The following is a 98,271-nucleotide window of genomic DNA, read 5'->3' on the forward strand; positions in this document are numbered from 1 at the left end:
AGTTTTTTCGTCATTTTGAAATTTCTCCGATTCTAATTTTTCTCCTATTATACAAGAAATACCCTATAGAACAGACTTTTTTTAAGTGTCTATTCTATAGGGTACATTTTACTGAGGAGTGAACCTTTTTTATTTATCCCCCATTTCAAGATTCACAGTACCAAGTTTTATATCAAATAGTGTGATCAATAAAGTGAAACTTTAATCAGTGGGGGTTTTCTCCATTCCCCACTGATTATCAGCCCTCACCAATCGGGCTTTTACGGGCAGTTTATCTCCCGCCTAACTTCTTTGCTTTCGCCGAATTTTGAGGTGGGAGTATTACTGCCCACGAATAGCGGGATAAAAAAGAAGGTGGAACTATCCTTGAAGGAATTGTTATTTTATTCGACATAATATGACAATATAAGGACTTTCATTCTGATATTATAGTTGAAGAATTTCTTTACGTTTTGAAGTGTAAAGGAATTTTAAAGGGGATAGGAAAGAGGGGAAGTTTATGAACAAAAAATTATTTGTAGCACTTACTTGTGGTGTTATGATGACAGGATTAGCTGCATGTGGATCTAATGATAAAACAAGTGCATCAAATGAGTCGAAACCGAAACAAGAAGAAAAAAAGGAAGAGGCGTCTGCATCTTCAAAAAATTCGACTAGCGAAAAGGGAAAACAAGAATTAGGAAAAGAACAAAAGAGAGAGAAATTTGAAGATTTCGATCCAGAATATCAGTTAGCTATTGTAATGAGAATGTTTCAAGATGTAACGATCAAGTATGATTATGCGATTGGTAATCCGGAGTATTTGTTAAAGGGTACAATGGATCAAAAGACAATAGATGATATGAAGACGATGTTACAAGAACAGGCAAAGAATAATGATAAGCTTTTCAAAGATGAAGTGAATCAAGCGTATACTTTCTTAAAACAATCTAAAATAAGTAATAAAGGTGAAATTCAAAAGCTAATTGACGCAGAAAATAATTATTTAAAGATAGTAGACAAAATGATTGTATGTATTGATTCTGTAACGGTTGAAAACGCAAGTGAAAAAAGAAATGAAATGAATGCTTTACATTCGGAATATTTAAAAGCAGCAGCTCAAGTAACAGCTACTTCAATTGAGGTTGCGAAAAATTCAGGAATAGATGAAGAGAGCTATAAAACGATTCTTAAGAAATTTTTAAAGATGCCAAAAGATCAATAAAAACTATATAAGAAAAATATAAAGTGAAACTTTAATCAGTGGGGGTTTTCTTCATCCCCCACTGATTATCAGCCCTCACCAATCGGGCTTTTACGGGCAGTTTATCTCCCACCTAACTTCTTAAGAAAGGCGGAAGCGGCTCGCTCAGAATCGCAGGACGCCCACGCACAGGGCGGAGAGGCGCTTTTTGCCTCGTCCGAGGGGGCGAAACGACCGGAGATTCTAGCCGCTAGAGCTGGACAACAAAGAAATGTGGAAGTGGCTCGCCCAGAATGTGAGGAAGAAGCCAAGCCACCGAACATTCTAGCCACTGGAACTGGACAATGCTTTCGCCGAATTTTGAGGTGGGAGTATTACTGCCCACGAATAGCGGGATAAACTCTAATAATAGCTTGTTTTGTATAAAAGGAATGACACCTCGTCTAAACTGAAAAGACGAGGTGTTTTTTTATGAAAATCAGGCGGAGAATGATTATCATCTTAGTATGTTTTATGTCCATTATATTATTACTAATTGGTAGGTTGATGCAAATACAGCTTATAGCTACTGAGTCATTTACAGATAGACATATTAATTTAATAGAAAAGAGTGTTAACCAGCGTACACAAGCAGTCACAGTGGACGATGGCAGGGGACGTTTTATTGATCGAAATGGAGAAAATCTTGGAGAAGAAAGATATCCAGTTTTAGTTGTTTTTCCATTTTTACAAATAAACAATGATATGTTAGAGAAAATAGCCCATATAATTGGTGTATCTCGCAAAGATATTCAAGTGCAGATGAAAAGTAGAAGTAAACCATTTATATTTCAAAAAGATGATCGTCCTTTTCCGTTAACAAAAGAACAAATGGAAAAGGTGAACCGTACCGGTATGTTAGGTATGGTAGCAACCGAAGTAAGAATGCAACAAAGCCGAGAAGCAGAGCACCTGATCGGTGTAGTCGGAGAAAATGAGAAAGAGTTTAAAAAGCGTTATGAGAAATTAAAAAAGTTACCTAGGAAAACTCCCATCGGTATTTCTGGATTACAGCAGTCATTTGATGAATTTTTAATGACTGACGGTGAAACGAAAGTGCTGTATCAAATAGATAGGCAAGGGGAGCCGATTTTTGGAGACCATGCGAAATATATCGCGCCTGGAAACCCCTTTTATCCAGTTACAGTTCAAACAACAATAGACAAATGGTTGCAACTAAAAGCAGAAGAACTCGTGAAAAAGTATGGGTTGCAAAAGGGCGGATTAGTATTATTGGATGTACAGGCGAGTGAAATTGTAGCAATGGTGAGTACACCATCCTTGCAGATGAACAATCAACGTACATATAAACAGAGCATGGAAAATCAGATGCTAGCGCCGCATTTTCCTGGTTCTGTTTTTAAAACAGTTATTGCAACGGCGGCAATTGAGCAAGGAATTATTCAATCTCATCGTATGTTTAACTGTGATACAGATTTATATGGCGAACGTGCCCAGCAGATTATGATGGGAAAATTAAGTTTTACAGAGAGTTTTGCAAGGAGTTGTAACAGGACATTTGCAGTGCTTGGTGGCGAATTGATGCAAAAGGATAAACATATAATGGAAACGTATTTAGAGGCACTAGGAGCGAGCGAGACGGTAGGATGGACAGGTCAATTGTTTCATACGTCTCACTTTAAACAATTGCTAGAAGAAAAGAAAGCAATTGTTTGGAATGAAGAAGAAATTAAGAGGAGTCATAAGGCAATTGCTCAAACGGCAATTGGGCAAAAGAATGTAAAGATCTCACCTTTAGCGGTTGCTAGTATGATGGCAACAATTGCAAGGGGCGGCGAAAAGAAGGAAGTAAAAGCTGTTAGAGATATTACATATAAAAATGGAACGAACTTATTTCATTTTGAAGATCATATGTTGGGAGGGAAAACACTCCAAAGAAGCACGATAAAGAAAGTACAGCAGTTGCTAAGAAGTGTTGTAACGGAACCGAACGGTACAGGATCTGCGTATCAATCATTACCATTTACAATAGCGGGAAAATCAGGAACCGCACAAACAGGGAAAGACAATCGCGAAAATCGTTGGTTTGCTGGTTATTTTCCATATGAGAACCCTCGGTATGCGTTAGTTGTCGTTGATTTAGAAACAAATAGACAAGACAATGTGGTAACACGTATTTTCGCTGATTATGTGAAGGCGATTGCTAAGTGGGAACAATAGAGAAAGTGATAAGAAATATTTTCATTTTGTGAAAAAATAGTCCTACTCCTTCAACCTTTGTGCATTTGATGTTACAATAACAAGTATGAAAATTGTCATGGAGGTTTGAATAATGGCAGGAGGAACTAGATTTCAACAAAAACAACAAAGGCGTCGCCAAAATGGTATATTGAATATTGCAATTGGTATCGTGTTATTAGCGGTAATAATTGTAGCATATCAACTATTCTTTACTTCTGATAATACAGAGCAGGCTGCTTCTAGTGATAAAAAAGTAACGCAGCAAACTGAAAAAGAAAAAGAAGCCGCAAAAAAGAAAGAAAAAGAAGAAACGGCTAAGAAGAAAGAAGAAGAAGCAAAGAAGAAAGCGGAAGAAGAAGCGAAAGCAAAAGAGGATGAAAAAGTACCTGCAGAGAAAACAATGGCACAAGCGAAAGAAGCATATACAAAACAAGCTTGGAAACCAGTTGGTACTGAGCAAGGGGAATCGCCAGCAATGACGTTCCAAAAAGGAAGCACTGACTGGAATGAGATGATGAAGGCGATTGCTTCTGCAATTGATATCCCAGCAGATCAGTTGGTGATTCGCCGTATTGGACATAACGGGAAACAGAAAGCATACGGAAACGTACAAGATAAACAATCAGGAAACAAATATTATGTAAATATTGATTGGGTAGAGAATGAGGGCTGGAAACCAACGCTTGTTCAAACCCTGAACTAAAAAGGAGAGAGGTCATAGAGCCTCTCTCCTTTTTTAGCGTAATTTTTTCAATTTAAAGTGAACAACAGCGCTATAATATGGTCGTTTGCTTTCGGGATCCATCATCATTTGATGTGAAACGTGATGTACTTCTAGCATAAGTGCCTTATTATTATCAATTTGTTCATTGATTTTCTTTTCTAGCAATGCTAAGCTAGCTGCCTCAAAAAACTCAACTTTATCTTCCATCATTTCGAATGTAAATGACATGAAGAACACCTCTTTCTGCATGTTCATAGTATAGTTTATCAAAGAAAACTAAGAAATACCATGTGCATTTTTGTTGACTTTTTGATGGATAAGGAATATTATACTGATAAATCCGATAAGAAAAAGGGGAATTTTCTATGGGAACAGAATTTAATGAACTATTTGATCAATGGGCTCATACGTACGATTCTTTCGTACAGGGTGAAGATATACAATATAAAGAAGTTTTCGTTCATTATGAGGAGATTTTAGAGGATGTAGTAAATAAATCTTTTGGTAATGTTTTAGAATTTGGCGTTGGTACTGGTAATTTAACAAATAGATTATTAGCTGCTGGTCGCGCTGTTCACGGTATAGAGCCATCAAAAGAAATGCGTACAATTGCTAAGCAAAAGCTTCCGAAAGAAGTATCGATTACAGAAGGTGATTTCTTGAACTTTGTCACTCCCTCGCATGTGGATACAATCGTTAGCACATATGCTTTTCATCACCTAGTTGATGAAGAAAAAAATGTAGCGATTGCGAAGTATGGTCAACTGCTAAATAAAGGTGGTAAAATAGTGTTTGCTGACACGATATTTGTAGATCAGGAAGCATATGATAAAACTGTTGAATATGCGCAGCAGCGAGGATTTCATGAGTTAGCAAATGATTTACAAACGGAATATTATACGCGTATTCCAGTCATGCAATCTATTTTTGAAAACAATGGCTTTCACGTCACATTTACTCGTATGAATCATTATGTTTGGGTAATGGAGGCAACGAAGCAATAGAAAGAGGGATTAGATTGAGAATTGCTGTAATTGGAGCTATGGAAGAAGAAGTACGTATTTTACGTGACAAGTTAGAACAAGCAGAAACAGAAACAGTTGCAGGTTGTGAATTTACGAAAGGTACATTAGCAGGGCATGAAGTGATCTTGTTAAAATCTGGTATCGGAAAAGTGAATGCAGCGATGTCCACGACGATTTTATTAGAGCGTTATCAACCGGAAAAAATCATTAATACAGGTTCAGCTGGTGGATTCCATCATTCTTTAAACGTGGGTGATGTGGTCATTTCAACAGAAGTACGTCATCATGATGTAGATGTAACAGCATTTGACTATGAATACGGTCAAGTACCAGGAATGCCAGCAGGATTTCCAGCAGATGCAGAACTTGTTACATTAGCTGAAAAATGTATGCAAACAGCTAATGATATTCAAGTTGTAAAAGGTATGATTGCAACGGGAGATTCTTTCATGAGCGATCCAAACCGCGTTGCATGTATTCGTGAGAAATTTACTGATTTGTATGCAGTAGAAATGGAAGCAGCGGCAGTTGCACAAGTATGTTATCAATATAAAGTGCCATTTGTAATCATTCGCGCACTTTCTGATATTGCTGGTAAGGAATCAGACGTTTCATTTGACCAATTTTTAGATCAAGCAGCTCTTCATTCTACAAACTTTATTGTAAACGTATTAGAAGAGTTAAAGTAATGTAGCAAAAAGGCAACTGTTTCATATATAGAAAATACATACAGTTGCCTTTTTCTTTTGAAGGGTTAGGTAAGGAGGAAATACGATGAAAGTGTATCGCAGTGTTCATGACCTAATCGGACATACACCACTCGTTGAGATTACGCGCTTTTTACTTCCAGAAGGTGTTCGAATCTTCGCAAAGCTTGAATTTTTCAATCCAGGTGGAAGTGTGAAAGATCGGTTAGGTCGAGAATTAATTGAGGATGCTCTTACGAAAGGGCTTGTAAAGCCAGGTGGAACAATTATTGAGCCAACAGCTGGCAATACAGGAATCGGACTGGCACTGGCAGCACTTGAGCATGATTTACATGTTATCGTTTGCGTTCCGGAAAAATTTAGTATTGAAAAACAAGAACTTATGAAAGCTCTTGGTGCAACGATTGTTCACACGCCAACGTCAAAAGGGATGACAGGTGCTATTGGAAAAGCAGAAGAACTTTTGAAAGAAATTCCGAATTCGTATTCTCCGTGTCAATTTGCGAATGAAGCAAATCCACGTGCATACTATAAAACATTAGGTCCTGAACTGTGGGATGCACTAGACGGAAACATTCATACGTTTGTTGCTGGTGCTGGTACTGGTGGAACATTTATGGGAACAGCATCATATTTGAAAGAACAAAATCAACAAATTAAAACAGTAATTGTTGAACCAGAAGGCTCTATTTTAAATGGGGGCGAAGCCGGTTCTCATGAGACAGAAGGAATTGGGCTGGAGTTTATACCGTCATTTCTTAATCCAACTTATTTTGATGCTATTCATACGATTTCGGATCGTGATGCATTTTCACGTGTTAAACACCTGGCGCAAAAAGAAGGGCTCCTCGTTGGCAGTTCTTCGGGGGCGGCACTTCATGCAAGCTTATTAGAAGCGGAGAAAGCAAAGCCAGGAACAAATATTGTAACCATTTTTCCAGATAGCAGCGAACGCTATTTGAGTAAGCATATATACAAAGGATGGGAATAAAATGAGAACAAAAACGAAGTTAATTCATGGTATTCATATCGGAGAACCTTTAACTGGAGCTGTGACTGTACCGATTTATCAAACGAGTACGTACAAACAAGACGGTGTAGGAAATCATAAAGGGTACGAATATTCACGTACAGGAAATCCAACTCGTTCAGCTCTTGAAGAAACAATTGCGGTTCTTGAAAATGGTTATGCAGGATTTGCATTCGGATCCGGTATGGCAGCAATTACAGCGGTCATGATGCTTTTCTCTAAAGGAGATCATGTTATTTTAACAGATGATGTATACGGCGGAACGTACCGCGTAATGGCAAAAGTATTAAATCGCTTTGGTATTGAACATACATTTGTTGATACAACAAACTTAGAAGAAGTAAAAGAAGTGATTCTTCCAAATACAAAGGCTATCTATGTTGAAACACCGACAAATCCGCTTTTAAAAATTACGGATATGAAACAAATTGCAGCACTTGCTAAAGAACGAGGCTTATTAACAATTGTTGATAATACATTTATGACACCGTATTGGCAAACACCAATTTCTCTTGGTGCAGATATTGTCCTTCATAGTGCAACAAAATATTTAGGCGGTCATAGTGATGTTGTTGCTGGGGTAGTAGCTGTAAATAACGCAGAGTTAGCAGAAGATCTTCACTTTGTACAAAACTCAACAGGTGGTATTTTAGGACCACAAGATAGCTTTTTATTACTACGTGGTTTAAAAACATTAGGAGTGCGTATGGAAGAGCATGAAGCAAATGCTCGTGCAATTGCTGAGTTTTTACAAAATCATCCGAAAGTAAATAAAGTGTATTACCCAGGACTTAGCGCTCACCATAACCATGACTTAGCAGCAGAACAGGCAAATGGCTTCGGTGCAATTATTTCATTTGATGTAGATAGTCAAGAAACATTAAACACTATACTTGAAAAAGTACAATATTTTACACTTGCTGAAAGTTTAGGAGCAGTAGAAAGCTTAATTTCTATTCCTTCGCAAATGACACATGCTTCTATTCCAGCAGAGCGCCGTGCGGAACTAGGAATTACAGATACATTAATTCGTATTTCAGTTGGAATTGAAGACGGAGAAGATTTAATTGAAGATTTAGCACGAGCGCTAGCATAAGGGAACAAGCACTATATGTATATAAGTTAAAAAACGACATAAAAACCTCCTTCTTTTTATGGGAGGAGACCAGAGCATTTGGCCGGGCATAGGAGCGGTCAGGGCCTTTTCCTACCACATGCCATGGTTTAAAACAAAAGGAGCAAGCTAGTAGCGGTCATGATGTATTCTGGATAGCAGCAACTTATAAAGAAAAGCGGAGCCGACTGTTTAAGCTTGTTGGCTAAGGTTCTTTCACACAGAAGGTGTTTTTTACCTTCTCGTGTGGAAGGTTCTTAGACATGAGGGCTTAGGAGGCAGAGCTAGACAAAGATGTCGAAACATGAAAACAGATTTATATAGAAGTAGTGTTTGTTTATTCCGTCCAGTTTGTGAAACTTTTCACAAATTAGACACACACATATATAAATATCTAGTGTATAGTAAAAGCATAAAGAGAGATGCTTCACACATAATCATGTGAAACATTTCACAAATAATAAAATTCATGTAGAAAAGGTAGTTCTATTTTTTTAAGCTAATAGGGACATATTTAGACCCTTAGGGACTTTATGAGTCCAACAGCAGAATAGGAGGAAATTACATGGTAGTCAAAGAGAAAGTTGTAAATGAAATGCAAGAAGTTACAGGTATGATTGAGACGTTAGTAAAGAAAGGTCAAAAAGCTTTACATGCATTAGAAGGCTTTACACAGGAACAAATTGATAAAATTGTACATGAAATGGCACTTGCGGGTGTGGATCAACATATGCCGCTTGCGAAAATGGCTGTTGAAGAAACGGGCCGCGGTGTGTATGAGGATAAATGTATCAAAAATATTTTCGCAACTGAATATATTTGGAATAGTATAAAAAATGATAAAACAGTGGGGATTATTCGTGAGGATCCACATGAGGAAGTAATAGAAATTGCAGAGCCGGTCGGTGTAGTTGCTGGGGTAACGCCAGTAACAAATCCAACATCAACAACGATGTTTAAAGCAATTATTGCGATAAAAACGAGAAATCCAATTATTTTTGCATTCCACCCTTCAGCGCAGCAATGTTCTATCGCAGCTGCAAAAACAGTGCGCGATGCTGCAGTGAAAGCTGGTGCACCAGAGAACTGTATTCAATGGGTTGAAAAGCCTTCTGTTGAGGCAACAAAACAATTAATGAATCATGAAGGTGTAGCGCTTGTTTTAGCAACTGGAGGAGCAGGAATGGTGAAATCAGCATATTCTACTGGTAAACCAGCTCTAGGGGTAGGACCAGGTAACGTTCCATGCTATATGGAAAAATCAGCGAACGTGAAACGTGCTGTAAATGATGTGATTTTATCGAAAACGTTTGATAACGGTATGATTTGTGCTTCTGAACAAGCGATTATTGTGGACAAAGAAATCTATAATGATGTGAAACAAGAAATGATCGCAAATAATTGTTACTTTGTGACAGAAGAGGAACGAAAAAAACTAGAGAAGCTTGTTATTAATGAGAATACATGTGCAGTAAATAGTGATATTGTTGGGAAATCCGCACATTACATTGCAGCATTAGCAGGGATTACAGTGCCTGAAGACACAAAGATGCTTGTAGCTGAAATTAAAGGAGTCGGTGCAGCTTATCCGTTATCTCGTGAAAAATTAAGTCCAGTATTAGCTTGTATAAAAGCGAGTTCATTAGAAGATGGATTACAGCATTGTGAAAATATGTTAGAGCTTGGCGGATTAGGGCATTCTGCTGTAATTCATTCTACAAATAAAGAAGTACAAAAACAGTTTGGACTACGTATGAAAGCATGTCGTCTTATTATAAATGCTCCGTCAGCACAAGGCGGAATTGGTGATATATATAACGCTTTCATTCCATCGCTTACACTTGGATGCGGATCATACGGAAAGAACTCTGTTTCTCAAAACGTAACGGCAACACATTTAATGAACGTAAAGAGACTTGCAAATAGAAAAAAGAATATGCAGTGGTTCAAGTTGCCGCCAAAAATTTATTTTGAAAAACACGCTACGCAATATTTAGCAAGTATGCCGAACATTTCACGCGCATTCATTGTAACAGATCCTGGAATGGTGCAGCTTGGGTATATTGATGTAGTGACGCATTATTTAGCTCAACATAGAAATGATGTAAAAGTAGAAATATTCTCTGAAGTAGAACCAGATCCGTCAGATGAAACTGTATTTAAAGGTGCAGAAATGATGAGAAGCTTCAAACCGGACGTTATTATTGCTCTTGGTGGCGGATCAGCGATGGATGCAGCAAAAGGAATGTGGCTATTTTATGAGCACCCAGAAACAGAATTCTTTGGTATAAAACAAAAGTTTTTAGATATTAGAAAACGTACATGTAAATATCCAAAACTAGGAGATAAGGCGCAGTTTGTTGCAATTCCGACAACATCTGGAACAGGTTCAGAAGTGACACCATTTGCGGTTATTACAGATAAAAAGAATAATATCAAATATCCGCTCGCTGATTATGAATTAACACCAGATGTTGCCATTGTGGATCCGCAGTTTGTTATGACAGTACCGCCACATATCACTGCTGACACAGGAATGGATGTTTTAACACATGCAATTGAAGCGTACGTATCGATTATGGCAAATGATTATACAGATGGATTAGCTTTAAAAGCAATGGATCTTGTGTTTAAATATTTACCGCGTGCATATAAAGATGGCAATGATGAAGAGGCTCGTGAAAAAATGCATAATGCATCAGCAATGGCTGGTATGGCATTTGCAAATGCATTTCTTGGTATTAACCATAGCTTAGCACATAAATTGGGACCGGAATTCCATATTCCGCACGGACGTGCCAATGCCATTTTAATGCCGCATGTCATTCGCTATAATGCAATCAAACCAAGAAAACATGCACTATTCCCAAAATATGAGCACTTTATTGCAGATGAGCGCTATGCACATATTGCAAGAATGCTTGGACTTCCAGCACGTACAGTGGAAGAAGGAGTAGAATCATTAGTACAAGCTATTATCGCTCTTGGAAAAGAATTAAATATTAATATGAGCATTGCTGGCCAAGGTGTTGAAAAAGAAGCATTTGAAGCGGTTGTTGATGTACTTTCTGAACGCGCATTTGAAGATCAATGTACAACAGCAAATCCGAAATTACCGCTTATTTCAGAATTAAAAGAAGTATATAAGCAAGCATATAAAGGTGTATAAATGAGAAAGAGCCGTATTGATTACGGCTCTTTTTTTAATCTTTCAACATGTAAGTAACTGCTATGCAGAGCGAAAAGAGACCGCTACTTGCTTTCTCTCTTTGTTTTCTTATGGCACGTGGCAGGAAAAGGCCGTTTATCCTGTTTTTTCAATTTGTATGTATATATGGTGGAAAACTTCTCCCTCATTGGCTGTATTTACTTGCCTACGAAACGATGAAAATATGATACAGTGAAAAGGAGGAGTGATTGAAGAATGAAAGAATTGCAGCAAAAAATTGCTGATTATATTCGTTTCGGTCAAGTCATGTTAGCACTAAGTGCATTTTTAATGCTCGGTTTGTTACTCCCAAATGGACAAAAAGAAACGGCGCAAATATTTGCTATGATGGGTGTGATTGTTACTTTTTTAGGCGGCTCATTTTATTTTTTCTACCGTGCCAGAGTGCTGCGTGATAAATTAGAGGAGAACGAACATGAACAGCCACTATAAATAGAAACGTTACTTAAAGAATGTGTATCTTTGAGTAACGTTTTTTAAATTTATATAGTTATGATACGAATACAGTAGACAGTTTTTCCTACTGTGTTTTTTTAGTTAACATTTGAATGTCAGTGTAATCTGTAATGATAAAATCAGCATACGGTGTTAACTCTTCTATTGCGTGTTCGTGATTTGCGATCCCTACAGCAATACTCCCTGCCTCTTTAGCCATTTTTACATCCACAACAGTATCGCCAATCATAACGAGTTCCTTTGTTTCAATGCCAAGTTGTGTGCATGTTTTTATAATCATCTCTGGGTTTGGCTTTCCGCATGTTACATCTTCTGGAGTAAGAAGAAAATGCAGAGGTGGCACACCGAGAAGTTCAATACACTTTTTTGTTCGTAATGTATTGTCTGATGTTAAAATGCCTGTATAAATTCCGTCACTTTGCAAGGAACTTATACAATCAGCTGCTCCTTGAATCGGATGAAAAGCTTTTTCGATGCATAACTCTTCATCGCTTTCTTTAAAAATGGCAGCGGCAAGTTCTTTACAGCGATGCCATGGATATTTTGTAATTTGATATAACAAGCTCGCGGTAACAATGATTTCATCACTTTCAGGGGCAACTGCTAATAATCCTGTAAAATCAACTTGATCAGGATGTACAAAACCAACTGCTTTTTCCCAAAGTGATTCGTATCCCTCGCCGGCGATTTGTGAAAATTTATGTTTTCTCAGTCTATCAATTTCATACCAAAACGGGATAGCTTGAAATAACGTACCGTCCTTATCGAAAGCAACAGCTTTTGTATCAATAATTTCCCCTGAAATTTGAACTTTCCCCATATTTAAGGTCACCTCATTTATAATAGATATATCACTTACTATATACTGTACATTCTGAAATGCTTTACAGGTCAAGGGGGGAACTTACGATTTTCACAATTGAAGATATCGCCAAATTAGCTGGAGTTTCGAAAGCGACCGTTTCTCGTGTAATCAATCATCATCCGTATGTTCGATCAGAATTAAGAGAAAGAGTGCAAGCGATTATTGATGAAAAAAATTATGTCCCTGTAGCGGTAGCAAAAGATTTACGTCGCCTTCAAACGAATTTAATTGGTGTAGTAGTACCAAATTTATACCATCCATTCTTTAGTCAATTAATTCAAGAAATAAGTAATATTTTAAAAGAAGATCGTTATGATGTTGTGATATTACAATCCAATTATGCTCCAGAGAGAGAAAGAGAATTTATCCATTACGTAAGAACGAAGAAGCTAGATGGGCTTATTTTTACGACACTTTCTTTGCCAATAGAGGAGATGGAATGTGTAAGTACGTCAGGTATGATTGTTATATGTAATGAACATGTAGAAACAGAATTGATATCAACAGTTCAATTTGACGAAGAACGGGCAGGGTATTTAGGAACAAAGCATCTTTTAGAAAATGGATATACACACATTGGATTTTGTTATGATACATTAAAAAGTAAGGCACAGCGAAAAAGGTATAAAGGATATAAACAAGCTTTATGTGATCATCATTTATCATTGCAACAGGAATGGATATTTCCAAATTGTTATGGATTAAAGGATGGGAAACGGGTGATACAAATGATGCAATCTATGAAAAATGCTCCCGACGCGGTTTTTACAGGTAGTGACGAAATAGCTGCCGGAATGATTATGGAAGCGCAGCGAATGGGAATTTGTATTCCGAAAGATCTTGGTGTGATTGGATTTGATAATCAGGAGCTGTCGGTGATGATGAATCCTAATATAACGACTATTTCCACCTCAATTGCAAGTATGGCAAAGCATTCTATTATTCTATTGCATAAACAATCACAAGGTGAACATTTGCAGCAAATACAATTACCTATTTCCGTTATAGAAAGGGAATCGACAAGAAGGGGAGAATGACATGTTTCACACAGATCGTTTACAGTTTCGTAAATATACAATGGATGACTTAGATTTTTACGCTTCTTTATGGGGGAACGATCGAGTAATTCGTTATATCGGGAAAGGAACACCAAAAACGTATGAACAATGTAAAAAAAGTCTTGAAAGCTGGGTCTTACCGGGATACGAACGTGGACTTGGTTTATTTCTAATGTTACATAGAGAAACGGGAGAACCAATGGGACATGCGGGACTTGTTCGGCAACGCGTTGATGGAAAAGAAGAGATTGAAGTTGGCTATTGGCTACTCCCAGAGTATTGGGGAAACGGATTTGCGAAAGAAGCGGCAGCAGCTTTTCGAGATTATGGCTTTCAAGTACTTAAGCTTCAGAAACTTATTTCTCTTATTAATCCCAATCATCCAGCTTCTATTTTTGTAGCAAGAAAAACAGGTATGGTTTATGAGAAGACAGTTGTATTCCACGATATGGATGTTCTCGTATATGCAATGAAACGAGCAGGTGAGTGAAATAACAACCTGCTCGTTTTATTTTATTTATCCCGCTATTTGTGGGCAGTAAGACCCCCACCTCAAGATTCAGAGAAAAGCATTGTCCAGCTCCAGTGGCTAGAATGTTCGGTGGCTTCGCTTCTTCCTACGAGGTAAAAAACACCTCTACGTCAGAAGCTCCATCCCCCTCACATTCTGAACGAGCCACTTCCGCTTTTCTTTGTTGTCCAGCTCTAGCGGCTAGAATCTTCGGTCGTTTCGCCCCCTCGGACGAGGAAAAAAGCGCCTCTCCGCCCTGTGCGTGGGCGTCCTGTGATTCTGAGCGAGCCGCTTCCGCTTTTCTTAAGAAGTTAGGTGGGAGATAAACTGCCCGTAAAAGCCCGATTGGTGAGGGTAAGAGTGACTTGAATGTTTCAATCCAATGAATTTGGTTATCTACTCTGCTTTGAATCGATGGTGGCAACCAGCCTTCTTTCTTTTTTCGATTGAGAAAACGAGCTTTGCGATACCTTGTTTTTCGTTGTCTTCTGCCTCTGCGTATAGCTCTTAATATAAGGTTTTCTTTGACGTCTTGACGTAACTCAATCGTTCCTTTTACTAGCACCTTATCTTCTGTAGCGATTGCAATACCCATATGCTTTGCACCACTATCAACACCGATTGTGACGGGTTGCACCGCTTCACCTGTGGCATATTGTAATTGAATCGTAAACGGAGTGTATCCAATAATCTTTGCTTTTCATTGTTTGAGAAGAATTCGTGCCTTTCGATGACTACAAGGCATAAGCGGTTCCCCTCTTAAATTCTTGACAAATACATGCATGTTTTGTCCCTCCTAAGAGTTTGTTTCCCTTCAATAATGTTTGTAGGTGCCCTCAACTTCTTATACAAGAAGGCTTGTGGTTGACCGTTCCTTCCCAATCAGAACTGTTACAGAGCCACCATAGAGCCAAGAACTAGGGAATCATTCTTGGGTATGCAACCTACGAACGGAGTCCACAAAAGACTGAGGCTAGACAACCAGGGCTTTTTACAAGCCCCCACTTCAAAATGTGTTAGCGTTTAAGTGGTAGGTAGTTGACTATACATGTTTTCGATTTTCAGTATGGCTTGAAATAAGAAGAAGTGCAGCTTCATCACCAATATTACGAACGATATGTGGTACACATGCACTCCAAGAAAACGAATCTCCTTCTTCTACAATGGCAATATCTTCTCCGTGTTGTACTTCTAATTTTCCGCGCAAGACAAGATGGCATTCTTCACCTTCATGAGCATTTGGTGTGTTTTCTTTCGGAAAGCCGACAGGAATTTCTACTAATGATAAACGCAGTCCGCCTTGCTCGGCTACATGTTCAATTTTTTGTTGATCTTTTCCGTAAATACTATATTTCCGTTCTTCTTTTTTTACAATTTTCATCCGATCTTTTTGCTCTAACAATAAATAAGGAAGAGGAACATTAAAAAAATGAGCGATTGTTTCGAGAGTAAGAATAGATGGAGATGTTTTATTGTTTTCCACTTGACTCATAAATCCTTTAGAAAGCCCTGTTCCTTCACAAATTTGCGCAATTGTAATTCCTCTGCGCTGGCGAATTTCACGTATTGTCGAACCGATATTCATAATGACCCTGCTCCTTTTTATTAACAGATAGTTGTATCATAGCAAATCTTTTTTCCTTTTTCTCACTAAAAATAAATTGACGAATAAAAAATTTTATTGTATGTTTTGTAATATAAATAAAAGTTTTATATAACAAAACAAAAAGGAGAGAAAAGATGAATCAATATATTGGTAATTTAATTATTCGAGTTGTATTAGGAATTATATTTTTTGCTCATGGTTTAAAGAAATTTCAAGCAGGAATCGATAATATTGCAGGTTGGTTTACAAGCATTGGCTTACCAGGCGGCCTTGCATATGGCGTTGCAACAGTAGAGGTAGTTGGCGGTGTGTTATTAATTATCGGTTTAGGTGTAAGATACGTAGGATTATTATTTGCACTTATTTTAGTTGGAGCAATTGTAAAAGTAAACGGACCGTTTGGTTTATTAGGGGATGGAAAGCATCCAGGATATGAATTAGACTTAGCGTTATTAACAATGGGTCTTTATTTATTTGTTGTAAAAGCAGAAGGATTTGTAGATCGTTTTTTAAAAGCTACGATTTTGAAAAAAGACTAATTTAACATAAGACTGTATTGTTTAGTCTTCTATATAAATGCAAATCTAAAAAACCCCTTTTTTTTTAGATGGACGAGAGTATCTGGCGATGCGTAGAAACGGTCAGGGCCTTTTCTTGCCACGTGCCATAATTTAAAACAAAGGGAGAAAGCAAGTGCAGGTCATGTTTTTTCTGCATAGCAGCGACTTATGATTTATATAGATAATCATTAATTGGGGATTTTTTATACCTGCTGCGTATGGAAAAAATCAATAACTTGTTTATGTAAAGTAGAAAAAGGAAGCCTAAATAGTGGCTTCTTTTTTGTATTTTAACAATGTTAGAAGTACGAAATATTATTACTTATTCTTTCCAACCTGATAACCAGAAATTGCACCTAGCATGAAAAGAAATAAGTTACTTGAATTGTAGTTGTCTGTGAAGAAACCGATGATCAGCCAACCAACAAATGCACCGGAAAAAGTGGAACGAGTTTTTTCAATTATGTGCCTCCTATATGTTTTGTTACATGAAAGGAACCAGCAGAATAGTTTCTGTCTGGTTCACTGTAAATTATCGTATAATCGCTTTTTCATTCTGTAAAAACATCTCATCAAACTGTTTTGCCATTTCAAAATCGAGTGTTGTTAATCCTTTTGCATTCCATGATGACAATGTGATAATAACTGCTTTATACTGAATCAGGATAAATGGATGGTGATTGCGTTCTTCTGATAGTTTGGCCGCTTCAGAAACAAATTCGACACCTTTTAAGTAGTCGGAGAACATGTATTTTCGTTCAATCCATTTTTCGTCTTTTATTGTCCATTTATCTAACTTCATTAACTCTTCTTGTACTTCTTTATTAGTTAGTCGTTGCATTATTTGTCACATCCTTTATGGGAAGTAAGGCAAGTCCGTTATGGATTAAACGCTGCACGGCTTCATTATCTGTAAAGGAAGAAAGTTGTTGGAACAATGTTGCACGTTCTGGAATCTCCGCTTTATGTTCTTGTAATAACTCTAAAATTTCAAGGCGCAGTAACCATTCTTTTTTATAAAATCGTTCTAGTACGTGATAAATCGCTACAAGCTGTTCTGTATGCTGTTCATGTAGTGAACTTTCACCCCGAATGTTACGAACTGTTTCGTACATGTTTTCTAGCTCTGATTGAATACGCGGTGCAGGTGTTGCTTCTTCTTCGTCATCCACCCGGAAGAATGCTGCTGGATCTGCTGCCCCAGGGAATACAGAAGTAATAGCTGAACCAACTGCCATGTCAAATGTACCCCATGATGTATCAAATAATAAGCGGTCTTTCAGCGTTACTGTACAGTTTGTAAACGAAATGACAGCGATTTTTTCTTTATTTCTAATCATATCGCTTACTATTCCTGTTACATGTACACCACTTTTAAAAATAAGCTCAGCCTTATTACCAATAACGATTCCTAATGCGTGTAATTTTTCATCCGTACAAGACTCTAATGCGATATCATTTTGTAATAAACCAATTGGTGTACCGAACCCGTCTTGATGTACAGTTGTAGAATGATTTTGTAATTGTGTATGGTGAATTGCTAATGCCGTCTGGCTATTTGTTTTCATATAAATTGCCGCGCCGTTTTCATCTTTTACGATTTCAACGAGCGTGCCTGTAATTTGTAATCCGCTGTTTAGCTCGACAGTTGCTGTATTTTCAGAGCGCAGTGCTTTATCTAAACTTTCTGCATTGCCTAATTTGAATGCCATTGTTTCCGAGAATGCTTCAAGTGAATGAATAAGCTCTTCAAACGATTGACAAACAAACAGTTGCGGCTGCATTTTCGTTACATCGTAAGTTGTTTGAATGCATGCTTCAATAGAGAAAGGTACTTTTTTGACTGCATCAGTTAAACAATGCTTACTTTCACCAACAGAGGAAAGGAGACCAGCACCATAAATTTTTGGTTTTTGTAGATCACCAATTAGCCCGTATTCTACAGTCCACCAGAATAGGCGTGAAATTTGTTCTGCTTCTGATAGGCCGGAAATATGTTTTTGTTTTTCTTCCACTTCTTTTTCTGCTGCCATAATTTCTTCTGGTGTAGATGTTCTGCTTTCTTTTACAATCGTTAATTGGCGAACTGCTTCAAATAATTCGTGTTCTTCTTTTGTGGAGAAAGCTTTTGCTCCAATCTTTCCGAACAATTTCACGTACTTTGCATATGTAGGATCAAGTAAAATTGGAGCATGACCAGCTGCTTCATGAACGATATCTGGAGCTGGTGTATACTCAATATTTTCTACTTTGCGAATATCTGTCGCAATGGGCAGAAGTCCGTGTCCTTGGAAATCAAAGAATGCGACGCCAGGAATTAATCCGTCAATTGTAACAGCGCCCCAACCGCTCGGTGCTAAACAATCATTCATTTCTTCTACTTTTGGAATGGCATCTATGTTAATCCCGGAAGATTGCAATCCATTTACATAAGCTGGATGTGCAACGTCTTTTAAAAAGTTATGATTTTGTCTCATAATGTAGCGCCATACAGCATGATCAATTGGTGTGTATTGGTCGTAATGCTGCTTTGATACATACGGTTTTAAATGTGATGGAATTTCTGTTTTTTTGGTCATATATACATCCTCCTTTTAAGTGAAAAAATAAGATGTTACATGTGGTATACGCGCAGCTCCTTTCAGAATAATGTAAGCGCTTTTAATTTTATCACAAGATTCCGAATTGTTTAACATTTCTTTTGGTGCAAATAGAAAAAATTGTAGTACTAACTCACTTGTAATTTTTTAGGTGAACGTGATAAAGATTTGTTTTTAATAAATGTTGCATACTCTTTGGTTGAGTAGCGAAATGCTATAAGAAAAAGGTAGGGGATAATTGTGGCAATGGAGCAAGAGATATTATCATTATTAATACACGGGGCAACAATCTTTTTAATGTTGTCTTTTGTTATTGCTGCACTGCTATGGTGGAAAACAAAATGTAGTGTATATGGATGGTTTTTTAGTCATCTTATATTTCTAAGTTTTGGGATTGCAGCTTGGGTACATATTTTACAAGAACCGCCTGTTGGAGAGGTGTTTGAATCGGAATATAATTCACTTTATATTGGACTTGCCGGATCATCATGGGGAATTAGCATGCTATTTTTCATAAAAGGATTGCAGAGAATTGCAAAGCTTATAAAGTGAGGTATTCATATGCTTAAGAGTATGTTTCAGTTTTTCATATTTGCTTGTGTTTTCTTTAGCGCGGTTTCAAGTAGTTATGCGGAAAGTGTGCCAGTACAAGTTGCTTTTATTCGTAATCATAACTTATGAATAAAAATAGATGGAAAAGAAAAGCAGGTAACAAAAGGAGAACGTATTGTGAATCCAAAGTGGTCGTATGATGGGAAGTGGCTTGCTTATGCAAAAGGAAAAGACGCAAATCAGCTTGAATTATACCGAATTTCAGATGGGAGAAAGGTGACACCTTTCCGAGCGGATGCAACAAACTATCAATGGTCACCAAAGCAAAACATCATTGCCTTTCAATTTGGTAGTGTTTTGAATATATACGATGTAGAAAATCCACAAAAAGGTTTTGAGAATGTATCAGTTGGTGTGGGAGATTGTGGTTGGTATCCTGATGGGAAGAAATTTCTCGTTTCTTCTATGTCTCATTTACTGCCAACAGGATGGACAGGTGCTGAGTTATTTCAAGTACCACTTCATGCAAATTTAGATCGAAGTAAGATTAAACATTTTTACACCTTACCGAAAGAATCACCACAATTTTTTGCAATTGTAGCAAGTTTATTCCAATGGTCACCTGATAGAAAATGGATTTCCTTTTTAGCAACACCAACTGCCTCTTGGTCAATGGATAGTAATACTTTATGTATAATCGGAGCAGATGGAAGTCAGTTTGAAGCAGTTGATCACATGTTGATTCAACCAAAATGGTTTCAATGGGCCCCGTCAAAAAATATTCTTGCATACATAGAAGGAGAAGGTCGCTTTACCGTCGAAAATAAACATTTAAAATTAAAAGAACTTCCTGCTTTTAAGCAAACTACTTTTACTCCAAAAGGTTATGTTGATTGGGATTTTACTTGGAATAATAATAATTTGATTACAATTTCCAGAGCAAAGGAAGCGAAGTGGTCCAATGATCCAAAACAACGTCCCAAGCCTTCACTATATCAAATCAATGTTACGAATGCACAGCAACTTCAAATAACAACCCCATCAAAAGGATACGGAGATTATTATCCATACTATATTACACACACAAATCAAATCCTATGGATACGCTCTAACGGAGAGCAAGCTGATATGTGGCTTGCCAATGCAGATGGTTCACAAGCGAGAAAATGGATTCACAATATAGACGAAGCAGCAAATTATTATGAGAAACGAGATTGGGAAAATGTTGTATCGGTAAAAGAATAAAATATGCGTTCTCTGTTTGCAGAGAACGCATATCAAAAGAGTGTATAGTTTGGCATAGATCTTTCGGCATTTATGCAGCGTTGTATCCATTGAACTTCATATTGTGAATGAGGTAAAATCCGATGCTGTAAATGACCGACATGAAAAATCTTTTCTGATAGACACCAATCTACACATAATTTATATAAGTCATAATGTAATGGATCGTCATCCCAATAGACAGGAATCTCTTTTATATTTGCTTGCCAATATAAATATGCACGGGTATGACTATCTGTAAAAATAATTTTATCGTCTAATTTTTTTACGGGTAATGGTGTATGTAAAGCAAATGCAAGTGGTGAAAAAGTCTGTTGCAGTCTCATTATTTTGTCATTGCTTAGAAACAATTGACTTGGCTGTACTTTACATATATCGATAAAAAAAGGATTCATTTCGCATCACCTAAGTCTTTTATAAGATTTTCGCCATATAATATTCATTTCTTGGCTGTCCATCAACAATCACACCATGCACTGCTTCACCTTCAATAACAAACCCCATCTTTTTATATAACGCAATGGCTATTTCGTTATGAGACATGACTGTTAATTCTAGACGCAGTAATTGTTGTGTGCGGGCCCACCTTTCAATTTCATGAAGTAATTGTTTGCCGATTCCTTGACCTGCATATTGCTGGAGTACGCCAATGACTAAATATGCAGCGTGTTGCTTTCGCTTTACTCCGCCGCCGCGAGCGATTATATATCCAACAAGTTGCTCATCTTTCTCAGCTACTAGAAGTGTTGAATTATATGGAGAGAGAAGAGATTGAATCATAGATTTTTGCTTCTCAATCGTAAAGTTTCGCTCATTAGGCTCAAATAACAAAAAATTTGTTTCTTGATCAATCGTTTGACATAGTTTCAAAAAAGGAGCTGCATCTGCTTCTGTAATTTCGCGAATCATTGTTACCACTCATTTCTATTTTTATGTAACGTATTACATTCGTTGTATAGGTGCTTAACTCCTGTAAGGATGGAACGATCTTACTATATTCCCCCCCTTAAATTTATATATAAACACAAATTTTAAAAATGATATAAAACCCTCTTTCTTTTTAAGCGGGCGAGAGCATCTGGCTATGCATAGAAGCGGTCATGTTGTATTCTGTATAGCAGTGACTTACAAAGAAAAGCGGGTCTAGGAGGCAGAGCTAGACAAAGATGTGGAAAAATGAAAATGAATATATACGTTGATCCTCTCTTTTACATAAAGAGAGGATTTTTTTTGAAGAGGAGAAGGATAAAGTGAAGAAGAGACTTCATTTCAATACGAAATAGAAAGGGATTTTCATATGAACCTTATTTTTGTTAGGCACGGAGAAGGAGAGCATACAAACAATCTGCCAAATAGTTTACGAATGGATCATCCACTTCTTACGGATAAAGGGAGAGAACAGGCATTAGCGCTGCGAGAAAAACTTCCTTTACGTGAGAGTGATATATTGATTGCAAGTCCGGTAGTCCGAACATTACAGACAGCTGCGCTATGGAGTGAGCAAGTTGCTTGTAGAAAGTTTGTTCATCCGTATATTTCACCGCGCATTTTTCCATATCGAGAAGGAGCAAGAACGTTGCCTTGTGACAAGATGTTAAGTCAAAAGAACGTTCAGCGGTCATTTTCGCAATTTGTATTAGCAGCAGAACAGAATGAAGAGTTATGGAGAAATGGGATTAATACGATTGCAGAGCCTGAATTTTGTATAGCTGCTCATAGCTTCATGAAATGGTGTGAAACGTTAAAAGCTTCACGTGTGATAATCGTGTCTCATGATGGAACGATTACAGCATATAGGCAATATGTGATGAAACAAGCATTGACGAGGGAAGATTTTCTAGAGGAGACCGGAGTGTATGAAATGCAACTATAGTAGAAATAAATGTTGCATGAACAAGAGGAGATAACTGTGTTTTATATTTGAGTTATCCCTCTCTATGGGGGAGTAAGACCCCCACCTCAAAATAGAAAGAAACAGAAAAAGGTAGGTGAGGGGTAAGTGTTTATAAGATCTTTTTCATAGAATAAGAAAATTTTGCATTGAGAAAATAATTTTTTATAAATAGTAATGAAAATCATTATCGTTTATGTTATTATAGGTTCAAGTTTTTATTTGCAAATAAAAGTATTTATATAGCGTACGTTAAAGTATTTTGTCAAAATTGATAAAAAGCATTCATAATGAATGAACCAAAAACTGGTTACGAATGTTGTTGTATTCATGTAACTTATTTAATTACAAAAATTAGGAGGACTGTATGGTTATTCAGTTTTTAAGAGAGAATAAAGCCGTTTCCTTTTTACTAGCAGTAGTGCGTATTTATGTTGGATATACGTGGCTTATGGCAGGGATGAAAAAGTTAACAGGTGGTGGATTTGACGCAACAGGTTATTTAAAAGGAGCAATTGAAAAAGCATCAGGAGCTCAGCCAGCAGTGCAATCATGGTGGGCATCCTTTTTAAAAGAAGTAGCAATTCCAAATGTAGAGCTATTTAATTTTGTAGTTACATGGGGAGAGATTTTAGTTGGAATAGGGTTAATTGTTGGTTGTTTAACGAAAACAGCTGTATTTTTTGGTCTTGTAATGAACTTTTCCTATATGTTTAGTGGGTCAACAGGCGTAAACCCACAATTAGTAATTTTGTCTATGTTGATTCTAGTTGCAGGTTATAATGCTGGCAAATTTGGTGTAGATGGATTTATTTTATCTAAAATTTTCAATAAAAAATCACGCAATTATAAAAATCAAGCTGCTTAGTGTATAAAAGGGGTATCTCATCATGAGATACCCCTTTTTAACGAATTTGAGATGATTTTGCTATAAATAAACTCAGAATGATAATTGTTGATAGAAAGAAAATGAGGCTGGGCATTTTTTTAGATCACGACTTAGTAGGATACTTTTTGAAAAATTCATCAACATACTGCAAAAACTCTTTCGGCTGTTGACGAAACGGTGCATGTTCGCCTTCTTCGATAATATGAAATGTACTGTTTTTTAAGAATTGATGATACGTTTCGCCTTTTTGCCAGGAAACGCTTTGATCATGTCTTCCCCAAATAAGTAACGTTGGTAGTTGGATTTCATCAGCGTTAATACGTAAACGGCGCGGCCACATTTTACCCAGTTCATCATGATGTGCTGTATCTTCACGTTTATTCTTTACCTCTTCCTCGTGAAATTCTTTCGGAGTAGAGACTGTACTTAAATCATTTGATAATTTTGGTTTTGGAGATCCTTTCCCGTGCTGTAAAGTTTCTGCTCCTATTGCATCCGTTAAAATAAGGTGGGTTACTGCATCAGGATACAAGTATGTTAAATTTAAAGAAATTTCTCCGCCCATAGAGTGTCCTAATATAGCGAATGTATCATAGCCTAATTTTTTCATTAATTTATAATATAAGTTTGCTTGGTTTGGAAAGGAGTAGCGAAAATCTATCGGCTTTGAAGAATGGCCGAAACCTAAAATATCGACAGCGATAACGGTATGATTTTTTGCTAAATCGGGATAAATATCACTAAATCCATTTGATGAACCTCCAAAGCCATGAAGCATAAGTAAAGGAGGTTTATTTTTACCGATTTGTTTAAAGTAAATGGTTTGTCCATCAATTTCAATCATTTTTTCTTTTGTCTCTAGTTTTGTTTCAATTGTTTCTTTTACTTGCGTTGCTTTTTCTGTTTGTTTTTCGATTGTACTGCAGCTCGATAATGTTGTGAGAACAAAGCAGATGAGCATGTAAAGCTTCCATCGTTTCAAAATGGTTTCCCCTTTCTAGCATAGCGCTGCATCCATTATGGTAAATATAAAATTACGTTTACCAGGGAGGTTTTCTCCGTTTTTTATCATGAAAGGAGAAAGCAACGTTTCTTTAAACTCAAATGATAACAGTTTATCTCTAAAGCTTTTTTGTGTATGTGGAACATCAATGCGAACAGTTCCATTCCATTGGTTACATATGGATAGCAGTAAATGCAAGGCATCCTCTTCATTGCTAGCGATAAGGGGAGTAACACATAAGGTGTCTCCTTTTCGGATACATAACGCAAAAGCTTCAAGTCTATCATTTCTTTCGACCTTTAATGCAAGGTGTGCTCTATGTAACAGAATTGAATACAGATTAGGGCGATGAGCGCCGCTTGCTTCGTAATCGAATTGACTGAGTGTATTAAGGTCCTCACTTGTGATTGTACGAGTAGCAAAGGAACCCAGTTTTGTTGTTGTTTTAGTTCGTTCAAATCGATGAATAGAAGTAACTGTATGAAATCCATATGCATGATATAAAGGCGCACCAGCATCCGTTGCAATGAGTGTAACAGGTTGTAATGGCGGAGAATTTTTCATACAAATATCTAGCAAGGAACGTCCTAATCCTTTTCGCTGAAAATCTGGATGGACAATAAGCATACCAAGAGAAGTAAATCCTGTTTTATATGGAAAAACAGCAATACAAGAGACGAGCTGACCTTTGTTATCATGACCAAATAAAGTACCGACAGAAAGGTATGTCTCGAATTGTTCCTTCATAAACGAAACATCGTGTAACCATCCTACAGCATCACAAAGAGATAATAGCTGTGATATATCAGATTTACTTAATATTTTTACTTTCATATATTATCCCCCTTATATTTCCATATACCAATACATTTTAGCATAGGAATTTAAAACATTCAGTTTCAACTGAAAAAATATTGCTGGTTCAAGAAATAAAACGACAAAGAGATGCACATTGTAACGATAATCACCAACAATTAACAAAACATTTACATTTTTCTCATTTTACCTTAACAGTTTTCTATTACATTTGGTAATGGGAATTGAATTAACAATTTAGGGGGACTTATAAAGTGAAAAAATTTATGAAGAAAGCATGGCCATTTGCTGTTGTTTCATCGTTAGCACTTACTTCAATTGTTACATGGAATATGACACGTTCAGATGTTATTAAAGCAGACGAAAAAGAGAATGATACAAAGATTAAAAATGTAATTGTCTTAATAGGGGATGGTATGGGACCTTCTTATATGACAGCGCATCGTTATATGAAAGATAACCCAAAAACATTTGAGATGGAGCAAACGGAATTTGATAAACACCTTGTAGGAACACAAGTTACATATCCAGAAGACGAGCATCAAAATATTACAGACTCAGCTTCTGCTGCTACTGCAATGTCATCAGGGATTAAAACATATAATGCAGCTATAGCAGTGGATAATGACAAAACAAACGTAAAGACAGTACTAGAGCAAGCGAAAGAACGCGGGAAATCTACAGGTTTAGTTGCAACTTCTGAAATTACGCATGCAACACCAGCGGCTTTCGGTGCACATGATGTTAGCCGAAAAAATATGGATGCCATTGCAAATGATTACCTCGATGAAAAAATTAATGGTAAGCATAAAGTAGACGTTCTTCTTGGCGGCGGTGTAAATAACTTTGTAAGAAAAGATCGCAATCTTACAGAAGAATTTAAAAAAGATGGTTATAGCTATGTAACGGATCGTCAGCAATTATTAAATGATAAGAGTGACCAAATTCTTGGTTTATTTGCACCAGGCGGTTTTGATAAAATGATTGATCGCAATGATAAAGCGCCTTCTTTAGCAGAAATGACGAACGCAGCGATTGAGCGTTTAAATAAAAACAAAAATGGTTTCTTCTTAATGGTAGAAGGTAGCCAAATTGACTGGGCTGGTCATGATAATGATGTTGTTGCAGCGATGAGTGAAATGGAAGACTTTGAAAGAGCATTTAAGGCAGCGATTGAGTTTGCGAAAAAAGATAAACATACATTGGTTATAGCAACTGCTGATCATTCTACTGGTGGCTTCTCTCTTGGAACAAAAGGCGAGTACAATTTTGATGTAAAACCAATTAAAGCAGCAAAACGTACACCTGACTTTATGGCGGCTGAAATCGCTAAAGGGGCAAGTGTTGAAGAAACATTGAAAAAGTATATTGATTTAGAATTAACACCAGAAGAAATTAAGTCAGTAAATGATGCTGCAACGTCAAAAGATGCGACAAAAATTGATAATGCAATTGAAGCGATCTTTAACAAGCGCTCTTATACAGGATGGACAACGGATGGTCATACTGGTGAAGATGTTGGTGTCTACGCATTTGGACCAGGAAAATATTTATTTGCTGGCGTTCAAGAAAATACAAACTTAGCAAAGCGTGTGTTTGATATTGTTGGCGGCGGTGACCCAAATAAAGGTCGACGCTAATATGGAGAAAAAGCGGGGCTGCTTTGCCTTGCTTTTTCTTTTTCATTTTGGAGGAGAGATATATGAAAAGAATGCTAAAGAGGTTGGGGATTGTAGGGATCATTAGTCTTCAATTATGTGGATGCAGCTCACAAGAAAAAGTGCAAAACGATACAATGAAAAAGGAAGAAACGGTATATAAAGAAGAGAAAAATAAAAAGATGACAAAGCCTATATCGGAGAAAGAAGAACAAACAATTAAACAGTTAATAGACTCATATATTCAAACAATAAATGAGAAAAACTTTGAGGGGCATATGGCACTATTTTCAACGAAGTCATTAGGGTTAGAGGATACAAAAGCCCAAAAACAAGCAGAGTTTAGAAATAAGAATAAAAAAATCGACCTATTGGATTTTCATGTAGAAAATTTTGAAGGAGAGTATGCTGTTGTAGAAACGAAAGAGAAAGAAGAATCTGTTCAAAAGAAAGTACGTTACACCGTAGGGAAAGAAAATGATGTATGGAAGATAGAAGAGGTGCGTGTGATTGGGGAAGGATAAAGTGAAACTTCCATCAGTGGTGGGCTTTTCATCCCCCACTGATGGAAAGCCCACCCAATCGAGCTTTTACGGGCAGTTTTCTTCTCTGCTCTTTTCCAGCCTTTACTGCCCACGAATAGCGGGATAAAAAAGAAGTTCTCGAAAATAGAGAACTTCTTTTACACAGGTAATAAAATGCGCTCTGAACACGATTCAATTTCATCAATATCTTGACGGATAGATGCCATCTTATCATCAAGTTCTTCAGCTTTCATGGCAGCATCATGTAATTCATTTTTTAAATACTCTGGAATATTCCCTTCATATTTATAATACATTTTATGTTCTAAGCTTGCCCAGAAATCCATTGCTAACGTACGTAATTGAATCTCCGCAAAAACATCTTGTGTTCCTGAATTTAATGCTAATGGATATTTAATAATCATATGGAGGCTTTTATAGCCGTTTGGTTTTGGCACTTGGATATAATCTTTAACTTCTACAATTTCCATATCTGTTCGTTTTTCTATTAATTGTTTTAAATAATAAATATCTTCCACGAAACAACATGTAATTCGAATACCGATAATATCGAATAAATGTTGTTGGGCGTTTTCGACAGTTGGTGCTAAGTTTTTTCGTTCTAGCTTTTTGATAATACTTTTTGGTTGTTTTAATCGTGTTTTTATATGTTCAAACGGGTTGTAGTCTTCTAGAAACTGAGCTTCCCGGTTCATAATTTCGAATTTTGTTTTCAGTTCTTCAAGAGCAAATGTATAAGGTAATACAAATGCTTTCCAATAGTTAACTGTTGTTTGATTATACTCCATTTTATACACACCTTTTTCTTATTTGGAAAATAGGGTTTCTTACACTAAATACCAAATCATATACGCACATGCTGCGAATGATGAGATCATAAAGCGATAACGTGTTTTCATTGAGATGCCCCTCCTTTTTATATGGAATTTATTGTATGTAAAATCTATATACTCTTTATACTAATCGATTGATGTGAATTTCGTATGAACAAATTGTTTCAGTTTTTTGTATTTTTTTGTATTGTTTATAAAAAATAAGGAGAGACGTGAGCATCTTGCCCCGCATAGTAGCGACTTATATGTCGGGAAAAGTATATATAGCGTGGAGTTGTTTGTATATTTAAGTTGCTTTCCAATAATGCCATTAATTCCAAATTCGCCTATATTTTGTGATACGATATAGATATATTTTTTGTCATAGGGGGAACATGATGAATCAAGTAGATAGGAAGAGAGTGCAGCAGGTAGCTCATATTGTTGAAATTCCAAATGATTATACACTTGTTGTTGATGAAGAAAACGTAAATGAAGATGCTCATTTATTATGGTGGGAGAAACAGGAGAATCCCGAAGAATCTATTCAAGTTTGTTTACGAAAAGAAACAGGAGAGTTAATGGAATTATCCATATATAAAGAGTGTGTCCAAAAGCAGTTGAGTGTAAGTAAGGAGAAAGGAAAAAGCATTGCGGATGCATTCTTGCAGCAGCATGCACCGCATACATACAAAGAATGTACAGTTATTTATATAAATGAAAGAAAAGAGAGTGTAGTAATTGAATATAGGCAGGAAGTAAATGGCTATTCGTTGCCTCGAACGGGTTTTGTAGTAGAAGTTGATGTAGATGGGAATGTTATTAAATTTAGAAACAAGGGCATAAAGGAAAAACCAATGTGGCCGAGTTCTATTGTAGAGAAAGAAGTTGTGACAAAGCAGTTGAAGCAAAGACAGAGTATGGAGCCTGTTTTTACACAACTTTCGAATTCGTTGTTTGAATGGGAGGATGGCGAAATAGAAGAAGGTTATTATCTTGTTTATGAACCGAGTCCTTCACATGCTTTTATTGATGCGCATACTGGAGAAGACTTACATGAGCGTAGTCATTATGTGATTGAAACAAGAGAATTGCCAGCTTTAAGTGAGAAACCACAATTAGAAGCAAATATAGATCGTTTATTTCATATTGATAAGAACGTGATGAAGAAAGTGCACGAAGAAGAGAGAGAAACAGAGAAGACAATTATTTGGGCAAAGGTACCAGATAGGCAAGAGGGTGTAGAAGAAAATGACAAATCTTTCGATGCTTACTGGAAGAAACAGTTTCATATGTTCAAGTATGATACGTCAATTATCGTGAAAATGGACAAAGAAACAAATGAATTGCTTGAATATTATGAGCGAGGAAACCACCACGGAACACCGGTATTAACCCGTGAACAATGTTTTGAAAAAGCACTGCAATTTTTAGGAAAGGTATTTCCGAATTACGAACAACATCTTCGTGTATGGAGCAATCAAGATGATCCGGATGAAGAAGAGCCAGGACATTTTCATTTTTACGTATATGTAAATGGTGTTCGGGTAGAAAGTGAGTTGGTGCGCGTTGTTGTAGATGGAGAAACCGGCCAAATAAGAGTGTATAGCGGCATATCGCAAAGTCTTATTCCCAAATTACTTACTTATGACAAGGAAGTGAAAGTGAGCGAAGAGCAAGCGTTAGAGTGTTATTGTCAATCACTTCAGGCAGAATTAAGATGGTTTGAGGAAAGGGAACAAGAGCCTCCTCAATATCGACTTATTTATAGTCAAACAACAGCAGAAAATAATGAAGAGTACAATGGGGATTATAGCAATAGACGAGAAATCCGCTATATAGATGCGAGTACGGGAAAAGCAATTTGGTGGAAAATTTGAAATGACTGTATTTAGATAAGGAATGTTTTTCGCTTTGTCCATAAAGCTGTACAGACACAAATAACCACTCGCCCACATACAAATAGTAAAGACCACTATTTTTGCGGGGGTGAAGAGGTTGAGTCTGTTCGCCGCAATTGGATATATGATTCGTGAAATGTTTGTTTTCGTATCGTATGTCAAAAATAATGCATTTCCACAGCCGTTGTCGCCTGATGAGGAAAGGAAGTACTTAGAGCTTATGGAGCAAGGGGATGCGCATGCAAGAAATCTCCTCATCGAACATAATTTACGTCTTGTGGCACACATTGTGAAGAAATTTGAAAATACAGGAGAAGATGCAGAAGATTTAATTTCCATCGGTACGATTGGTTTAATTAAAGCGATCGAAAGCTATTCGCAAGGAAAAGGAACAAAACTAGCAACATATGCGGCTCGTTGCATTGAAAATGAAATCTTAATGCATTTACGTGTATTAAAGAAAACGAAAAAAGACGTTTCTCTTCATGACCCAATTGGACAGGACAAAGAAGGGAATGAGATTTCTTTAATCGATATTTTAAAGTCAGAATCAGAAGATGTAATTGATACGATTCAACTGAGTATGGAGCTTGAGAAAATTAAAGAGTATATTGACATATTAGATGAACGGGAAAAAGAAGTGATTGTGAACCGATTTGGTCTTGGTATGGAGAAAGAGAAAACGCAGCGTGAAATCGCGAAGGCACTTGGTATATCACGAAGCTACGTATCACGTATTGAGAAGAGAGCATTAATGAAGATGTTTCACGAATTTGTTCGTGCGGAGAAGGAGAAAAAGGAGAAATATTAAAGAGGAAAAGTGCTTGCTTTTATTCGAAAGCAAGCACTTTTCTTTTTTAAATAAAATGAAGCTTCCATGATAAATCGATGTTCACGGTTGAAAATGATGGGTTCTATCTGTAATATTAAAAGGTGCTAATAATTTATGATATAGAAACAAGAATAGGAAAAACTACATGTAAGGGTCTTATTACAACATTATATATCATAGTAGGGGGTTTCGCGGTTTGCGACGTACGTTATATCGATTATTGATTGAACTTACAAACGGTCGTTTTACGTCCTATATATTGCGTAAATTTGCACAGTCTCGTTTAAGCTCAATTATTATTCCATCTTATGCGAAAGTATTTCAAATTAAACAAGATGAGATGGAAAAGGATTTAAAAGAGTATCAAACGCTTCATGAATTATTTACGCGTAAATTAAAAGAGGACAAACGTTCAATTGATACAGAAGAGTCTGCTATTGTTAGTCCGGTTGATGGTGTTTTTGCAGATCATGGTCCCATTAATGAGGAAAAAATGTTTGAAATTAAAGGGAAACAGTATTCTATTGTGGACATGCTTGGTACGGACGAAAGGGCAGCGCGTTACGCAGGTGGTACATACATGGTTATTTATTTAAGTCCAAGCCACTATCACCGTATTCATAGTCCACTTTCTGGTACAGTGACAGAGCGCTTTGTACTTGGAAGGAAGTCATATCCTGTTAATGCAGCAGGTATGAAGTATGGAAAAGATACGTTGTCTAAAAACTATCGCTCTGTAACAGAGATAGAGAGCGAAGGTGAGCAGATGGCGCTTGTTAAAGTAGGTGCAATGTTTGTGAATAGTATTGAACTGTTGCATGAGAGAGAAACTATGCAAAAAGGTGAAGAGATGGCCTATTTTACATTTGGCTCCACAGTCGTGTTATTATTTGAAAAAGGTATGGTTGAAGTCGTTCAATCATTAGCTAGTGGACAAGAGGTTCGTGTTGGTGAGAAAGTTGCAACTCGATTATAAAAGAGCCGTCTTATAAGATGGCTCTTTTTACAGGTGAAGCAGTATCTATTTCTCACGTAATAGGCAGTAAGTCTTTAGGGGATCTCGTTCAATTAAGCATAAGCGGTTAAATGCCACCTATGGAAGTTTGACTGTATATATACTCAAGACGATTTTAAAAGCTTGTCCTCTAATGAGCGTCTAATGATTTCTTGTTTAATAAGTAAAATGAAGTCAGGATTTAATTTTAGTTCTTTTGCTTTATAATAAGACTCAGTGAGTAATTCAGTAGATAACTGTTCCATATGTTTCGCCGTCAAGGCGGTTCACCTCCTGCGAAAAAGGAAATTTGTCTCATTTAATGTACCAAAAATTGTCTTATGTCACAATCTGTTGGTTATCCACATTCTGTCGTGGATAAGATGTGTAAGAATTGTTGATAATTTTTGAATTAACTGAATTTACCAAGAGGGAAATTGTGTACAAGTTTATCCACAGATGCATAATCGAAAAATGCTGTCGAAAAATTTTATCTAATTTTAACAGACGGTAGCTGTTAGATGATTTACCCCGCTCTTACAGGAAGTTGCGAGAAGAATAACTTCCTGTAAGAGCGGGGTAAGTTCAACTTCTATTTTGAGAGAAACCCGTTCTCAAAATAGAAGTTGAACTATACAAAACTCCTCAAAGAGGTGAAAGAGATTGAGTTTATTTTTACCAAATGAATACGTGAAAAACGTGTATCATATTCAACCTGAAGAATTGAAAAACCGAGGTATAAAAGGAATTATTACTGATTTAGATAATACCTTGATTGAATGGGATCGTCCGAATGCGACGCCGCAATTGGAAGAATGGTTTGCAAAAATGAAGGAACACGGCATTCAAGTGACAGTTGTTTCGAATAATAACGAACAACGTGTAAAAGATTTTGCTAATCCACTTGGTATTCCGTTTATTCATAGTGCGCGTAAGCCGCTTGTTCGTGCTTTTAAACGAGCGTTAACGAAAATGAATCTGCGTGCGGAAGAAGTAGTTGTAATTGGAGATCAATTATTAACAGATGTGCTTGGAGGGAATCGTGTTGGACTGCACACGATTTTAGTTGTTCCAGTTGCACAAACAGATGGATTTATGACTCGTTTTAATCGAAAAATTGAGCGTAGAATCATGCGTAACATGAAGAAAAAAGGTTTAATTAATTGGGAGGAATAGAGTTTGACTGAGACGTTTAAATGTATTGGATGCGGTGTTGTCATCCAAACGGAAAATAAAAATGAAGTTGGTTACACACCCGCTTCTTCGTTAGAGAAAGAACATATCATTTGTCAGCGTTGTTTTCGCTTAAAGCATTACAATGAAATTCAAGATGTGTCATTAACAGATGATGATTTTTTACGGATTTTAAATGGAATTGGACAATCTGATGCATTAGTTGTTAAAATTGTTGATATTTTTGACTTTAGTGGAAGCTGGCTTCCTGGTCTGCATCGCTTCGTCGGAAATAATAAAGTACTTCTTGTCGGTAACAAGGCAGATTTAATTCCAAAATCAGTAAAGAAGGAAAAGCTTACACATTGGATGCGCTATAGTGCAAAGCAACTTGGCTTAAAGCCGGAAGATGTTTTCTTAATTAGTGCAGCAAAAGGTGAAGGTATTGATGAGCTTGCAAATGCAATTGAACAATATCGTGATGGAAAAGATGTTTATGTTGTTGGATGTACAAATGTTGGGAAATCAACGTTTATTAACCGTATTATTAAAACGTTTAGCGAGGAAACGGAAAATGTCATTACGACATCACATTTTCCGGGTACAACACTGGACTTAATCGATATTCCACTCGATGAAACTTCATCTTTATATGATACACCAGGTATTATTAATCATCATCAAATGGCGCATTATGTTGGAAAACAAAGCTTAAAAATAATTACGCCAACAAAAGAAATTAAGCCGATGGTTTTTCAACTTAATGAGGAACAGACGTTATTCTTCGGTGGACTAGCAAGATTTGATTATATAAGCGGTGGTCGTCGTTCGTTTGCTTGTCATCTATCCAATCGTCTTACGATTCATCGTACGAAGCTTGAAAAAGCAGATGCATTGTATGAAAAGCATGCTGGGGAATTATTAAATCCGCCAACACCAGAAGAACTTGAGAACATGCCAGAGCTTGTAAAGTATGAGTTTACCATTCATGAACCGAAAACAGATGTTGTATTTTCAGGTTTAGGGTGGGTAACAGTGAATGAAGCTGGTGCAAAAATTGCAGCGCATGTACCAAAAGGAGTTAGTGTTTCATTACGTAAATCTTTAATTTAAAGTGGTGAGGACTTGTGAAACAATTATATGGCGTAATTGGAAATCCAATTGGACATTCCTTATCACCGCTTATGCATAATGATGCATTTGTCCATTTAGAGATGGATGCACATTATCATGCTTTTCTCGTTCAAGAGAGTGAATTAGGCGAAGCAGTGAAAGGATTGAAGGCACTTGGAGTTGTTGGATTTAATGTGACAACGCCGCACAAGGTTTCGATTATGAAGCATTTAGACGAAATTGATCCTTTGGCAGAACAAATCGGTGCGGTAAATACAGTGCTTCATAAAGAAGGAAAATTAATTGGCTATAATACAGATGGAATAGGGTATGTTCGTTCATTGCAATTTATTAGTAAAGAGCCATTGACGAACAAACGTATTTTACTGCTCGGAGCCGGTGGGGCGTGCCGTGCGATCTATTATTCACTTGCAGATGCTGGTGTGAAAGAGATTGATATTGCGAATCGTACAGTAGAGAAAGCAGAGCAGCTTATTGCAGATTGTAGAAGTGAAGTCGCGTCTTTGGCGCTTTCCTTAGAAGAAGCAACGGATAAACAGGCACTGTATGATATTATCATCCATACAACGACAGTAGGGATGCATCCTCATGTAGGAGATACACCGCTACGCATTCGAGGTTTGAAAAAAGGAAGTATTGTGTCTGACATTATTTATAATCCGTTTGAAACGAAGTTATTGCAAGACGCGAAGGCGCATGGAGCGATTGTACAAAATGGCATTGATATGTTTGTCTTTCAAGGCGCACTTGCATTTGAAATTTGGACGGGGTGTTTGCCGAATATAGAACGAATGAAACAAATAGTAATGAAAAAGCTTGGAGGCTAAATACATGTTAACAGGAAAACAAAAACGATTTTTACGTGCAGAGGCGCATCATTTAACACCAATTTTTCAAGTTGGTAAAGGCGGCGTAAATGAAAATATGGTAAAACAAATTGCAGAAGCGCTAGAAGTACGCGAGTTGATAAAGGTTAGCGTACTGCAAAACTGCGAATTTGATCGCCATGAAGTAGCAGAAGAGGTTGCGGAAGGTGCAAAAGCTGAACTTGTACAGGTAATCGGAAGTACAATCGTCTTATATAAAGAATCAAAAGAAAATAAACGTATTGTGTTACCAAAAATAAAGTAACGATTTCTAAAAGTTAGTTGAACCAATCGAGTTCTTATAGGTGCCTCGTTTTTTCATGAATGAGAACTATCACCTATAAGGGTAAGGTAAAGGGGCGTTTTCTTTGAAGAGAATCGGGATTATTGGCGGGACATTTGACCCGCCTCATAATGGGCATTTGTTAATTGCAAATGAAGTGTATGATGAATTAGGGCTTGATGAAGTTTGGTTTCTGCCAAATCAAATCCCCCCTCATAAACGAGATAAGGAAGTTGCAAGTGTACGTAATCGTTTAGAAATGATTCATTTAGCAATTGAACAAGACATGCATTTCTCTATTTGTTTAACGGAACTGGAACGAGAAGGTCCGTCTTACACATATGACACTATGTTACAATTGACAAAGGAGCATCCAGATGTTCAATTTTATTTTATTATTGGCGGGGATATGGTGGAGTATTTACCAAAATGGTATAACATCGATGAATTGTTAAAGCTCGTTACATTTGTCGGCGTTGCTCGTCTTGGTTATACACTTTCTACGCCTTATGACATTGTAACGGTAGAAATTCCGGAATTTGCTATCTCTTCTTCGCTTCTTCGCGAACGTTTTACAAAGAAGAAGACATGCAAATATTTGCTTCCTAAAGGAGTACAGGAATACATTGAGAGGAATGGGCTATATGGATCGTAAACGAGCGCTTGAAATTGTGAAACAACAAATGCATGAAAAGCGTTATATTCATACAATTGGTGTTATGGAAACGGCTATCGAACTTGCAAAGCAATATGGTGTTGATGAAAAAAAGGCGGAAATGGCAGCAATTTTTCACGATTATGCAAAGTGTAGACCGATTTCAGAAATGGAAGAGATTATTAAGCGAGAAAATTTGCCAAAAGATTTATTGCTTTATAATAAAGAATTATGGCATGCACCAGTTGGGGCATATTTAGTAGAACGAGAAGTCGGTATTACAGACGCTGACATATTACAAGCTATTACGTACCATACGAGTGGACATGAACAGATGACGATGCTTGATAAGGTGATTTACGTGGCGGATTATATTGAACCTGGTCGTAAGTTTCCAGGCGTTGAAGAAGCACGGAAGTTAGCGCGAGAAGATCTCAATCAAGCGTTATTATATGCTTTAAAGCATACGATACAATTTTTAATGGAAAAGAATCAAACGATTTATCCATTAACATTTCAAACGTATAATGCAGTCATTAAGGAGGACCTTACGAAATGAAGGATAGAGAATTATTAGTATTAGCAGCGCGAGCAGCTGATGATAAAAGAGCAGAAGATATTGTTGTGTTGAACATGCAAGGGATTTCCCCGCTTGCTGATTATTTTGTAATTTGTCATGGTAACTCAGATAAACAAGTACAAGCAATTGCTCGTGAAGTTAAAGAACAAGCACATGAAGTACAAGTTGATGTAAAACGTATGGAAGGCTTTGAAGAAGCACGTTGGGTACTCGTTGATCTTGGTGATGTTGTTGTACACGTATTCCATAAAGATGAGCGTGATTATTATAATTTAGAACGTCTTTGGGGCGATGTACCACGCGAAGATGTTACAGAAGAGTTAGGTCAATGAGATACGAACAGTTTGCATTGTTATACGATGAGCTAATGAATGATGTCCCATATGAAAAATGGGTGGAATTTACGGAACAAAGCTTGGCGCAAGTTGATAAGACTGATGCGAAAATTCTTGATGTTGCTTGCGGAACAGGGAATGTTACGTTACCTCTTGTACAAAAAGGGTACGATGTAACAGGAGTAGATCTATCAGAGGAAATGTTAACAATTGCTCAGCAAAAGTTAGGTGAAGAAGGGCAATTTATTCCTTTTTATCAACAAGATATGCGTGAGTTAGATGTTCCAGGCGAGTTCGATTGTGTAACAATTTTTTGTGATTCTTTAAATTATGTACTAGAAGAAGAGGGCATCCAAGAGACATTCCGACGTGTGTATCATCATTTGCGCCCAGATGGTTTGTTTTTGTTTGATGTGCACTCTCTTTATAAAATTCATCACGTATTTCAAAATGAAACGTATACAATGAATGAAGATGAAATCTCTCTTATTTGGAACTGTTTCCCAGGTGAAGGGCCAAATAGTGTGGAGCATGACTTGACATTTTTTGTACGAGATGAAGAAGAGGATGTGTATCATCGGTTTGATGAATTGCATATGCAGCGTACATATCCTGTTGAAGAACTGACGGAGTGGCTTGAAAAAGCTGGTTTTACTGTTCTTCGTGTAACAGGAGACTTCGAAAGAATGGAAGTCACAGAACAAACAGAGCGAATCTTCTTTGTCGCTACAAAAAACGCATAATAAAAAAGCAACCATTCTCGGTTGCTTTTTTATTATATAGCAAAAAATAAAATATTTTATGAAGGAATATAGTTGTTTTCGTCGTAAAAGATATATTAATGTTTATTAAATTGCTGTTCTATGTGCTCTACATCTTCTTCGTACTTTTCATGTGTTCGTTTTAACACCTTGTTAAACAAATCTCCAATATGTTCGTCTAAAACGCGAATCCCTTCTCCTGTTATACCTCCTTTTACGCAAACTTTCTCCTGTAAAGTTGGTAAAGTGAAAATTTGCTTTTCTAGCAGTTTTCCCATCCCAATAATCATTTCGCTCGCTAAAATAGTAGCTTCTTCACGTGTAATATTTGTTTCCTCTACAGATGCGTCAATAAAACGTTGTAATAAGTAGCTGAAAAATGCTGGGCCGCAGCTTGCGATATCGGATGCTACCCTTGTGATATTCTCTTCAATGATGATAGGTTTAGAGATTTTTTGAAACAAGTTCAATATGCGTTTTTGCCATTCTTGTGAGCAGTTTTTCCCGAATGTGCATAAAGAACCCCCGGCTAATGCGCGATTTGTAATACTTGGAATAATACGAGCAACGTGACAAGATACAATCGTCTCTAATTGCCCGGTAGATATGGGACTTGTAATAGAGATTAGACATTTATCGTTGGTAAGAATTGAAGCATGCTTTGTCAAAATAGAGTGTATGTCTAATGGCTTTACACAAATAAAAATGAGCTCAGAGCGTTCGATTACTTCTTGGATTGTTTTTGCTATATGAATAGAAGGATACTTCTCTTTTATATGATATGCTTTTGCGAAAGTGCGATTAATGATAGTAAGACACGAAGGTTTGACAGCGCGGGCTTCGATACATGCATCAATAAGTATATTCCCCATATTTCCTGTTCCTATTATTCCTATGTTCAATGTTTCATCCCCTCCTTCGTAACATCTTTCTCCTAAACAATATGAAGTTTATATTGAATTTATGAATTAGAGGTGCAAAATGATGATGATGAATTTGCCCAGAAAGTGGTTCGTTTTGTTTGCAGCAATTGGTGTTGTCAGTATTTTATTTGTATGGCAAACAAAAGGTGGACAAGAACAATCGGCAGTGAAAGTGGAAGCGAATTCGAAGATACAAGAAAGAAAGGAGAAAGCAAAGGTAACAGAATCTAAATTGCAATCGAAAACGATTATTGTTGATACGAAAGGAGCTGTGCATCGTGAAGGGGTATATGAATTACAAAGCGGAGCACGGGTGAAAGATGCCGTTGAAAAGGCAGGAGGATTTTTACCAGAAGCAGATGTTACAAAAGTAAATTTAGCACAGTTTGTACAAGATCAAATGGTGATTTATGTACCGAAAAAAGGAGAGCAAATTGCCACTGTGAATGGAGCACCTTTGTCAGAAGGGAAAATACAAATAAACACAGCGACAAAGGACCAGCTTGAAAAAATATCGGGCATTGGTCCTAGAAAAGCAGAAAATATTATAAAGTATCGTGAGCAGCATGGCCCCTTTCAAAAAGTAGAAGATTTATTAGAGGTCGATGGAATTGGTGAAAAATCACTGGAAAAAATGAAAGGTGAGATAATTGTTCATTAAATAAACATTGACGACTTTTTTCTTATTTCGCTACACTATAAGCAGATTAAAAAGTAGGTGAAGATAATGGAACGAGTTTCTTGGGATCAATATTTTATGACACAAAGTCATTTATTATCACTTCGCAGCACGTGCACAAGGCTTGCGGTTGGCGCGACAATTGTGCGTGATAAACGTATTATTGCTGGTGGCTATAATGGGTCGATTGCCGGCGGTGTGCATTGTATAGATGAAGGCTGCTATGTGATTGATAATCATTGTGTGCGTACAATTCATGCCGAAATGAATGCGCTGCTACAATGCGCGAAATTTGGTGCGAAAATAGATGGTGCGGAAATTTATGTCACGCATTTTCCGTGTTTACATTGCTGTAAGGCGATTATTCAAAGTGGTATTACAGCAGTGTATTATGCACAAGATTATAAAAATCATCCGTATGCACTTGAGTTGTTTGAGCAAGCAAATGTAAAAGTAAAACATGTTCCTCTTGCATTTGACGTAACAACATTAGAAGAACAACGAAAAATACAAGAGTTAAAACAGTTTTTGTCTTCGTTACAAACTGACGAAATGACGTTAGAACAGTTGCAACAAGTATTACTGCAGGCAAAAAATATGGTATAAACCGTGGGGTGAGCACGTGTTGCACGGGCAATGGATTTGCGTTGCAATCTCAGTTATCTTTGGGATTGCAACAGCTTATTCCTCTTTTTCTGTCGTTCCTTTTCTTATATTTGGTTGTTATTGTGCAGTTTGTTTTTCACGTACCTCTCTTCCAATGCTCTCCTTGATTATCCTCGCGTTTGGTCTTACCTATGTATACGCAATTTATGTAGATGCGCAAAATGATTCTATGCTTTCTTTTCGGGAAACAGACGTAATAGGTACAATTCAAAGTACGCCGATTATAAATGGAAATCGCCTTTCTTTCCAGTTGCAAATGAACAATGATGAAACAGTCCAGTTGTTTTATAAAATCCCTTCTCGTGAATTAAAAGAAAAATTGAAACAGTTAACCCCTGGTATGGTGTGTACGTTTACTGGTATGTTGAAAGAACCACCATCTCCTCGTAATTTCTATGCGTTTGATTATAAGGATTATTTATATAAACAGCATATTCATGCCCTTTTTGAAGTGGAATCGCTTTCGAATTGTGTGCAAAAAGATGTTTCATTTATCCATTGGTTATTTTCAGTGCGACAACGGGCTGTTTCTTATATAGGAGAGACTTTTTCTGGGCAGTCAGCAGCTTTTATGAATGCTTTATTGTTTGGTGATCGTCAATATATGACGTTTGAAGTAGAAGAACAGTATCAACAGTTTGGACTTGTTCATTTATTAGCGATATCAGGATCACACATTGTTTTGTTAACTGCAATATGTTATTTTGTATCCCTTCGAATTGGTATGACGCGTGAAAGCACAACGATGCTTCTGCTTGTTTGTATTCCGTTATATATGTTTTGTGCAGGGGCTTCACCATCTGTTGTTCGAGCATCTATAGCAGCTGTTATTGTGTTCGGGGCCCTTACGCGAGCGGTGAGAGTGTCAGGGATGGATGCTTTAAGTATGACATTAATAATTATGCTTTTTTATGATCCGTATGTATTGTTTGACATTGGGTTTCAGTTTTCATTTGTTGGAAGTTTTTCTCTTTTATTATCTTCATCACGTCTGTTAACTAATGAAAATGGTATAGTGAAAAATTCTATATACCTTTCCGTTATTTCTCAATTGACAAGTACACCTATTTTGCTTTATCACTTCGGTTATGTTTCTCCTTACAGTATTCTTCTCAATATGATTTATGTCCCGTTTTTATCTTTATTTGTTTTGCCGGCTTGTATTGTGATTCTTGTATGCCTTCTATGCCTTCCGATTGTATCCCAATGGTTAGCTAGTCTGTTGTCTCTATGTATACATGTTTCAAATGTGATGCTTCAAATGTGCGAAGCTTTACCGTTTGCGCGTCTTACCTTTGGACAAACCCAGTCATTTCTTGTTGCTTTATATTGTATAAGTGTTGTAACTGTTCTTTTATCATGGGAAGGACTTATTTGGAGAAAATATCGCTTGCTATTTCTATTGAGTTTTTTCATTCTTAGTACATGTCACTATGCCTTTCCATATGTAAATGCAAACGGAAGTGTTACGTATATTGATGTCGGACAAGGGGATGCCATTTTGATTCGCCTTCCATACAACCAAGGGACATATTTAATTGATACGGGTGGAACACTTCCGGTAAAGAAGGAAGAATGGCAGCAGAAAAAACATGAATTTTCCGTTGGACATGATATTCTCGTTCCTTTTTTGCAAAAAGAGGGTGTGCGGATGATTGATAAGTTAATTGTGACACATGGAGATATGGATCACATGGGAGCAGTGCAAGAGGTAATGCAATCGATTGCTGTAAAAGAGGTTGTACTAGGGAAAAAGATAAAATTTTCCCTACTTGAACAACAAATACAGCAGCTTGCTGCGCAAAAGAATGTGCCCATTCGAATTGTAGAAAAGGGAGATAGCTGGAAGGCGGGAGAGACGGTGTTTTCAGTATTATCGCCAGAAGGAGAAGAAAAAGAAGATAATAATCAATCTATTGTACTTTGGGCAAAAATAGGGGGATTAACATGGTTGTTTACGGGTGATTTAGAAGAAGTAGGTGAGAAACGCTTCATACAATGGTATCCAGAGCTGCATGCAGACGTTTTAAAAGTTGGACATCACGGTAGTAAAACGTCATCTTCAGGACAGTTTTTAGATACTATTCAGCCAAAAAAAGCCATTATTTCTGTTGGAGAGAAAAATCGTTATGGTCATCCGTATATCGAAGTATTAGAACGTCTAACAGAGCGTGGCATTGAGGTGTGGCGAACGGATGAACAAGGGGCAATTTCTTACGTTTTCCGAGGGGAGATGGGAACGTTTCATAGTAAGTTAACATATAATGAAACACAGAAAAAAAGAAGACTGCCACATGCAGTCTTTAAGAACCGATAAATTTAACGACTGTTGCGATGATAAATAAAGTGGTAAAAAATCCGAATGAAACGATAAAGCCTACCCCTGAATCGGTAGCATCATTACGCTTACTTTGAACGTTTTTTTCAAATTCATTCATCTTTGAATCCCTCCCAACATTCCACTTTAGTATAAAATATTGTCAGAAAAAAATCTACAATTTATCCTGTTATTCGTGGGCAGTAAGATTCTTTTTCAAGAATGTGAGAGCGGGGAACAACTGCTTATAAAATCCTGATAGGTTCAATGCTTTTCCAAGTGTGTTAACAGTTGTCATTCATAGCCCGTAAGGTAGGTGTAAATAATAAAATCAAGATGGTTACCGTTATGAAATAAGATGCCCGGGGCTTATTTTGTAACGTTTTATATAGATCAAGGAACGGGTAGCTGCCCGTTCCTTTGGACTTGTAAAACGGTAGCTGTCACATTACTATAAGTATATAAAGTGTTAGGGAGTAGGAAGTTACATGAGTGATATACATAAAAAAATAAAGAAAAAGCAATTTGCTTCGTTATATTTGTTATATGGAACAGAGGCGTATTTTATCAATGAAACGCTGCGGCTTTTAACATCAGAAGCGTTAGCTGAAGAGGACCGTGAGTTCAATATTGTTACGTATGACTTGGAGGAAGCGTACATAGAGGAAGTTGTTGAGGACGCAAGGACGCTTCCTTTTTTTGGGGAACGTAAAATTATCGTTGTAAAATCACCGTTGTTTTTAACATCGCAAAAAGCAAAAATTGAGCAAAACGTCAAAGTGCTAGAAGAATATATTGCTGAACCTTCACCATTTTCTATCCTTGTGTTTATTGCTCCGTTTGAAAAATTGGACGAGCGTAAAAAAGTTACGAAGCTCTTGAAAAAAACAGCGGATGTAGTAGAAGCAAATGCTATGCAAGTACAAGATGTACGTAAATGGATTATAAGCCGTACGGAAGAAATGCATATTCAAATAGAAGAAGCGGCAGTTAGTTTACTATTAGAGCTTGTTGGAAGCAATGTAACGATGCTTGCTAAGGAAATGGATAAGCTGACATTATATGTTGGAGCAGGCGGTGAAATTACGGCAAAGCTTGTCGCAGAACTCGTTCCAAAGTCCGTTGAACAAAATGTATTTTCTTTAACAGAAAAGGTAGTAAAAAAAGATATTGCAGGTGCAATGCGTATTTTAGAAGGGTTATTTACACAGCAAGAAGAGCCAATTAAATTGCTTGCCCTTCTTGTAAGTCAATTTCGTTTATTATATCAAGTGAAAGAACTTCAGCAGCGCGGTTATGGGCAAAATCAAATAGCATCGCATATTGGGGTGCATCCGTATCGTGTGAAGTTGGCTATGAATCAAACGAATTTCTTCTCCTTTGAAGCGTTAAAACGAGTAATTCACGAACTTGCTGAGGCAGATTATAATATGAAGACAGGAAGAATGGATAAACGCCTTGTACTAGAATTTTTTCTCATGCGTTTAAATCATATTGAATAGTGGGAAAATGTTCATGTAGATAACTGCATGAACATTTTTTTGTAAATAAAAAACGACCCATATGGATCGTTTTTAAACGCCTTACGCGTTTACTTGTTTCGCTAAGCGAGATTTTTGACGAGATGCAACGTTTTGGTGGATAAGACCTTTACGAGCTGCTTTGTCAAGTTTTTTAGAAGCTACTTTGTATGCTTCTTTTGCTGTTTCAAGATCGTTATTGTTAACTAAAGCCTCTACAGTTTTAACAGCTGTACGCATGTCAGACTTGATAGAAGCGTTATGTGCACGACGCTCTTCGCTAAGTTTAGCACGTTTGATAGCAGATTTAATGTTTGCCATATCTTTCACCTCCCTGGTGCAATCGAGTGACTCGATTCTTACATAGAACAAGTGATATTCTATCAAACGAAGAAGAGAATTGCAATAGTGAGATCGATGAAATTTCGATATAGGAAAAGAATGTCTGAAAATAAATTGGGGAATTCTAATGAATATTTATTATAAATAGTGGAGGAGATTGTATGAGTGAACCGCTTGATTTAAGTAAATATGGGATTCGAACAGATCTTGCATTAGAAGCGCACCAAATGCTGCAAGAGAAGCAAGAAGAAAAAACTGCGATTCAAGGTGTAATTGTAAAAGAGCGCGAAGAAGAAGGGATTACAATCACAAAGGTGACGATTGATGAAAGTGCCGCTCCGGCGATGGGAAAGAAAGCAGGAAATTATTTAACTTTAGAAGTGCAAGGAATTCGCCAGCAAGATACAGCGTTGCAACAAAAAGTAGAGGGGATTTTTGCAAAGGAATTTTCGTGCTTTCTAAAAGAAATTGGAATAAGTGAAGAAGCGAGCTGCTTAATTGTTGGCCTTGGCAACTGGAATGTAACGCCGGATGCATTAGGCCCAATTGTTGTAGAGAATGTCCTTGTTACGCGCCATTTATTTAAGTTGCAGCCGGAAAGTGTTGAGGAAGGGTTCCGTCCTGTCAGCGCGATTAGGCCAGGCGTTATGGGGATTACTGGCATTGAAACGAGCGATATGATTTATGGTGTCATTGAAAAAACGAAACCAGACTTTGTGATTGCAATTGATGCGCTTGCTGCTCGTTCTATTGAACGAGTAAATAGTACCATCCAAATTTCGGATACTGGAATTCACCCTGGTTCTGGTGTTGGAAATAAACGAAAAGAACTGAGTAAAGATACGCTAGGTATACCGGTGATTGCAATTGGTGTTCCAACTGTTGTAGATGCGGTTTCGATTACAAGTGATACAATTGATTATATTTTAAAGCACTTTGGACGTGAGATGCGTGAAGGGGGAAAACCAGCCCGTTCTTTACTTCCAGCTGGTTTTACATTTGGTGAGAAGAAGAAGCTTACAGAAGAAGATATGCCAGATGAAAAAAGTCGCAATATGTTTTTAGGAGTTGTTGGTACGCTTGAAGAAGAAGAGAAGCGAAAATTAATTTATGAAGTGCTAGCACCGTTAGGGCATAATTTAATGGTAACACCTAAAGAAGTGGATGCGTTTATTGAAGATATGGCAAACCTGATTGCGAGTGGTTTGAACGCAGCTCTTCATCATCAAGTTGATCAAGATAACACAGGGGCATATACGCATTGATCGGAAAAGGAGAAATAAGAATTGGAGCGGTTTACACGCAAATGTATCATTCTCGTTGTTAGCGCATTTCTTATAACGTTAGCGGGTATGCAAGTTGCCAATAGCGGATTGAAACGAATGAAAGGCTATAACAATCCAACCTATGAGCAAATTGCTCACATAACAGGAACAAATTACGGCGATGTAGAAACAACAATTCTTGGAAATGTATTTTCCGTTGAAGAAAAACAAAAGCAACTAGAAGAATTAAACAGCTTTAATATGTTCGAGAGTATGGGAAGAGGATTGACTTCTTTGGTGCAAAATGTCATTCGCAGCATAACATATACCATTGTTGATAAAATGAAAGGTATATTTCATTAATTTAAAGTATAAAAAAGCGGCTATCTTACGTACGAGTAGGATAGCTTTTTGTATTTTTAGGAAAGGTTTGTCTATTGTTTACGAATTGCATATGATAAAAGTAAGAGTACTTGCTTATAACGCTGCACCAGTTTTCATTGAATCTTTTTCCTGGTATTGATATAATCAGTGCTAGTGTATATTGGCGAGATTAGTAGGAGTGATAAATAGATGAACAAAGAAGAAAGAGCAAAAAGGCAGTCTAACATTCGTAACTTTTCCATTATTGCTCACATTGATCACGGGAAGTCAACGTTGGCAGACCGTATTTTGGAGAAAACAAATGCGTTAACACAACGCGAGATGAAAGCACAGTTGCTTGACTCCATGGATTTAGAGCGTGAGCGCGGGATTACAATTAAATTAAATGCAGTACAATTAACGTATAAAGCGAAAGACGGAGAAGAATATATTCTTCACTTAATTGATACACCAGGTCACGTCGACTTCACGTATGAAGTGTCTCGTAGTTTAGCGGCTTGTGAAGGTGCGATACTTGTTGTGGATGCGGCGCAAGGAATTGAGGCGCAAACATTAGCAAACGTATATTTAGCACTTGATAATAATTTGGAAATTTTACCGGTTATTAACAAGATCGACTTACCAAGCGCTGATCCAGAACGTGTTCGTCAAGAGGTAGAGGATGTAATTGGCTTAGACGCATCAGAAGCTGTGCTTGCTTCTGCAAAAGCGGGGATTGGTATTGAAGAGATTTTAGAACAAATCGTTGAAAAAGTACCAGCTCCAGCAGGTGATTCGGAAGAACCATTACAATGTATGATTTTCGATTCTTTATATGATCCGTACCGCGGTGTAATTGCTTATATCCGTGTTGTAAACGGTACAGTAAAAGTTGGCGATAAAGTACGTATGATGGCAACAGGTAAAGAGTTTGAAGTAACAGAAGTAGGTGTGTTCACACCGAAAACAACGCAGCGTGAAGAATTAACAGTAGGTGATGTAGGCTTCTTAGCAGCATCCATTAAAAATGTTGGTGATACGCGTGTAGGTGATACGATTACACATGCAAAACGTCCAGCGGCAGAACCTTTACCAGGGTATCGTAAATTAAACCCAATGGTATTCTGTGGTTTATATCCAATTGATTCTGCACGTTATAATGATTTACGTGATGCGTTAGAAAAGCTAGAATTAAATGACTCTGCTCTTGAATTTGAACCAGAAACATCTCAAGCACTTGGATTTGGTTTCCGCTGTGGATTCTTAGGCTTACTTCATATGGAAATCATTCAAGAACGTATTGAACGTGAATTTAAAATTGATTTGATTACAACAGCACCAAGTGTTATTTATAAAGTATATTTAACAAACGGTGAAGACATGATAGTTGATAACCCATCTAACATGCCAGATCCGCAATCTATTGATCGTGTGGAAGAACCGTATGTAAAAGCATCTATTATGGTTCCGAATGATTATGTTGGAGCGGTTATGGAAATTTGCCAAGGAAAACGCGGGACGTTTATTGATATGCAATATTTAGATGAAACACGCGTTACTTTGACATATGAAATTCCACTTTCTGAAATTGTATATGATTTCTTCGATCAATTAAAGTCGAATACGAAAGGATATGCATCCTTTGATTACGAGCTAATTGGTTATAAACCGTCTAAGCTTGTGAAGATGGATATTTTATTGAATGCTGAACAGGTCGATGCGTTATCTTTCATTGTGCATCGTGACTCAGCATATGACCGTGGAAAAGTAATTGTAGAAAAGTTAAAAGAGTTAATTCCAAGACAGCAGTTTGAAGTGCCTATACAAGCGACAATCGGAAATAAAGTTGTGGCGCGTTCTACAATTAAAGCGATGCGTAAAAACGTATTAGCAAAATGTTACGGCGGTGACATTTCTCGTAAACGTAAACTTCTTGAAAAACAAAAAGAAGGTAAGAAGCGTATGAAGTCTGTTGGTTCTGTAGAAGTACCGCAAGAGGCATTCATGGCTGTATTGAAAATGGATGATAACTAATAAAAAGAAGCCGTTTGTACGGCTTCTTTTTATTTAAGGACTAGAAATTAAAGTGTCTAAAGCCTCGGTTAATATTTAGACATCTTTGTCTCTCTCCTTTACAATAGTAGTTATGCCTTTGATTGTAGGGGGGAAGAATGCGAATAGGGAAAACTCGCATAGGATTACAGAAGTAAAGAAACCTCCGAAGTGCGGAGGGTTTCTTTTTAGAAAGGTAGGGACAGAATTTGATACAAGCTGCATATATTCATATTCCGTTTTGTCAGCATATTTGTCACTATTGTGATTTTAATAAAGTGTTTATTGAACGTCAGCCAGTTGAACAATACTTGCAATATTTAGAGAAAGAAATTGTGAATACAATCAACAAAACGCCGTTTAAAGAAATGAAAACAATTTTTGTTGGTGGAGGAACGCCAACAGCGCTAAATATGGAACAGACAAAGCAATTGCTAGATATTATTAATCGTCGTTTACGTCCGTTTGCGCCGAATTGTGAACTAACTTTTGAAGCGAATCCAGGAGATTTACCAAAAGAGAAATTAAATCTTCTACTAGAAGGCGGTGTAAACCGGATTAGTTTTGGTGTTCAAACATTTCGAGACGAATTATTGCAAAAAATTGGGCGCGGACATACGAGAGAAGATGCATTCGTAGCGATTCGTGAAGCGCAGGAAGTTGGTTTTACAAATATTAATGTTGATTTAATTTATGCACTGCCGACGCAAACGATAGAGGATGTAAGAGAAACGTTAGAGATTGCGTTTACACTTGGAGTTCAACATTTCTCTGCGTATTCTTTAATTGTTGAACCGAAAACGGTCTTTTATAATTTAATGAATAAAGGAAAACTGAGACTTCCAGGAGAAGACCATGAAGCAAGAATGTATGAAATTGTAATGGACGAGATGGAAAGACATGGCTACCAGCAGTATGAAATTAGTAATTTTTCGAAAGAGGGCTATGAAAGTAGACATAACCTCACATATTGGAATAATGAAGAATACTATGGTTTCGGAGCTGGCGCTCATAGTTATGTAAATGGCGAGCGAATTCAAAATGTAGGGCCATTAAAACAATATTTCGCGAAAATCGATGAGACAGGTTTGCCATACTTAGATGTTCATACAGTAACGAGACAAGAAAAAATGGAAGAAGAGTTATTTTTGGGGCTACGAAAAACAGCAGGTGTTTCGAAAGTAGAATTTAGAAAAAAATTCGGCATAGAGATGAATGACATCTTTGCAAAACAATTACGTCATAATAAAGAACATGAATTGCTTCAAGAAACAAACACTCATGTCTGTTTAACAAGAAAAGGGAAGTTACTAGGAAATGAAGTCTTTCAATCATTCTTAGTGGATTAAACGCTGTATCCCGCTCAAACAGCCGGTACATAGAGGTGAATCGAGAAGTTCAACCGTCTGTAAGAGCCCGATTGGCAGGGTTAATTAGCAGCGAAAAATCGTGCTGCTAAAAGTTTCACTTTATCCCGCTCAAACAGCCGGTACAGAGAGGTGAATCGAGAAGTTCAACCGTCTGTAAGAGCCCGATTGGTTCAACTAATTAGCAGCGAAAAATCGTGCTGCTAAAAGTTTCACTTTATCTCATCACGTTTCCGTTGACAATTCAATATCAATTTTGGTAAGTTAGTAATAGATTTAGCACTCGAAACACAAGAGTGCTAACAGAGGTGATGATGAAATGCTTACGGAACGTCAGCTCTTAATTTTACAGACGATAATTGACGATTTTATCGGATCAGCACAACCTGTTGGATCAAGAACATTATCTCAGAAAGAAGAAATTACATTTAGCTCAGCAACAATTCGAAATGAAATGGCTGACTTAGAAGGATTAGGGTTTATTGAAAAAACACATAGTTCTTCAGGGCGCGTTCCTTCTGAAAAAGGGTATCGCTTTTATGTAGATCATCTTCTTGCACCGCAACATTTGCCTAGTGAAGATGTTGTACAAATTAAAGACTTGTTCGCTCAAAGAGTTTTTGAGGCAGAAAAGCTTGCGCAGCAATCCGCGCAAATTTTGTCAGAACTCACGAATTATACGGCAATTGTTCTTGGGCCAAAAGTAAGTGCGAATAAGCTAAGAAATGTACAAATTCTTCCGCTCGGTCATCAAACTGCGGTTGCAATTATTGTAACTGATACAGGACATGTGCAAAGTAAAACAATCACAGTTCCGGAATCTGTTGATTTGCAAGATTTGGAAAAAATGGTTAACATTTTGAATGACAAGTTGTCTGGTGTACCGATGTCAGAACTGCATAATAAAATCTTTAAAGAAATTGTAATGGTTTTGCGTCAGTACGTTCATAATTATGATAGTGTCATGAAGATGTTAGACGGTACATTCCAATTTCCATTATCTGAAAAAGTATATTTTGGTGGAAAAACAAATATGCTTGCGCAGCCAGAATTCCATGATATTCAAAAGGTCCGATCATTATTCAATATGATTGAAAATGAAGATGCCTTTTATGACATCTTAAAGAGTAAACAAATTGGCATTCAAGTGAAAATTGGCCGTGAGAATTCTTCTGCTGTAATGGAAAATTGTAGTTTAATTTCTGCGACATACTCAATTGGAGATGAGCAGCTTGGAACAATTGCGATTTTAGGACCAACAAGAATGCAATATTCTCGTGTTATTAGTTTGTTGCAATTGTTTACAAAACAATTTACAGGTGAATTGAACGGTTTATATAAACCGAAATAATAAGAAACTTTCATTTGTACCGGAGATATTTCCCGCTGCTGATGATTAGTTGAATATAAGAAATTAGATGGCTTGGTTCGTGCTGATTTGTGCCTGCCCTGCCTTTTTAAGGAGGTGAAAGTTGTGGAAGAGCGTAATGAACAAGTGGTAGAAGAAGTAAAAGAAGCGCAAACAGAAGAAGCTGTAGCACCAGAAAATAGCGAAGAAACTGTTGAAGAAAAAAGTGAAGCTGCTCTTTTACAAGAAAAAGTAGATGAATTACAAGCGAAATTGACGGAAACGGAAGGTCGCATGCTTCGTCTACAAGCTGATTTTGAAAACCATAAGCGCCGCGTTCAACTAGATAAGCAAGCGGCTGAAAAATATAGATCACAAAGCCTTGTGTCAGATATTTTGCCGGCTCTTGATAACTTTGAAAGAGCAATGCAGGTAGAAGCAAATGATGAGCAGATGAAATCTTTATTACAAGGGATGGAAATGGTATATCGTCAGTTGCAAGAGGCGCTAGTAAAAGAAGGTGTTGAAGCGATTGAAGCTGTTGGAAAGCAGTTTGATCCGCATGAACATCAAGCTGTTATGCAAGTAGAAGACAGTGAATTTGAATCAAATGCGGTTGTGGAAGAATTCCAAAAAGGCTATAAGCTAAAAGATCGTGTGATTCGACCATCAATGGTAAAAGTAAATCAATAATTACATAAATGTAGGAGGTTTCGCCATGAGTAAAATCATCGGTATTGACTTAGGTACAACAAATTCTTGTGTAGCTGTTATGGAAGGCGGAGAGCCAAAAGTTATTCCAAATCCAGAAGGTAACCGTACAACTCCTTCTGTTGTAGCTTTCAAAAATGAAGAGCGTCAAGTAGGGGAAGTAGCGAAGCGTCAAGCGATTACAAACCCAAATACAATCATGTCTGTTAAACGTCATATGGGTACAGACTACAAAGTAGAAGTTGAAGGTAAAAACTATACACCTCAAGAAATTTCTGCAATTATTTTACAAAACTTAAAAGCTTCTGCTGAAGCATACTTAGGTGAAACAGTAACAAAAGCTGTTATTACTGTACCAGCATACTTCAACGATGCAGAGCGTCAAGCAACAAAAGACGCTGGCCGTATTGCTGGTTTAGAAGTGGAACGTATTATTAACGAGCCAACAGCAGCTGCACTTGCTTACGGTTTAGAAAAACAAGACGAAGAACAAAAAATCTTAGTATATGACTTAGGTGGCGGTACATTCGACGTATCTATCCTTGAATTAGCAGATGGAACATTTGAAGTTATTTCAACTGCTGGTGACAACCGTCTTGGTGGTGACGACTTTGACCAAGTGATCATCGATCATTTAGTAGCTGAATTCAAAAAAGAAAACAATATTGACTTAAGCCAAGACAAAATGGCACTTCAACGTTTGAAAGATGCTGCTGAAAAAGCGAAAAAAGATCTTTCTGGTGTAACGCAAACACAAATTTCATTACCATTCATTAGTGCTGGAGCTGCTGGTCCATTACACTTAGAGTTAACGTTAACAAGAGCGAAATTTGAAGAGCTTTCAGCTAACCTTGTTGAAAGAACACTAGAACCAACTCGTCGTGCGTTAAAAGACGCTGGTCTTTCTGCAAGCGAGTTAGACAAAGTAATTCTTGTTGGTGGTTCTACTCGTATCCCAGCTGTACAAGAAGCAATTAAACGTGAGACTGGTAAAGAGCCATATAAAGGAGTAAACCCTGATGAAGTTGTAGCTTTAGGAGCTGCAGTTCAAGGCGGCGTACTTACTGGTGATGTAAAAGGCGTTCTATTATTAGACGTAACTCCGCTTTCTTTAGGTATTGAAACTATGGGTGGCGTATTTACAAAATTAATCGAGCGTAATACAACAATTCCGACAAGTAAGTCACAAGTATTCTCAACTGCTGCTGATAACCAACCTGCAGTAGACATTCACGTACTACAAGGTGAACGTCCAATGTCAGCGGACAACAAAACACTAGGTCGCTTCCAATTAACAGATATTCCACCAGCACCACGTGGTATCCCGCAAATCGAAGTAACATTCGATATTGATGCGAACGGTATCGTAAACGTACGTGCGAAAGATTTAGGAACAAGTAAAGAACAAACAATTACAATCCAATCTTCTTCAGGTCTTTCTGATGAGGAAGTAGATCGTATGGTAAAAGAAGCAGAAGCAAATTCTGATGCTGACCAAAAACGTAAAGAAGAAGTTGAACTTCGCAATGAAGCTGACCAACTTGTTTTCCAAACAGATAAAGTTGTAAAAGATTTAGAAGGCAAAGTAGATGCAGCTGAAGTGGCGAAAGCAACAGAAGCAAAAGATGCATTAAAAGCGGCGATCGAGAAAAATGATCTTGATGAAATCCGTGTGAAAAAAGATGCACTTCAAGAAATCGTACAACAATTAACTGTAAAATTATATGAGCAAGCTCAAGCTGCTGCAGGAGCACAGCAAGCAGAAGGCGCACAAGGCAATGCAGGCGCGAAAAATGACAATGTAGTCGATGCTGAGTTTGAAGAAGTAAAAGAAGATAAATAATTAAATAATTAAATAAGTAAGATGACAAAAAGTCAAAGTCAAGCGTGCCTTGGCTTTGGCTTTTTTCATGAATGAAGAAAAGACTGAGGGTGCGCAAAGTCTTTTGCGTGAGAGTCCAATGTTTTTCTTGTTGCATACTGTAAGTGAGGAAACAGTGTTGCAAAGCACTTTCTTTCGATGTTAAAATTACGTTTATGTGAAAGGATTCGGGGGGTACAAACTTATGAGTAAACGAGATTACTATGAGGTGCTCGGCGTTAGCAAGGGCGCTTCAAAAGATGAGATTAAAAAAGCATACCGTCGTTTGGCGAAAAAGTATCATCCAGATGTAAGTACTGAAGAAAATGCAATTGAAAAATTTAAAGAAGTGCAAGAAGCATACGAAGTATTAAGCGATGATTCAAAACGCGCCCAGTACGATCAATTTGGTCATGCTGATCCAAATCAAGGCTTTGGTGGAGGCGACTTCGGTGGTGGATTTGGCTTTGAAGACATCTTTAGTTCATTCTTTGGCGGAGGCGGCGGAGGCGGTAGACGCCGTGATCCGAATGCGCCGCGCCAAGGTGCAGATCTTCAATATCAAGTGAATTTAGATTTTGAAGAGGCGATTTCTGGTAAAGAAATGAATATTGAAGTTCCAACTGAGGATCCTTGTGATACATGTAATGGTAGTGGGGCGAAACCAGGAACTTCCAAGGAAACATGTTTACATTGTTCTGGAACAGGTCAAGTTAGCGTGGAGCAAAACACACCATTTGGTCGTATTGTAAATCGCCAAACTTGTAGAAATTGCTCTGGAACAGGTCAAATGATTAAAGAGAAATGTACAACATGTCATGGATCTGGAAAAGTACGTAAACGCAAAAAAATTAATGTTAAAATTCCAGCAGGTATTGATAACGGTCAACAAATTCGCGTTACTGGTAAAGGGGAAGCTGGTATAAACGGCGGCCCAGCTGGTGACTTATATGTAGTAGTTCGTGTGAAAGATCATGAATTCTTCCATCGTGAAGGTGATGATATTATTTGTGAAATGCCATTAACATTCGCGCAAGTAGCGCTTGGGGATGAAGTGGAAGTTCCAACTGTGCAAGGGAAAGTGAAATTAAAAATTCCAGCAGGAACACAAACAGGAACAGAATTCCGTTTAAAAGGAAAAGGTGCGCCAAACGTACGCGGATATGGGCAAGGTGATCAATACGTAGTGGTACGTGTTGTTACACCAACGAAATTAACAACGCATCAAAAAGATTTATTAAGAGAATTTGCAGGTCAAGAAGATCAAGATGATAGCCTATTTGGAAAGCTTAAGCGAGCTTTTAAAGGGGAATAATGGAAATAAAAAATGGAGTTGGTAAATTGTGAAATGGTCAGAAATTAGTATTCATACAACAGAGGAAGCAGTAGAAGCAATCTCGCATATTTTACACGAAGCAGGTGCAAGCGGCGTTGCGATTGAAGATCCTGCTGAGTTAACGAAAGAGCGTGAACAACAATTTGGTGAAATCTATGCGTTAAATCCAGCTGAATATCCGGCAGAAGGCGTACTTGTAAAAGCGTATTTTCCAAAGAATGATGCTTTGCAAGAAACAATTACAAATGTGAAATCGTCTATTGATCTGTTGCCTTCTTATGGAATTGAGATTGGAGCAGCAACTGTATCTGTTAATGAAGTAGATGAAGAGGATTGGGCTACTGCTTGGAAAAAGTATTACCATCCAGTGAAAATTTCTGATACATTTACAATTGTGCCAACATGGGAAGAGTATGTACCTTCTTCACCAGAAGAAAAAATTATCGAGTTAGATCCAGGGATGGCATTTGGTACGGGAACGCATCCGACAACAACGATGTGCATCCGTGCTTTAGAGAAAACTGTTCAGCCGGGAGATACTGTCATTGACGTTGGAACGGGTTCTGGCGTGTTAAGTATTGCTGCGGCTAAATTAGGTGCTGCTTCTATTCAAGCGTACGATTTAGATCCGGTTGCGGTAGAAAGTGCAGAAATGAATGTACAATTAAATCATACAGAAGATGTTGTAACAGTTGGGCAAAACAGCTTACTAGAGGGCATTGAAGGGCCTGTTGATTTAATTGTCGCAAATTTACTAGCGGAAATTATTTTACTATTCCCAGAAGATGCAGCGAAAGTTGTGAAGCAAGGTGGTTTGTTCATTACATCTGGTATTATTGCTGCAAAAGAAAAAATTGTAACAGAAGCGTTAGTAAATGCTGGTTTTACAGTGGAAGAAGTGTTAACGATGGAAGATTGGGTAGCAATTATTGCGCGTAGAGGATAAGATAAAGTGAAACTTCCGTCAGTGGGGGGGTCTTCATCCCCCACTGACGGAAAGCCCGTCCAATCGGGCTTTTACGGGCAGTTATCCCCCACCTATCTTGAATGTGAGGTGGGGGTCTTACTGCCCGCGAATAGCGGGATAAAGTTTCTCTAATCAAGTGTTTATTACCCGTTTGTACGGGGGGGTAAGCGGAAAGTCTCTCGCTGAAAGTAGTGAGGGACTTGCCGTTTGTTTTGTCAAAATCATACCGTTTGGCTCTTTTCGTAAGCACTCGTTTACGAAAAGAGCTAAACTTTACTAAGGTGATAGAATGCAGCGTTATTTTGTAGAAGAACAAAATGTAAATGAAATGGCGATTCGTATTGTAGGAGATGATGTGCATCACATCGTAAGAGTAATGCGTATGACGCCTGGTGATCAAATTTATTGTTGTACAAATGGAAAAACAGCAATTTGTACAATTGCTGAAATTACCAATGAATTTGTAAATACGACTATTGTAGAATGGGTAGAGATGTCAACTGAGCTCCCTGTCTTTGTGACAATTGCAAGCGGATTGCCTAAAGGAGATAAGCTTGAGTTAATTTTACAAAAAGGAACTGAGCTTGGAGCAGCCGCCTTTTTACCGTTTCAAGCATCTCGATCTATTGTGAAATGGGATGCGAAAAAAGCTGGGAAAAAAGTAGAGCGTTTCAATAAAATTGTCAAAGAGGCAGCTGAACAGTCTCATCGCAGTGAGATTCCGATTGTGTATGCACCTGTGTCTTTTAAAGAGCTTCTCGCGATGAGCAAAGATTATGATAGTTGCCTCGTTGCGTATGAAGAGGAAGCAAAACAAGGTGAAAAATCAAACTTCGCTAAGGCTTTAACAACATTAAAGCCAGGACAAAAGGTGCTCATTGTATTTGGCCCAGAAGGTGGTTTAACGGAAGAGGAAGTATCTTCTCTTTCTGAGCATGCTTTTGTATCTTGTAGTTTAGGACCAAGAATATTGCGGACAGAAACGGCGCCTTTATACGCGCTAAGTGCCGCTTCTTATCATTTTGAATTAATGGGGTGAGTATATATGGCAACTGTTGCGTTTCATACGTTAGGTTGTAAAGTAAACCACTACGAGACAGAAGCAATTTGGCAACTGTTTAAACAAGGTGGTTATGAGCGAACTGAATTTGAAAAAACAGCTGATGTATATGTGATTAATACATGTACTGTAACAAATACAGGGGATAAAAAAAGTCGTCAAATTATTCGTCGTGCCGTTCGTCAAAATCCTGATGCGGTAATTTGTGTAACGGGATGTTATGCACAAACATCTCCGGCGGAAATTATGGCAATTCCAGGTGTGGATATTGTAGTCGGAACGCAAGACCGTGAGAAGATGCTTGGTTATATTGAACAATATCGTAATGAACGTCAGCCAATTAATGCTGTACGTAATATTATGAAAACACGTGTATATGAAGAATTAGACGTACCATATTTTACAGATCGTACGCGTGCTTCTTTAAAAATTCAAGAAGGGTGTAACAACTTCTGTACGTTCTGTATCATTCCGTGGGCTCGTGGTTTAATGCGTTCTCGTGATGGGGAAGAAGTTATTCGTCAAGCGCAGCAATTAGTAGATGCTGGTTATAAAGAAATCGTCTTAACAGGTATTCATACAGGTGGATACGGTGAAGATATGAAAGATTATAACTTAGCGGGATTACTTCGCGATATGGAAGCACAAGTAACAGGTTTAAAACGTCTTCGTATTTCTTCTATTGAAGCGAGTCAAATTACTGATGAAGTGATTGAAGTGTTGCGTGACTCTAAAGTTGTTGTACGTCATTTACACATTCCGCTTCAATCTGGATCTAATACAGTATTGAAACGTATGCGTCGCAAATATACAATGGAGTTTTTCCAAGAGCGTTTAGACCGCTTAAAAGAAGCACTGCCAGGACTTGCAATTACATCTGATGTTATCGTTGGTTTTCCAGGTGAAACAGAAGAAGAATTCACGGAAACGTTCAATTTCATTAAAGATAATCGTTTCTCTGAACTTCATGTATTCCCATATTCAAAACGTACTGGGACACCAGCAGCACGCATGGACGATCAAGTGCCAGAGGAAATCAAGAACGAGCGTGTACATCGTTTGATTGCATTATCTGATCAATTAGCGAAAGAATATGCATCACAGTTTGAAGATGAAGTGCTTGAAATTATTCCAGAAGAACCATTTAAGGAAGCTGATCGTGAAGGATTATATGTAGGATATACAGATAATTACTTAAAAGTTGTCTTTGAAGGTTCTGAAGAATTAATCGGTAAATTAATTAAAGTAAAAATTACGAAAGCTGGCTATCCTTACAATGAAGCACAATTTGTTCGGGTGCTAGAAGATGCATCTCCAAAAGAATCAGCAAGCGCGTAACAGAAAAGCATGCAAACAGTTTTGTTTGTATGCTTTTTTATTTGCTGGAGAAGTTAAAATATGAAAACGCTATACGTTATGTTATAATGCTGAAGATTAAGGTTGTCAGACAACTAAATGAGCAATAAATTTACTAAGTATAAGTTAAGGAAGGGGCAAGTTTTAAATGAACTATGCAAAGTTAATTGATCATACGGCATTAAAACCAGATACAAAAAAAGAAACAATCGTGACTTTATGTGAAGAGGCAAAACAACATGATTTTGCTTCTGTATGTGTAAATCCAACATGGGTTGAAACGGCAGCAGAACTGTTAAAAGGAACAGATGTAAAAGTTTGTACAGTAATTGGTTTCCCTCTTGGAGCAAATACACCAGAAACAAAAGCGTTTGAAACAACAGATGCAATTGCAAAAGGTGCAACGGAAGTTGATATGGTTATTAACATCGGAGCGCTAAAAGATAAAAACGATGCGTTAGTAGAGCGTGATATTCGTGCTGTTGTAGAGGCTGCAAAAGGAAAAGCTCTTGTAAAAGTAATTATTGAAACATGCTTACTTACAGAAGAAGAAAAAGTTCGTGCTTGTGAATTGTCTGTAAAAGCAGGCACCGATTTCGTAAAAACATCAACAGGATTTTCAACAGGCGGTGCAACAGTAGAGGATGTTGCGTTGATGAGAAAAACAGTAGGACCAAATATCGGTGTAAAAGCATCAGGCGGTGTTCGTGACGAAAAAGGCATGGATGCAATGATCGAAGCAGGTGCAACGCGCATCGGTACAAGCTCTGGTGTAGCGCTAGTAAGCGGAAAAACAGCAACAACTGATTATTAATTTAAAAGCAGAAAAAGACAGAAACCCATTCTTTTAGGTGGACGAGAGCATCTGGTCGTGTATAGAAGCGGTCAGGGCCTTTTTCTGCCACATGCAAAGTTTAAACAAAGAGAGCAAGCGAGTGCAGTCTCCTTTCTTTCTGCATAGCAGCAATCTATATGTCAAAAAATCAAAATGGATTCATATAGAACATGAGGACATTGGAACTCTTGACGTAGAGGCGTTTTTGATCTCGTTTGTAGGTTACGGTGCAGTACTTAGAGGATGAGAAAGCAGAAGCGAACATTTTGGTAGAATAATGTCGCATTGACATAGAAATTTATATCGAAATTGTACGTATCATGAAAAAAGAAGAGTGAGTGCGCTTCTTTTCTTTTATCAGACAGTTGACCTAAAAGTATAAAATGTATTATAATCGTAAAAGACATGCTGAGAAAGTGTTTACTTTTTGCATGCTGAAATTAGGATGTAAGTGGATGTTTCGGAGGGAGGGAAAGAGAATGTCAAAAACAGTCGTTCGTAAAAACGAGTCTTTGGAGGATGCACTTCGCCGTTTTAAAAGATCAACTTCTAAAGCTGGTACGCTTGCTGAAGCAAGAAAACGCGAGTTCTATGAAAAGCCAAGTGTAAAACGTAAGAAGAAATCTGAAGCGGCAAGAAAGCGTAAATTCTAAGAGAGGGTGTAATTTATGAGTCTTCTCGGTCGTTTAAACGATGATATGAAACAAGCGATGAAGAATAAAGAAAAAAATAAATTAACCGTTATTCGTATGGTTAAGGCTGCTTTACAAAATGAAGAAATTAAACTGCAGAACCCTCTTACAGAAGAAGAGGAACTAACAGTTTTAACTCGTGAAGTAAAACAGTATAAAGACTCCCTCCTTGAGTTTGAAAAAGCGGGTCGTGAAGACCTTGTCGATAAACTGAAAAGCGAAATTCAGATTTTAGAAACATATTTGCCAGAGCAATTGACAGAAGAAGAATTGCTTGCTGTTATTCAGCAATCTATCTCTGAAGTTAGTGCAGCTTCTAAAGCTGATATGGGCAAAGTGATGAGTGCTGTTTTGCCGAAAGTAAAAGGTAAAGCAGATGGCTCACAAGTGAATAGGCTTGTTTCGCAACTATTAGCATAAAAAAGCGTCTCATTTATAATGAGACGCTTTTTTATGTTTTTTTTCAATCTGGACGTGATATTACAAGCTTTTTTTTCATACATATGGGATGAGAGGGGGGTCTTCGATGAGAAAGTTGCAGCAAATGAAAAACTGGATTACTAAGCAGATAGACCTACCTGCAGATGTGTTCATGGATCTGCCGAGAATTACACTTGTTGGGCAGGTACATATTTATATAGAAAATCATCGTGGATTATTGGTATTTAGTGATAAAGAGGTACGGCTTTTATTAAAACAAGGACAATTATTAATAAAAGGGGATTCTTTTGTAATTAAGACGATTCTTCCAGAAGAGCTTTTACTTGAGGGAACCATTGAACAAGTCTTATTTTTAGAAGATGAAAAAAAAGGGAAATAAAATGAAACTGTTATTCATGAGAGGTTTTATTGAACGAATCAGGCGCAAGTGGTCAGGTAGTATTTACTTCTTAGTCCTCCTACTACTGGCTGTATGAGCGGAGTGAAGTCATAGAGGTGGTGCAGATCTCTTAAGGGGCTGCGCCTTTTTTAGAAAGCTGATGGAGGCGAGCTATGAAAAATCAGTGGTTTACAAACTGGGTTGGGTATGTAAAAGTGCGAATTCAAGGAAGAGGAGCGGAACGATTTATTAACGAATGTGTACGACGGGACATCCTAGTTTGGGATGTCAAGAAAGTTGCGGATGATACACTTGTATTTTGTATATTGCTTCGTGATGTGAAACGATTACGCCCAATTTACCGTAAAAATGAATGCAATCTATATTTCATTGGACGTTACGGAGTTCCATTTTGGAATAAGCGCTTACTTCGAAATAGCGGTTTTTTTGTTGGTTTTCTCTTATTTTTTTTAAGTGTCATTGTTTTATCAAATATGGTATGGAAAATAGAGATAACAGGGGCGAAGCCAGAGACGGAATATATTATGATGAAAGAATTAGACAAAATGGGTATAAAAAAAGGGAAGCTTCAATTTCAAATGCCGAGTGTGGAAAATATACAGCGTTATTTGACTGATAATATTAACGCCATTACATGGGTTGGTTTGGACGTGAAAGGAACGACGTATCATTTTAAAATAGTTGAAAAAAATGAGCCGGAAAAAGAAAAAGAACAGGTACCGCAACATTTAGTCGCAAAAAAAGAAGCGATTGTCACAAAAATGTTTGTAGAGATCGGAAAACCAATGGTTATGAAAAATGAATATGTGCAAAAAGGACAACTTCTTGTGTCAGGAATGTATGGGAAAGAAGAGAGTCCTACGATTGTGTCAGCCAAAGGTGTTGTATTTGGTGAAACTTGGTACAAGTCTGAAGTGGAGGTGCCTCTAAAGACGAAATTTCAAGTTTATACAGGGGATTCGTATAAAGAACATTATCTTACTTTTGGAAACATGAAAATAAAAATATGGGGATTTCAGCATGATAAGTATAAGCAGTCTAAAACGGAGATAGTAAGACATGATGTGAAATTGCTCGGTTTTACACTCCCGATTGCTTATGAAAAAGCGATTGTACGTGAAGAGGAAGAAGCAAACCGTGAATATACAGAAAAACAGGCACTGGCGGTGGCGGAGGAAATGGGACAAAAAGAATTAAAGAAAAAATTGGATGAACGTGCTATGATTATAGGGAAGAAAGTTTTGCATAAACAGGTTGAGAATGGAAATTTAAAAATATTGCTGCATTATACAGTAATTGAGAATATTGCAGAGGCTCAACCGCTATCTGAATCCGATATTCAAGGAGATTGAGTAATTAATGGCTGAACAATTAGTAGAGATGAATCAACAATTGGAAAACCATAATGAAGCAATTGCTTTGTTTGGAGTAAATGATGCACATTTAAAAATAATTGAGAACGAACTTGGGGTATCGATTGTTACAAGAGGAGAATCTGTTCGTGTATCTGGAACGGACGAAGCGGTAGCTCTTGTTGAAGGCGTATTACAACAGCTTTTAGTTGTTATTCGCAAGGGTATATCGATTTCTGAGCGTGATGTAGCCTATGCGATTCAACTTGGCCGTCAAGGGAAGCTGGCTCATTTTGAAGAGTTATATGAAGAAGAAATTTTTAAAACAGCAAAAGGTAAGTCTATCCGTGTAAAAACAATGGGACAAAGGCAATATATTTATGCGATTAAGAAAAATGACATTGTGTTTGGAATGGGACCAGCAGGTACCGGTAAAACATATTTAGCTGTAGTAATGGCTGTTCGAGCATTGAAAAATGGTTATGTGAAAAAAATTATTTTAACAAGACCTGCCGTGGAAGCGGGAGAAAGTCTTGGTTTTTTACCTGGAGATTTGAAAGAAAAAGTGGATCCATATTTACGACCTCTTTATGATGCTCTTCATGATGTACTTGGACAAGAACATACGCAAAGAATGATGGAACGCGGTATCATTGAAGTTGCTCCGTTAGCGTACATGAGAGGACGAACACTCGATGATGCATTTGTGATTTTAGATGAGGCGCAAAATACAACGGGAGCGCAAATTAAAATGTTTTTAACACGCCTTGGATTTGGCTCAAAAATGGTTGTAACAGGAGATCCATCTCAGATTGATTTACCGAAAGGTGTAAAATCTGGTCTTTCTGTTGCAGCGAATGTATTAGACCGTGTGCCTGGTCTTTCGTTTATTAAACTTGAGCAGTCGGATGTTGTTCGTCATCCGCTCGTACAGCGTATTATTGAAGCATATGATAAAATGGAATGATCCTACTTATAAGGATCATTTCTTTTTATCCCGCTATTCGTGGGCAGTAATAATCCCACCTCAAAATTCGGCGAAAGCATTGTCCAGCTCTAGCGGCTAGAATCTCCGGTCGTTTCGCCCCCTCGGACGAGGCAGAAAGCGCCTCTCCGCCCTGTGCGTGGGCGTTCTGCGGTTCTGAACGAGCCGCTTCCGCCTTTCTTAAGAAGTTAGGTGGGAGATAAACTGCCTGTAAAAGCCCGATTGGTTCAACTAACCATCAGTGGGGGATGAAGAAAACCGGAAGTTTCACTTTATCTCAATTGGTTCTAACCTTCTAGAGAAGAACACTCTAAAAGGAAGTTTCACTGTATATTTTTTATATATAAATCCATTTAGATTTTTCGACATACAAGTCACTGCTACGCAGAATACAACATGACCGCTACTTGTTTGCCTTTGTTTGTAAACCTCGCATGTGGCAGGAAAAGGCCCTGACCGCTTCTATGCACGGCCAGATGCTCTCGTCCTCCTCTGAAAGAAAGTGGTTTTATGTCGTTTTTTTAACTTGCATGTATATAGATTTTGTGAACAGGTTGGCTAATGCTTTATTTTTTATTATCATAAATAAAGGAAATGGTATTTGTTCTTATACTTAAACGTGTGAAAAGGGAGTTTCACTTAATATTTGGAGAGGAGAAGGTATTGTAATTATGTCAAGGTTGCAAGAAGTTGCTAAGTGGATTCGTAATTTACAGCATTCGAAAAAACTGAGCTGGATTTCTTATATTTTAATAGGAGCAGTGTTATTTTTTGCACTGATGAATAATGTAAAACCAGAACAACTCGATGTCAAAATGTTGTCTATTTCTAAAAAGACAATTCATTCTCCCATCAAAATTGAAGATAAAGTAACGACAGAAAAGAAAAAGAGAGAAGCAGCTCAAAAGATTGAAGATCAGTATACATATCGAAGTGAATATAAGCAAAACCGGATTGATATTGTGAACTCAGTTTTTGATGCAATTAAAGAGGTGAATGCAGAGTCAAATGCAGCCGCTTCGGCGCCGGCAGGACAAAATAAATTGTCGGCGGCAGAAAGATTGGACAAGTTAAAGGAGAAACTCCCAAGGGAATTAACAAAAAGTTTGTCTGATCAAGTGTTATTACAATTTCTAGGTGCGACAGACGATCAGCTTCTTATAGCGAGGGAGTCAACTGTTACAGCTGTGAATAGTTTAATGAGTGCTCATATTAAAATGAATGATGCAGATCAGTTTAAAGACCGTATTGCTAACGAGTTAAAAAATGTATTTGTCAGCAATGAATTGAAACAAGCAATTACTACGCTTGGACAGTATGCGATTATACCGAACTATTTTTATGATTCGAATGCAACGAAAGAAAGAAAGCAAATGGCAATAGATCAAGTAGCTCCTGTTTATATTTTGCAAGGTCAAATTCTTGTGAAAGAAGGAGACACAATTACAAGAGAAGCGTATGAACAGTTAAAGTTAGTGGGGTTACTAGATGAGAGTAATTCGTTTCAGCCGTATTTGGGGCTAGCGATTTTTATTAGTGTTCTTTTATTTTTTATGCATAAGCAATTTGAGGCATTTTTAAAGCCAAGAAGAGAAGACAAGCCATATATTTTAGCTTATACAACAATTGTCGCTATTACAGTTGTTTTAATGAAAATTATTAGTTTGTTTCAAAAGTTAGAATATGCCGGTATTGCTTATATTGCTCCGGTTGCAATGGGGACGATATTAGTAAAATTAATGATTGGTGATCGATTTGTTTTTATAACAAGTGTGATTTTTTCAGTATGCGGCAGTATTTTATTTAATGAAGGTGTAACGAGTACACTTAATTATGCAGTTGGAATTTATGTATTGCTTAGCTCGCTTTCTGTTAGTATTTTTTTACGGGAAAAGCATCGTCGTACAATGCTATTGCAAGTTGGGATACTTGTATCGATTTTAAATGTTGTCGTATTAGCAGCTTTATTGCTATTGCGTAACGGAAACTTTTCGGTAATTGAGATTGGAACACAATTAGTAATGGCAGCGGCGTCTGGGATTATTTCATCTATTTTAGCGATGGGGATATTGCCGTATTTAGAGAGCGGTCTTGGTCTTGTCTCTAGCATGAAATTAATAGAATTAGCAAGCCCGAACCATCCATTGATTCGCAAAATTTTGTTAGAGGCACCCGGAACGTATCATCATAGTGTTATGGTTGCCAATTTATCGGAAGCGGCATGCGAAGCTATTGGAGCGAATGGAGTATTAGCACGTGTAGGAGCATATTATCATGACATTGGAAAAACGGTACAGCCGCATTTCTTTATTGAAAATCAAATGGGTATATCAAATCCCCATGATCGGTTAGATCCTGAAACAAGTAGAGATATTATCATCGCTCATGTTACAAATGGAGTGAAGATGTTAGAAGAACATCATATTCCGCAAGAGATTATTGATATTGCGGCCGAGCATCATGGAACGACTTTGTTAAAATATTTCTACTACAAAGCAATACAAGAAGATAAAGAGAAATATACAGAAGAAATGTTTCGTTACCCAGGGCCAAAAGCGACATCTAAAGAGTCGGCAATTGTTGGGATTGCTGATAGTGTAGAAGCGGCAGTTCGTTCAATGAATGCACCAACACCTGAGAAAATTGATCATCTTGTTCGCAGTATTATTAAAGATCGTTTGCAAGATAGCCAATTCAGTGAATGTAATTTAACATTTAAAGAACTGCAAATTGTCGGGAAAACATTATGTGAAACATTAAATGGAATTTTTCACTCTCGGATTAAGTATCCGAAATTAACAGAAGAAAAGGTGAACTGAATGGGATTAATAATTGACTTTATTGATGAAACAGAAGAAGTAAAAGAAGAGTATGTTGACATGATTCAACAATTAGTTGAAAAAGCTGCAGAGATAGAATCTGTAGAGGATGGAGCGGAGCTTTCGGTTACATTTGTTAGTAATGAACGTATTCAAGAAATTAACCGTGAATATCGTGATAAGGATCAGCCAACAGACGTAATTTCTTTTGCGATGGAAGATATAGGGGAAGGAGAAATGGAAATTGTCGGTGTAGAAATGCCTCGCATGTTAGGTGATATTATTATTTCTATTCCGAGAGCGAAAGAGCAGGCTGAAGAATATGGCCATTCTTTTGATCGTGAACTTGGTTTTTTAGCAGTGCATGGCTTTTTACATTTGCTTGGCTACGATCACATGACAGAAGAAGATGAGAAGGCTATGTTTGGTAAGCAAAAAGAAATTCTTGATGCATTTGGATTAGCTAGATGAAAAAAGGAAAACTTATAAACAGTTTTCGCTATGCGTTTGCTGGTATTTTCTTTTGTCTTCGCTATGAACGAAATATGCAAATTCATTGTTTAGCAGCATGTATTGTTAGTTTCCTCGGTTTTTATTTTCATGTTACAAAAACAGAATGGCTCATTTTGATTTTGACTATTGGTGTTGTATTTGCACTAGAAATCGTGAATACAGCGGTGGAGAAAACCGTTGATTTAGTAACAAGGGATGTGAAGCCCCTTGCTAAAATAGCAAAAGATGCAGCGGCAGGCGCGGTATTATTATTTTCGATTATTGCTGTTGTAATTGGTGCTATTATCTTTGGATCGTATATGATATAGTTGCATTCCAAAGATTTTTATCTTTTCATATCGTGAATGGAAAGGAAGAGAAACGATGAACAACAATGAATTAATTCAAGAAGCGATTGAAGCACGTAAGCAAGCATATGTACCGTATTCAAAATTTCAAGTAGGCGCTGCCTTATTAACGACAGACGGGAAAGTATACCGTGGTTGTAATGTTGAGAATGCATCGTATGGTTTATGTAACTGTGCGGAAAGAACGGCGTTATTTAAAGCGATTTCTGAAGGAAGTACAGAATTTACTGCAATTGCAGTTGTAGCAGATACAAAACGTCCGGTACCTCCATGTGGAGCGTGTCGTCAAGTTATGGTAGAATTGTGTAAGTCAAATACAAAAGTTTACTTGACAAATTTGCAAGGTGACATACAAGAAACAACAGTAGGAGAATTGTTGCCAGGAGCATTTGTAGCGGAGGATTTACATGAGTAGAGAAGGTTTTAAATCAGGTTTTGTCTCTATTATTGGGAGACCAAACGTTGGAAAATCAACGTTTTTAAATCGAATTATCGGTCAAAAAATTGCGATTATGAGTGATAAACCACAAACAACACGTAATAAAATTCAAGGTGTGTACACAGAAAATGATGCGCAAGTCGTATTTATTGATACACCAGGTATACATAAACCAAAGCATAAGCTTGGTGATTTTATGGTTAAAATGGCTCAAACGACAATAAAAGAAGTAGATATTGTTTTATTTATGGTCAACGCAGAGGAAGGCTTTGGACGCGGTGAAGAGTTTATCATCGAAAAATTACAAGAAACGAAGCAACCGGTATTTTTAGTGATTAATAAAATTGATCAAGTCCATCCAGAAGAGCTCCTCGGACTGATCGATCGATATCGTACGTTATATAACTTTGCTGAAATTGTGCCAATTTCAGCATTACAAGGAAATAATATTGATGCGTTAATCGGAGCAATTAAAAAGTATTTACCAGAAGGTCCTCAATATTATCCGGAAAATCAAGTAACGGATCATCCGGAACGCTTTATTATTGCGGAACTTATTCGTGAAAAAGTATTGCATTTAACACGTGAGGAAGTGCCTCATTCTGTTGCAGTTGTGATTGATGCAATTCAAAAGCGTGAAGGCGGAGCGATTTACGTTAATGCCACAATTATTGTAGAACGTCCGTCACAAAAAGGCATTGTAATCGGAAAACAAGGTAAGATGTTAAAAGAAATTGGAAAAAGAGCCCGCTTTGATGTGGAGTCGCTTCTTGGTTCAAGAGTATTTTTAGAACTGTGGGTAAAAGTGCAGAAAGATTGGCGCAATAAAATGTCCCAGTTACGTGATCTTGGCTTCCGTGAAGATGAATATCTATAAAATAAAACGCTTTTCTTTATGAGTGATTAGTTGAACCAGCTCTGGCTTTTACTGCCCGCAAATAGCGGGATAAAAGCTGCATAATTTAGAAAAATTTTTCTCACATGAAAATGAACAAAATGGGTCATTTTAATAGCAAAGAAAGAAATTGGATTACATGAACGCTCACTGCGAAAGGTGGATTCTTATGTTAGATTTTACCTGGAAAGTTTTCTCGAAAACAGGAAGCATTGAAACATATCTTCTTTTGAAGGAAATGGAAAAAAATGTAGAAGATGAAATGCAACAGCATGAAGAAATACAAGTAGAGCTAGATTCTCCAATTTCCTAACCCATTTTGTTTGAACCTTGGATGGTGACGAACATGTTTCAAAAAATTGAGGGAATAGTCATTCGAACAATTGATTATGGAGAAACAAATAAAATTGTAACTATATTTTCTCGTGAATTAGGGAAAGTTAGTGCGATGGCGAGAGGTGCTAAAAAGCCTAAAAGTAGAGTGTCATCCATTTCTCAATTATTAACTCATGGCCATTTTCTTATTCAAATGGGTTCTGGTTTAGGAACATTGCAGCAAGGTGAGATTATTTCTTCTATGAGAGAAATTCGTGAAGATTTATTTTTAACTGCTTATGCGTCATTTATTGTTGAGTTGACTGATAAAGCGACAGAAGAGAAAAAACATAATCCGTATTTATTCGAAATGCTATATCAAACATTGCATTATATGAGTGAAGGGGTTGACCCGGAAATTTTAGCACTAATCTATCAAACGAAGATGCTGCCAGTTCTAGGGCTTAACCCATACTTTGATACATGTGCGATTTGTCATCAGTCAACAGACTTTGTCGCCTTCTCTGTTAGGGAAGGCGGCTTTCTGTGTAAACATCACGCTGAGCAGGATCCGTATCGTATTTCAATTAGCGAAGCTATTCACAAGCTGCTTAGATTATTTTATCATTTCGATTTAGCCCGTCTTGGAAATGTCTCTGTTAAAGCAGAAACAAAAAAACAAATGCGTACAGTATTGAATATGTATTATGATGAATACTGTGGGATATATTTGAAATCAAGGCGTTTTTTAGATCAACTTGATAAATTTCAAATATAGAGGACCGTATTTAGGTCCTTTTTACATACTTTCTTTTTCGAATGATATATTTAGTATATAATATTTAAGAGATAGTATAACATTTTTCGTTTTGTAATGAAGGTGGTGATTATCATAGAACTGAATAAGCGCCAAGAACGTATCATCCAGATTGTAAAAGACAACGGTCCAATTACAGGGGAAGCGATTGCTGAGCAATTAAATTTAACGAGAGCAACGCTTAGACCAGATTTGGCTATCTTAACGATGGCCGGCTATTTAGAAGCGCGTCCTCGTGTTGGGTATTTTTACACTGGAAAAACAGGTGGACAACTGCTTTCAGAAGCAGTTAAAAAGATTGTCGTACAAGATTATCAATCTAGGCCAGTTGTGGTTGATAAAAATGTTTCGGTATATGATGCAATTTGTACAATGTTTTTAGAAGATGTTGGTACTTTATTTATCGTTGATCAAAATACATTGTTAGTCGGTGTTGTTTCTCGAAAAGATTTGTTAAGAGCAAGCTTGGGGAAGCAGGATTTAACGTCATTACCGGTAAATATTATTATGACAAGAATGCCGAATGTTACGATGTGTTGTAAGGAAGATAGCTTGTATGATATTGCAATGGATTTAATAGAAAAGCAGATTGACTCTATTCCAGTTGTAAAAGAGACGAAGCAGGGATTAGAAGTTGTTGGTCGAATTACAAAAACAAATATTACGCGTGCATTCGTTGATTTAGTGAATCATGAGTAAGGGCAATTCGTTTAAAGTGAGGTAATGCAATGAATAGTAAAATCGTATATGTCGTATCTGATTCAGTTGGAGAAACAGCTGATTTAGTTGTGCGAGCAGCTATGGGACAATTTCCATTTGCGCCGGATATTAGACGTGTGCCGTATGTAGAAGATACAGGGACGTTAAAAGAAGTTATTTCTATCGCCAAAAGTAATAATGCTCTTATTTGTTTTACTTTAGTAAAGCCTGATATGCGAAAGTATCTACGGGAAGAAGCAGCAAAAGAAGGCGTAGAAGTTTATGATATTATCGGTCCTCTTATCGATCAAATTGAAGGTATAACAAAACAAACTCCAAGATATGAGCCAGGGGTTGTACGAAAGCTGGATGAAGAGTACTTCAAAAAAATTGAGGCAATTGAATTTGCTGTAAAATATGACGATGGTAGAGATTCACGAGGTCTTTTAAAAGCAGATATTGTATTAATTGGAATTTCTCGTACATCAAAAACACCGCTTTCGCAATATTTAGCACATAATAAGCGATTAAAGGTTGCTAACGTTCCGCTCGTACCGGAAGTGGATCCGCCAGAAGAATTATATCATGTACCGAAAGAAAAATGTTTTGGGTTAAAAATAACGCCTGATAAATTAAATCATATCCGCAAAGAACGTTTAAAATCTCTTGGATTAAGTGATGGAGCAAATTATGCAAACATTGAACGTATTAAAGAAGAGATTAAACACTTTGAACGGGTTGTAAGTAAAATAGGTTGCCCGGTAATTGATGTATCGAATAAGGCAATTGAAGAAACGGCAAATATTATTGTGAATGCAGTGCAAAACCAAAAAATGTTTTAGCACATTTACCAAAGGTGAATGTGCTTTTTCACTACGCTATAAAGTGAAACTTTAATCAGTGGGGGGGCTTCATCCCCCACTGATTATTAGCCCTCATCAATCGGGCCTTTACGGGCAGTTTATCTCCCACCGAACATTCTAGCCACTAGAGCTGGACAATGCTTTCGCTGAATTTTGAGGTGGAGTATTACTGCCCGCGAATAGCGGGATAAAAATTAACAGGACATGTAGCTAAGTTTAGAAAAATGTATTATAATAAAAAATTGTGATAAAAACATTCATTTTACGTTTAGACTTCAATTTTTCAGAATAAACTAGTGATAGGTTTTGTAAAGGACATGCTTTTACGTAAAATCGACAAAAATCTGAACAAGAAAACGCACATTATGGAAGGATTCACAGAAGGGATGTAGAATAGAGAAATATGCAAAGCATCACTCAAATTTATGTTGATGCAGATGCATGCCCGGTGAAGGAAGAAATTATGCGCGTTGGTGCAAAATTTCATGTCGATATTTGGTTTATCGCCTCCTACGCCCATCAGTTAAGAAGTCAGAAAGGGAATTGGATATATGTAGATTCTGCGCAAGACGAGGTAGATTTTTATATTTATCAGCGTGCAAAAGCGGGAAATCTCGTTATCACACAGGATATGGGACTTGCTGGTCTTCTTGTCAAAAAAGGAGTATATGTATTATCTCCGCGTGGCACAATTGTGACCGATGAGCATATGGATACAATTTTATATAATCGATACGTATCTGCGAAGTTACGCAGAAAAGGAACCTTTACAAAAGGGCCAAAAGCGTTTTCTGAGCGTGATCGACAATATTTTTTGACTAGTTTAGAAAAAATATTGTCGAATTATAAAGGAATCCTTTAATTTGTATCGAATACAAAATACGACACGGAGATGGAGTTATGGGGAACAGAATTCCCGAGGAAGTTGTAGAACAAATTCGTACATCATCTGATATTGTTGAAGTGATTGGTGAATATGTACAGCTTAAAAAACAAGGTCGAAATTATTTTGGGCTTTGTCCTTTCCATGGCGAAAACTCACCGTCGTTTTCAGTTTCCGCTGATAAGCAAATTTTTCATTGCTTCGGATGTGGAGAAGGGGGAAATGTTTTTTCTTTCTTAATGAAAATAGATGGACTGTCTTTTGTGGAAGCTGTGCAAAAATTAGGTGATCGAAATGGTATTCCTGTTGCTAACTTTACATCAGAACTAGAGCAAACACAAAATATATCTGATGATAGCACGATTATGTTGCAAGCCCACGAGCTTTTGAAAAAGTATTATCATCATCTCTTAGTAAATACAGAAGAAGGAAAACAGCCGCTTGCGTATTTATTAGAGCGAGGTATTACAAAAGAAATGATTGTAAAGTTTGAAATTGGATACGCCACTCCTGCTTGGGATGCAGCGACAAAAATCTTACAAAAACGAGGTTTTTCACCTGCTGTTATGGAGCAAGCCGGATTACTTGTTCGCAGTGAGAAAGATGGTAGTTATCATGATCGTTTTCGCGGACGAGTGATGTTTCCAATTCATACACTGCAAGGAAAAGTAACTGCTTTTAGTGGACGGGCATTAGGGGATGATACTCCTAAGTATTTAAATAGCCCAGAAACACCTATTTTTCATAAAAGCAAGTTGCTATATAACTTTCATCAAGCAAGGTCATTTATTCGAAAACGAGGACAAGTTCTTCTCTTTGAAGGATATGCGGATGTTTTAGCTGCTGTGAAAAGTGGGATTGAAGAATCTGTTGCTACGATGGGAACTGCTTTAACTGAGGAACAGGCGAAGCTTTTACGGCGTAATGTTGAAACTGTTGTTCTTTGCTATGATGGTGATAAAGCAGGACAAGAAGCAACAATGAAAGCAGGACAATTGTTATTGCAAACCGGTTGTGAAGTGAAAGTTGTCTCTATGCCAGATAAATTAGACCCTGACGAATATGTACAGCGCTATGGAACAACAGCGTTTCAAAAACTTGTACAAGCAAGTATCAGTTTTGTTGGGTTTAAAATAAATTATCTTCGTTTAGGGAAAAATTTGCAAGATGAGTCTGGAAAAGAAGCTTATGTGAAAAGTGTTTTAAAAGAGTTAGCATCATTGCAAGATGCAATGCAAGCGGAATCGTATTTGAAGGCATTGTCACAAGAATTTGCTTACTCAATGGAAACACTGTTGGGGCAATTGCACCAATATCGCAAAGAACAAAAGGTACAGCAAAAACAGACAAAGCCAATTGCACAGCCTTCTCAAATTGTTCATGTGAAGCCGAAATTTTCTGGTTTTGAAAGAGCTGAAAGAGAGCTTATTTATCACATGTTGCAGAGTGAAGATATCGCTTTTCGTATCGAACCTCATATAGAAGATTTTCATACAGAAGAACATAAAGGGATTTTATATGAGTTATACGCATATTATGAAAAGGGAAATGAACCGTCAGTCGCAAACTTTCTAAGTTGGCTTTCTGATGAAAAGCTGAAAAATATTGTAACTAATATTTCAACAGATGAAATGATTAATCCTGAGTTCTCAGAAGAATTGTTTCATGGCGATGTAGACGCGCTGCGTCGGCATAAGCAAAAGTTAAAGAAAATGGAAAATATTTTTATGCTGAAGCAAATGGAAAAAGAAGATCATTTAGCAGCAGCACGATTTTTCCAAGAATATTTGCAAAAACGAAAAGCAAGAAAATAGCTTTTTGTATAAAAACTTACTATAATCATTGTTTGTATCTCGCGTAAGGAGGGGAACAAATGGCTGATAAACCAGCTCGTTCTAAACAAATTGAAACTGATATAACACTTGAGCAAGTGAAAGAGCAACTTACAGAGCTCGGAAAAAAACGTGGCGTTCTTACATATGAAGAGATTGCAGAACGCATGAGCGGATTTGATATTGAATCCGAACAAATGGATGAATATTATGAATATTTAGGTGAACAAGGAATCGACTTAGTTGGCGATAATGATGAAGATCCAAACACTCGTCAATTAGCTAAAACAGAAGAAGAGTTTGACTTAAATGATTTAAGTGTACCGCCAGGTGTGAAAATTAATGATCCTGTTCGTATGTACTTAAAAGAAATTGGTCGTGTTGACTTACTATCTGCTGAAGAAGAGATTGCCCTTGCAAAACGTATTGAAGAAGGCGATGAAGAAGCGAAACGCCGTCTTGCAGAAGCAAACTTACGTCTAGTTGTAAGTATTGCAAAACGTTATGTTGGCCGCGGTATGCTTTTCCTAGACTTAATTCAAGAAGGAAATATGGGTTTAATTAAAGCAGTTGAAAAATTTGATTACCGCAAAGGATATAAATTTAGTACGTATGCAACGTGGTGGATTCGCCAAGCCATTACACGTGCAATTGCAGACCAAGCAAGAACAATTCGTATACCAGTTCATATGGTTGAAACAATTAATAAATTGATTCGTGTTCAACGTCAATTATTACAAGATTTAGGTCGTGAGCCATCTCCAGAAGAAATTGGTGAAGAAATGGATCTTGCTCCTGAAAAAGTACGCGAAATCTTAAAGATTGCACAAGAGCCAGTCTCTCTTGAAACACCAATTGGTGAAGAGGATGACTCTCATTTAGGTGATTTTATTGAAGACCAAGAAGCAACATCTCCTGCAGATCATGCAGCATATGAATTATTAAAAGAACAATTAGAAGATGTACTAGATACATTAACAGATCGTGAAGAAAATGTTCTTCGTCTTCGTTTTGGTTTAGACGATGGACGAACTCGTACGCTTGAAGAAGTTGGGAAAGTATTCGGCGTTACGAGAGAGCGTATTCGTCAAATTGAAGCAAAAGCGCTTCGTAAATTAAGACACCCAAGCCGTAGCAAACGCTTGAAAGATTTCTTAGAATAGAGCTTTGTGTAAAGTTTACTTCATTAATGTGAAGTAAACTTTTTTCTTTTGTTAATTTTTGTTAAAATTTATATGTCAGTAGCAATTACAATTCTTGTAATTTATTTTACAGAATTGTCTTTTGATTTGCAAATAGTCATTTTTCGATTTTTCGATTAATTTCGTGTATTCTTAACAAAAATATATGGAGAATATAAATGTTTGTGAGGAGAAAAGTGGATATTTAGCAAAAAATTACGTAATTTTGTAGCGGGATAATTAATTGAATATATGGAATATTTTCAACTTATTGTAGTTTGGTCTTTTCCGGTAGATTGTTTTCAAGTACAATAGAAATGACTGAATCATCAAACTATTGGAGGACTTAGAGGGGGAAAAGAAAAAATGAAGCGTAATCCGTTAATTCCATTTGCACTTATTGCTGTATTGGGAATTATTATTATGTTTGTATTTTCATTTCAAGGCCTGCATAAATCAAAGGAACTAGCTGAAGCGAAGAAAAACGGGGGGAAAACGACACAAACAGCAGCAAAACCAGAAGAGATTGTAAAACAAAGTTGTACAAGTTGTCATGGTGATCAATTGCAAGGAGCGGTTGGTCCTAATTTGCAAAAAGTTGGCGGTAAGCTTTCGAAAGATCAGATCCAAGAAGTGATTGTAAAAGGAAGAGGAAATATGCCACCAGGTCTGATTCCAGCGGATCAAGCGTCTAAAGTTGCAGATTGGTTATCAAAGAAAAAATAATAGTTGATTACATAGTAGCTCTTTACGTTTAAGTAAAGGGCTTTTTTTATAAATAAATGGTTAGTAAGCAAAGTAAAATGATTTATCTACTTGCAATAATAACTATAAATTCTTTATCATGGAGACAGACTGAAAGAGAAGGAGCAATTGAAATAAATGAATGAAGTAAAGCTTTCAAAACGATTAGAAGAAGTGGCACTTGAAATTCCAGCAGGTTCCACTGTTGCAGATATTGGTTCGGATCATGCTTATTTACCTTGCTATACCATTTTACATCATATTGCCGTGCAGGCAGTAGCAGGAGAGGTTGTAGAAGGTCCATTTCGTTCTGCGCAAGCTACAGTAGCAGAATGTGGATTGCAAGATAAAGTGAGTGTACGTAAAGGGAATGGTTTAGAAGTCATCGCGCCAGGCGAAGTAGATGTAATTACAATTGCAGGTATGGGTGGTGCGTTAATTCGTGATATTTTAGAAAATGGAAAAGAGAAGCTGAAAGGTGTAACTCGTTTAATTTTACAACCTAACATTGCTGCACATCATATTCGTGAATGGTTTATTGAGAATGGTTGGGAATTGATAAAAGAAAAAATCGTAAAAGAAGACGGAAAGATTTACGAAATTTTAGTAGGAGAACAGGGTGATGTTCTAGCACCCTACAATGAGAAAAAAGAAGAAGCCTTATTCATGGGACCATTTTTAATGAAAGAGAAAAATGAAGTGTTTGTAGAGAAATGGGATAGTGAACGAAAGAACTTTGAAAATATTTTTAAACAATTAGAACGTGCAACAGAAACAGAAGAGACAAAAGCGAAGCGTGCAGAAGTGCTAGAGAAGATCCGTATGATTGAGGAGGTTTTATCGTGAGTAAAACGCCTAATGGATATGAAATCATTTCTTTATTTGAAAGTATGTACCCAAAACATTTAGCAGTCGAAGGTGACAAGGTTGGATTGCAAATTGGGGCATTAAATAAACCGGTAGAGAATGTACTAATTGCGCTTGATGTAACAGAAGAAGTTGTACAAGAAGCAATTGAAAAAAGGGTAAATTTAATTATTGCCCATCATCCGCTTATTTTTAATCCCCTCAAAGCGATTCATACAGAGCAAGCGTACGGACGTATTATTGAAATGTGTATAAAAAACGATATTGCAGTTTATGCTGCTCATACAAATGTGGATATCGCAAAAGGCGGCGTGAACGATTTATTAGCAGATGCTTTAGGATTACAGGAAACAGAGGTGCTTGTTCCCACTTATACAGAAGAACTGAAAAAGCTAGTTGTATTTGTTCCTTCTTCACATGCAGAAGCGGTACGTCGAGCGATTGGTGATGCAGGAGCAGGTTATATCGGGAATTATAGCCACTGTACGTTCAATAGTGAAGGTACGGGTACATTTCTGCCACAAGAAGGAACGAATCCGTATATCGGAGAGACAGGGCGTTTAGAACAGGTAGAAGAAATTCGTATTGAAACGATTATCCCGGCGTCGTTGCAACGTAAAGTTATGAAGGCAATGCTTGGGGCACACCCGTATGAAGAAGTGGCATACGATATTTATCCGTTAGAAAACAAAGGTGAAACGTTGGGTCTTGGGAAAATTGGATATTTGCCGCAAGAAATGACTTTACAACAATTTGCAGAGCATGTGAAGCAATCTCTTGAGGTGAAGGGAGCTCGCGTTGTCGGTAACTTACAGGATACGGTGAAAAAAGTAGCAGTACTTGGAGGAGACGGGAATAAGTATATAAAACAAGCGAAGTTTAAAGGGGCAGACGTATATGTAACGGGAGATATGTATTATCACGTTGCACATGATGCGATGATGCTCGGATTAAATATCGTAGACCCAGGGCATAACGTGGAAAAAGTAATGAAAAAAGGTGTACAAAAACAACTACAAGCAAAAGTGGATGAGAGAAAATTTACTGCGCGTATTCATGCTTCAGAATTACATACAGATCCATTTATATTTGTATAGAATGAAAAAATCCGTCCTTTTTTCGGTTATCGACCGTTCTTTGTAATATATCGGCGCTTTTTACGATATATCGACCACTCTTTAGAATATATCGGCGATTCGACATGAAATAAAGGTCCTTCGATGATATTCGACATACAAGTGGTCGATTCGCCGAGCTGACTAAAAGTGGGCTTTTTAGTCAGCTTATTCTATATAAGAATAAAGAGGCTGTTCCAAAAGTTTCACTTTTGGAACAGCCTCTTGTTTGTATCATCCTGCAATTTGCGAGCAAAAAACCTTTACTGATGTAGAGTTTATTTTGCTTTTACTTTTGGTAAGATTTTTTGTAGTGGTACGTTTCGCTTACGCTCCCATGTTGCAGGATTTGTTGGATCGTACTGTTCAAAAAATGCGATGACTTCTTTTGTAATAGGCGTTGGAGTAGAAGCGCCTGCTGTAATAGCGACTGTCTCTACACCTTGCAGCCATTCTAATTGGATTTCACTTACATCGGCAACGCGGTATGCTTTTGTACTAGCAATTTCTTTAGATACTTGTGCAAGGCGGTTAGAGTTATTACTTTTTGGATCACCAACGACAATTGTTAAATCAGCAGCAGTTGCTTGTTTTGCGACGGCTTCTTGGCGCACTTGCGTAGCAAGACAAATTTCTTTATGAAATTCTGCTGTTGGAAACTTTTCTTGAATTTTCTCCATAATATGTTGAACATCCCATTGACTCATTGTCGTTTGGTTTGTAACTAAAATTTTCTCTGTTGGAATGGTAAGTACTTCAAGATCAGCTTCTTTCTCGATAAGATGGACAATATCCGGGGCAATCCCGACTGCACCTTCAGGCTCAGGGTGTCCTTTCTTACCGATATAAATAATATGGTAGCCTTCTTCTTTTTTTGCCTCAATTAAGTCGTGTGTTTTTGTAACATCAGGACATGTTGCATCAATTGTTGTTAAGCCCTTTTCTTTCGCGCGTTGTTTCACTTCTGGAGATACACCGTGAGCTGTAAAAATAACAGTTCCAGACTCAATTTTTTCTAAAATATCTAAGCGGCTTGGGCCATCAAGCGTAATGATGCCTTCTTCTTCAAATGCATCTGTTACGTGTTTGTTGTGGACAATCATGCCTAAGATATAAATTGGTCTTGGTAATGTTTTATCAAGCGCTGCATTGCGCGCAATGACCATCGCGTCTACAACGCCGTAGCAATAGCCGCGAGGGGAAATTTTAACGATTTTCATGTAATTAATCCGCTCCTTTAAAAAAGGATTTGTTTTATAAAGCTAATCCTTTTCATTATAAAGGAGATGAAAGCAGATGACAAAGAAATGTTACACGTATAGCTTTGGTTTAGGGGTGGTGGACTGTACGTTTTCTACTGTTGTCTCATCTTCAATTATGATTTTAGGAGCGAGTGGTTTTCTTGTAATAGGTATTTCTTTAGATGGAGTGGAAGGAGAGACTTCGGCTACTTCTGTTTGTTTTTCAGCTACTTCTGTTTGATTTTCCTCAGTGCTTTTTCCGGATGAAAGTATTTTCATGATGCTAGGAATGTTGCGAACAATCGGACCATATTGCTGCACGACAGGTCCAAAGGATTGTGCCATTTGGACAACTTTTTCAACGTTGTTTAGCATTCCGGTTGGATTTGAAATGAAGTTCGTGAAAAAGCTGCCAATTCCAACGGGTGTACTTCCTGCTGTTCCGCGCGTTTCATTTTCTGCCCCGCGTGTTTCATTTGGTGCCATCATTTGAGGTTGCATCATTCTTTGCTGTGGCGGCGGCTGCATCATTCTTTGCTGTGGCGGTGGTTGCATCATTCTTTGCTGTGGTGGCGGTTGCATATATGGATGGTTTTGCTGGTACGGTGTATTTGAGTATGTTTCTAATTGTCCATGAGGGGGCATCATAGACATATAATCAGCAGCAGGATTGCGTTTCTGAAACAATTTTGCAAGAAATCCTTTTTTCTTAGGCATCATCGGTTGCATGCCTTGTGCTGGGTACATTGTGTGAGGATACGGAGACTGCGTGTACATTTGTTGATAGGGAGGGGATTTCATATACATGAGGAAATCCTCCTTTCTTCAATTAGGTACTATACACTACAATATGCAATGGAAGGAAAGAAGGTTAGTTTTTCCGTTGAAATGCTAAACTAAAGATAGATTTTACTGATAGATTTCGATATAATGTTAACTTGACTGATTAATGAACGCAGTAGAAATAAGAAAGAAGGTGGAATGTATGACAGTGCAAACATTTACACAGTATGATTTTCAACCATTTTTAATAGATGCAATTCGTGAATTACGTTTTTCAGAACCAACAGAAATTCAACAAAAGATTTTTCCGGTTGTGAAAAAGGGAGTTAGTATTATTGGACAATCACAAACAGGATCTGGAAAAACGCATGCGTATTTACTTCCAACATTAAATCGTATTGATGCAACTAGAGAAGAAGTACAACTTGTAATTACAGCTCCAACTCGTGAGTTGGCGCAGCAAATTTATGAAGAAATCGTAAAGTTAACAAAGTTTTGTGAAGAAGGCAAAATGATTACAGCCCGTTGTTTTATCGGTGGAACAGATAAACAGCGTTCAATTGAAAAATTGAAGAAACAACCACATGTTGTTGTGGGAACACCAGGGCGTATTAAAGATTTAGTGGAAGAGCAAGCGCTATTTGTACATACGGCTTTTGCAGTTGTTGTCGATGAAGCAGATTTAATGCTTGATATGGGCTTTATTCATGATGTGGATAAAATTGCAGCACGTATGCCTAAAAATTTGCAAATGCTCGTTTTCTCAGCGACAATTCCGCAAAAGTTAAAACCATTTATGAAGAAATATATGGAGAATCCAGAGCATATTCATATTAATCCAAAGCAAATAGCAGCGATTAATCTTGAACATCACCTTATTCCATCAAGACATCGTAATAAAGTTGAACTTGTGAAAAATCTGTTACTACAATATCAGCCGTATTTAGCAATCGTCTTTACGAATACAAAGAAAATGGCGGATGAAGTAGCGGATGGTTTAACAGAACGTGGTTTAAAAGTTGGTCGTATTCACGGTAATTTATCACCACGTGATCGTAAGAAAATGATGAAACAAGTTCGTGATTTAGAATTTCAATATATTGTAGCGACAGATTTAGCTGCACGTGGTATTGATATTGAGGGAATTAGTCATGTTATTAACTACGAAATTCCGTCTGATTTAGATTTCTTTATTCATCGTGTGGGCCGAACAGCGCGTGCTGGATATTCTGGTGTCGCGGCAACAATTTATGCCCAATCGGATGAAGAAGCAATAGATACGTTAGAAAAGCAACGTCATATTGAATTCAAACACGTGGACTTACGTGCAGGTGAGTGGATTGAATTAGGGCCTCGTCGCCGCCGTCAAAGCCGTAAGAAGCCAAATGACGAATTAGATGCTATGGCGCAAAAAGTTGTGAAAAAACCGAAAAAAGTAAAGCCGAACTACAAGAAAAAGCTTGAATGGGAACGCGAAAAAATTAAGAAAAAATATAACAAAAAGAAAAGATAAGGATTTTCCTTATCCTTTTTTTTCGGAGAAATTAATATATAAATCCGGTTTGATTTTTCGTCGCCGCTTTTCTTTTGCAGAACACACTCCAGGATCTGCACTCGCTTTCTCTCCTTGTTTTAAACCTTGCATGTGGCAGAAATAGGCCCTGACCGCTTCTATGCATGGCCAGATGCTCTCGTCCCCTCCTAAAAAGAAAGGTTTTTACAGTGTCAGATTTCTACAAATTATGCTATCATTATAGCTATTGCATTTATAAGAGGTGATTACATGTTGAAAATTGGATCTCACGTTTCGATGAGTGGAAAGAAAATGTTATTAGCAGCAAGTGAAGAAGCTGTGTCATATGGTGCAACAACGTTTATGGTTTATACAGGGGCACCGCAAAATACGCGAAGAAAACCGATTGAAGAGTTAAATATAGAAGCTGGACGTAAACATATGGAATTGCACGGAATTGAAGAAATCATTGTTCATGCACCGTATATCATTAACATCGGTAACACAACGAAACCTGAAACATTCCAACTAGGTGTTGATTTTCTCAGCATGGAAATTGAAAGAACATCAGCATTAGGCGTTGCAAAGCAAATTGTACTCCATCCAGGAGCTCATGTTGGAGCAGGTGCGGATGCAGGAATCCAAAAAATTATTGAAGGATTAAATGAAGTATTAACAACTGATCAAACAGTGAACATTGCGTTAGAAACAATGGCTGGAAAAGGAACAGAGTGTGGACGCAGCTTTGACGAGCTTGCGAGAATTATTGATGGTGTAACACATAATGAGAAATTATCAGTTTGCTTCGATACATGTCATACGCATGATGCTGGTTATGATATCGTTAATGATTTTGACGGCGTTTTAAACGAGTTTGATAAAATAGTAGGTATTGATCGTTTACAAGTATTACACATTAATGATAGCAAGAATGAGCGCGGCGCTAGAAAAGACCGTCATGAAAATATCGGTTTCGGTCATATCGGCTATAAAACATTGCACCACATTGTACATCATCCACAATTGCAGCATGTACCAAAAATTCTTGAAACACCATATGTAGGTGAAGATAAACAGGATAAAAAACCACCGTATAAATTTGAAATTGAAATGCTGAAAAACGGTGTGTTTGATGAAGAGATTCTTCAGAAAATTAAAGGACAATAAAAAAAGGGGGAAGCCCCTTTTTTATTTTATCCCGCTATTCGTAGGCAGTAAAACTGCATTGATAGAAGTTTCACTTTATCCCGCATGAACGGGCAGTAAGCCCCCCCACTGATGGAAGTTTCACTTTATTAATTTTTGGAATAGGGTATTGATTTGTTGTGCGGTAGCAGGAGAAGTAACCTTTGCAATTTGTTTTAAAAGTTGTAATCTTTCTTGGACATCATAAATATTAATATTTTTTCCTTGAATTAATGTGACAATTTTATCTGCTTGTTCGCTTGTTATAGGCACTTCATATTCGTTACTGTATTTTAATAATTCCTTAGAAGTCATATTGTTTATTTTTTTATTTACAAACTGCTGAATGAGGTTCATGTTGCTACCCCCTTTGTTTTGTCCTCATATCCGAATATATGTGGAATATGCTTGTATATATTCCAGAACAGGCCGTTTTCTTATCAAAAAAAGGAGACCATGTTATAATAAAAGGGCAAAACTATATAAAGATACTTAAGGGAGGTAGCATGGAAAAAAAACAGCATAGAAAAGAAAGTATAATTCATCTTGTGTATCGTCTTGTTATGATTGTCATAGGTGCTGGCTGTGCAGCAGTTGCACTTGAACTATTTTTAATTCCAAACAAAATTATTGATGGTGGTATTATTGGTGTTTCCCTCATATTAGATTTCCTTACACCAAATATTTGGTGGCTAAGCTTTTCCACTTTAGTTGTAATCCTCAACTTACCATTTATGTATTCAGGTTATAAGCAAATCGGAAAAACATTTATGATATCTTCTGTTTTTGCGGTAATATGTTTAGCTTTCATTGAGTCAACATTACATTCTATCCAGCCTTTTACGACAGAGCCGATTTTAGCGACTGTCTTTGGAGGGTTAATTTTAGGTGTTGGTGTTGGGCTTGTGATTAGGCATGGTGGTTCATTAGATGGAGCGGAAATTCTAGGTATTTTGCTAACAAAGAAATTACCGTTTTCTGTCGGTGAATTTGTTATGTTTATGAATATTTTCGTCTTTTCTTGGGCGGCAGTTGTTTTTGGCGTAGAACAAGCAATGTATTCTGTCATGACATACTATATTGCATTTAAAACGATTGATACTGTTATCCAAGGTTTAGATGAAACGAAAGCAGTGATTATTGTTTCAGATCATTATGAAGAGGTATCAAACGCAATTTTACATCGACTTGGCCGCGGAACAACGAAGTTAGTTGGGAAAGGTGGCTATACGGATAAAGAAAAAGAAGTCATCTATGCAGTTATTACTCGTTTGGAGGTAACGAAGCTAAAATCGATTGTTCATGAAGTCGATGAAAATGCTTTTATCACCATTATGAATACACAAGAAACAAAAGGTGCAAAATTTAAATCAGCAATTCATTAAAAGCGGAGAGATTTTCTCTGCTTTTTGTTATAATAGATAGGTTGTCTAAAATGAGATATATATTTTAGGGCAGATTGGTTTACAATTTGTATTGAGCTATAATATAATTTAAATAGAAATAAATCGGAATCATTCTGAATTAAAATAGGTGAGATATGATGAAGTATATATTAGAAATCGAGAATTTAACCTTTCGTTATGAAGAGCGAAATGTGTTAGAGGATATTCAATTACAAGTTCCTAAAGGAGCTTTTTTAGGTTTAGTAGGACCGAATGGATCAGGAAAATCTACATTATTGAAATGTATATTAGGGATTTTAAAACCGAAACAAGGAACGATTCGGTTGTTTGGTATGGACAGTAAAAAATTTAAAGATTGGAATAAAGTTGGATATGTTTCCCAAAAGGCCAATAGTTTCAACTCTGGATTTCCAGCAACTGTATTTGAAGTTGTTTCGATGGGACTTGTTTCTAAAAAAGGTTTGTTTCGGTTCTTAACAAAGGCGGATAAAGCGAAAGTAGCAAAAGCAATTGCTGATGTTGGAATGAGTGAGTTTATGAATCGGAATATTGGCGAACTTTCTGGTGGACAGCAACAACGTGTTTTTATTGCGCGCGCACTTGTAAGTGAACCGGAATTATTAATTTTGGACGAGCCTACTGTCGGTATTGATGTGAAAAATGTAGAAAGTTTTTATGAAATGCTAGAATATTTAAATAAGCATTTAGGGATTACACTTATTCTTGTCACTCATGATATGGGAGCTGTCACAGAGAAGGTTACACATGTCGCTTGCTTAAATCAACGTTTACATTTCCACGGAAATATAGATGCGTTTCAAAAGTTAGAAGATGCCGAAATGTCATTATTATACGGTTATCATGTTCATCGTTTAGAGCATGATCACGAGCATCATGGGGGGATACGATGATACAGGATTTTTTGCAATATGATTTTTTACGAAATTCTTTATATGCTGGACTGTTAATTGGACTTGTTGCCCCGATGCTTGGTGTCTTTGTTGTCATTCGTCGTTTATCGTTAATTGCTGATGCATTAAGTCACGTTACGTTATCAGGTATTGCGGCGAGTTTATTACTAGAAAAAACCGTATTTACGGGTGGTTTTTTGAATCCATTATATATGGGGATGATATTTTCTATTGGCGGCGCTCTGCTTATTGAAAAATTAAGAACGGTATATAAACATTTTCAGGAACTAGCAATTCCTATTATTATGTCAGCTGGTATTGGGATTGGTGTAATTTTCATTTCTCTTGCCAATGGATTTAATACAGATTTATTTAGTTATTTGTTTGGTAGCGTGAGTGCAGTTACAACTAGTGATTTATTAATTATTGGATTCGTTGCTGTGCTTGTGTTTGCTGTCATCATTTTATTATATAAAGAACTGTTTTTATTATCTTTTGATGAAGAATACGCTGTAGCGACAGGGTTACGTGCGAAATGGATTCACTTTATTTTTATTATTTTAGTCGCACTTGTGATTGCAGTCTCAATGCGTGTTGTCGGTATTCTTCTTGTTTCATCATTAATGACATTACCGGTTGCAGCAAGTATTCGAATTGCGAAAGGTTTTAAGCAAACGATCTTTTTCTCTGTTGTATTTGGTGAGATTGCAGTAGTTGGCGGCATGTTAGCTTCTTATCAGCTCAACCTTGCTCCTGGTGGTACAATTGTTATGTTATCAGTTCTTATTTTAATCGGTGCAATCTTATGGAAGAAGAAAAAAACTGCGTAAAGTAGGGATGACTATGAATCTTACAGAAGCTTTACACCTTATGAAGGAGAAGGGCTATAAACATACTGGAAAAAGAGAAGAGATGCTGCGTTTATTTGCAGATCATAATAAATATTTAACAGCAAGAGATGTTTTAGCCAATATGAAGGGTGATTACCCAGGGCTCAGTTTTGATACTATTTATCGTAACTTAACACTGTTTGTAGAAATCGGTATTTTAGAACAGACAGAGTTAAATGGTGAAAAACATTTTCGCTTCAAATGTTCTACTACAGAACATCATCACCATTTCATTTGTTTAGATTGCGGAGGAACGAAGGAAATTACATCTTGTCCAATGGAACTCATGAATAAAGACTTTACAGGATATGAAGTAACGGGGCATAAATTTGAAATATATGGACGCTGTCCGAAATGTGTAGATTAAAAAAAGCTTGTCAGTTCTGAAACTGACAAGCTTTTTTATCTGGAAGCTTTCAACTTATTTTTCTTGTTTAGCTGCATATTCTGCTGCGATTTTATCAATTTCTTTCTTTAATTCTTCCACCATTGTTTCTTCTGGTACTTTTCGTACAATTTCACCTTTGCGGAAGAGAAGACCTTCTCCGCGTGCTCCAGCAATCCCAATATCTGCTTCACGCGCTTCACCAGGACCGTTTACTGCGCAGCCGAGTACGGCAACTTTAATCGGTGCCTTAATTTTTGAAATATATTCTTCTACTTCATTTGCGATGCTAATTAAGTCAATTTCAATACGTCCGCAAGTTGGACAAGAAATCAATGTAGCAGCATTAGAAGCAAGTCCGAATGACTTTAATAGTTCGCGCGCTACTTTTACTTCTTCAACTGGGTCTGCACTTAATGAGATACGTAATGTATTACCGATACCTTTACTTAAGATTGCCCCAAGACCAGCTGCACTTTTTACAGTTCCGGCAAATAAAGTTCCAGACTCTGTAATACCAAGATGTAATGGATAATTGAAAGCGCGAGATGCTTTTTCGTACGCTTCAATTGCCAAATTTACATCAGAGGCTTTCATAGATACGATGATATCATGAAAATCTAGATCTTCTAAAATCTTAATGTGATGCAATGCACTTTCTACCATACCATCAGCGGTTGGATATCCGTATTTTTCCAGAATGTGACGTTCTAATGAACCTGCGTTTACACCGATGCGGATTGGAATACCGCGTTCTTTTGCAGCATTTACAACCGCTTCAACTTTATGGCGGCGTCCGATGTTTCCTGGATTAATACGAACTTTGTCAATGCCGCCTTCAATTGCTTTTAATGCTAGGCGATAGTCAAAGTGAATATCAGCAACAAGAGGGATATTAATTTGGTTTTTAATATCAGCAATTGCATTTGCAGCACGCTCATCGGGAACGGCTACACGAACAATTTGACAACCTGCCTCTTCTAAACGTTTAATTTCGGCAACTGTTGCTTCCACATCATGTGTTTTCGTTGTTGTCATACTTTGTATAATTAATTCATTATTACCGCCAATTGTTAAATTTCCAACTTTAACAGGACGTGTTTTTGTACGATGAGTTATTTCATTCACGAATAGATCGCTCTCCTTATAAAAGAAGTTTCTTATTTTGTAGACAAATACGTTTATATTGTATGCAGTATTTGTCTAGTGAAGCCAAATGTCTATATAAATCCATTTTGATTTTTCAACATATAAGTCGCTTCTATGCGTTAGCCAGATGCTCTCTCCCAACGAAAAAAGGGATGTTGTTTATTTCAATTTGTATTTATATAGTTTCACTTTTTCTATTGTATCAGCGCCTTACTGCAATTGACAAGAATTATGTGATGTTATTACGGATAGAGGGGGAATTTGTATTTTTTCCCGACTTGTAATTTTGCTGGCGAGTCGTTTGGATTTAAGTCTTTGAAGTCTGTAACAACTTTTTCGATAGAAGGGATTTTCTTCTTATTGATTTCTTCTGTAATAGAGAGAACGGTATCGCCTGTTTTTACTTCAATGACTTTATATTTTGCCAGTGATGTATTTTCTTTTTGTTTATCATTTGTAGCCGAAGTTGCTTTTGTTTTGGAATATGTATGAAGCAACGGTAATGTGCCAATTGTCATATCATAGTACAAGACGTAACCGAGAACAAGTAGTAACAAGATACTACCAAGCCTTTTCATATTTCTCCACTCCTTTGTAAAGAAATATATGCTTGTCCAAAAAAAAAATGCCTGGAAGGCATTTTTTTATCCCGCATTAACGGGCAGTAATACTCCCACCTCAAAATTCGGCGAAAGCATTGTCCAGCTCTAGCGGCTAGAATCTCCGACCGTTTCGCCCCCTCGGACGAGGCAAAAAGCGCCTCTCTGACAGGGGCGTGGGCGTCCTGCGATTCTGAACGAGCCGCTTCCGCTTTTCTTAAGAAGTTAGGTGGGAGATAAACTGCCCGTAAAAGCCCGATTGGTGAGGGCTGATAATCAGTGGGGGATGAAGAAAACCCCCACTGATTAAAGTTTCACTTTATAGTGAATGTTTTTCTTTTGGTTTTGGCACTTCGTATATTGTTAAATAAAGAGCGATAAGAACTATACCAATAAATAGAAAAAATGAGAATGGGACATGCACTTTTAACAAGTCCATAATCATAAAGAATATAGTCGGGATTGTATAACTATAGGCAGTTAATGTCCAAACTTGTTTGTAAGATAATTTACGTTCTCCGCTCATCGCAGAGCCGATAAATGCTAATAAAGTAACACCCAAGAATGTAATAAATAGTTGGAGTAAGTAAATAAACATCCCGGTAAAGAATATAGCAATTGGATAGATGCTATCAACGAATGAAACGCGTTCTTGGATATCTTTCTTTTCAAAAGTTTTATTTCCTAAATCACTATATGGAAAGGCCTGTGTTTGTTGTTTTATTGTTAAATTCATTTTATCCTTTAAAATGAATATACCATCGCGGTTTGGATAATCTTTTGTGTCTGTTACGTTTGGATCAAATACAAAAATGAAGTTTGGTTTATCTTTTACAATTGGTTTGCTAATGTCTGCATGAAGCTTGCCATTTTCAATTTTGAAATCAGGCACATCTTTTTCGAAAGAGCTATTGACTAGACTAGTGCCCTCTTGAAGGAAATTTCCAAATAAAATCGTTTTTGGAACAGTAGCAAGCAGGCATAGTAACATTATGTAAAGAATCGTCTTTCCGATTTTTTGAAAACGAAAGAGTGTTATTTCTCTTGTTGCGTATAAGCTTTTAAATAGTTGTGTAAATATGGACATGCATTCACTTCCTTCTTTAAACATATTGATTTACAATCTCATTGTAACGTATGTTTTTAACGAATCACAAGATATATCATGTCGCATGTGAAAATACAATTGACACATTTCTTTTTACTATGGTAAATTTATCTTACATTTTTACATATAATCATACATTCCATCGTAGTTTAACTGGTTAGCGTATAAGGTTTATAACTGTGATGTCGCAGCAGCTATTCATATATTGCGGACCCTTAGCTCAGCTGGTTAGAGCAGACGGCTCATAACCGTCCGGTCGTAGGTTCGAGTCCTACAGGGTCCATATCCATTTCACATATTGATACATAGCAGATAAGCTTCCTTATAGAAGGGAGCTTTTTTTACGAAATGTATGAGCATTTCGTTTGAAAAGAAATGGGAAATTTGCTACTTTAGTGTTAGCGAGGCAATACGCTAAATTTATTTTCACCCTTATGTAATTAGGGTAAAATGAATTTGTATGCCAAGTCATTATCGGCAATACATATAATGGGAGGAATATAACAATGGCGAAACATGAATTACCAAATTTACCTTATGCGTATGATGCGTTAGAACCTCATTTTGACAAAGAAACAATGAACATCCATCATACAAAACATCACAACACATACGTAACAAACTTAAATGCTGCATTAGAAGGACATGCGGAATTAGCAGAAAAAAGCATTGAAGAGTTAGTTGCAAACTTAAACGAAGTGCCAGAAGCAATTCGCACAGCAGTACGTAATAACGGCGGTGGACATGCAAACCACTCTTTATTCTGGACTATCCTTTCTCCAAATGGCGGCGGGCAACCAGTAGGTGAACTTGCAAACGCAATTGAAGCAAAATTCGGTAGCTTCGACGCATTTAAAGAAGAGTTTGCAAAAGCAGGCGCAACTCGCTTCGGTTCTGGCTGGGCATGGCTTGTTGTAAACAATGGTGAATTAGAAGTAACAAGCACACCAAACCAAGATACTCCATTAATGGAAGGCAAAACACCAGTTTTAGGATTAGACGTTTGGGAGCATGCATACTACTTACACTACCAAAACCGTCGTCCTGACTACATCAATGCTTTCTGGAGCGTTGTAGATTGGAATGCGATTGAAAAACGTTACCAAGACGCAAAATAATAATAATTGTAAAAACTAGGAGATATTTCTCCTAGTTTTTTTGTTTGCTCTTTTTCTGGAGTGTGGATCGGCTTACCTTAATGTTAGTGAGAAAACTGCTTACTAATGAAAGTTTCACTTTCCGTTTTTCTTCTTTACATAATTGTTACCTTCTTTGGAAGACTAGAACATGAAGTAAAGGAGAGTTTATATGAAATGGAAACATTTAGTTGGCGATGTTGAGGTGAATCGTGATTTAGTTTTATTACTCATAATTGGCGGGTTATATACGTTGGCCATTTCGTTGTCCAATACGTTTGTTAATATTTATTTATGGAAACAAACGAAGGATTTTATGAATATTGGCTTTTATAATTTAGCAAGCGTTGTTTTACAGCCGCTGACTTTTCTTGTTGCCGGAAAACTAGCGAAACGAGTAGATCGTACGATTTTACTCCGCATTGGTGTAACAACATTAGCTGTTTTTTTTATTGTTGTATTACTGGTGGGAACGAATGCTTCGCAGTATATTTTACTTATCGGTAGCTTGCTGGGGATAGGATATGGATTCTACTGGCTCTCATTTAATTTGTTAACATTTGAAATTACAGAGCCGGAGACACGTGACTTTTTTAACGGATTTCTCGGACTGCTTACCTCATTTTCAGGTATGATTGGTCCAATTGCATCCGGATTTATCATTTCGCGTATGGAAAAGTGGAGTGGATATACATTCGTTTTTTTCCTATCTTTAACCTTATTTACCATCGCGATCGTTGTCAGTTTTTTTCTAACAAAACGTGAATGTGAAGGGCGTTATGAACTTGTTGAAGTAATGAAAGAGAGGAGAATTAATAAAAACTGGGGGAGAATTACACTCGCTCATTTCTTTCAAGGGCTTAGAGAAGGTACATTTATATTTGTTATTTCTGTATATGTGTATATGGCTTCTGGGAGCGAATTAGCGCTGGGGAAATATGGGCTTGTAAATTCCGCTGTTTCTTTCATTTGCTATTATGTAGTAGCACGTGTATTGAAAAAGGAATGGCGAAAAAAAGCCATTTTACTCGGTGGAATCATTTTATATGCAGTTGTATTTTTAGTTGTCTTTCATGTCACATATGCGAAATTACTTATTTATGCAGCTTGTATTGCCGTAGCATATCCGATTCTTCTTGTTCCATATGGTTCAATGACATATGATATAATAGGCAGAGCCAAACAAGCAAAGGAGCGGCGCGTAGAATATATTGTTGTTCGTGAACTATGGCTAAATGGAGGAAGAATCTGTTCAGTTTTAAGTTTTTTACTAGCAGTTTCATTATTTCCGGCAGAAAAAAGCTTGCCTATTTTATTATTAATATTAGGTGCTGGACATTTACTTATCTATTTTGCGATTCGAAATGTCAAATACGATGATGAAAAAGCATGTTCTACAGGGCTTGCAGCTGTACAAACGACGCAAAATACAACAGAAGGAGAAGGTTAACTTCTGCGATGTTTTATGTTAAAATAATAAAACGTATATGACAGTAGCGAGGACACCTGAAGAAGGTGTCCCTTTCCGCTTACATAGCGGTTGGCAGAGGGGGTTCGTATGAGTAAGAAAAAGAAAAAAAAGAAAACCCACGTTCCATTTCGGTTAAACGTGCTGTTTTTCTGTGTGTTTTTACTGTTTTCAACAGTAATTGTTCGATTAGGTATGGTACAGATTGTCCATGGTGAAGATTATAAAAATGAAGTAAACAGAAAGGAAAACTTGACGGTAAGCACCCCTGTTCCGCGCGGGAAGATGTTTGATAGATATGGCCGTGCGGTGGTGGATAATACACCACTTCGAACGATTACGTATACAAAAATAAAGGGGTCAAAACCGGAAGAACGTTTAGAAACAGCAAAGCAACTCGCAAAGCTGCTTGATGTACCGACTGATAAATTAACAGAGCGAGATAAAAAAGATTTTTGGATTCAGTTAAATCAAGAACGGGCAAAAGCAAAAATTACGAAAAAAGATGAAGCTGATTTGAAAGCGAAAAAAATTGATGATAAACAACTGGCACAACGTCAACTCGATCGTATTACAGAATCAGAATTGAATGAGTTAACTGCTGAAGATTTAAAAGTGTTAGCCATTAAGAGTAAGATGGAAGGCGGCTATGCAATGACGCCGCAAATTATTAAAAAAGATGTGACACCTGAAGAATATGCTGTAGTGAGTGAGAATTTAGCAAAACTTCCTGGAGTAGATACAACGGTTGATTGGGATCGTAATTATGCATATGGTGATATGTTCCGTACCGTACTTGGCGGTGTAACGAGTTCAGATGAAGGGTTACCGAAAGAGAGTCTAGATTACTACTTAGTTCGTGATTATACCCGTAATGACCGCGTCGGAAAAAGTTATCTTGAACAGCAATACGAAGATGTATTGCATGGCACGAAAGCACAAGTGAAAAATATTACGGATCAAAAGGGAAATATTCTTGAAACAGTTTACCTTTCTAAAGGGGAAAGTGGAAAGAATTTAACTTTGACCATTGATATGGAGCTACAAAAGAAAGTTGAGCAAATTATTGAAGAAGAAATGAAAAAAGCAAAAGCTTCAGGCTCAGCGGCGTATATGGACCGTGCATTTGTTGTGATGATGAATCCGAAAAACGGAGAAATTTTATCGATGGCTGGTAAACAGATTGGGGAAGAAAATGGACAAAGTGTGATAAAAGATTATGCACTTGGTACGATGACGAGTTCATATGAAATGGGTTCGACTGTAAAAGGGGCGACTCTTTTGACAGGGTATCAAACAGAGGCTATTAAACCAGGAGAAGTAATTGTCGATGAACCAATCAAATTTAAAGGTACGGACGTGAAAAAATCGTGGACAGGAACGGGAATGGGACCAATTGATGACTTAACTGCCTTGCAGCGATCTTCAAACGTATATATGTTTAAAACCGCAATGGAAATTGCTGGTGCACCGTATGTGTACAATGGTACATTAAACGTTAAACAAGATGCTTTTGATAAAATGCGTTATAACTTTAGTCAATTGGGTCTTGGCGTACCAACGGGAATAGATTTACCAAATGAAATGGCAGGGTTAAAAGGAAACGCAGCAGGACAACCTGGTAAGCTACTCGATTTAGCAATCGGACAGTTTGACACGTATACACCGCTGCAATTGGTGCAATATGTATCAACGATTGCCAACGGTGGTTATCGGATGAAACCACAGATTGTAAAAGAAATTCGCAAGCCAACTTCAAAACCTGAAGAGTTAGGAAAAGTAGTAGATTCGATGGAGCCAACGGTTTTAAATCGGGTAGATATGAAAGAGGATTATATTAAACACGTCCAAGAGGGCTTTAAAATGGTAATGCAAACACAGCAAGGAACAGGTAATGGTTCTTTTGGTACTGCGACATATGATCCAGCAGGAAAAACAGGAACTGCACAGGCCGCTTATGCTGGTCCAAATGCAAAAGAAGTAAGAGCGCAGTTAGGTGATAGAAATATATATAATTTAACATTTGTTGGATATGCGCCGGCATCTGATCCAGAAGTTGCATTCTCTGTTGTTGTTCCGTGGCTTATGGATGATCATAACCCAGTAACTAAAACTATTGCACGCCGAATTATGGACGCATATTTCGATTTGAAAAAGCAAGAAGCAAACGGAAATACTGGACCACTAGAAGATACGAAGAAAACAAATGAAGAAGGATAAAAATGTGTAAAATTGGCACACTATCTGTGAAGATAGTGTGCTTTTTTTTATGCATGTTGCATATAGTGATGACAGAAGTGTACAAGCCCAAGAACAATTCATGTATAATACTTACTTTAAAAAAGGAGGAATGGAGAATAGCACATAAATACGTGTATATAAATCCGTTTGCGTGGCAGGAACAGGCCCTGACCGTTTCTATGTATGGCCAAATGCTCTCACCCACCTAAAAAGAAAAGGGTCTATATTTCGGTTTTTTAATTTGTATGTATATATGAATCCATTTTAATTTTTCAACATAAAAGTTACTGCTATGTAGAACAAAACATGACCGCTACTTGCTTTCGCCCTTTGTTTTAGCGTTGCACGTGGCAGGGATAGGCCCTGACCGCTGCTATGCATGGCCAGATGCTCTCACCCACCTAACAAAAAAAGGGTCTATATTTCGGTTTTTTAATTTGTTTATAGATATTTACAAAACTTTTACAAACTATTAAAACCGTATTAATAGTTCAACATTATTCTTATATATGTACTCCCATTAGCAGGAGGCTCCTAGGAGGAAATATTACGTGAAACGTAATAGAACACGCACCATGGTTTTTATCATATCAATGTTTTGTTTATCTGTTCATACGTTACCTGTTTCCGCCGCTAGTATTGTAGGAGAAGTACAAATTGACGGATCTTCTACAATTTTTCCGATTATGGAAGCAGTAGCAGAAGAGTATACGAAGCGAGAACCTCATGTGAAACTTTCCATTGGTATATCTGGAACGGGCGGGGGATTTCATCGTTTTGGAAAAGGAGAAGTGGATATAACAAACGCTTCTCGGCCGATGAAAAGAGAGGAAGAACAGCTTGCTAAGAAGCACCATGTTACGTATACGCCATTTCAAATTGCTTATGACGGTCTCACACTTATTGTGAATCGTGAGAATACGTGGGCAGATAATCTTACAATAGAAGAGTTGCAAATGTTATGGAGTGATAGTGAAACAGCGAAAAAATGGTCACAAATTCATCCGAAATGGCCGCATGAAATGATACAATTTTACGCGCCGGGGGTAGATTCTGGTACGTACGATTACTTTCAAAATGTAGTGTTGCAACAAAAGCAAATCACAAAAACAGTTACATTATCCGAAGATGACAATGTTTTAATACGAGGTGTTATGAGTAATAAACACGCAATTGCATTTGTTGGATATGCATATTATGCTGCGAATCGTGATAAAGTAAAGGCCGTAAAAATTAACGGTATTTCTCCGGTGAAAGAAACAATTCAATCCGGGGCATATAAGCCGCTATCTAGGCCGCTTTATGTATATGTAAATAATTCTTCTATCCGAGAAAAAAATAGTGTTGCAAATTATGTATCTTTTATGATGAAGCATGCTGGAGAGCTTGTAGAAGAGATTGGATACGTGAAGTTGCCGCAATATAAATATAATGAACAGCTACAAATGTTAACAGAAATGCAAAAATAATGTCAAGATGGAAAGGGGTTTTCATCTTTGGCTCGTAATAAAAAGAGTCATGTTACGATTTCTGTTCAACATTTGATTGAAAGAAATGCAGGCAAGCGAAAGAAAGCACAGCGAATCAATCAAATGGTTCCTTTTGTGTTACGAATAATCGCCAGTATCTCTATTGTTACAACGATGGGGATTATTGTAACTTTGGCAAATGAAACATTTATGTTTTTCGAAAAAGTATCAATCGTTTCCTTTTTTACAGAAAAAGAATGGCTTCCTTTTTTTGAGAATCCTAAGTTTGGTATTTTACCGCTTATATATGGAACGGTACTCGTTACTGGTATTGCAATGATTGTTGCTATTCCGATTGGGTTAGGATGTGCAGTGTTTTTAAGTGAATATGCTTCTAATGCGGCGAGAAAGGTGTTAAAGCCAGTATTAGAGTTATTGGCAGGGATTCCGACAATTGTATACGGTTTTTTTGCTTTAACAGTTGTTACACCTATTTTGCAACGCATTGTTCCAGATTTACAGTTTTTTAACGCACTTAGCCCAGGGATTGTAATTGGCATTATGATGATCCCGACGATTGCATCTCTTAGTGAAGATGCGATGCGAGCTGTTCCTCATAAAGTGCGAGAGGCTTCTTTTGCGATTGGCGCCACTCGTTTTGAAACGACAAAGCATATCGTGTTACCAGCTGCATTTACTGGAGTTTTAGCAGCAATTGTGCTAGCTGCTTCACGAGCAGTTGGAGAAACGATGATTGTCGTCATTGCAGGTGGTTCGACGCCAAGTTTATCGTTAAATCCGACACAGTCTATACAGACGCTAACAGCATATATTGTGCAAGTTAGCTTAGGAGATGCCCCTTATGGAACAATGACCTATTACAGCATGTACGCTGTCGGAGCGACGCTATTTATGTTTACGTTGATTATGAATATGATTGCACAGCGCATTATGCGTCGTTTGAAGGGGGCGACATAATATGCGACTGCTAAATGAGCGAAACATAGAAGAACATATGCCTCCGCGCTTTTGGAAAGATCGTGTATATAAAACTGTATTTCGCATAGCAATGTTATTTTCACTTTGTATATTGGTTTTTTTACTATACCAAATTTTTCAACAAGGAATAACATATATTTCATTAGACTTTTTAATCCGTTTTGCATCGCGAAATCCAGAGCAAGCTGGAATTGCAGCAGCTTTATGGGGAACGATTTTATTTATGAGTGTTGTCGCTCCTACTTCCTTTTTATTTGGAGTAGGAACAGCCCTATATTTAGAATACTATGCAAAACAATCATGGTTTACAAAAATAATTGAGGTCAATATTCAAACGTTGGCAGGAGTACCATCAGTTGTTTTTGGATTATTAGGATTAACAATGTTTGTATATGGCTTACAGTTAGGTGAAAGCATATTGGCAGCCGCATTAACGATGAGCCTGCTCGTCTTGCCGACGGTTGTTGTTGCAGCGCAAGAAGCGCTTCGCTCTGTACCGAAGTCGTTGCTAGAAGCTTCTTATGGAGTAGGAGCAACGAAGTGGCAAACGATGTATCATGTTGTAATCAGAGCGGCAATGCCAGGGATTTTAACAGGTTGTATTTTAGCGTTATCACGAGCGATTGGAGAAGCGGCCCCGCTACTTGTCATTGGGGCACTTGCTTTTGCAAACTATGTACCGCTTGATGTAATGGATAGATTTACAGTTTTACCAATTCAAATCTTTAATTGGATGAATAGGCCGCAAGAGGAATTTCAACATGTAGCAGCAGCTGGAATTATTGTGCTACTACTATTGCTGCTTCTTATCAATACTCTTGCAATATGGCTGCGAAATCGTAAGTAAGAAGGACTGGATGAAAGGGGAATTTCAAAATGGTATCTACAGTAGTAAAAGTTCAGGTGAAAAATGAAGAAAAGGCAGAACCGCAAACAAAAAAAGTTGTATTTGATACGAAAAATTTAAACTTATGGTATGGGGACGACCACGCATTAAAAGATATTAATTTAAGCATTCATGAAAATGAAGTAACAGCGATTATTGGACCGAGTGGATGCGGAAAATCTACGTATTTAAAAACATTAAATCGTATGGTTGAGCTAGTGCCAATCGTTCGGACAACAGGGGTAATTGAGTATCGTGATCGCAATATTTTTGATAAATCTTATCCTGTTGAAGAACTGCGTACGCATGTTGGAATGGTATTTCAGAAGCCAAATCCATTCCCAAAATCAATCTATGAAAATGTTGTGTATGGTCCGAAAATTCATGGTATTCGCGATAAGAAAACGTTGGATGAAATTGTTGAAAAAAGTTTACGCGGAGCGGCGATTTGGGATGAATTGAAAGATAGATTACATGATAATGCATACGGATTATCCGGTGGACAGCAGCAACGTTTATGTATTGCGCGTTGCTTAGCAATTGAACCAGATGTCATTTTAATGGATGAACCAACATCAGCGTTAGATCCAATTTCTACATTAAAAGTGGAAGAGTTAATTCAGGAGTTAAAGAAAGATTTTAGTATTGTGATTGTTACGCATAATATGCAACAAGCAGCTCGTATTTCTGATAAAACAGCTTTCTTCTTAAGTGGAGAAGTTGTGGAATATACGGATACAAATAAGTTATTTACAACTCCAACAGATAAACGAACAGAAGATTATATTACAGGACGCTTCGGTTAATAGTATCTGTTTGAGGAACTAATTTGTCTTCTTATTTGATTCTTTATTTTATATGACAGTGCATGTGTAACAGGTGAAGGAGGAAGCAACATGGTACGCGAACAATTTCAATATGACTTACAAACATTACAACAAAAGGTTATTGAACTAGGTGAATTAGCAAAAAAAGCTCTTGAAATTGCAATGGAAGGATTGCGTACAAGAGATGTAGAGAAGGCGATTGAGGTAATCGATGGTGATTACCGTATGGATAATTTGGAAGAAGAAGTGAATGATTTTGCATTAATGTTGATTACGAAACAACAGCCGGTTGCTAGTGATTTGCGAAGAATTTTTGTTTCGATTAAAACGGCAACAGATTTAGAACGTATTGCAGATCATGCGGTAAATATCGCTAAGGCAACAATTCGTCTTGGAGAAAAAGAGGTACCAGTATCATTACAAAACCTTGAAAGTATGTTCAAAATTGCAATAGATATGTTGCAAAAGGTGATTCAAGCTTATAGAGAAGAAAACTTAACATGTGCGAAGAAGATTGCTGAGATGGATGATGAAGTCGATGAACTGTATGGGAAAGCAATTCGTGAGTTTATTTCTTCCATTCCAAATAAGCCAGAGGCAATAGGACAAATTACACAGCTATCGTTTATTGCACGTTATATTGAACGAGTAGCAGATCATGGTACAAATATTGCAGAAAATGTTTTTTATCTTGTAAAAGGAAAGCATTATTTGCTAAATGAATAAAGTGAAACTTCCATCAGTGGGGGTTTTACTGCCCGTTGATGCGGGATAAAATTTATTACGAGAGGAATGCGAAAGCGTTCCTCTTTTTTTAGTCAAAATATTACAAAAAAGGATTATTGTTACTTTCTAGTTGTGGTGATAAGATGGATTATAATGCAATTTTAAGAAAACGCTTACTTTTATGCGACGTAAAGTTTTACTTTACCCCGCTCAAACGGCTGGTAAGAAGTACAGGCAAGAAGAAAACAAACCATCCGTAAGAGCCCGATTGGCTCAACTAACCTTTCATGAGAAGGGCGTTCATGAAAG

99 protein-coding genes, 1 tRNA gene and 1 pseudogene are annotated in these 98,271 nt (G+C 37.3%); 80 read left to right on the plus strand and 21 right to left on the minus strand.

Annotation, left to right across the window (positions count from 1 at the left end):
• The first annotated feature begins 499 nt into the window (after positions 1–499).
• The 3 genes from MR076_RS17965 (at position 500) to MR076_RS17975 (ending at position 4,127) form a co-directional block, all read left to right on the plus strand.
• Positions 500–1,204 (plus strand): hypothetical protein, encoded by a 705-nt coding sequence (locus MR076_RS17965; protein WP_242222800.1) that lies wholly within the window; start codon positions 500–502, stop codon positions 1,202–1,204.
• 450 nt (positions 1,205–1,654) lie between these two features.
• A complete protein-coding gene (locus MR076_RS17970; protein WP_242222802.1) occupies positions 1,655–3,403 on the plus strand; it encodes a peptidoglycan D,D-transpeptidase FtsI family protein in 1,749 nt (582 codons plus the stop codon).
• A gap of 112 nt (positions 3,404–3,515) precedes the next feature.
• Positions 3,516–4,127, plus strand: coding sequence for a YrrS family protein (locus tag MR076_RS17975; RefSeq protein ID WP_242222804.1), 612 nt, complete (start codon positions 3,516–3,518; stop codon positions 4,125–4,127).
• 33 nt (positions 4,128–4,160) lie between these two features.
• Here MR076_RS17975 and MR076_RS17980 read toward each other — a convergent pair whose 3' ends face one another.
• A complete protein-coding gene (locus MR076_RS17980) occupies positions 4,161–4,376 on the minus strand; it encodes a YrzA family protein (RefSeq protein WP_242222807.1) in 216 nt (71 codons plus the stop codon).
• Positions 4,377–4,513: 137 nt separating this feature from the next.
• Between MR076_RS17980 and MR076_RS17985 the strand changes: the two genes are divergently transcribed.
• The 6 genes from MR076_RS17985 (at position 4,514) to MR076_RS18010 (ending at position 11,685) form a co-directional block, all read left to right on the plus strand.
• A complete protein-coding gene (locus tag MR076_RS17985) occupies positions 4,514–5,152 on the plus strand; it encodes a class I SAM-dependent DNA methyltransferase (protein ID WP_242222809.1) in 639 nt (212 codons plus the stop codon).
• 14 nt (positions 5,153–5,166) lie between these two features.
• Positions 5,167–5,862, plus strand: a complete 696-nt coding sequence (mtnN, locus tag MR076_RS17990; protein ID WP_242222810.1) for a 5'-methylthioadenosine/S-adenosylhomocysteine nucleosidase — start codon at positions 5,167–5,169, stop codon at positions 5,860–5,862.
• Positions 5,863–5,947: 85 nt separating this feature from the next.
• On the plus strand, positions 5,948–6,871 hold the full coding sequence (locus MR076_RS17995; RefSeq protein ID WP_242222812.1) for an O-acetylserine dependent cystathionine beta-synthase: 924 nt from the start codon (positions 5,948–5,950) through the stop codon (positions 6,869–6,871).
• Position 6,872: 1 nt separating this feature from the next.
• Positions 6,873–8,006, plus strand: a complete 1,134-nt coding sequence (locus tag MR076_RS18000) for a bifunctional cystathionine gamma-lyase/homocysteine desulfhydrase (RefSeq protein WP_242222815.1) — start codon at positions 6,873–6,875, stop codon at positions 8,004–8,006.
• Between the two features lie 583 nt (positions 8,007–8,589).
• Entirely contained in the window at positions 8,590–11,193 is a 2,604-nt protein-coding gene (adhE, locus tag MR076_RS18005; RefSeq protein WP_242222818.1) for a bifunctional acetaldehyde-CoA/alcohol dehydrogenase, read from the plus strand.
• Between the two features lie 255 nt (positions 11,194–11,448).
• Entirely contained in the window at positions 11,449–11,685 is a 237-nt protein-coding gene (locus MR076_RS18010; protein ID WP_242222819.1) for a YrhC family protein, read from the plus strand.
• Between the two features lie 88 nt (positions 11,686–11,773).
• Here MR076_RS18010 and MR076_RS18015 read toward each other — a convergent pair whose 3' ends face one another.
• On the minus strand, positions 11,774–12,529 hold the full coding sequence (locus MR076_RS18015; protein ID WP_242222822.1) for an HAD family hydrolase: 756 nt from the start codon (positions 12,527–12,529) through the stop codon (positions 11,774–11,776).
• Between the two features lie 59 nt (positions 12,530–12,588).
• Between MR076_RS18015 and MR076_RS18020 the strand changes: the two genes are divergently transcribed.
• On the plus strand, positions 12,589–13,611 hold the full coding sequence (locus MR076_RS18020) for a LacI family DNA-binding transcriptional regulator (protein WP_242222825.1): 1,023 nt from the start codon (positions 12,589–12,591) through the stop codon (positions 13,609–13,611).
• A gap of 1 nt (position 13,612) precedes the next feature.
• Positions 13,613–14,122 carry a GNAT family N-acetyltransferase gene (locus MR076_RS18025; RefSeq protein WP_242222827.1) on the plus strand — a complete coding sequence of 170 codons (510 nt, stop codon included), beginning with the start codon at positions 13,613–13,615 and terminating at the stop codon, positions 14,120–14,122.
• A gap of 127 nt (positions 14,123–14,249) precedes the next feature.
• On the opposite strand, the gene MR076_RS18030 is transcribed toward MR076_RS18025, so the two are convergent.
• Both MR076_RS18030 and MR076_RS18035 read right to left on the minus strand, forming a co-directional pair.
• The gene (locus MR076_RS18030; protein ID WP_313897346.1) at positions 14,250–14,834 is read right to left on the minus strand and encodes an RRXRR domain-containing protein; all 585 of its coding nucleotides are present in this window, start codon (positions 14,832–14,834) and stop codon (positions 14,250–14,252) included.
• Positions 14,835–15,185: 351 nt separating this feature from the next.
• Positions 15,186–15,728 carry a helix-turn-helix domain-containing protein gene (locus MR076_RS18035; protein ID WP_242222831.1) on the minus strand — a complete coding sequence of 181 codons (543 nt, stop codon included), beginning with the start codon at positions 15,726–15,728 and terminating at the stop codon, positions 15,186–15,188.
• A 155-nt stretch (positions 15,729–15,883) separates the two neighbouring features.
• On the opposite strand from MR076_RS18035, the gene MR076_RS18040 reads away from it, so the two are divergent.
• Positions 15,884–16,288: a DoxX family protein gene (locus MR076_RS18040; RefSeq protein WP_242222833.1), complete on the plus strand. Its 405-nt coding sequence runs from the start codon at positions 15,884–15,886 to the stop codon at positions 16,286–16,288.
• Positions 16,289–16,841: 553 nt separating this feature from the next.
• Here the strand turns inward: MR076_RS18040 and MR076_RS18045 are convergent.
• Both MR076_RS18045 and MR076_RS18050 read right to left on the minus strand, forming a co-directional pair.
• Positions 16,842–17,153, minus strand: a complete 312-nt coding sequence (locus tag MR076_RS18045; protein ID WP_242222969.1) for a 4a-hydroxytetrahydrobiopterin dehydratase — start codon at positions 17,151–17,153, stop codon at positions 16,842–16,844.
• Positions 17,134–18,888 (minus strand): aromatic amino acid hydroxylase, encoded by a 1,755-nt coding sequence (locus MR076_RS18050; protein WP_242222834.1) that lies wholly within the window; start codon positions 18,886–18,888, stop codon positions 17,134–17,136. Before MR076_RS18050 ends, MR076_RS18045 begins: the two co-directional genes overlap by 20 nt.
• Before the next feature lie 267 nt (positions 18,889–19,155).
• Here MR076_RS18050 and MR076_RS18055 point away from each other — a divergent pair, with 267 nt between their 5' ends.
• On the plus strand, positions 19,156–19,461 hold the full coding sequence (locus MR076_RS18055) for a hypothetical protein (protein ID WP_242222835.1): 306 nt from the start codon (positions 19,156–19,158) through the stop codon (positions 19,459–19,461).
• 9 nt (positions 19,462–19,470) lie between these two features.
• Positions 19,471–20,706: pseudogene (locus MR076_RS18060) on the plus strand (TolB family protein).
• Positions 20,707–20,738: 32 nt separating this feature from the next.
• Here MR076_RS18060 and MR076_RS18065 read toward each other — a convergent pair.
• Both MR076_RS18065 and MR076_RS18070 read right to left on the minus strand, forming a co-directional pair.
• Positions 20,739–21,140 (minus strand): hypothetical protein, encoded by a 402-nt coding sequence (locus tag MR076_RS18065; protein WP_242222836.1) that lies wholly within the window; start codon positions 21,138–21,140, stop codon positions 20,739–20,741.
• Between the two features lie 19 nt (positions 21,141–21,159).
• Complete coding sequence (locus MR076_RS18070) at positions 21,160–21,654, minus strand: GNAT family N-acetyltransferase (RefSeq protein ID WP_242222837.1); 495 nt, start codon at positions 21,652–21,654, stop codon at positions 21,160–21,162.
• 388 nt (positions 21,655–22,042) lie between these two features.
• On the opposite strand from MR076_RS18070, the gene MR076_RS18075 reads away from it, so the two are divergent.
• Complete coding sequence (locus tag MR076_RS18075; protein ID WP_242222838.1) at positions 22,043–22,618, plus strand: histidine phosphatase family protein; 576 nt, start codon at positions 22,043–22,045, stop codon at positions 22,616–22,618.
• Positions 22,619–23,003: 385 nt separating this feature from the next.
• Complete coding sequence (locus MR076_RS18080) at positions 23,004–23,504, plus strand: DoxX family protein (protein ID WP_242222839.1); 501 nt, start codon at positions 23,004–23,006, stop codon at positions 23,502–23,504.
• A gap of 124 nt (positions 23,505–23,628) precedes the next feature.
• Here the strand turns inward: MR076_RS18080 and MR076_RS18085 are convergent, their stop codons facing one another.
• Positions 23,629–24,507: an alpha/beta fold hydrolase gene (locus MR076_RS18085; protein ID WP_242222840.1), complete on the minus strand. Its 879-nt coding sequence runs from the start codon at positions 24,505–24,507 to the stop codon at positions 23,629–23,631.
• Positions 24,508–24,522: 15 nt separating this feature from the next.
• The gene (locus MR076_RS18090) at positions 24,523–25,362 is read right to left on the minus strand and encodes a GNAT family N-acetyltransferase (protein WP_242222841.1); all 840 of its coding nucleotides are present in this window, start codon (positions 25,360–25,362) and stop codon (positions 24,523–24,525) included.
• Between the two features lie 236 nt (positions 25,363–25,598).
• Between MR076_RS18090 and MR076_RS18095 the strand changes: the two genes are divergently transcribed.
• Together MR076_RS18095 and MR076_RS18100 are read left to right on the plus strand one after the other, a co-directional pair.
• Positions 25,599–26,984: an alkaline phosphatase gene (locus tag MR076_RS18095; RefSeq protein WP_242222842.1), complete on the plus strand. Its 1,386-nt coding sequence runs from the start codon at positions 25,599–25,601 to the stop codon at positions 26,982–26,984.
• A gap of 62 nt (positions 26,985–27,046) precedes the next feature.
• Positions 27,047–27,526, plus strand: a complete 480-nt coding sequence (locus MR076_RS18100) for a Cif family virulence factor (RefSeq protein WP_242222843.1) — start codon at positions 27,047–27,049, stop codon at positions 27,524–27,526.
• A 158-nt stretch (positions 27,527–27,684) separates the two neighbouring features.
• Here the strand turns inward: MR076_RS18100 and MR076_RS18105 are convergent, their stop codons facing one another.
• Positions 27,685–28,335 carry a GTP pyrophosphokinase gene (locus tag MR076_RS18105; RefSeq protein ID WP_242222844.1) on the minus strand — a complete coding sequence of 217 codons (651 nt, stop codon included), beginning with the start codon at positions 28,333–28,335 and terminating at the stop codon, positions 27,685–27,687.
• 422 nt (positions 28,336–28,757) lie between these two features.
• Between MR076_RS18105 and MR076_RS18110 the strand changes: the two genes are divergently transcribed.
• From MR076_RS18110 to MR076_RS18120, 3 genes are all read left to right on the plus strand, one after another.
• Entirely contained in the window at positions 28,758–30,239 is a 1,482-nt protein-coding gene (locus tag MR076_RS18110; protein ID WP_242222845.1) for a YcdB/YcdC domain-containing protein, read from the plus strand.
• A 118-nt stretch (positions 30,240–30,357) separates the two neighbouring features.
• Entirely contained in the window at positions 30,358–31,071 is a 714-nt protein-coding gene (sigK, locus tag MR076_RS18115; protein WP_242222846.1) for an RNA polymerase sporulation sigma factor SigK, read from the plus strand.
• 217 nt (positions 31,072–31,288) lie between these two features.
• Entirely contained in the window at positions 31,289–32,068 is a 780-nt protein-coding gene (locus MR076_RS18120; RefSeq protein WP_242222848.1) for a phosphatidylserine decarboxylase, read from the plus strand.
• Between the two features lie 143 nt (positions 32,069–32,211).
• On the opposite strand, the gene sda is transcribed toward MR076_RS18120, so the two are convergent.
• A complete protein-coding gene (gene sda, locus MR076_RS18125; protein ID WP_139207688.1) occupies positions 32,212–32,367 on the minus strand; it encodes a sporulation histidine kinase inhibitor Sda in 156 nt (51 codons plus the stop codon).
• Positions 32,368–32,749: 382 nt separating this feature from the next.
• On the opposite strand from sda, the gene MR076_RS18130 reads away from it, so the two are divergent.
• The 8 genes from MR076_RS18130 (at position 32,750) to MR076_RS18165 (ending at position 37,855) form a co-directional block, all read left to right on the plus strand.
• The gene (locus tag MR076_RS18130) at positions 32,750–33,262 is read left to right on the plus strand and encodes a YqeG family HAD IIIA-type phosphatase (RefSeq protein WP_242222850.1); all 513 of its coding nucleotides are present in this window, start codon (positions 32,750–32,752) and stop codon (positions 33,260–33,262) included.
• A gap of 3 nt (positions 33,263–33,265) precedes the next feature.
• A complete protein-coding gene (gene yqeH / locus MR076_RS18135; RefSeq protein ID WP_242222852.1) occupies positions 33,266–34,372 on the plus strand; it encodes a ribosome biogenesis GTPase YqeH in 1,107 nt (368 codons plus the stop codon).
• A 14-nt stretch (positions 34,373–34,386) separates the two neighbouring features.
• Positions 34,387–35,220: a shikimate dehydrogenase gene (gene aroE, locus MR076_RS18140; RefSeq protein WP_242222854.1), complete on the plus strand. Its 834-nt coding sequence runs from the start codon at positions 34,387–34,389 to the stop codon at positions 35,218–35,220.
• Between the two features lie 4 nt (positions 35,221–35,224).
• Entirely contained in the window at positions 35,225–35,524 is a 300-nt protein-coding gene (gene yhbY / locus MR076_RS18145; protein ID WP_242222857.1) for a ribosome assembly RNA-binding protein YhbY, read from the plus strand.
• Between the two features lie 103 nt (positions 35,525–35,627).
• A complete protein-coding gene (locus MR076_RS18150) occupies positions 35,628–36,197 on the plus strand; it encodes a nicotinate-nucleotide adenylyltransferase (protein ID WP_242222859.1) in 570 nt (189 codons plus the stop codon).
• A complete protein-coding gene (gene yqeK / locus MR076_RS18155) occupies positions 36,187–36,756 on the plus strand; it encodes a bis(5'-nucleosyl)-tetraphosphatase (symmetrical) YqeK (RefSeq protein ID WP_242222860.1) in 570 nt (189 codons plus the stop codon). The genes MR076_RS18150 and yqeK overlap by 11 nt, the downstream gene beginning before the upstream one ends.
• Positions 36,753–37,109, plus strand: a complete 357-nt coding sequence (gene rsfS, locus MR076_RS18160; protein ID WP_020062222.1) for a ribosome silencing factor — start codon at positions 36,753–36,755, stop codon at positions 37,107–37,109. Before yqeK ends, rsfS begins: the two co-directional genes overlap by 4 nt.
• Complete coding sequence (locus MR076_RS18165; RefSeq protein WP_242222862.1) at positions 37,106–37,855, plus strand: class I SAM-dependent DNA methyltransferase; 750 nt, start codon at positions 37,106–37,108, stop codon at positions 37,853–37,855. The genes rsfS and MR076_RS18165 overlap by 4 nt, the downstream gene beginning before the upstream one ends.
• 95 nt (positions 37,856–37,950) lie before the next feature.
• Here MR076_RS18165 and comER read toward each other — a convergent pair whose 3' ends face one another.
• Positions 37,951–38,775 (minus strand): late competence protein ComER, encoded by an 825-nt coding sequence (gene comER, locus MR076_RS18170; protein ID WP_242222864.1) that lies wholly within the window; start codon positions 38,773–38,775, stop codon positions 37,951–37,953.
• 82 nt (positions 38,776–38,857) lie between these two features.
• Between comER and MR076_RS18175 the strand changes: the two genes are divergently transcribed.
• The 3 genes from MR076_RS18175 (at position 38,858) to MR076_RS18185 (ending at position 42,458) form a co-directional block, all read left to right on the plus strand.
• Entirely contained in the window at positions 38,858–39,457 is a 600-nt protein-coding gene (locus MR076_RS18175) for a helix-hairpin-helix domain-containing protein (RefSeq protein ID WP_277928537.1), read from the plus strand.
• Positions 39,458–39,523: 66 nt separating this feature from the next.
• Positions 39,524–40,081, plus strand: coding sequence for a ComE operon protein 2 (locus MR076_RS18180; RefSeq protein ID WP_242222866.1), 558 nt, complete (start codon positions 39,524–39,526; stop codon positions 40,079–40,081).
• A 19-nt stretch (positions 40,082–40,100) separates the two neighbouring features.
• Positions 40,101–42,458, plus strand: a complete 2,358-nt coding sequence (locus MR076_RS18185) for a DNA internalization-related competence protein ComEC/Rec2 (RefSeq protein WP_242222868.1) — start codon at positions 40,101–40,103, stop codon at positions 42,456–42,458.
• Here the strand turns inward: MR076_RS18185 and MR076_RS18190 are convergent.
• Positions 42,445–42,579 carry a YqzM family protein gene (locus tag MR076_RS18190; RefSeq protein ID WP_242222870.1) on the minus strand — a complete coding sequence of 45 codons (135 nt, stop codon included), beginning with the start codon at positions 42,577–42,579 and terminating at the stop codon, positions 42,445–42,447. The two genes, MR076_RS18185 and MR076_RS18190, sit on opposite strands and share 14 nt — an antisense overlap.
• 367 nt (positions 42,580–42,946) lie before the next feature.
• On the opposite strand from MR076_RS18190, the gene holA reads away from it, so the two are divergent.
• Positions 42,947–43,960, plus strand: coding sequence for a DNA polymerase III subunit delta (holA, locus tag MR076_RS18195; RefSeq protein WP_242222872.1), 1,014 nt, complete (start codon positions 42,947–42,949; stop codon positions 43,958–43,960).
• Positions 43,961–44,041: 81 nt separating this feature from the next.
• Here holA and rpsT read toward each other — a convergent pair whose 3' ends face one another.
• Positions 44,042–44,299: a 30S ribosomal protein S20 gene (gene rpsT / locus MR076_RS18200; RefSeq protein WP_020062230.1), complete on the minus strand. Its 258-nt coding sequence runs from the start codon at positions 44,297–44,299 to the stop codon at positions 44,042–44,044.
• 182 nt (positions 44,300–44,481) lie between these two features.
• Between rpsT and gpr the strand changes: the two genes are divergently transcribed.
• From gpr to MR076_RS18360, 32 genes are all read left to right on the plus strand, one after another.
• Positions 44,482–45,585 (plus strand): GPR endopeptidase, encoded by a 1,104-nt coding sequence (gpr, locus tag MR076_RS18205; RefSeq protein WP_242222874.1) that lies wholly within the window; start codon positions 44,482–44,484, stop codon positions 45,583–45,585.
• 21 nt (positions 45,586–45,606) lie between these two features.
• Positions 45,607–45,948 carry a YqxA family protein gene (locus tag MR076_RS18210; protein ID WP_242222876.1) on the plus strand — a complete coding sequence of 114 codons (342 nt, stop codon included), beginning with the start codon at positions 45,607–45,609 and terminating at the stop codon, positions 45,946–45,948.
• A 210-nt stretch (positions 45,949–46,158) separates the two neighbouring features.
• On the plus strand, positions 46,159–47,982 hold the full coding sequence (gene lepA, locus MR076_RS18215; RefSeq protein ID WP_242222878.1) for an elongation factor 4: 1,824 nt from the start codon (positions 46,159–46,161) through the stop codon (positions 47,980–47,982).
• Positions 47,983–48,209: 227 nt separating this feature from the next.
• The gene (gene hemW / locus MR076_RS18220) at positions 48,210–49,349 is read left to right on the plus strand and encodes a radical SAM family heme chaperone HemW (RefSeq protein WP_242222880.1); all 1,140 of its coding nucleotides are present in this window, start codon (positions 48,210–48,212) and stop codon (positions 49,347–49,349) included.
• Between the two features lie 337 nt (positions 49,350–49,686).
• Positions 49,687–50,718 (plus strand): heat-inducible transcriptional repressor HrcA, encoded by a 1,032-nt coding sequence (gene hrcA, locus MR076_RS18225; RefSeq protein WP_242222882.1) that lies wholly within the window; start codon positions 49,687–49,689, stop codon positions 50,716–50,718.
• A gap of 123 nt (positions 50,719–50,841) precedes the next feature.
• Positions 50,842–51,408 (plus strand): nucleotide exchange factor GrpE, encoded by a 567-nt coding sequence (grpE, locus tag MR076_RS18230; RefSeq protein WP_242222884.1) that lies wholly within the window; start codon positions 50,842–50,844, stop codon positions 51,406–51,408.
• 25 nt (positions 51,409–51,433) lie between these two features.
• Entirely contained in the window at positions 51,434–53,269 is a 1,836-nt protein-coding gene (gene dnaK, locus MR076_RS18235; RefSeq protein WP_242222886.1) for a chaperone protein DnaK, read from the plus strand.
• Positions 53,270–53,492: 223 nt separating this feature from the next.
• The gene (gene dnaJ / locus MR076_RS18240; protein ID WP_242222888.1) at positions 53,493–54,602 is read left to right on the plus strand and encodes a molecular chaperone DnaJ; all 1,110 of its coding nucleotides are present in this window, start codon (positions 53,493–53,495) and stop codon (positions 54,600–54,602) included.
• Between the two features lie 28 nt (positions 54,603–54,630).
• Positions 54,631–55,569, plus strand: coding sequence for a 50S ribosomal protein L11 methyltransferase (gene prmA / locus MR076_RS18245; protein WP_242222891.1), 939 nt, complete (start codon positions 54,631–54,633; stop codon positions 55,567–55,569).
• Between the two features lie 310 nt (positions 55,570–55,879).
• On the plus strand, positions 55,880–56,629 hold the full coding sequence (locus MR076_RS18250; RefSeq protein ID WP_242222893.1) for a 16S rRNA (uracil(1498)-N(3))-methyltransferase: 750 nt from the start codon (positions 55,880–55,882) through the stop codon (positions 56,627–56,629).
• A gap of 6 nt (positions 56,630–56,635) precedes the next feature.
• Positions 56,636–57,988 (plus strand): tRNA (N(6)-L-threonylcarbamoyladenosine(37)-C(2))-methylthiotransferase MtaB, encoded by a 1,353-nt coding sequence (mtaB, locus tag MR076_RS18255; protein ID WP_242222895.1) that lies wholly within the window; start codon positions 56,636–56,638, stop codon positions 57,986–57,988.
• A gap of 166 nt (positions 57,989–58,154) precedes the next feature.
• The gene (gene deoC / locus MR076_RS18260; RefSeq protein WP_242222897.1) at positions 58,155–58,820 is read left to right on the plus strand and encodes a deoxyribose-phosphate aldolase; all 666 of its coding nucleotides are present in this window, start codon (positions 58,155–58,157) and stop codon (positions 58,818–58,820) included.
• 500 nt (positions 58,821–59,320) lie between these two features.
• Entirely contained in the window at positions 59,321–59,494 is a 174-nt protein-coding gene (rpsU, locus tag MR076_RS18265) for a 30S ribosomal protein S21 (protein ID WP_020062243.1), read from the plus strand.
• 15 nt (positions 59,495–59,509) lie between these two features.
• Entirely contained in the window at positions 59,510–59,953 is a 444-nt protein-coding gene (locus MR076_RS18270; protein WP_242222899.1) for a GatB/YqeY domain-containing protein, read from the plus strand.
• Positions 59,954–60,059: 106 nt separating this feature from the next.
• Positions 60,060–60,353: a sporulation protein YqfC gene (gene yqfC, locus MR076_RS18275; protein ID WP_035429805.1), complete on the plus strand. Its 294-nt coding sequence runs from the start codon at positions 60,060–60,062 to the stop codon at positions 60,351–60,353.
• Positions 60,354–60,526: 173 nt separating this feature from the next.
• Complete coding sequence (gene yqfD / locus MR076_RS18280; RefSeq protein ID WP_242222900.1) at positions 60,527–61,726, plus strand: sporulation protein YqfD; 1,200 nt, start codon at positions 60,527–60,529, stop codon at positions 61,724–61,726.
• A gap of 7 nt (positions 61,727–61,733) precedes the next feature.
• Positions 61,734–62,693: a PhoH family protein gene (locus MR076_RS18285; RefSeq protein ID WP_242222903.1), complete on the plus strand. Its 960-nt coding sequence runs from the start codon at positions 61,734–61,736 to the stop codon at positions 62,691–62,693.
• A gap of 689 nt (positions 62,694–63,382) precedes the next feature.
• Positions 63,383–65,530 (plus strand): HD family phosphohydrolase, encoded by a 2,148-nt coding sequence (locus MR076_RS18290; protein ID WP_242222905.1) that lies wholly within the window; start codon positions 63,383–63,385, stop codon positions 65,528–65,530.
• Complete coding sequence (gene ybeY, locus MR076_RS18295) at positions 65,531–66,001, plus strand: rRNA maturation RNase YbeY (RefSeq protein ID WP_242222907.1); 471 nt, start codon at positions 65,531–65,533, stop codon at positions 65,999–66,001. It begins immediately after the preceding gene.
• Positions 65,998–66,351, plus strand: coding sequence for a diacylglycerol kinase family protein (locus tag MR076_RS18300; RefSeq protein WP_242222909.1), 354 nt, complete (start codon positions 65,998–66,000; stop codon positions 66,349–66,351). Before ybeY ends, MR076_RS18300 begins: the two co-directional genes overlap by 4 nt.
• A gap of 55 nt (positions 66,352–66,406) precedes the next feature.
• Entirely contained in the window at positions 66,407–66,805 is a 399-nt protein-coding gene (locus MR076_RS18305; RefSeq protein WP_242222911.1) for a cytidine deaminase, read from the plus strand.
• Complete coding sequence (gene era, locus MR076_RS18310; RefSeq protein ID WP_242222912.1) at positions 66,798–67,706, plus strand: GTPase Era; 909 nt, start codon at positions 66,798–66,800, stop codon at positions 67,704–67,706. Before MR076_RS18305 ends, era begins: the two co-directional genes overlap by 8 nt.
• Before the next feature lie 187 nt (positions 67,707–67,893).
• A complete protein-coding gene (locus tag MR076_RS18315) occupies positions 67,894–68,037 on the plus strand; it encodes a YqzL family protein (protein WP_090916686.1) in 144 nt (47 codons plus the stop codon).
• Between the two features lie 33 nt (positions 68,038–68,070).
• Positions 68,071–68,817: a DNA repair protein RecO gene (gene recO / locus MR076_RS18320; RefSeq protein ID WP_242222914.1), complete on the plus strand. Its 747-nt coding sequence runs from the start codon at positions 68,071–68,073 to the stop codon at positions 68,815–68,817.
• A gap of 105 nt (positions 68,818–68,922) precedes the next feature.
• A complete protein-coding gene (locus MR076_RS18325; RefSeq protein ID WP_242222916.1) occupies positions 68,923–69,555 on the plus strand; it encodes a transcriptional regulator CcpN in 633 nt (210 codons plus the stop codon).
• Positions 69,556–69,584: 29 nt separating this feature from the next.
• Positions 69,585–70,397, plus strand: coding sequence for a pyruvate, water dikinase regulatory protein (locus MR076_RS18330; protein WP_242222918.1), 813 nt, complete (start codon positions 69,585–69,587; stop codon positions 70,395–70,397).
• Positions 70,398–70,821: 424 nt separating this feature from the next.
• Entirely contained in the window at positions 70,822–71,280 is a 459-nt protein-coding gene (locus MR076_RS18335) for a YaiI/YqxD family protein (RefSeq protein WP_242222920.1), read from the plus strand.
• Between the two features lie 38 nt (positions 71,281–71,318).
• Entirely contained in the window at positions 71,319–73,115 is a 1,797-nt protein-coding gene (gene dnaG / locus MR076_RS18340; RefSeq protein WP_242222922.1) for a DNA primase, read from the plus strand.
• Between the two features lie 59 nt (positions 73,116–73,174).
• A complete protein-coding gene (gene rpoD / locus MR076_RS18345) occupies positions 73,175–74,296 on the plus strand; it encodes an RNA polymerase sigma factor RpoD (RefSeq protein ID WP_242222925.1) in 1,122 nt (373 codons plus the stop codon).
• 384 nt (positions 74,297–74,680) lie between these two features.
• Positions 74,681–75,040, plus strand: a complete 360-nt coding sequence (gene cccA, locus MR076_RS18350) for a cytochrome c550 (RefSeq protein WP_242222927.1) — start codon at positions 74,681–74,683, stop codon at positions 75,038–75,040.
• Between the two features lie 156 nt (positions 75,041–75,196).
• Positions 75,197–75,904 carry a tRNA (adenine(22)-N(1))-methyltransferase gene (locus MR076_RS18355; RefSeq protein ID WP_242222929.1) on the plus strand — a complete coding sequence of 236 codons (708 nt, stop codon included), beginning with the start codon at positions 75,197–75,199 and terminating at the stop codon, positions 75,902–75,904.
• On the plus strand, positions 75,901–77,022 hold the full coding sequence (locus MR076_RS18360; protein ID WP_242222930.1) for a Nif3-like dinuclear metal center hexameric protein: 1,122 nt from the start codon (positions 75,901–75,903) through the stop codon (positions 77,020–77,022). Before MR076_RS18355 ends, MR076_RS18360 begins: the two co-directional genes overlap by 4 nt.
• A 296-nt stretch (positions 77,023–77,318) precedes the next feature.
• On the opposite strand, the gene MR076_RS18365 is transcribed toward MR076_RS18360, so the two are convergent.
• Both MR076_RS18365 and MR076_RS18370 read right to left on the minus strand, forming a co-directional pair.
• Positions 77,319–78,260 (minus strand): 4-hydroxy-3-methylbut-2-enyl diphosphate reductase, encoded by a 942-nt coding sequence (locus MR076_RS18365; protein ID WP_242222933.1) that lies wholly within the window; start codon positions 78,258–78,260, stop codon positions 77,319–77,321.
• 90 nt (positions 78,261–78,350) lie between these two features.
• Complete coding sequence (locus MR076_RS18370) at positions 78,351–79,088, minus strand: YqfQ family protein (RefSeq protein WP_242222935.1); 738 nt, start codon at positions 79,086–79,088, stop codon at positions 78,351–78,353.
• 178 nt (positions 79,089–79,266) lie between these two features.
• Between MR076_RS18370 and MR076_RS18375 the strand changes: the two genes are divergently transcribed.
• Both MR076_RS18375 and MR076_RS18380 read left to right on the plus strand, forming a co-directional pair.
• On the plus strand, positions 79,267–80,577 hold the full coding sequence (locus MR076_RS18375) for a DEAD/DEAH box helicase (RefSeq protein WP_242222937.1): 1,311 nt from the start codon (positions 79,267–79,269) through the stop codon (positions 80,575–80,577).
• Positions 80,578–80,847: 270 nt separating this feature from the next.
• On the plus strand, positions 80,848–81,744 hold the full coding sequence (locus MR076_RS18380; protein WP_242222939.1) for a deoxyribonuclease IV: 897 nt from the start codon (positions 80,848–80,850) through the stop codon (positions 81,742–81,744).
• A gap of 120 nt (positions 81,745–81,864) precedes the next feature.
• Here the strand turns inward: MR076_RS18380 and MR076_RS18385 are convergent, their stop codons facing one another.
• A complete protein-coding gene (locus MR076_RS18385) occupies positions 81,865–82,119 on the minus strand; it encodes a DUF2624 domain-containing protein (RefSeq protein WP_242222941.1) in 255 nt (84 codons plus the stop codon).
• A gap of 149 nt (positions 82,120–82,268) precedes the next feature.
• Between MR076_RS18385 and MR076_RS18390 the strand changes: the two genes are divergently transcribed.
• The 4 genes from MR076_RS18390 to MR076_RS18405 all read left to right on the plus strand — a co-directional run bounded on the left by MR076_RS18390 (position 82,269) and on the right by MR076_RS18405 (position 85,336).
• On the plus strand, positions 82,269–83,147 hold the full coding sequence (locus MR076_RS18390) for a YitT family protein (protein ID WP_242222943.1): 879 nt from the start codon (positions 82,269–82,271) through the stop codon (positions 83,145–83,147).
• A gap of 158 nt (positions 83,148–83,305) precedes the next feature.
• Positions 83,306–84,079 carry a metal ABC transporter ATP-binding protein gene (locus tag MR076_RS18395; protein ID WP_242222945.1) on the plus strand — a complete coding sequence of 258 codons (774 nt, stop codon included), beginning with the start codon at positions 83,306–83,308 and terminating at the stop codon, positions 84,077–84,079.
• Positions 84,076–84,909, plus strand: coding sequence for a metal ABC transporter permease (locus tag MR076_RS18400; protein WP_242222947.1), 834 nt, complete (start codon positions 84,076–84,078; stop codon positions 84,907–84,909). The genes MR076_RS18395 and MR076_RS18400 overlap by 4 nt, the downstream gene beginning before the upstream one ends.
• 13 nt (positions 84,910–84,922) lie before the next feature.
• On the plus strand, positions 84,923–85,336 hold the full coding sequence (locus tag MR076_RS18405) for a Fur family transcriptional regulator (RefSeq protein WP_242222949.1): 414 nt from the start codon (positions 84,923–84,925) through the stop codon (positions 85,334–85,336).
• 54 nt (positions 85,337–85,390) lie between these two features.
• Here the strand turns inward: MR076_RS18405 and ispG are convergent, their stop codons facing one another.
• The 3 genes from ispG to MR076_RS18420 form a co-directional block, all read right to left on the minus strand.
• The gene (gene ispG / locus MR076_RS18410) at positions 85,391–86,482 is read right to left on the minus strand and encodes a flavodoxin-dependent (E)-4-hydroxy-3-methylbut-2-enyl-diphosphate synthase (RefSeq protein ID WP_396021715.1); all 1,092 of its coding nucleotides are present in this window, start codon (positions 86,480–86,482) and stop codon (positions 85,391–85,393) included.
• Positions 86,483–86,745: 263 nt separating this feature from the next.
• The gene (locus tag MR076_RS18415; protein ID WP_242222951.1) at positions 86,746–87,081 is read right to left on the minus strand and encodes a hypothetical protein; all 336 of its coding nucleotides are present in this window, start codon (positions 87,079–87,081) and stop codon (positions 86,746–86,748) included.
• A gap of 340 nt (positions 87,082–87,421) precedes the next feature.
• A complete protein-coding gene (locus MR076_RS18420; protein ID WP_242222953.1) occupies positions 87,422–88,189 on the minus strand; it encodes a DUF1189 domain-containing protein in 768 nt (255 codons plus the stop codon).
• A 230-nt stretch (positions 88,190–88,419) separates the two neighbouring features.
• Here MR076_RS18420 and MR076_RS18425 point away from each other — a divergent pair.
• From MR076_RS18425 to phoU, 9 genes are all read left to right on the plus strand, one after another.
• Positions 88,420–88,493 (plus strand) — tRNA-Ile (locus MR076_RS18425).
• Positions 88,494–88,716: 223 nt separating this feature from the next.
• Positions 88,717–89,328, plus strand: coding sequence for a superoxide dismutase (gene sodA, locus MR076_RS18430; RefSeq protein WP_242222955.1), 612 nt, complete (start codon positions 88,717–88,719; stop codon positions 89,326–89,328).
• A gap of 190 nt (positions 89,329–89,518) precedes the next feature.
• Positions 89,519–90,796 carry an MFS transporter gene (locus MR076_RS18435; RefSeq protein WP_242222957.1) on the plus strand — a complete coding sequence of 426 codons (1,278 nt, stop codon included), beginning with the start codon at positions 89,519–89,521 and terminating at the stop codon, positions 90,794–90,796.
• Between the two features lie 108 nt (positions 90,797–90,904).
• On the plus strand, positions 90,905–93,034 hold the full coding sequence (locus MR076_RS18440; protein ID WP_242222959.1) for a peptidoglycan D,D-transpeptidase FtsI family protein: 2,130 nt from the start codon (positions 90,905–90,907) through the stop codon (positions 93,032–93,034).
• Between the two features lie 572 nt (positions 93,035–93,606).
• Positions 93,607–94,524 carry a PstS family phosphate ABC transporter substrate-binding protein gene (locus MR076_RS18445; RefSeq protein ID WP_396021716.1) on the plus strand — a complete coding sequence of 306 codons (918 nt, stop codon included), beginning with the start codon at positions 93,607–93,609 and terminating at the stop codon, positions 94,522–94,524.
• 27 nt (positions 94,525–94,551) lie between these two features.
• Positions 94,552–95,502: a phosphate ABC transporter permease subunit PstC gene (gene pstC / locus MR076_RS18450; RefSeq protein WP_242222961.1), complete on the plus strand. Its 951-nt coding sequence runs from the start codon at positions 94,552–94,554 to the stop codon at positions 95,500–95,502.
• Between the two features lies 1 nt (position 95,503).
• Complete coding sequence (gene pstA / locus MR076_RS18455; protein ID WP_242222963.1) at positions 95,504–96,370, plus strand: phosphate ABC transporter permease PstA; 867 nt, start codon at positions 95,504–95,506, stop codon at positions 96,368–96,370.
• A gap of 29 nt (positions 96,371–96,399) precedes the next feature.
• Positions 96,400–97,215: a phosphate ABC transporter ATP-binding protein gene (gene pstB, locus MR076_RS18460; protein WP_242222965.1), complete on the plus strand. Its 816-nt coding sequence runs from the start codon at positions 96,400–96,402 to the stop codon at positions 97,213–97,215.
• A gap of 90 nt (positions 97,216–97,305) precedes the next feature.
• On the plus strand, positions 97,306–97,962 hold the full coding sequence (phoU, locus tag MR076_RS18465) for a phosphate signaling complex protein PhoU (protein ID WP_242222967.1): 657 nt from the start codon (positions 97,306–97,308) through the stop codon (positions 97,960–97,962).
• Positions 97,963–98,271 lie beyond the last annotated feature (309 nt).

The organism is Bacillus cereus group sp. BfR-BA-01380 (genome assembly GCF_022663535.1).
In the GTDB taxonomy this organism is placed as follows: domain Bacteria; phylum Bacillota; class Bacilli; order Bacillales; family Bacillaceae_G; genus Bacillus_A; species Bacillus_A cereus_BB.

Bases quoted from the DNA above. Each gene is read 5' to 3' on its own strand.
- MR076_RS17970 (WP_242222802.1), top strand. From the start codon at position 1,655: ATGAAAATCAGGCGGAGAATGATTATCATCTTAGTATGTTTTATGTCC.
- MR076_RS18330 (WP_242222918.1), top strand. From the start codon at position 69,585: ATGAATAGTAAAATCGTATATGTCGTATCTGATTCAGTTGGAGAAACA.
- MR076_RS18355 (WP_242222929.1), top strand. From the start codon at position 75,197: ATGAATGAAGTAAAGCTTTCAAAACGATTAGAAGAAGTGGCACTTGAA.
- MR076_RS18285 (WP_242222903.1), top strand. From the start codon at position 61,734: ATGGCTGAACAATTAGTAGAGATGAATCAACAATTGGAAAACCATAAT.
- MR076_RS18420 (WP_242222953.1), bottom strand. From the start codon at position 88,189: ATGTCCATATTTACACAACTATTTAAAAGCTTATACGCAACAAGAGAA.
- yqfD (WP_242222900.1), top strand. From the start codon at position 60,527: ATGAAAAATCAGTGGTTTACAAACTGGGTTGGGTATGTAAAAGTGCGA.
- MR076_RS18065 (WP_242222836.1), bottom strand. From the start codon at position 21,140: ATGAATCCTTTTTTTATCGATATATGTAAAGTACAGCCAAGTCAATTG.
- MR076_RS17980 (WP_242222807.1), bottom strand. From the start codon at position 4,376: ATGTCATTTACATTCGAAATGATGGAAGATAAAGTTGAGTTTTTTGAG.
- MR076_RS18270 (WP_242222899.1), top strand. From the start codon at position 59,510: ATGAGTCTTCTCGGTCGTTTAAACGATGATATGAAACAAGCGATGAAG.
- MR076_RS18175 (WP_277928537.1), top strand. From the start codon at position 38,858: ATGATGATGAATTTGCCCAGAAAGTGGTTCGTTTTGTTTGCAGCAATT.
- pstB (WP_242222965.1), top strand. From the start codon at position 96,400: ATGGTATCTACAGTAGTAAAAGTTCAGGTGAAAAATGAAGAAAAGGCA.
- MR076_RS18110 (WP_242222845.1), top strand. From the start codon at position 28,758: ATGAATCAAGTAGATAGGAAGAGAGTGCAGCAGGTAGCTCATATTGTT.
- MR076_RS18305 (WP_242222911.1), top strand. From the start codon at position 66,407: ATGAACAACAATGAATTAATTCAAGAAGCGATTGAAGCACGTAAGCAA.
- holA (WP_242222872.1), top strand. From the start codon at position 42,947: ATGAGTGATATACATAAAAAAATAAAGAAAAAGCAATTTGCTTCGTTA.
- MR076_RS18415 (WP_242222951.1), bottom strand. From the start codon at position 87,081: ATGAAAAGGCTTGGTAGTATCTTGTTACTACTTGTTCTCGGTTACGTC.
- dnaJ (WP_242222888.1), top strand. From the start codon at position 53,493: ATGAGTAAACGAGATTACTATGAGGTGCTCGGCGTTAGCAAGGGCGCT.
- hrcA (WP_242222882.1), top strand. From the start codon at position 49,687: ATGCTTACGGAACGTCAGCTCTTAATTTTACAGACGATAATTGACGAT.
- MR076_RS18390 (WP_242222943.1), top strand. From the start codon at position 82,269: ATGGAAAAAAAACAGCATAGAAAAGAAAGTATAATTCATCTTGTGTAT.
- MR076_RS18395 (WP_242222945.1), top strand. From the start codon at position 83,306: ATGAAGTATATATTAGAAATCGAGAATTTAACCTTTCGTTATGAAGAG.
- MR076_RS18050 (WP_242222834.1), bottom strand. From the start codon at position 18,888: ATGACCAAAAAAACAGAAATTCCATCACATTTAAAACCGTATGTATCA.
- recO (WP_242222914.1), top strand. From the start codon at position 68,071: ATGTTTCAAAAAATTGAGGGAATAGTCATTCGAACAATTGATTATGGA.
- MR076_RS18250 (WP_242222893.1), top strand. From the start codon at position 55,880: ATGCAGCGTTATTTTGTAGAAGAACAAAATGTAAATGAAATGGCGATT.
- MR076_RS17975 (WP_242222804.1), top strand. From the start codon at position 3,516: ATGGCAGGAGGAACTAGATTTCAACAAAAACAACAAAGGCGTCGCCAA.
- MR076_RS17965 (WP_242222800.1), top strand. From the start codon at position 500: ATGAACAAAAAATTATTTGTAGCACTTACTTGTGGTGTTATGATGACA.
- MR076_RS18370 (WP_242222935.1), bottom strand. From the start codon at position 79,088: ATGTATATGAAATCCCCTCCCTATCAACAAATGTACACGCAGTCTCCG.
- cccA (WP_242222927.1), top strand. From the start codon at position 74,681: ATGAAGCGTAATCCGTTAATTCCATTTGCACTTATTGCTGTATTGGGA.
- MR076_RS18190 (WP_242222870.1), bottom strand. From the start codon at position 42,579: ATGAATGAATTTGAAAAAAACGTTCAAAGTAAGCGTAATGATGCTACC.
- MR076_RS18055 (WP_242222835.1), top strand. From the start codon at position 19,156: ATGGAGCAAGAGATATTATCATTATTAATACACGGGGCAACAATCTTT.
- MR076_RS18440 (WP_242222959.1), top strand. From the start codon at position 90,905: ATGAGTAAGAAAAAGAAAAAAAAGAAAACCCACGTTCCATTTCGGTTA.
- dnaK (WP_242222886.1), top strand. From the start codon at position 51,434: ATGAGTAAAATCATCGGTATTGACTTAGGTACAACAAATTCTTGTGTA.
- lepA (WP_242222878.1), top strand. From the start codon at position 46,159: ATGAACAAAGAAGAAAGAGCAAAAAGGCAGTCTAACATTCGTAACTTT.
- MR076_RS18070 (WP_242222837.1), bottom strand. From the start codon at position 21,654: ATGATTCGCGAAATTACAGAAGCAGATGCAGCTCCTTTTTTGAAACTA.
- mtaB (WP_242222895.1), top strand. From the start codon at position 56,636: ATGGCAACTGTTGCGTTTCATACGTTAGGTTGTAAAGTAAACCACTAC.
- MR076_RS18100 (WP_242222843.1), top strand. From the start codon at position 27,047: ATGAAAAGAATGCTAAAGAGGTTGGGGATTGTAGGGATCATTAGTCTT.
- gpr (WP_242222874.1), top strand. From the start codon at position 44,482: ATGAGTGAACCGCTTGATTTAAGTAAATATGGGATTCGAACAGATCTT.
- MR076_RS18075 (WP_242222838.1), top strand. From the start codon at position 22,043: ATGAACCTTATTTTTGTTAGGCACGGAGAAGGAGAGCATACAAACAAT.
- deoC (WP_242222897.1), top strand. From the start codon at position 58,155: ATGAACTATGCAAAGTTAATTGATCATACGGCATTAAAACCAGATACA.
- MR076_RS18165 (WP_242222862.1), top strand. From the start codon at position 37,106: ATGAGATACGAACAGTTTGCATTGTTATACGATGAGCTAATGAATGAT.
- MR076_RS18385 (WP_242222941.1), bottom strand. From the start codon at position 82,119: ATGAACCTCATTCAGCAGTTTGTAAATAAAAAAATAAACAATATGACT.
- yqfC (WP_035429805.1), top strand. From the start codon at position 60,060: ATGAGAAAGTTGCAGCAAATGAAAAACTGGATTACTAAGCAGATAGAC.
- MR076_RS18290 (WP_242222905.1), top strand. From the start codon at position 63,383: ATGTCAAGGTTGCAAGAAGTTGCTAAGTGGATTCGTAATTTACAGCAT.
- era (WP_242222912.1), top strand. From the start codon at position 66,798: ATGAGTAGAGAAGGTTTTAAATCAGGTTTTGTCTCTATTATTGGGAGA.
- MR076_RS18040 (WP_242222833.1), top strand. From the start codon at position 15,884: ATGAATCAATATATTGGTAATTTAATTATTCGAGTTGTATTAGGAATT.
- MR076_RS18400 (WP_242222947.1), top strand. From the start codon at position 84,076: ATGATACAGGATTTTTTGCAATATGATTTTTTACGAAATTCTTTATAT.
- MR076_RS18405 (WP_242222949.1), top strand. From the start codon at position 84,923: ATGAATCTTACAGAAGCTTTACACCTTATGAAGGAGAAGGGCTATAAA.
- phoU (WP_242222967.1), top strand. From the start codon at position 97,306: ATGGTACGCGAACAATTTCAATATGACTTACAAACATTACAACAAAAG.
- pstA (WP_242222963.1), top strand. From the start codon at position 95,504: ATGCGACTGCTAAATGAGCGAAACATAGAAGAACATATGCCTCCGCGC.
- MR076_RS18375 (WP_242222937.1), top strand. From the start codon at position 79,267: ATGACAGTGCAAACATTTACACAGTATGATTTTCAACCATTTTTAATA.
- MR076_RS18315 (WP_090916686.1), top strand. From the start codon at position 67,894: ATGTTAGATTTTACCTGGAAAGTTTTCTCGAAAACAGGAAGCATTGAA.
- MR076_RS17995 (WP_242222812.1), top strand. From the start codon at position 5,948: ATGAAAGTGTATCGCAGTGTTCATGACCTAATCGGACATACACCACTC.
- MR076_RS18180 (WP_242222866.1), top strand. From the start codon at position 39,524: ATGGAACGAGTTTCTTGGGATCAATATTTTATGACACAAAGTCATTTA.
- MR076_RS18025 (WP_242222827.1), top strand. From the start codon at position 13,613: ATGTTTCACACAGATCGTTTACAGTTTCGTAAATATACAATGGATGAC.
- MR076_RS18010 (WP_242222819.1), top strand. From the start codon at position 11,449: ATGAAAGAATTGCAGCAAAAAATTGCTGATTATATTCGTTTCGGTCAA.
- rpsU (WP_020062243.1), top strand. From the start codon at position 59,321: ATGTCAAAAACAGTCGTTCGTAAAAACGAGTCTTTGGAGGATGCACTT.
- MR076_RS18300 (WP_242222909.1), top strand. From the start codon at position 65,998: ATGAAAAAAGGAAAACTTATAAACAGTTTTCGCTATGCGTTTGCTGGT.
- MR076_RS18435 (WP_242222957.1), top strand. From the start codon at position 89,519: ATGAAATGGAAACATTTAGTTGGCGATGTTGAGGTGAATCGTGATTTA.
- rsfS (WP_020062222.1), top strand. From the start codon at position 36,753: ATGAAGGATAGAGAATTATTAGTATTAGCAGCGCGAGCAGCTGATGAT.
- MR076_RS18020 (WP_242222825.1), top strand. From the start codon at position 12,589: ATGCTTTACAGGTCAAGGGGGGAACTTACGATTTTCACAATTGAAGAT.
- rpoD (WP_242222925.1), top strand. From the start codon at position 73,175: ATGGCTGATAAACCAGCTCGTTCTAAACAAATTGAAACTGATATAACA.
- MR076_RS18090 (WP_242222841.1), bottom strand. From the start codon at position 25,362: ATGAAAGTAAAAATATTAAGTAAATCTGATATATCACAGCTATTATCT.
- dnaG (WP_242222922.1), top strand. From the start codon at position 71,319: ATGGGGAACAGAATTCCCGAGGAAGTTGTAGAACAAATTCGTACATCA.
- sodA (WP_242222955.1), top strand. From the start codon at position 88,717: ATGGCGAAACATGAATTACCAAATTTACCTTATGCGTATGATGCGTTA.
- MR076_RS18365 (WP_242222933.1), bottom strand. From the start codon at position 78,260: ATGAAAATCGTTAAAATTTCCCCTCGCGGCTATTGCTACGGCGTTGTA.
- MR076_RS18380 (WP_242222939.1), top strand. From the start codon at position 80,848: ATGTTGAAAATTGGATCTCACGTTTCGATGAGTGGAAAGAAAATGTTA.
- MR076_RS18015 (WP_242222822.1), bottom strand. From the start codon at position 12,529: ATGGGGAAAGTTCAAATTTCAGGGGAAATTATTGATACAAAAGCTGTT.
- ybeY (WP_242222907.1), top strand. From the start codon at position 65,531: ATGGGATTAATAATTGACTTTATTGATGAAACAGAAGAAGTAAAAGAA.
- MR076_RS18000 (WP_242222815.1), top strand. From the start codon at position 6,873: ATGAGAACAAAAACGAAGTTAATTCATGGTATTCATATCGGAGAACCT.
- MR076_RS18080 (WP_242222839.1), top strand. From the start codon at position 23,004: ATGGTTATTCAGTTTTTAAGAGAGAATAAAGCCGTTTCCTTTTTACTA.
- MR076_RS18105 (WP_242222844.1), bottom strand. From the start codon at position 28,335: ATGGAGTATAATCAAACAACAGTTAACTATTGGAAAGCATTTGTATTA.
- yqeK (WP_242222860.1), top strand. From the start codon at position 36,187: ATGGATCGTAAACGAGCGCTTGAAATTGTGAAACAACAAATGCATGAA.
- MR076_RS18335 (WP_242222920.1), top strand. From the start codon at position 70,822: ATGCAAAGCATCACTCAAATTTATGTTGATGCAGATGCATGCCCGGTG.
- adhE (WP_242222818.1), top strand. From the start codon at position 8,590: ATGGTAGTCAAAGAGAAAGTTGTAAATGAAATGCAAGAAGTTACAGGT.
- MR076_RS17985 (WP_242222809.1), top strand. From the start codon at position 4,514: ATGGGAACAGAATTTAATGAACTATTTGATCAATGGGCTCATACGTAC.
- rpsT (WP_020062230.1), bottom strand. From the start codon at position 44,299: ATGGCAAACATTAAATCTGCTATCAAACGTGCTAAACTTAGCGAAGAG.
- yhbY (WP_242222857.1), top strand. From the start codon at position 35,225: ATGTTAACAGGAAAACAAAAACGATTTTTACGTGCAGAGGCGCATCAT.
- MR076_RS18035 (WP_242222831.1), bottom strand. From the start codon at position 15,728: ATGAATATCGGTTCGACAATACGTGAAATTCGCCAGCGCAGAGGAATT.